This window comes from Nocardia sp. 852002-20019_SCH5090214, from assembly GCF_001665865.1.
Lineage (GTDB): Bacteria > Actinomycetota > Actinomycetes > Mycobacteriales > Mycobacteriaceae > Nocardia > Nocardia nova.
The window spans coordinates 1-113,392 of record NZ_LZMK01000419.1; the positions used below are offsets into that span (position 1 = coordinate 1).

The following is a 113,392-nucleotide window of genomic DNA, read 5'->3' on the forward strand; positions in this document are numbered from 1 at the left end:
GCCAGCGACGCCACCACCGGACAGGGCATCGTCGCCTTCGTCATCCTCACCGGCGGCTCGAACAACTCCGGACAGCAACTCGTCGACGAGCTCAAGGCCGAAGTCTCCCGCGAGATCAGCCCGATCGCCCGCCCCCGCGAAATCCACATCGTTCCCGAACTGCCCAAGACCCGCTCGGGCAAGATCATGCGCCGCCTGCTGCGCGATGTGGCCGAGGGCCGCGAACTCGGCGACACCTCCACCCTGGTCGACCCCAACGTGTTCGAAGCCATCCGCGCCTCCAACGCCTGATCGACCGGCTTTTCGAGCCCACGTCCGGTACCGCACCGGGCGTGGGCTCCGCCGTTCGCCGCCGCGAAGCCTGAAGGCGGCCGTAAACAGCCACGCCTGTACCGGTAAAATTTTGTCAAGGAGTGCCGGGAAGTCTGGTCGGCGTGTGGTTGGTGAGCCCGTTGCGGGAGTGCCCGCCGCAGTCGCCGTCCGCTCCCGAAAGGATTTCCGTGATCGTCGCGCTGCGCTCCGAGCTCGCTCGTTATCTCCGCACTGAAACCGTCGGCGGCGCATTGCTGCTCGCCGCGGCGGCGGTAGCGCTGCTGTGGGCCAATTCGCCCTGGCGCGACGGCTATTTCGCGATGGTGGACACCACTCTCGCGATCCCACCGTTACATCTGGACCTCACCCTGGGCGACTGGACCAAGGACGGTCTGCTCGCGGTGTTCTTCTTCGTCGCGGGGCTCGAACTCAAGCGCGAACTCGTCGTCGGTGAGCTGGCCGACCGGAAACGGACCACGCTCCCGGTGGTGGCCGCGATGGGCGGCGTGATCACCCCGGCGGTGATCGCCTTCGTCATCGGCTGGGGCGTGCCGGGGATGGATCGCGGCTGGGCGATTCCGGTCGCGACCGATATCGCCTTCGCGCTCGCGGTACTGGCCATGACCGGCTCGCGAATTCCGGCCGGGGCGAGGGTGTTTCTGCTCAGCCTGGCCGTCGTCGACGATCTGATGGCGATCGTGATGATCGCGGTGCTGTTCACCACCACGGTGGTGCTGATCTGGCTGGTGGCCGCCGCCGCCTGCTTCGTGGGCTGGGCGCTGGCGCAGCGGCTGCGTATCCGCACCCCGCTGGTGTACGTGCCGCTGGCGCTGCTGTCGTGGTATGCCCTGCACGAGGCGGGGATTCATCCCACGCTGGCAGGGGTGATCTGCGGGCTGCTGACCCGGGTGCGCCCGGATCCGGAGGAGGACGAGGCGCCGGCCGCCCGGCTCGAGCATCTGTTCCAGCCGATCTCCGCCGGCGTGTGCGTCCCGCTGTTCGCGCTGTTCGCCTCCGGAGTGCCGTTGTCCGCCAGCGTTTTCGGCGAGCTGTTCACCTCGCGGCTGTCGTTGGCGATCATCGCCGGACTGCTGGTCGGCAAGACCGTGGGCATCTTCGGCTCGAGCTGGCTGGCGATCCGGTTCGGAATCGCCGCTCGGCCCGTGGGTCTCGGCAATCGGGATATGTCGGCCCTGTCGGTACTGGGCGCGATCGGTTTCACCGTTAGCCTCTTGGTGGCAGAACTCGCGTTGCCCGACCGGGCCGCGACCGAACTGGCGAAAGCCGCCGTGTTGATGACGTCCTTGGCGGCCTCTCTGCTCGGTTCGGCGCTACTGTTGCGGCGTGGGCGGGCGCATCAGGCGCGGCGAGACGCGAGTGCGGCCACCGAATACGAGTGAAGGCCGGACAGCACCGGGACATGGAGAAGGGTCGAGCAATTGAGCTTCACAAACGGCGGTAACGACGCGGGCCGAAACCGGACCATCACCTCGATTCCGCTGTCCGAGGTCGATACCACCGCGAATGCCAGCGTCGGGGATCTGGTGCGCGACGCCGCGGAGCAGATGTCGACCCTGGTCCGCGCCGAGGTGGAGCTGGCAAAGGCCGAGGTGACCGGCGAGATCAAGAAGGGCCTGCAGGGCAGCGTCTTCTTCATCGGCGCCCTGACGGTGCTGCTGTTCTCGTCGTTCTTCTTTTTCTTCTTCCTCGCCGAACTGCTGGATGTGTGGCTGTACCGGTGGGCGGCGTTCCTGATCGTCTTCGCGCTGATGATCGTGGTGGTGGCGGTGCTGGCGCTGCTCGGCTACCGGAAGGTCCGCAAACTGCGGGCGCCGGAGAAGACGATCGAATCGCTCAAGGAAACCCGGACGGTGCTGCCGCACGGCTTCGGATCGCACGCCGACGGCCCGGCCGCCAAGCCGACGGCATAGTCCGGCTATTACGCTTTCGGCGTGTCGTCGAATCCGCATCCCGATCCGTCCAGCGTCCGCTTCGACGGCCCGTGGACGCATCGCGACGTGCACGCCAACGGCATCCGATTCCACATCGCCGAGGGCGGCCCCGACGATGCGGTGGGCGATCCCGCGCGGCCGCTGGTCGTCCTCCTGCACGGCTTCGGCGATTTCTGGTGGTCGTGGCGGCATCAGCTGACCGGGCTCACCCAGGCCGGCTACCGCGCGGTCGCGGTCGATCTGCGCGGGTACGGCGATTCCGACAAACCGCCGCGCGGCTACGACGGCTGGACGCTGGCCGGTGATATCGCCGGCCTGGTGCGAGCGCTCGGGCACACCGACGCGACCCTGGTCGGCCATGCCGAGGGCGGACTCGTGTGCTGGGCGACCGCGGTTCTGCACCCCCGGGTGGTGCGCTCGATCGCGCTGATCGCCTCACCGCATCCGGTGGCGCTGAAACGTGCCGTGCTGCGCGATCGTCGCCAGCGCGCGGCCTATCTGCCGAATTTCCTGCGGTATCAGCTGCCGCGGTACGGCGAGCGCCGGCTCACCCGCCAGGACGGATTCGAAATCGAACGTCTCGTGCGCGAGCGGGTGCGGCCGCAGTGGGCGGGCACCTCCGAATTCGTCGACACCGCCCAGCGCATGCGCTCGGCGATCCGCATACCCGGTGCGGCGCACTGCGCCCTGGAATATCAGCGCTGGGCCTTCCGTAGTCAGTGGCGTCCCGACGGCCGCCGCTTCCTGTCGGCGATGCGGGAACCCGTCCGCGTGCCGACGCTGATCCTGCGCGGCGACGCCGACCACTACATGCTCGAATCGACCGTGCGCGGCGCGGGCAAGCTCTCACCGGATCGCCGGGTGGTCACGATCCCGCAGGCCGGGCACTTCGCCCACCAGGAGAATCCGGACGCCGTCACCGCGGAACTGTCGAAACTGCTGGGTGATCCGGCGACCGCGCAGTACGTCTAGCGCACGGCAGGCCCCGTCCACGCAGTACCGCTAGCGCACGGGAGGCCTCGGTCCGCGCAGTACCGCTAGGGCACGGCAGGCCCCTGGACGCGCAGGCCCTCGACACGTCCGCAGCGCCGGCGTCGGCGCCGCGGCTTCGCCCTGAAAGTGGGCCGGCAGCGGGTCAGCTCAGGACACAGTCACCGGTGCCGACGGGCGCGGTCGAATTCGACGCGGCCTGCAGATCGGATTCGACCTCTTTCAAGGTGAGCACGTAGCCGGTGTCGTCGTCGGTGACCGCCGCGCCGAAGACCACACCCAGCACCTCACCGTCGGTGTCGACCAGCGGGCCACCGGAATTGCCGGCGCGCACCCGGCCGCGCACGGTGTAGACCTGGCGTTCGACGGTGTTGCTCTTGTAGATGTCGGGACCGGTCAGCTCGAGCGTCTCGCGCACCCGGGCCGCACTGGCGGTGTAGGGGCCGCCGCCGGGGTAGCCGAGGACGATCGAGCTCTGCCCGGATTTTCCGGGCGACGGGGCGAGCGGGATCACCGGCGCGTTGAGTCCGGGAACGGCCAGAATGGCGACATCCTTGGCCGGGTCGAACAGCACCACCGTCGCGTCCAGGCGACCGCGCGCGGTGTCGACCTGCACGGTGGAGGTGCCCGCGACCACGTGCGCGTTGGTCATGATGCGCTCGGGCGCCACGACGAAGCCGGAACCTTCCAGCGCGCGCTGACAACTCGGCGCGACACCGTTCACCCGCAACACGCTGTGCTGGAGATTCAGCGCGACAGGCGTGTCGAGAACGCTCGCGTCCGGCGGCTCGACCGCCGCGATCGGCGCCCGGCCGAACGGGCCGATCACCTCCGGCAGTCCCGAGGTGTTGAGCAGTTTGGAGAATTCGTTCGGCACCCGGCGCAGCCAGTTCGGCGCAACCTGGTTCACGTCGGCGAGCACCCGGGAGCCGTTGACCGCGGCCGCGATACCCGGCTGGGACGACGATGCCAGCGGCAACGCCAGCAGCCAGGCGGTGACCATTACGGCCACACACTGCAGCGCCGCACCGACCACGCTGTCGATACTGCGAGTGAACGGGTGCCGCATACCGCTGCGCGCGGCGCGGCCCAGCACCATGCCCGCCACCTCGCCGACGATCACCAGCGCGACGATCAGCACGACGCCGACCAGGACGCGCTGACGCCCCTCGCTGATGTGCTGCAGGATGTGCGGCGCGATCAGGATGCCGGCGACCGCGCCGAGCACCACGCCGAGAAATCCGAGCGCCGAGGCCACCGCGCCCTGTCTCCACCCCGAGGTGGCAGCCAGCAGCGCGATGATCAAGACCGCGAGGTCGAGCCACCCGGAACTACTCATAACGTCATCCCCACTGCCGCGAGCGAGGCCTGCAGATCACGCACATCGTGGTGATCCCAGTCCCGCTCCCATCCCGATACCGCAAGCAGACCGGCGAGCACACCGGCGGTGAAACCCCAGACGAGCATGCCATCGACCGCGAACGCCGGTCCCATGTACCCCAGCGGATGACGAACGACGAACCGGTTCGCCGGGTCGATCAGATCCACCAGCGGCACCCGCACCACGCGGGCGGCCTCGGTTTCGCTGACCACCCGCACCTCACCGGGCGTGCGCCAATACGCGACCACCGGCGTGACGTCGAACCGGGACGGCGGGACGAAGATCTTGGGCAGGATGGCGAACGGTTCCACACCCACGGGGTCGAGACCGGTCTCCTCGCGCGCCTCGCGCAGCGCGGTGCCGACGGGACCGTCGTCACCCGGTTCCACCCCGCCGCCGGGAAAGGCGACCTGCCCGCGGTGCTGGCGCAGGGTGGCGGCGCGCTGGGTCAGCAACACGTCGGCGTCGGCCGGGAGACCGCCGCGGGTTCCGGCATCGGGCTCCGGCGAACCGCCGAACAGGACGAGGACGGCGGCCTCGCGGGGACGCAGAGCGGCCGCGGCCACCTTGCCCGCGGTGCGTTTGAGTACTTGATTCACGCCCGTCGGATCGGCCGGTTCGTGGTCGGCCACGCCGCGCAACCACCCCGGGATATCGGTGGCGAGCTGTTGCGGCCGGCCCTCAGCTGTCGAATTGTCGTTCATTTCGGATCTATCGGGCACGGACGAGGCCCTCCACGGTTGTGCGCACTGCCTGCCCGTTCACACCCGCACCCCCAATTCCTGCGCGACGGTGGCGGCAACGTCGTCGGCGGTGTCGAACGGCCGGACCACCACCTTCGCGATCGAACCGTCGGCGCGAACCAGTACCGAGACCGGCAGCACGGCCGGCGCTCGCACCGCCGTGCGCACCTTCCCGGCACCGTCCTGCATACCCGGCAGACGCACACCGAGGTCGCGCAACCGGGCCAGCGCCTTGCCCTCGTCGGGATCGCTGTGCACGGTCACGACGGTCAGCGCGCTACCCGCGCGTGCCGAGAATTGCTGCAGCGCGGGCAGTTCCCGGGCGCACGGCTCACACCAATACGCCCACAGATTCACCAGCGCCGGGCGCCCGGCCAGCGCCGCGCCGAGATCGACCGGACGGCCGTCGGCCAGACATTCGAGCGTGATTGCGGCCAGCGGACCGGCGGCCGGCGTGGGCGGCTGCGCGGCCGCGGCGCCCGGACGCGGACAGTCGGCCAACGCGGCCGCGGCCCGCTGACCGTCGGAGGCGGACGCCGGCCCGCCCTGCACCGCGGTGGCGGTCACGGACGGACCGTCGTGGTCGCCGCGCGGCCAGACCGCGACGGCGAGCGCCACCACAGCTATCAGAACGACGAACGCCCATCGCCACGCCGCGGGAACCGACTTCACCGGCCCACCAATTCGAGCAGATGCTCGGCCTCGGGTCCCTTCACCAGTGCGGCGGCCGTCACGGGGTCGGTCGGGCCGGTTCCGAAGGAGGGGCAATCCTTGGCCAGCAGGCAGGCGCCGCACGCCGGTTTACGGGAATGGCAGACGCGGCGGCCGTGGAAGATCACCCGATGCGAGAGCATCGTCCATTCCTTGCGCTCGATCAGTTCGCCGACGGCGTGTTCGATCTTGACCGGGTCGTCCTCGGTGGTCCATTTCCATCGCTGCACCAGCCGCGAGAAATGGGTGTCGACAGTGATTCCCGGCACATCGAAGGCGTTGCCGAGGATGACGTTGGCGGTCTTGCGCCCGATGCCCGGCAGCTTCACCAATTCGGCCAGCGTATGCGGCAGGACGCCGTCGTGGTGTTCCAGCAGCGCCTGTCCCAGCCCGATCAGTGAACTCGTCTTGTTGCGATAGAAGCCGGTGGGCCGGATGTATTCCTCGAGTTCCGTGCGATCGGCCTCGGCATAGGCCTTGGCGTCGCGATACCGGGCGAACAATGCCGGAGTTGTCTGATTCACCCGGACGTCGGTGCATTGCGCGGAAAGGATTGTGGCCACGGCCAATTCGAGCGGGGTGGTGAAATCCAGTTCGCAGTGCGCGTCGGGAAATGCCAGCGTCAGCGTGCGATTCATCCGCCGGGCGCGGCGTACCAGACCCAGCCGGGTTTCGTCGGCGAATCGGGCGGCCGGTTTCGAGTTCGCCCGCGCGGATTTCTGCGGAAGTTTTTTTCGAGCCGGAGAACTCGATTCGGTCGTTGTGACCGACGCCGCATCGGTGGCCGTCGCGGCCGTCTCGTGCCCGTTCACGGCGGTGGATCTGGGTTCACGCACTCGTCCACCATACGGAACCGCACCGACGCGAGCGCGATCGCGAACTCCTCCCGTGTTCCATCTGAGACCTTCTCCGTGTTTACTCACCCGTATGCAAGGACTCGCTGTGGTGCTCTTCCCGGTGGTGTTGATGCTTTTCGCACTGTTCATGGAACGTGTCGAAAACCGCCTGCGCAAGCTGCTCGAACCGGGTGAAGAGGTCCAGCAATATCTGGACAGGGCCAGCAATGCCGAGGTCAACGAGCTGGCCAAGTTGGGCGTGCCCGCACACGCCGGCTCCGGCGGCCGCCGCCGTAATCGCGACGAATTGGACGTCGCCCAAGCCAGTTAGACCGATTCCGCCCTCCGGCGATACCGACGCGCCCGACCCGCGAATACTCGAGCCCGGGAACTTTCCGCGACGCCGCGCCCGTTCACAAACCGCACGTTACGTGGTGTCTGTCACTACGCTGCGTGGATGGCAAGTAGACTGCACTGTCGGCCGAACGCTTCGGTCCAGCACTGTGGCGAGCGACGCCGAGCCAGGCGGCAGCCTGCGTACCACGTAGGGACCCGCTGACGCCGCAGTAAGCACCGTCAATTCCCATAAGGAGCACATTCGTGGACGAGGCCCTCGCCAGAGCAGGCATCTTCCAAGGCGTCGAGCCCACCGCGGTGGCTGCTCTCGCCAAACAGCTTCAGCCGGTGGATTTTCCACGTGGCCATGTCATTTTCAATGAGGGCGAGCCCGGCGATCGGCTGTACATCATCACGTCGGGCAAGGTGAAGATCGGCCGCCGTTCCCCGGACGGGCGCGAGAATCTGCTGACCATCATGGGCCCGTCGGATATGTTCGGCGAGCTGTCGATCTTCGACCCGGGCCCGCGTACCTCCACGGCCACCACCGTGACCGAGGTGCGTGCGGTGACCATGGATCGCGATGCGCTCAAGGCCTGGATCGACCAGCGGCCGGAGATCGCCGAACAGTTGCTGCGGGTGCTCGCCCGCCGCCTCCGGCGTACCAACAACAACCTGGCCGACCTGATCTTCACCGATGTCCCTGGTCGAGTCGCCAAGGCGCTGTTGCAGCTCGCGCAGCGATTCGGCACCCAGGAGGCCGGCGCCCTGCGGGTCACCCACGACCTCACCCAGGAAGAGATCGCTCAGCTGGTCGGCGCCTCGCGCGAGACGGTGAACAAGGCCCTGGCCGATTTCGCCCACCGCGGGTGGCTGCGGCTCGAGGGCAAGAGCGTGCTGATCTCCGATTCGGAGCGGCTGGCTCGCCGGGCGCGGTAGGGATTTCCCACCGCGCTCCGGCGCATCCGGATCAGTTCCGGCCGCGCAGATAGGCTAGCTGGGCCTTGACCGAGCTGCGCGCGGCCGGCCACAGCCGTTTGTCCACATCGGCGTACACCTTCGCCACGACCTGCAGCGGTGTCGCGTTCTCACCGAGTTCGCGTAACGCCGCCCGCACCTGGTTCAGGCGCTGATGCCGATGTTCGATGTAGTAGCCGATCACCGGTTCGGCCTGCGGATGATCGGGGCCGTGCGCCGGGAGCAGCGCACGGCCGGGGGCGTGCCGGGCGAGCAGTTCGAGGGAGTCGAGATAGTCGCCGAGCGCGTCGTCGCGCGACTCCAGCACCGTCGTCCCGCTGCCGAGCACGGTATCGCCGGTGATCAGCGCGTCGTCGAGTAGCAGGCTGACCGAATCTTGAGTATGTCCCGGGGTGCCCAGCACCGTCAGGCGCAGTCCGGCCGCCTCGATGACCTCACCGTCGGTGAGCGGCGCCGAGGAGCCGGACAGATATTTCGGATCCATCGCGCGTACCGGCGTTCCGGTCAGTTTCACCAGCCGGTCGATGCCGCCGGTGTGGTCGTGATGGTGATGCGTGATCAACGTCAGCGCGATATTTCCGTCGGTGGCGCGGGCGATCGCCTCGCTGTGCGCCTTGTCCTTGGGCCCCGGATCGATCACCACACAGTCGGATCGATCCGGCGCCCGCAGAATCCAGGTGTTCGTCCCCTCGAGCGTCATCTGGTTCGGATTGTCGGCCAACAACACCGAAGCGGTACCGGTGACCGGCCGCAGTTGTCCGTACGCGGGATGAGTGAGGGTCATCTACCTTGCCTACCGCACTTCGGCGATCAGCTCCACCTCGACCGGAGTGTTCTTGGGCAACTCGAATACCCCGACCGCGGAGCGGGCGTGCACTCCGGCCGCGCCGAACACCTCGCCCAGCAGCTCGGATGCGCCGTTGATCACCAGCGGCTGATCGGTGAAACCCGGTGCCGAGGCGACGAATCCCACCACCTTCACGATCCGCACGACCGCGTCCAGACCGACCAGATCGTCGACCGCCGCCAGCGCGTTCAACGCACACAGGCCCGCAGCCCGCGCCGCGTCCTCGACGCTCACGTCGGCGCCGACCTTGCCCGTCGCCGACAGCGCGCCGTCGACGAACGGCAGCTGGCCGGCGGTGTAGACCAGCGAACCGCTGCGCACCGCCGGAATGTAGGCGCCCGCCGGAGCCGCGACCGGCGGCAGCGCGAGACCCAGTCGTTCGAGGTTGGCGCGCCAGTCCGTGCCGGCCGTCACTGCTTGGGCCGCTTCAGATAGGCCACGTGCTGTTCACCGGTCGGCCCCGGCAGCACCGTGACCAGCTCCCAGCCGTCGGCGCCCCACTGATCCAGAATCTGTTTGGTCGCATGCGTCAACAGCGGCACCGTCGCGTATTCCCAGACCGTCACATCGCTCATGTCGCAGAAGCGTACTGGGTGAACCGACGGTGAACGGTGCGGCCGAGAGACTCGTCGGGGACCGATCAGCACATTTCCGGCTCGTACGGAAGTGCGCTGTGGCCTACGAGACAGTAGGGCGATCCTCTGGTCGCTGTTTCGTAACGGGTTATAGGCTCGCGAACGTGGGAGTACCGACAGCAGTACCCGTTTCGCAAGAGCCGGGACTGAAATTAGGGTGGCCGGACCGAGCCGACAAAGCGCGGCTGCATTACGTGTCCGGCAAGGGCGGGACCGGAAAATCCACGGTCGCAGGCGCTTTGGCGCTCGCATTGGCCGCGGGCGGGCGCCGGGTACTGCTGGTCGAGGTGGAGGGCCGCCAATCGATTGCCCAATTGTTCGATCTGCCGCCACTGCCGCCCACCGAAACGAAGATCGCCACCGCCGACGGCGGCGGTGAGGTGATGGCCCTGGCCCTCGATATCGAACACGCCTTCCTCGAATATCTCGACATGTTCTACAACCTCGGCTTCGCGGGCCGGGCGATGCGCCGGATGGGCGCCATCGAATTCGTCACGACGATCGCACCGGGTCTGCGCGACGTGATACTGACCGGCAAGATCAAGGAATGCGCGGTCCGCACGGACAAATCCGGTCGGCGCGTCTACGACGAGATCGTCGTCGACGCCCCGCCGACCGGTCGCATCGCCGGATTCCTCGATGTCACCAAGGCCATGGCGGACGTCGCCAAGGGCGGGCCGATCGCCGCGCAGGCCGAGGGCGTGGCGGCGCTGCTGCATTCCGAGCAGACCGTCGTCCACCTGGTGACCCTGCTCGAGGCCCTGCCGGTGCAGGAGACCTCGGACGCGATCGCCGAGCTGACCGAATCGGATTTCCGGATCGGCACGGTCATCGTCAACCGCGCCACCGAGGGCTTTCTCCCCGCGCCGGTGCGCGCCCGCGTCGCGAGCGGTGACGTCGATCTGGACGCCGTCCGGGCGGGACTGGCCGAGGCCGGAATCACGGTGGACGACAACGACTTCCAGGGGCTGATCCGGGAAGCCGTGGAACATTCGGCAACCCTGCAGGCGCAGGACGACAGCTCCGCCGAACTGGCGAAGGTGGATATCAGCCGCCTGTATCTGCCGGCGTTGCCCGACGGTATGGACCTGGGCGGACTGTACGAACTGGCCGAACATCTGAGCGCGCAGGGAGTCCGCTGATGAGCCACCCGAGCCCGCTGATCCCGCCGGCGACTCCGCTGCTGGATGTCGAGGCCATCATCGCCGACCCGACCGCTCGGGTGGTGGTGTGCTGCGGCTCCGGCGGGGTCGGCAAGACCACCACCGCCGCGGCGATCGCCCTGCGCGCGGCCGAACAGGGTCGCAAGGTCGTGGTGCTGACCATCGACCCGGCGCGGCGGCTGGCGCAGTCGCTGGGCGTCACAGACCTCGGCAACGCACCCCAGCGCGTGCAACTGCCCGAGACGGCCAAGGGCGAGCTGTACGCGATGATGCTCAACATGCGCCGCACCTTCGACGATATGGTGCTCGAGCACACCAGCCCGGACAAGGCCGAGCAGATCTTCGCCAACCCCTTCTATCAGACCGTCGCCTCCTCCTTCGGCGGAACGCAGGAGTACATGGCGATGGAGAAGCTGGGCCAGCTGGTCGCCAAGCGCGAGTGGGATCTGGTCGTCGTCGACACGCCGCCCTCACGCAACGCCCTGGACTTCCTCGACGCGCCCAAGCGGCTCGGCAATTTCCTCAACGGCCGGATGATCCGCGTCATCATGGCGCCCGGCCGCGGCGTGGGCCGCTTCGTCACCGGCGCGATGAGCCTCGCCGTGCGCGGGGTGTCCACGGTCGTGGGCGGGCAGATGCTCAAGGACGCCTCGCTGTTCCTGCAGTCGCTGGAGTCGATGTTCGGCGGCTTCCAGGACCGCGCCGAGCGCACCTACGCCATGCTCTCGCGGCCCGGCACCCATTTCGTGGTGGTCGCCGCGGCCGAACCGGACGCGCTGCGCGAGGCGTCGTTCTTCGTGGATCGGCTCTCCACCGACGGAATGCCATTGGCCGGGCTGGTGCTCAACCGCACCCATCCGGTGCTGTGCACCCTCTCGTCGGCTCAGGCGACCGCCGCCGCGGACCGGCTGAGCCCCGGCGCCGGCAGCGATGCCGACGACACCACGAAGGAGGCAGTGGCCGCCGACGCCGCCACCGATCCCGCGACGCTGACCGCCGACATCCTGCGCATCCACGCCCATCGCGCGGTCACCGCCAAGCGCGAACAGCATCTGCTGCACCGCTTCACCGGCGCCCATCCACGGGTGCCGATCGTGACGGTGACCGCTCTGCCGTTCGAAGTGTCCGATCTGGACGCGTTGCGCGCGGTCGGCGACCAACTCGCCGGGTCCGACGCGGCCTGAGTCCCCCGGTGGCGCTGACGTGCGGCCCCGATTCCGCACGTCATCGGCCGAAAAACGGTCCGAGCCCGCACGCGCGGGCTCGGACCGTACCGGTACTCGACTACATCGCGACCTTCTGCTGACGCTGGGCACGGAAGAAGTCCGCCCACGAGGTCACCTCGGGATGCTGCTTGAGCAGCGCACGCCGCTGCCGCTCGGTCATCCCACCCCACACACCGAATTCCACTCGATTGTCGAGGGCGTCGGCACCGCACTCCATGAGCACCGGGCAATGCCGACAGATGGTGGCCGCCTTGCGCTGGGCGGCACCACGCACGAACAACTGGTCGGGATCCACTTCCTTGCATCGGGCCTGGGACACCCAGGCGATTCTCGCTTCGGCCTGCTCCACGTCCAATCGAGCGATGGGGGTAGTCATGTGCATTTGGTGTGCCCCTTTGCAGTCCGAACACCGGGTCAACGGCGCTCCGGAATCGCGTGCAGCCCACAGCAACCCAACCCCGCTGCGCTCCGCACCACATTCCACTTTGAGTGTTAGCTCTATCACACTGGGTTCTCAATCTAGGTAAAGGTATGGGGCGAGCGCAAGACCGTGCCCGTATTTTCTGGTACGCCCGTCCCTGCGGAAGCCTCGCGACCAGCTGTCATGGCGCGCCGCCGACCGCGCACCGCGCATGTGACGGCGGGCCAATTAGGCTGGGGCGCGTGCCGATCTCACAAACGCTCGCGAGGCTCGCCGGCGCCTGCGTCCTAGCGGCCGTACTCGTCGCCGGATTGCTGTTCCCGCTCGCCGGCGGCTTCGGGTACATGTCGAACCGCGCAGCCGATGCCGTGGACAACGTTTCCGCGGAATTGGTGGCGGGTACCGCGCCGGCGGTGTCGACGATGGTCGATGCGACCGGAGCCCCCATCGCGTGGCTGTACGAACAGAGACGTTTCGAGGTCCCCAGCGACAAGATCGCCAACGATATGAAGTTGGCGATCGTCTCCATCGAGGACAAACGCTTCGCCGAACACGGCGGCGTCGACTGGCAGGGCACGCTGCGCGCATTCCTGACCAACACCTCGAGCGGTGAGGTACAGCAGGGCGCCTCGACCATCGACCAGCAGTACGTGAAGAACTTCCAGCTGCTGGTGGTCGCGAAAACCGACGCCGAACGCCGTGCCGCCATCGAGACCACGCCGGCCCGTAAACTGCGCGAAATCCGAATGGCTCTGACCTTGGAGAAAGAACTCACCAAGGACGAGATCCTCACCCGCTATCTGAATCTGGTGCCGTTCGGCAACGGTTCCTACGGCATTCAGGACGCCGCGCAGACCTATTTCGGCGTCGACGCCAAGGATTTGAAGGTCGCGCAGGCCGCCATGCTCGCCGGTATGGTCCAGTCCAGCTCCAAACTCAACCCGTACACCAACCCCAAGGGCGTGCTGGAGCGGCGTAATACCGTGTTGGACACGCTGATTCAGAACATTCCGAGCCGGGCCGACGAATTCCGGGCCGCCAAGGAACAGCCGCTGGGTGTGCTGCCGGAGCCCAAGGGGCTGCCGCGCGGATGCATCGCCGCAGGTGACCGTGGTTATTTCTGCGATTACGCGCTGCAATATCTCGCCAATGCGGGAATCAGCAAGGATCAGATGGACAAGGGCGGATATCTGATTCGCACCACCTTGGATCCGGCGGTGCAGAATTCGGTCAAGGCCGCCGTCACGGCGAACACCGATCCGAATCTGGAGAATATCGCCGAGGTCACCAGCATCATCGCTCCCGGCCAGGACTCCCACCACATCCTGGCGATGACCTCGAGCCGCACCTACGGTCTGGATCAGGGTGCGCATCAAACGGTCCAACCCCAGCCGTATTCGATGGTCGGTGACGGCGCCGGATCGATTTTCAAGATCTTCACCACGGCCGCCGCGATGGAGAAGGGCCTGGGCACCAGCGCCCAGTTGGATGTGCCCTCGTTCTTCGCCGCGAAGGGTATGGGTAACGGTGGCGCCGCGGGATGTCCGCCGGCCACCTATTGCGTGAAGAACGCCGGTAATTACCGATCGCCGATGTCGGTGACGGAGGCGCTGGCGCAGTCTCCGAACACCGCGTTCGTCAAGCTCATCCAGGATGTCGGCGTGACGCCCACGGTCGATATGGCGGTCCGGCTCGGGATGCGCTCCTACGCCGAGGCGGGCACCTCCGGCCACGGTAATCAGAGCCTGGCGGACATGATCAAACAGCAGAATCTCGGCTCGTTCACCCTGGGCCCGGTCGCGATCAATCCGCTGGAATTGTCCAATGTCGCCGCGACGCTGGCATCGGGCGGAAAGTGGTGCCCGCCCTCGCCGATCGCGGAGGTGATCGACCGCGACGGTAAGCAGGTTCCGCTCACCCAGCAGGCCTGTGAACAGGTCGTCGAGCCCGGGTTGGCGAATACCCTGGCCAATGCGCTGAGCCAGGACGCCGTGGGCGGCACCGCGGCCGGTTCGGCCCGTGCGGTGGGCTGGAACGCCCCCGTATCGGCCAAGACGGGAACCACCGAAACCCACCGGTCCTCGGCCTTCCTCGGCTTCACCAATTCGATGGCCGGCGCCGCCTACATCTACGGCGACTCCCCGACGCCCGGCGAGATCTGCTCGTTCCCGCTGCGCACCTGCGGCGACGGTAACCTCTACGGCGGTAACGAACCGGCTCGCAGCTGGTTCGGCGGTATCAAACCGGTACTCGACAAATTCCCGCCGCCCGCACTGCCGCCGCTGGACGACAAATACGTGCGCGGCTCGAACAACGCGCAGATCCCGGATGTGAACGGCATGTCGGAGTCCGAGGCGCGCTCGGTGCTCATCGGCGCGGGCTTTCAGGTGTCGACGGTCACCACGCCCGGATCGGCCGCCAAGGGGACGGTCACCGCTACGACGCCGAACGGCTCGGCCATTCCCGGATCGGTGATCACGGTGCTCGTCAGCGACGGCACGCAGCGGGAGATCCCGAAGCCCGGACCGCCGCCGGCGCCGCCGGCGCTCCCGGGTCTGCCGCAGATACCGCGGCTGCCACCGATTCCGATTCCGATCCCCCGGTAGCGATACGCGAGAGACCGGCGAATGTGCGACACATTCGCCGGCCTCCTGCTTTGTCCGGCGAGCCTACAGCCGGGCCTTGACCGCGGCCGAGATCCGCGAACCGTCCGCCCGGCCCGCGGCCAGCGCCGTCGCGACCTTCATGACCTGGCCCATCTGCTTCATGCCCGGGCGCTCACCCAACTGCTCGGCCACATCGGCGATGGCGGTATCGGCGATATCGGCGACCTCGGCCTCGGTGAGCGGGGTCGGCAGATACTCGTCGATGATCTCCTGCTCGGCGCGCTCGTTGGCGGCCAGTTCGCCGCGGCCGTTCTGTTCGTAGACGACGGCCGCCTCGTTGCGCTTCTTGGCCTCCTTGCCGAGGACCGCGATCACCTCGGCATCGGAGAGCTCCTTCGCCTCGGCACCGGCGACCTCGGCGTTCTGCACGGCTGCCAGCAGCATGCGCAGAGTGCTAAGGCGCAACGTGTCCTTGGCCTTCATCGCCGCGGTCAGATCGGCCCGCAACTTCGATTTGAGTTCCGACATGCGCCACACGCTAGCCGTTGTCGGCGGACCCTCCCACCGCATTTCCGCGTGTCGAGCCGGGTGGACGGCCACGACAGCGCCCGGCAAACCGGATGCCTGTGCGGAATCACACTCGGTATTCGTCACAGTGGTCGCCTATTCTGGGCTGATGCCCGTATTCTCGTCCCCCGCACTTCGACGAGCAGCGCTGGGCTCCGGAGCTAAGGTCGCCGCCGCGGCCGCCGGTACCGCAGTGGCCGGAATCGGCTATGCCTCGCTGATCGAACGCAATGCCTTCGTCCTTCGTGAGGCCACGATGCCGGTGCTGCAGCCGGGCTCGTCGAGTCTGCGTGTGCTGCACATCAGCGACCTGCACATGACGCCCGGCCAGAAACTCAAACAGGCCTGGGTTCGCGAACTGGCCGCCTTGGAACCGGACCTGATCGTCAACACCGGCGACAACCTCGCGCATCCGAAGGCGGTGCCCGCGGTGGTGCAGTCGCTGACGGCGTTACTCTCCCGTCCGGGCATCTTCGTCTTCGGCAGTAACGACTATTTCGCGCCCGTTCCGAAGAACCCGCTCAAGTACTTCGACAAGAACCACAAGCGAGTGCACGGGGATCCGCTGCCCTGGCAGGATCTGCGCGCGGCGTTCACCGAACGCGGCTGGCTGGATCTGACCCATGTGCGGCGCGATCTCGAGGTCGCCGGAATCAAGATCTCCACGGCCGGTGTCGACGATCCGCACCTGTCCCGCGACCGGTACGACACCGTCGCCGGCTCGCCGAACCCACTGGCCGATCTGAGCATCGGACTCACCCATTCGCCCGAGCCCCGCGTACTCGACCGGTTCGCCGGTGACGGGTACGACCTGGTGCTGGCCGGCCACACCCACGGCGGACAGCTGTGCCTGCCGGGATTCGGCGCGCTGGTCACCAACTGCGGTATCGATCGGTCCCGGGTGAAGGGTCCGTCGCGCTGGGGTGCGCACACGCGACTGCACGTGTCCGCGGGCCTGGGTACCTCGCCGTGGGCGCCGTACCGCTTCTGCTGCCGCCCCGAGGCGACCTTGCTGACGCTGGTGGCCGCACCGCCGAAAGGCCCCATCGCCGACAGTGGCCATGGCGTCTCGGAATCGGAGGCCGTGGCGCGCTAGGGTGGCGTGCCGAGGCACGACATCAGGCAGGGGTACACGGTGAACAGTGGGTTCGAGCGGAACGACGACCCGACCGCGCGACGAGAACCCACTCCCGACTCGAACGAGACCCCGCCGACACTGGCGATCCGACGGGTGCCGGGTGCGAATTTCCCTGTGTCGCAAGGCTCTCCGTGGGCTCGGCCGCAGTCGATTCCGACCGTTCCCGGCGGCGCGGGCGATCCCGGACGCTCCGGTTCTCCGGCCGAACCCGCCAAGCCCGCGGCACCGGACGCGGACCGGCCGCCCGGATCGCTGTTCGGTGGGAACGACGCTGCCGGAGGGCAATCCGCTCCGGCCCATCCGTGGACGCCACAGGGCGGCGCGAGCGGAGATACCTCCCATGGCCCGAATGCGGTCCCGGGTCCGCACGCGCCGTCCGGCTTCGCTCCGTCGCCGCACGGTTTCGGCAACCCGGGCGGACCCGACGCCCCCACCACCGCCTTCGGCGTGCAACCCGGAATGCCGCAGTGGCCGGGCAGCTCGATGCCGGGCGCGAATACTCCCTCCCGGCAACAGTTCTCGGCACCGCACGGCAGCGGTCGCCCCGAGCCGGATTGGCAATTGGGGGTCGGATCACATCCCGCGCCGCAGCAAGCGTCCTGGGGACCGCCGACGGCTCAGCATCCGCACACCGCGCTGCTGCAGGTGCCGGCCGAGCAGCCGCCTCGGCGGCGGAAAGCTCTGCTGCTCAGCGGAATCGGGGTGCTGGTCGTCGTGGCGATCGGCGCGACCGTGGCGGTGGTCGCGAGCCGGCATTCCGACTCGCCGGCCGCCGCGGGTTCCGGCAAGCCGTCCATGGTCAGTGCGCTCAGTAACGAAAATCAGCCTCCCCCACCACCTTCGCGACCGCAGCAGACGGCGCCGAAGCCGCAGCCCGGCGCCGCGCCGCCACCTATGGTTCCCGGTTACCAGGTCGTCCAGATCCTCGATCGCGGTGCGGCCTACGACGCGCCTCCGGAGTGGAAGGTCGATCCGGTCGGCACGGCCGCCTGGGGTTCCGGATCGAATCCGCTGGAAATCGCCGGCCTGGCACAGGACGGCAAGAACTACTGTCCGAACTACACCCGGACCAACGCCTTCCTCACCATGTCTCCCCAGACGGACCCGTCCGCGGCCGCCGCCGATATCGGGGCCCGGATGGCCAAGTTCGGCTGGTCGAACGCCACCATCGCCGCCCCGGCCCCCGCCGAGCCGATGGTCTCGCTGGACGGGCAGCTGCACGGCGCCTTCGTGGAGACCACCGGCAGCGCGCCGCCGCCGGCCCCCGGCTGCGCCACGACCTTCGCGGTCTACACGTTCGCCTTCCCCAGCGAAAACGGAAACTTCGTCATGACGGTCGCCGCCGACACCGGCGTCGACAAGTCCGTGGACAAGGAAACCGCCAAACGCATCCTCTCCACCATCCGCCCCCTCCCTGCCCGCTGACCAGCGGATTTAATGATCCGCTCCCCCCTGCTGTAAGCTACGACAGGCTCAACTCACGGGGTGTGGCGCAGCTTGGTAGCGCGCTTCGTTCGGGACGAAGAGGTCGCAGGTTCAAATCCTGTCACCCCGACTCGTGTGTGGAGACACGGCAGAGGCCCTGACCGATCCACTGGTCAGGGCCTCTTGCTTTGCCCGGGTGCGTATCGGTGCCGGGTGCGTATCTGTGCCGGGTTCGGGAAACTTCACCGTCCACGGCCCGATCCTCTGGGCGAGCTGCCTTCCCATTTCCGGGACCACCGGAAAACCTTGTGCTACAACTTTGTTCGTGGCGGCACTCATCGGCTTGGTGGTGATCCTGGGGATCATCATTCTCATCGCTGGAGCGGTTCTGTTGATCGTCAGTCTGGCGAAAGCGCCGGGGCGGCGGGCAGGTTCCGCCTCCGAGGCGTCGCAGCACCAGGACCTGCCGATGTGGACTCCCCCGCAGCACCAGGACGTCCCGATGTGGACTCCGCCGCAGCACCAGGACGTGCCGTTGTGGAGCCCGCCGCAGCAGCATTCCGCGCAGCAGTCGCAGGATCGGACGCCGCCGTACTGGTCGCCAGGTCCTCGATAGCACGGTGACGGGCTCGCTCGCGTCACTCCAGATTCGCCAGCATCTCGCGCTGATGCCGATAGCCGATGGTTTCGTAGCCGACCACGGTGATGAACGGGGAGATCATCACCACCAGTAGGCATACGGCGATCGAGGCGCCCAGCGCGGCCAGGATCACCGCGACGGCCAAGACCACGACCGTGAGGGTGAGCAGCAGGATGTGGAACGGGTCCGGGGCCGACAGCAGCAGGGTGTGCAGCAGATAGACCATCAGCAGGTACACGCCCACCGGCAGCGCCAGAGCGAGGACCACCGCGACCGGGCCGATGTGGGAGTGGTGCTCGAGCGACAGGCCCGCGACGTGCAGGCCCGCGCCGGCGCCGGCGATACCCATGTAGAGCGGGATGTGGCCGTAACCGAACAGGTAGCCGCGGTTGCGGCGGTGCACGAGGATCTCGCCGAACGGGGTGGTGAAGTACACCCACCACATGCCGAAGGTCAGGCCCACGCCGGCGACCACGATCGCGATCGCATCGGCACTCCACTGCCCGCCGTCGCTGCCGCCGAGCAGCCCGCCCGAGGAGGCGACCGTGCCGACCACGCCCTCACCGAGCGCGATGATGGCGAACAGGCTGTAGCGTTCGGCCACGTGGTGCGGATGCCACGGGGTACCACTCGCGCGGCCCTGCGTCAGCACCGGTACGAGCAGTTCCAGCACGCCGAGCAGTATGCATCCAACCCCGGCCACGAGCAGCGGCATGTGCACGAATGCGATGATCACCCAGCCGATTTGGGCGATGATCGTCCACCGGATGCTCCCGTAGCCGACGTGCCGGAAGGACGGCGACTCCCGTCCTGCGCGCCACCACTGCAGCACCATCGCGATCCGCATCACGATGTAGCCGACGACCATCACCCGCACGTCGAGGTGATCGCCCACATCGACCGAATGGAACATCGCGGGCAGGCCGAGGGCGAAGACCACCACGCCGATCATCACCACCATGGTGAGCACGCGGTACAGCCAGTCGTCGGTGTCGAATGCCGAGGCGAACCAGCTGAAATTGATCCAGGCGTTGACGATCGCGAACATCGCCAGCACGAAGGCGAGCACCGCCTTGCCCGCATGCCCGTCGGCGACCATCTCGGCGAAATACGACGCCGCCGTGCCGACCGCGACCACGAAGGTCAGATCGAACAGCAGCTCCAGGGGCGAGGACACGCGCCCCGGTTCGTCGGGGTCGCGGCCGGTCATCCGGACGAGGCGGTGCGCCGGGCCGCGGGCGCCGCCGGTGGATACGGAGTCGCTCATGGGCACCGATGATGCCGTACCGACGGGTCGGCTCGCCGCTATCGGCCCGTCGCCGTGGCAGGACGCGTGCGCGCGCTACTTCCCGGAAGCGTCCGACGGCTGCAGCAGCGAGTTGAACTTGTTCGTGTAGAACTTGCTCGGATCCAGCTTGTGATCGATGGCCCCGGTGTCCTCGAGCCAGCTCTGCCAGCGCGTGAAATCCTCGTCCGACACCTTGCCGTAGCGCGCCGGAACCCCCACGGACAGCCAGTATTTCAGCGTCGAGGTGTCCTCTCCCGCGCGGTGGCGGGCGTTGATGATCTCGGTGAATTTTGCGATCACCTGATCCCGCGGCGTGCTGCGCTCCCATTCGATCGCCTTCGCGACGCCGGTGGTGAAGGTGCGGACCACATCGGGGTTCTTCGCGATGAAATCGTTGCGGAAGACATAGGGTCCGCCGTTGATCGGGCCGCCGTATTCGTCGAGTTCGGTGAAAATCGGTCGCACTCCGCCGTTGGCCACCGCACGCTGTTGGAACTGGCCGTTCAATGCCGCGGCGTCGATCTGTCCCTGCCGCAGCGCCTGTTCGATATTCGGCGGCGGCAGCGCCACCAATTGCACCGATTTGATCTGGTCGACGCTCAGTCCGGCCTTCTTCAACGCATCGTGGATATCGGCCTCGTTCTGGCCACCGAGCGTATTCACGCCGACCTTCTTGCCGACCAGATCCGCGGCCGAACGAATCGGGCTGTTGTCGAGGGTGTAATAGCCCTGGAAGGACTTCTCGTCCGATCCGTAGTAGTTGACCACCGCGGTGATGGGCGCCCCGGCGCCGGCCAGCTTGGCGACCGCACCGGCGAAGGCCCCGCCGAAGTCGACCTGCCCGGTCGCGGCGGTCTGGATTTCCTGCGGCCCGCTGATGGTGTTGCCGACGTAGTCGAGTTCGATCTTGCCGTCGAAGAATCCGAGGTTCTCCGCGAGCTCCGGAAGCGTGACCTGATCGGTCCAGCCGAGATACCGAAGCGAGGTCACCCCGTTCTCGGTGTGGGCGGATCCTCCGCTGCCGCAGGCGGTGAGTAGCACAGCGGCAGCCGTACCGGCTGCGAAGACGGATATTGCGGTGCGGATACGTCCGGACATCAGGTAATTCCTCTCGACACTGCGCACGACGGCACGGTGGTGCGCGTCGGCTCGGCCGAGCCTAGGTGTTGTGAATTGCCGAGCCTCCCCTTTGAATCACGACGATTCGGTTGCCGGAAATACGCGTCGATCACTCGAGTACACCCGAGCGGTATCCACCCCGACCGGCACCATACTCGGGTACGCGGCAGAAGACTGCGACATGAAGGCTCCCCTGGCATTGCAGAAACGGCATTGCTGAAACGCTGACCCTGTGGAACTGGCACCCGCACACAGTCGTCGCACTACGGACTGTGTTACGCCGAGTCTCCTCGATTTCCCGGGCACACGGGGGCATACCCGACATTTCATCGATCGGGAATCCTGTCACCACCCTCGTTGCGACCTGCGAAGACCGTGGCCGCACGGGTGCGGTCCGTTGGTATAGTCCGCAGAGTTCTCGCGATGGGAACGGGAAACCGGTGCCAATCCGGTGCGGTCGCGCCACTGTGTTCAGCCCATGCTGTCAGCCAGACCCCTTTCGTCGCTGTGCACGGACGGGGACGCGGGTTCCCCAGAAGGGTTGTGGCACATGTCCACTCGTCGTCGCCTGCTTCGCGATGTGCTGCGGGACTGGTCCCGGCGTGACTGGCTGGAAGCGGCGGTGCTGCTCGGTGTGGTCGCGTTGATGCATCTGATCGGATTCGGCCTGCTGTTCGGCGCGATCGCCCCGCACGGTTATCGCATCGGGACGGAGGTCTTCGGCATCGGACTGGGCATCACGGCCTACACCTTCGGGCTGCGCCACGCCTTCGACGCCGACCACATCGCCGCCATCGACAACACCACGCGCAAGCTGATGAGCGACGGCAAACGGCCCAAATCGGTCGGATTCTGGTTCGCGATGGGGCATTCCACGATCGTGTTCGTCCTCGCCGCGCTGGTGGTGGCGGGTGCGCACGTGGTGGGCACCCTGGTCGACGAGGACTCGTCGACCCGCAAGACCCTGGGCACCATCTCGACCGTGGCCTCCGGATCGTTCCTGTATCTGATCGGCCTGCTCAATGTGGTTGCGCTGATCGGCATCTGGCGGGTGTTCCGCCGTCTGCGCCACAGCGGCGAATACGATCGCGCGGAACTGGAGGCGGCGCTCGATTCGCGCGGATTCCTGGCACGCCTGCTGGCGCCGGTGATGCGGATGGTGGGACGGCCGGTGCACGTCTATCCGGTCGGCGTGCTGTTCGGACTGGGTTTCGACACCGCGACCGAGGTGGCGCTGCTCGCGCTGGCCGGGTCCGGCGCGGCGGCGGGACTGCCCTGGTACGCGATCGTGGTGCTGCCGCTGCTGTTCGCGGCGGGGATGAGCGTGATGGACACGATCGACGGCCTGTTCATGAACGTCGCCTACGACTGGGCGTTCTCCGATCCGGTGCGCAAGATCTTCTACAACCTGGCCATCACCGGCCTGTCGATCGCGGTGGCCCTGTTCATCGGCTCGATCGAGCTGATCAAGGTGCTGCACGACGACACCGGTTTCGGCGGCCCGGTCGGAGAGTGGATCGCCGGTATCGACCTCAACAACGCGGGATTCGCGATCGTCGGATTGTTCGTCCTCGCCTGGGTCGTCGCGATCGCCTACTGGCGGCTGGCGAAGGTGGACGAACGCTGGGCGCCCGCGCCGACCGAGGAATCGGCCTAGCCACACCACATTCGACCGCACCTCGTCGAGCCGCGCATCGCCGGCCGGCATGCGACATTCTTGCGACGGCGATCACACCTGTGCCATAGTTCGCTGCATATGTGAGACGGAGCAGTCTCGCATTAGTGAAGGAGCCGAGTGTGACCGAATCCTGGACGCGCCGCATCCGCCGGACGACCTGTGTCCTCGCCGCGGCGGCGGCATTGACCGTTCCGGCCGCAGTGGTGGCTCATCCGCCGCACGCCGGCGCCGAACCCGCGCCGGTCGCACCCGCGGCCCCGATTCCGCTACCACCCGAGCTGGACCCGGGCTTCTACCATCCGGCACCGGAGATCGTCGCGGCGAACCAGCCCGGCGAGATCATCGCCGCGCGGCAGGTGCGGGTGGCCAATCTCGGGCTGATCCCGGTCAATGTCGACGCGTGGCAGATCTCGTACCGATCGAACGACAGTCGTGACCGACCGATCCCGGCGGTCGCGACGGTTCTGAAACCACGCGGTTCGGCACCGGACAAACTGGTCTCGATGCAGATCGCCGAGGATTCCCTGGCCGGCTACTGCGCACCCTCCTACGCGATCCAGCATTTCTCGGCCGGTCCGTTCCTGGGCCAGATCGTGGCCCCGGCCGAATTCGTGATCGCCCAGGGCGCGTTGCAGCAGGGCTGGGCCGTGGTGATTCCCGATCACGAGGGGCCGAACAACGCCTATGCCGCGGGGCCGCTCGCCGGCCGAATCACCCTCGACGGCGTTCGCGCGGCCCGAGATTTCGAGCCGATGCGGTTGAGCCCGCAGACCAGGATCGGCCTCTACGGCTACTCCGGCGGTGCGATCGCGACCGGTCACGCGGCCGAACTGAAGAGCACCTACGCACCGGAGCTGAATATCGTCGGCGCGGCCGAGGGCGGGGTTCCGGCCGATCTCGGCATGACGCTGAAGGTGGCCAACGGACAGGCGACCTCGGGGCTGGTACTGGCCGCCGTGATGGGCCTGACCCGCGAATACCCCGAATTCGCGCGTTTCGTCGACGAGCATATGGACCCATTGGGCAAGGGACTGACCACGATTCAGAGCGGATTGTGCGTGCAGTACGTCAGCTCGCTGCTGCCGTTTCTGAATCTCGAAGGAATGTTGCGGGTTCCTGGCGATCCGCTCCAGCAGCCCGTGGTCGCCGACGTACTGGACGAAACCCGCATGGGCAAGTCGGTGCCGGATATGCCGATGTACATCTGGCAGGGCAACCCGGACGAGATCATCCCGGTCGGCCAGGTGAACAACCTCGTCGACACCTACTGCCGAAACCCCTCCGCCACAGTGCAATACACCCGTGAACACTTCGCCGAACATGTCGCCACCGAGATCTCCGGCGGCGGCCCGGCGATGCTGTGGTTGCGCGACCGTCTCGACGGCGTACCCGCGCAGCCGGGCTGTCACACCGCGGATGCGGGCTGGTTGTTGCTGGACCCCAACGGTTTCCAGATGCTGGCCTCGACCTTCGGCGAAACCTTCGCCTCGTTCTTCGGTAAGTCGATCGGCGTGAAGTAGGCCGCGCGCAGAGCTACCGGCACAGCGTGGTGCCGGGTGATGGGAAGGGCCCGTTCGTCAGGGGGACGAACGGGCCCATTCCGTGGAGATCGACGGCATCGACCCGTCAGCGGATGCGCAGCCGGCGGCTCAGACGCAACGTGATGAGCGTGCTCTTGAGCTGCTTTTCGAACGGCATACCCGCCCGGGCCGAGAGCACCTGCTTCTTCTGCACGCCGACGTTGACCGTATCGGTGTACTTGAGCAGGCCCGCGTCGCCGTGCCGGGTGCCCACGCCGGACTGTTTGACGCCGCCCGAGGGCGTCATCTTCGCCGAATAGGTCGCGACGAAGCCGTCGTTGACGTTGACATTGCCCGCCTCGAGCCGGTCGGCGAGCTTCTCCGCACGAGCGAGATCCGAACTCCAGATGCTGGCGTTGAGACCGTAGGTGGTGGCATTGGCCTGTCGGACGGCCTCGTTCTCGTCGGTGTAGCGGTAGATGGTGACGACCGGACCGAAGGTCTCGACGGTCGCGTGCTCCATCTCGGGGGTCACACCGGTCAGCACGGTCGGCTCGTAGAACGCCGGGCCGATGTCCGGGCGGGCCTTGCCGCCGGTCAGCACGGTCGCGCCCTTCGCGACGGCGTCGTCGACGTGCGAGGCCACGCGCCGCATGTGATCGACCGACACCAGCGAGCCGAATTCCGGGTCGGCGGTGTAGGAGGCACCCGCCTTCGACCCCAATTCCTCTGCCGCGGCGACGAATCGGCGCACGAACTCGTCGTGGATGCGCTCGTGCACATAGATGCGCTCGATATGCATACATGCTTGGCCGGAGTTGCCGTACACCGCGAAGATCGCACCCGGAATCACCTCGTCGAGGTTGGCGTCCTCGAGCACGATCATCGGATTCTTGCCGCCGAGTTCGAGGCTGCAGCTGATGAGGTTGCGGCCCGCACGCTCGCCGATGGTGCGACCGGTCGCGGTGGAACCGGTGAACATCACGAAATCGCTGTGGTCGATCAGGGTGGGGCCGACGTCGGGTCCGGTACCGCACACGACCTGGATCAGATCGCGCGGCAGCCCCGCCTTGCGCAGCAGTTCGACGCCGTAGAGCGTGCACAGCGCGGTCTTGTTGTCCGGTTTGATCACCACGCCGTTGCCGGCGATGAGGGCCGGAATCGAATCGGAGATCGAGATCGCGAAGGGGAAGTTCCACGGCGCGATCACCGCGACGACGCCCTTGGGCCGATGCTGTTCGGTGGAGGTGGAGATGATGGGCATCGCGCCGCCGCGCCGGATCGGTTTCAGGATCCGCTCGGCATGTTTGAGGTAGTGGCTGATCACCATCACCGGATCGCACGATTCCTCGATGGCCATCCGGCGGGTCTTGCCGCAACCGATCTGAATCAGGTCCGCGATGGTGTCGAGTTCGGAGAGAATCAGCTCATGGGCCTTCTCGAAGACCTGCAGCCGGCGCTTGACCGGCCAGTTCGCCCATTCCCGCTGCGCCGCCCGAGCCTTGTCGGCCGCCGCGGCGACGTCCTCGGGCGAGGACTGCGGCAGCTCACCGACGACCGCGCCGGTGTACACCTCGATCATGTCGTAGGGTTCGCGCTTCTCCCCCGCGGCGCCCGCGGTGATCAGCCCGGTGAGGCGGTCGATCAGCGTCTTCGTGATCCGCGGCGGCAACGTGCTCGCGCCGCTGCGCGAGGTCGCGTCCGCACCGCTGTGCGTGGTTGTCTCCATCAGCGCTCTCCATAACTTGCCGCCCGTGACGGCGGTCACCATCATTCAAACTAGAACACGTTATTGTTCTGTACAACGTTGCGGGGTAACTTCGTCCGCAAAACGCGAGTAATACCATGAGGAAAGTGGGTCGACGATGACGACGGCAGCAACTGAAACAGGTAGCAACACGGAACCCCATGCGCTGCTGGAGCGACGCGGCGCCACTCTGATCGTCACCATGAACCGGCCGGCCGTCCGCAATGCGCTGTCGGCCGAGATGCTCGACCTGATGGTGCAGGCGTGGGACACCGTCGACAACGACCCGGAGATCCGCTCCTGCATCCTCACCGGCGCGGGCGGCGCGTTCTGCGCGGGCGCCGACCTCAAGGCGATGACCAAACAGGATCCGGCCAAGAATATGAGCGCCGGCGGCGCCTTCGACCCGACCAACATTCCGGGTCTGCTCAAGGGCCGCCGCCTGACCAAGCCGCTGATCGCCGCCGTCGAGGGCGCGGCCATCGCCGGCGGAACCGAGATTCTGCAGGGCACCGACATCCGCGTCGCCGGCGAGAGCGCGAAATTCGGTGTCTCCGAGGCGCGCTGGAGCCTGTTCCCGATGGGCGGCTCGGCGGTGCGACTGCCCCGGCAGATCCCCTACACCGTCGCCGCCGACATCCTGCTCACCGGCCGCCACATCACCGCGGCCGAGGCCAAGGAGTACGGCCTGATCGGCCACGTGGTGCCGGACGGGACCGCGCTGGACAAGGCGCTCGAGCTCGCCGAGAAGATCAACGCCAACGGCCCGCTGGCGGTGCAGGCGATCCTGAAGACCATGCGCGACACCGAGGGCATGCACGAGAACGAGGCCTTCAAGATCGACTCGCAGCTCGGCCTCACCGTCTTCCGCAGCGAGGATGCCAAGGAAGGCCCGCGCGCCTTCGCCGAGCGCCGCAAGCCCGAGTTCAAGGGCCGCTGATTCGGCCGCACCCGGCTGCCGGGGCCGGGTGCGTGCACCGTCACAATTCCGGCTTCACCATCCGAGTGACCTGCTTGCGCAGGAAGTTCGGGGCGAAACGCCGTGCCAGCCACAGCGGCTTGGCCGGACCGGGGAAGATGAACAGTGGCGCCTTCGGGTCGGCTACCGCCCGCTCGGCGGCATCGAGCACCCGGTCCGGGGTGATGCCCTTCTGACCGGCGACCACTGCCTCGTTGGCGGCCCGAATGCCGTCCAGCAGCGGGGTTTCCACGATCGGCGGGCAGATCGAGATCACCCGCACCCCGGTCCCGTTCAACTCCTGGGCGAGCGCTTCGTGGTAGCAGACGACGGCGAATTTGGAGGCCGAGTAGGCGGCCAGGCCCGGCGAGGGCAGCCAGCCCGCCACCGAGGCGAACAGCACCAGCGTGCCGCGGCCCGCCTGCTTCATCTCCGGCACGATGGCCTGGCAGATATTGATCGTCCCGCCGTAGTTGATGTCCATCACCCGGCGCATCTCCGAAACATCGTGGGTCAGAGCCGAACCCACCCGGCACAGCGCCGCCGCGTGCACCACGTGCTCGATCGGCCCGAGGTCCGAGCGGACCTTGTCGACCACCGCGCGCACCGCCTGCTCGTCGGCGACATCACAGGTGTAGGTGCTCATATTCGGGGATCGGCGCGCGGTTTCGGCCAGGCCGGTCTCGTTGATATCGAGTGCGGCCACCCGATAGCCGCCCGCCGCCAGTCGCTGGGCCGCCATGCGTCCCATGCCGCTGGCGGCACCGGTCACCAGTGCTGTCTTGCTCATCGAACCTCCACCGCGTCTTCGAAAGTCATGCGCAGCAGTCCGATCCGGCTGCTGAAGAGTGCGCGCTTGGGCAACCCCAGGGCGCGCATCTGTTCGGCGACGGGGTGATCACCGAGTTCGATCCTGGTGCCGCCCAGCCCCATTCGCACCTGCGACGGATTCATCACCCACGGGGTACGGCGCAGGACGCCGTCCATATGGGTGTAGGCCGCGATCGACGCACCGCCCATGCCGCCCGGCGACGGCACGCCACCGGCGACCTCCATCGCCACCACCAGACGGTCGTCGATGCGCACCTCGCAGCGCTTGCCGCGACGCACCGGCGTGATCCGGATATCGGCGATCTCCTTGGGAAAGCCCCAGATCTCGCGGCCGGCGGCGCAGGTGAAGGTCTGGTTCACCGGCAGCCAGGGAATGTAGACGCCGAGGTCCTTGTCCCGGCCGCGCACCATGAGGGTGAGGCCGAATTCGTGATAGGGACCGAGGTCGCCGTCCACGTAGCGCACGAAGACCAGCGAGCACACCCCGCGTCCGGCGACCGTGAGTGGTTCGAGTCCGGTCGGCGCCACGATCTCCCGGGCCGCCGCCGCGTCGACGAGAAATGTCGCCGCGCAGGCGTCGGCGTCGCGGATCTCGACCGGCATCCTGACTTTTTCACCGAGTACGGAATGCACCGCTGTCATCCTCCAAGTAGAACACGTTCCAGTCTGATTCGGCAGGCCCTCTCGGCCGGGAAATCCCAGTCACCGAGATCGCCCGGACACGACGGCGCCGAACGCCGCGGGCGCGACGTCCGGCGAGGATCCCGAGGGGTTCAGGAGCCGACGGTGTGGGCCGGCGGATGGGATTCGGCATGGGCTTTCGCCCACCGGTAGTCCGGTTTTCCGCTGGGCGTGCGCCCGACCGCGTCGACCACCCAAATGCTGCGCGGCAGTTTGTATCCGGCGAGATGCTTGCGGACGTGTGCCTCGAGGTCGGCGAAATCCAGCGGATCGGCGCTTGCCGGTGACACCACCGCCGCGACCTGATGGCCCCAGCGCTCGTGCGGAACTCCGATGACCACCACGTCGTAGACGCCCTCATGGGCCTTCACGACGGCCTCCACCTCTTCGACGAACACCTTCTCGCCGCCGGTGTTGATCACCATGTTGCCGCGCCCGATCAGGGTGATGGTGCCGTCGGCCTCCACCCGCGCGCGGTCGTCGGTGATGACCATGCGGACGCCGTCGACGGTCTTGAACAGCTTGTCGGACTTGGTCTGGTCCTTGTAGTAGCCGAGGGGCACCGCCCCCTTCTTGGCCATCCAGCCCTCTTCGCCGGGGGCCACCTCCCGGCCCTCCTCGTTGACCACGACCGCACCGCGTCCGGTCTGCACGCGCGGCCCGCGGGACGGGTCGTCGTCCTTCTGCGCCACGCCGATGCCGCCGAATCCGGTTTCGGAGGAGCCGATCGAATCGGTGATCACCGCATGCGGGAACAACTCCAGCATCTCGTTCTTCACCGGCTGCGACAGCAGCGCCGCACCGGAGGCGAGGGCGACCATCGAGGAGGCGTCCACCGGCGACCGCCGATAGGAGTTGAGCAGCGGCCGTGCCATGGCATCGCCGGTGATGACGACGATATTCGCCCGCTGTCCGGCCACCACCTGCCAAACCCGGTCGGCGTCGAAGCGCGGTTCGTAGACGACGGTGTTGCCCGACCACAGTGCGGTGAACGTGGGCATCAGCGCGGCGGCGTGGATCAGCGGCGGCAGGATCAGCCAGCGCAGCGGGTCGTTCTGCGAGCCGACCCGGGACTGTTCGAACTCGTCGGCCACCGGCACGTTGGTGTAGAAGTCGATGCCGCCGCCGAGGACCCGCCACATATCCTCCTGGCGCCACATCACGCCCTTGGGCATGCCGGTGGTGCCGCCGGTGTACATCATGAACAGGTCGTCGGCGCTGCGCTCACCGAAATCGCGTGCGGCCGAGCTGCTTTCGAATGCCTCCGCGTACGGCGTGGATTCGCTGGGCAGCCCGTCACCGCCCTGATCGTCGTCGACGACGAAGACGTGGCGCAGCGTGGTCACCTGCGGACGCACCTGATCCACGACCTGCGCGTAGCACCGGTGGTGTACCACCGCCTCGAGGTCGGCGTTGTCGTAGACGTAGCGCAGTTCGTCCGCGCCGTAGCGGTAGTTGATATTGATCGGCACCGCCCGGATCTTGAAGGCGGCGATCAGGGTTTCCATCGTCTCGATGCTGTTGTGCATCTGGAAGCCGATGTGGCTGCCCTCCCCCAGGCCCACCGCGGCGAAGTGGTGAGCGAGCTGGTTGGCGCGGCGTTCCAGCTCCTGATAGGTGACCCGGCGCTCGCCCTGAATCAGCGCCACCCGATCCGGCATGGCGTCCACGGCGTGCTCGAACAGGTCGGCGAAATTGTTCGGCATATCTGAGATCTCTCGTCGGTAGCGGCGGTTCGGGACTGAGGGCGGTCAGACGACCGTCAGCGGCAGCGACTGCCGGGGCGCGAAGTGGAACTCCGCCCCGGTGCTGAACCGAGTGATCGCCACCTCCGGCGACTCCCGGAAAGGCGTTGCGGCAGCGGTGATCTCGACTACGAATTCGCGCTCGTCGCCCTCGCGGGCATGCACGTCGAATCGCGGATTCACCCCGCGCACCATGGCCGCCAGCGGCTCCAGATGTTCGGCGTCGACGGCGGCCGGCCAGCCGCCGTCGCGCACACCGGGACTGTCGCGCGCGATGCGCAGGATCGCGGAATCGTGATAGGCGTCGATCTGCATGTCGACGTAGGGCAGCGGATTCCACGCCGGATGCAGCCGCAGCACCTGGGCCAGATCCTCGAAGCCGGTACCGAGGCCCAGTACCGCGCGCAGGCGTTCGGAGGTGAGCCCGGCGATGCCGGTGAACTGTTTGCGCGCGATCGTGGCGGTGGTCTCCGCGTCCGCGCGCTCGCCGACCGCGATCAGGAATCCGAGGTTCAGCAGATGCTGCTGCAGGCACACCTCGTCGGCCATCCGGACCAGCGCCGAATGCGAGAAGTCCGCGAAGTCGATATCGCTCAGCAGTGGCCCGCGGTAGTCGGACCGGCCCGGACCCCCGGCTTCGATCGGCGCCAATTCGATATCGACAGCGGCGAATTCGGCCATGCGCGCCGCATTGCGCGGCACCGCGGGCGGTTCGTTGGCCGGGTCGATGCGAACCGTCCACGCGCACACCGGCACTCGATCGGCCGGCTGCCGGGGCGGCCGGTGGATCGGGCGCACCTGCGCATGCGGATTGGTGGCCAGCGCGGTCGCGTCGAAGGTGGGGTCCTCGATGGTGTGGCACATGGCCACCACGTAGTCCTCACCCATCGGCTCGACGTCGGCGAGCGCACCGCAGTGGTCGAGCCAGAACTCGCCGTTGTGGTCGTCGTCGACGCGGAACCGGAAGTCCATGAACTGCGGCGGCGCGCCGATATCCAGTTGCAGCCCTTTGAATATCGTGACGACGCCGTCGCCCGGGATGTCGAGGGCCGCGCGCATCCGGCGGGTGTAGATCGGGCTGGCCAGCTGCCATTCCTCGATCGCCACCTCGGCCATCCCGTCGCGCCCGAAGGCGCCGATCGAATGCGCCATCCCGGAGCGATCGATGAGATGCCCGCACAGCAGCAGTTCGGGCACCAGCGCCGCCAGCTGCTCCCGGCTGAGTGTGGCGAAGCGACTCGCGGGCATCGCGCTCACCACAGCGGGACCGGCGACTCGCCGATCTTGTACCAGCCCGGCAGCGGTCCCGCGCCCGAGCGTTCGATCCGCTTCTGCATCCCCTCCGACAGCGCGTTCGCCGTGATCATCTCCACGAACAGCGCCGAGACGTTGCCGAAGTCGAAAAAGTCACGCTGCCAGGACCATTGGAAGTTGCCGCCGTAGCGGAACCAGCTGCCGCCGATGCCCTCCGGGCTGTAGTGGCGGCCGTCGGGGCGGGTGTTCTCGTTGACCTGCTTCCACAAGCCGATCACGTTGCCGCTGCGCTCGTCGACGACGAATTCCTGGTACGGGTAGGTCCAGCCCTCGAGGCCGTCCATCTCCTGTCCCAGCGCCAGTTCGCGGATCTCGTCGCGGCCCACCGCCATGAATTCCTGGGTCGGTCCGTAGTTCCAGCCGTAGGTGGCGTCCTCGGTGTACATGTCGGCCAGCGGCCGCCAGTCCCCCGCCGCCTCGCAGCGTTCGTTCTCGACCACCCAGCGGCGGACCATCTCGTCGAGTTCGTCCCGGGAAAAACCGGACATCGCAGCTTCCTTCACATTCTGTGTCGAGGGCCGGCGCCGATATCCGGCACGGCCTGATCCGGGCGGTCACCGGGCTGCGGCGACCGCGAACGTCGTGGTCCGTCAGCCCGTTTTCGAGAACGAGTTCAGGCCGGGATATCCCTCGCGGACAGGCGCGAAAGACACATCGCTGGACATGTGTCTGGACGGTACCACCGCAATCGGGGACCGACAATGGATCGGCCATTTTTGCTACGAAGATGCGGACGTTCGACCAGGGTGCCGGCAACCGTCCACGCCGTGGTCGGCGCTGGTTCCGCCGCCTTGACACAACCGCGGAATTGAAACAAGTTCTTGCGCCAAGATCAGAGTCGAACCTATAGTTCCGTACACGTGTCCAGACAGCATCGAAAGGTACCCATGAGCGGGTCCACGAACGACAGCACCAGCGCTGCGGGCTTCATCGGCCTCGGCAATATGGGTGCGCCGATGGCCGAGCGGCTGCTGAAGCGCCCCGGCGGCCTCGTCGTCTGCGACACCCGGGCCGAGGCCGTGCAGCCGTTCGTCGACGGCGGCGCCGAGCCGGCGAAGACGGCGGCCGAGGTCGCCGAGCGCGCCGGGGTGATCTCGGTGGTCGTCCTCAACGACGAGCAGGTCCGATCCGTGGTGACCGGTCCGGACGGCCTGCTGAGCACCGCGCGCCCCGGCACGGTGATCGCCGTGCATTCGACCATCAGCGACCGGACCGCCGTAGAACTCGCCGGCATCTGCGCCGAACACGAGGTGGACTTCGTCGACGCCCCGGTCAGCGGCGGCGGCGCGGGGGCCAAGAAGGGGTCGCTCGCGGTCATGGTGGGCGGCAGCGACGCCGCCTTCGACAAGGTGCGCGAACCGTTCGGCTACTGGGCCGAACTGGTGGTGCACGCGGGCGAGGTCGGCGCCGGCACCCGGATGAAACTGGCCCGCAACCTGCTGCATTTCGTCTCGTTCACGGCCACCGCGGAGGCGCAGCGACTGGCCGAGGCGGCCGGGCTGAACATCGTCGACCTGGGCAAGGTGGTCCGGCATTCGGATGCCATCACCGGCGGGGCGGGCGCGATCATGCTGCGCGATACCACCGCACCGGTCGCGGTGGACGACTTCTGGCATTCGATCTTCACGCATACCCGCGATCTGGGTGAGAAGGATCTGTCGCTGGCACTGGCCCTGGGCGAGCGACTCGGCGTCGAGTTGCCCTTCGCCCGAATGGCATTGAGCGGACTCGGCGACGGGCTCGGCGTCGGGCCCGGCGATATCTCGCGGGCCGCCACCGACACTTCCGAGGAGAGCAATGAGCGCTGAAACCGACGGCCTCACCCCCGAGCAGCGTCGCGCGCGCGGGGTGGCCAAGATGGGCGAGGTCTACGGCTGGGAGATGTCCGACGGACCCGGCGCGCATTTCGCCGTGACGGCGGACCATCTGTTCGCCGACATCTGGAGCCGCCCGGAACTGTCCGTGCGTGATCGCCGCCTGCTGCTGCTCGGCGCGCTCACCGCACAGGGCCACCTCGACGTCACCGAGATCCAGGTCAGCGCGGCCCTGCGCAACGGTGAACTGACCGAGGAACAGTTGCGCGAGATCGCGATCTTCCTGTGCCACTACACCGGCTGGGCCGCCGGGACGAAACTCGACAGCGTCGTCGGCAAAGTCGTGGCCGCCGAAAAGAAGGCCAACGAGAAAAAGGCCGCCGCCCGAGCCGCCGAATCCGCCGAGAAGTGAGGAACGAACCCACCATGTCCGACACCCTGGGTGTACGCCCCCAGCCCGCCGCCGACATCACCGACTGGGACTACGAGGCCGATGTGGTGATCGCCGGATACGGCATCGCCGGCGTCGCCGCGGCAATCGAGGCCGCCCGGGCCGGCGCGGACGTGCTGGTGCTCGAGCGCACCGGCGGCTGGGGCGGTGCGGCCTCCCTGTCGGGCGGATTCATCTATCTGGGTGGCGGCACTCCGCTGCAGAAGGCGCTCGGTTTCGAGGACACCCCGGAGAACATGGAGAAGTTCATGCTGGCCGCCCTCGGGCCCGGCGTGGACGAGGCCAAGATTCACGACTACTGCCAGGGCAGCGTCGAACACTTCAACTGGCTTGTCGCCCAAGGTGTTCCGTTCAAAGAGGAATTCTGGGGCGAGCCGGGCTGGGAACCCCCGCACGACGAGGGCCTGATGTACTCCGGCGGTGAGAACGCCGCGCCGTTCAAGGACATCGCCACCCCTGCCCCGCGCGGCCACCTGCCGCAGATGCAGAACAAGCGCATCGGCGAGCAGGGCGGCGGTTACATGCTGATGAAGCCGCTCACCGACACCGCCGAATCCCTCGGTGTGCGAGCCGAGTACGACATCCGGATTCAGCGGCTCGTGGTCGCGGCCGACAACCGCGTCGTCGGCGTGGTGGCCAAGCGCTACGGCAAGGAGATCACCGTGCGCGCCCGCCGCGGCGTGGTGCTGGCCACCGGCAGCTTCGCCTACGAGCAGCGGATGATCGAGGGCTACGCCCCGCGACTCATCGGCCGGCCCGCCGCCGCGATCGAGGAACACGACGGCATCGGCATCCGGGTCGCCCAGGCGCTCGGCGCCGAACTGGCGCATATGGACGCCACCGAGGTCGCCTTCTTCGGCGATCCGCAGATGATGGTCCGCGGCATTCTGGTCAACGGCCGCGGTCAGCGCTACATCGCCGAGGACACCTATCCGGGCCGGATCGGCCAGGCCACGCTGATCCAGCAGGACAACCAGGCCTACCTGATCATCGACGAGGCCGCGCTCGAGGAAGCGCTGAAGACCGAGACCAGCAGCCCCTTCTTCCGCCAGCCCCCCACCTGGGCGGCGGAGACGGTCGAGGAACTCGAAAGCGATATGGGCCTGCCCGCGGGCTCGCTGCAGGCCACCGTCGAGGTCTACAACCGGCACGCCGAATCCGGCTCCGATCCGCTGCTGGGCAAGAAGCCGGAGTGGGTGAAGCCGATCGGCACACCGGTGGCCGGGTTCGATATGCGCAACTTCACCGCCGGATTCACCCTGGGCGGTCTGCGCACGGATCTGGATTCCCGGGTCATCCACGTCACGGGCGAGCCGATCCCCGGCTTGTACGCCGCGGGCCGCTGCACCTCCGGTGTCTGCGCGGGCGGCTACGCCAGCGGCACCTCCCTCGGCGACGGCAGCTTCTACGGTCGCCGCGCGGGCCGCGCCGCCGCCAACGACGGTCCGGCCTCGAGCTGATGCCCGACCGAACCGAAAGGAACATCATGCGTTTCGGCATCGTCCTGTTCACCAGCGACCGCGGCATCCGGCCGGCGGTCGCGGCCGAGGCCGCCGAGGAGCGCGGCTTCGAGTCGTTCTTCGTGCCCGAGCACACCCACATCCCGATCAAACGGGAGGCGGCACATCCACTGACCGGCGACGAGAGCCTGCCCGACGACCGGTACATGCGCACCCTGGACCCGTGGGTGGCGCTGGCTACCGCGGCGGCGGTCACCGAACGCATCGAATTGTCCACGGCGGTGGCACTTCCCACCGAACACGATCCCATCACGCTGGCCAAGACCATCGCGACCCTGGACCACCTGTCCGGCGGCCGGGTCCGCGTCGGCGCCGGATTCGGCTGGAACACCGACGAACTCGCCGACCACGGCGTGCCGGGCAACAAGCGCCGCACGGTGCTGCGCGAGTACCTCGAGGCCATGCGAGCGCTGTGGACCGAGGAAGAGGCGAGCTACGACGGCGACTTCGTGAAGTTCGGCCCCAGCTGGGCGTGGCCGAAGCCGGTACAGGCGAAGGTGCCGGTGCTGATCGGCACCGCGGGCACCGAACAGGGTTTCCGCTGGATCGCGCGCTCGGCCGACGGCTGGATCACCACCCCGTACGAGACCCATACGCTGCTGGAACGCCTGCAGCTGCTGACCAAGGTGTGGCAGGAGGCCGGCCGCGAGGACACCCCGCGGGTGGTCGCCCTCGACGGCAAACCCGACACGCAGCGGCTTACCGAATGGAGCGCCGCCGGGGTGACCGACGTACTGTACGGACTGCCGGACAAGTCCGAAGCCGAGGTGCTGGCCTATCTCGACCGCCTGGCCGGCAAGCTCGCGCCCCTGCGCGCGAGCGCCTGAACCACCACCGCGACCTGGCGCCTGAACAGGAAGTGAGCCGAAGACGTGCGTATCGCCCTGCTGTCCTACCGCAGCAAGACCCACTGTGGCGGGCAGGGGGTGTATGTCCGGAAGTTGAGCCACGGCCTGGCCGAACTCGGCCATGAGGTCGAGGTGTTCTCCGGTCAGCCCTACCCGGAACTGCTCGATCCCCGGGTAAAGCTGACCGAGGTGCCGAGCCTGGATCTGTACCGCGATTCCGATCCGTTCCGCACGCCGCGGCCCGGGGAGATCCGCGACCGCATCGACCTGCTGGAACTGGGCACGATGTGGACCGCCGGATTCCCCGAGCCGCGCACGTTCAGCCTGCGCGCGGCACGGCTGTTGCGTTCGCGCGCAGCGGATTTCGATGTTGTGCACGACAACCAGTGCCTGGGTTCCGGACTGCTCGACATCGCCCGCCGGGTGCCGCTGGTGGCCACCATCCACCATCCGATCACCCGCGACCGGGCCGTCGATCTGGCGGCCGCGCCGTGGCGGCGCAAGGCGTTCGTCCACCGCTGGTACGGGTTCCTCGGCATGCAGCAGCGCGTCGCCCGGCTGATTCCGGATCTGATCACCGTCTCCTCGACCTCGGCGGCCGATATCGCCGACGACTTCGGCGTCGACGCCTCCCAGTTGCGGGTGGTCCCGCTCGGCGTCGACACCGAACTGTTCCGGCCGCGCGAGCGTCGCGTACCGGGCCGGATCGTGGCCGTGGCCAGCGCCGACAAACCGCTCAAGGGCATCTCTCACCTGCTGCAGGCGCTCGCGCGGCTGCGGCTCACCCACGACGTCGAATTGCAGCTGGTGGCCAAGCTGGAACCGAACGGCCCCACCGAGAAGCTGATCGCCGAACTGGGCATCTCCGATATCGTCACGGTGTCGAGCGGACTGTCCGACGAGGCACTGGCCGAACTGCTGGCCTCGGCGCAGATCTCCTGCATTCCGTCCATGTACGAGGGCTTCTCGCTGCCCGCCGTGGAGGCGCTGGCCAGCGGCACCGCCCTGGTCGCCAGCCGGGCCGGCGCACTGCCGGAGGTGGCGGCCGACTGTGCCGAACTGGTGGAGCCCGGCAATGTGGACGAACTGACCGGCGTCCTCGGGAAATTGCTAGACAATCCGCGTCGCATCGACGACCTCGGCGCCGCCGGGCGCCACCGCGCACTCACCGTCTTCAGCTGGGAAGCCGTGGCAGCCCAAACCGTTTCGGTGTACGAACGCGCCATCGCCCGCCGCCAGGGCACCGACCTGACCGCCGATACACAGGAGGCGAACGTATGCTGACCGTCGATTTCGACCGCTTGGGAATCGGTCCGGGCCTGCGGGTCATCGATGTGGGATGCGGACAGGGTCGCCATGCCTTCGAGGCGTATCGGCGCGGCGCCGATATCGTCGCCTTCGATCAGAACGCCGACGATCTCGCCGATGTGAAGGTCATGTTCGGCGCGCTGGCCGAGGCCGGTGAGGCTCCCGATTACGCGCAGGCCGAGACGGTCCAGGGCGACGCGCTGGCCATGCCCTTCGAGGACGGCGAATTCGACGTGGTCATCGCCTCCGAGATCCTCGAGCACATTCCGGCCGACGACGGCGCGATCGCGGAACTGGTGCGCATTCTGAAACCCGGTGGGGCCCTTGTTATCACGGTGCCGCGCTGGCTGCCCGAGCGGATCTGCTGGCTGCTCTCGGACGAATACCACGCCAACGAGGGCGGTCACGTGCGCATCTACCGCGCCGACGAACTGCGCGGCAAGGTCGCCGCACGCGGCATGCGCTTCATCCACAGCGAACACGCGCACGCGCTGCACGCCCCGTACTGGTGGCTGAAGTGCCTGGTCGGCGTGGACAAGCCCGATGCCCGGCCGGTGCAGCTGTATCACCGGATGCTGGTGTGGGACATGATGAAACGGCCGTGGCTGACCCGTGTCGCCGAATCGGCCCTGGACCCGGTGATCGGCAAGAGCGTCGCCCTGTACTTCACCAAGCCGGCGGTGTCCGGTGCGCGCCGCTGAGCTGCCCTCGATTCCCGGCGTCCTCACCGCCCGGCAGTGCCTGGCCACCGCGGAATCCATTGCCGCACAACAGCACAGCGACGGCGCCATCCCGTGGTTCCGGGGTGGGCACACCGATCCCTGGGATCATGTCGAGTCGGCGATGGCGCTGACGGTGGCGGGTCTGTACGACGCCGCGCGCGCCGCCTACGCCTGGTCGGCGGACACCCAGCGCGCGGACGGCTCCTGGCCGTCGCAATTTCGCGGCGACATCGTCGAGACCGCCGATACCGATACCAATTTCTGCGCCTACATCGCCACCGGTGTCTGGCACTACTACCGCTGCACCGGTGATCGGCGCTTCGTGGACGCGATGTGGCCGACCGTGCGTGCGGCGATCGACTACGTCATCTCGTTGCAGCAGGGACGCAACGGCGAGATCTATTGGCTGCAGACCGAACAGGGCATCCTGCCCGAGGCTTTGCTGACCGGCTGCTCGAGCATGTTCCACAGCATCGGCTGTGGGCTGGCGATCGCGGAACTGCTCGGCCTCGCCCAGCCGGAATGGGAGGTCGCGGCCCTGCGCCTCGGCCACGCACTGCGGCATCATCCGGAAGCCTTCGCCGAGAAGGACCGGTATTCGATGGACTGGTACTACCCGGTGCTGGGCGGGGCGCTGCGCGCAGAGGCGGGACATGCCCGGATCGCCTCGCGCTGGAGCGATTTCGTCGTCGGCGAGATCGGCATTCGCTGCGTCTCCGACCGGCCGTGGGTGACCGGCGCCGAAACCTGCGAACTGGCACTGGCGCTGGACGCCCTCGGCGATTCCGATCGCGCGCTGCGACTGCTGGCGAGTATCCAGCACCTGCGCGAGGACGACGGATCCTATTGGACCGGACTGGTTTTCGCCGACGGCAAGCGCTGGCCGGAGGAGCGCACCACCTGGACCGGCGCGGCGGCGGTGCTGGCCGCCGACGCGCTGACCCGCACCACCGGCGGCAACGGGATCTTCCGCGACCTGGTGCCCGGGGCGGATATCGCGACCGGCCTCACCTGCGACTGCGTGCGTTCACCCAGCTGAGCCGGCCGCGACTTCACCGCTTCCGCTTCGGCCGTTTCAGCCCTTACCGCCACACCCCGTGCCGCGCTCGAGCAACCGCAGCGATCCGATGGCCGCGACTTCGCGGAAATTACCGCTGTCCAACGCCTTTCGGTAGATGTGGTACGGGGCCTGCCCGCCGTCGGCCGGATCCGGGAAGACGTCGTGGATGGCCAGCACACCACCGGCCGCCACCCACTGCGCCCAGCCGTCGTAATCGCGCTGGGCCGCGGCCTCGGTATGCCCGCCGTCGATGAACAGCAGCCGGATCGGGCTGCGCCAGTGCTTCGCCACGGTCGCCGAGGGGCCCACGACGCCGACCACGGTATCGGTCAATTCCGCGCGCACCATGGTGCGGCGGAATGTGGTGACGGTGTCGAAGCGGCCGGTTTCGGGGTCGACCAGCGAGGTGTCGTGATATTCCCAGCCGGGCTGATGTTCCTCGGACCCGTGATGATGGTCGATGGTGTAGACGGTGGCGCCGGTTTCGCGGGCCGCCGCGCCGAGATAGATCGCTGACTTACCGCAGTAGGTGCCGATTTCCACGATTATCCCGTCGCCCGCGTAGCGCCGGGCGGCCTCGTAGAGCGCGCGTCCCTCCTCGACCGGCATGAAGCCGATCGCCTGCTCGGCCAGCTCGAACAATCGGCGAGTATCCGCGGAAATTTCGGATTCCGCGGGAATTATCGAATCGACACGAGTCATCAGAAGAACACCTTTCGGAAATCATCTCTCGATACTTTGCGAGCGGATGCGATATTTTGTGATTTGCGACTGTATCCGCTTCGGCAACGGGTATGCGAGTTGCTTTCGAAGCTTCACTACAGTAGCATCCAGACACGTGTCCGATCCCATTTCCACCGAGCCTACACCGGTGAATATGGAGGCAACTCGCCGCCGCCTCACCGAGAAGCAGGCCGATACCGTCGACCGGCTGACCAAGGCCGCGCTGGAAGTTCTGTCGCGCGAGGGCTTCGCCGGTCTCACCGTGCGCATGGTGGCCGCGGCCGCCGGAGTGGGTACGGCCACCGCCTACACCTATTTCTCTTCCAAGGAACACCTGGTCGCCGAGGTCTTCTGGCGGCGACTGGCCGCCGATGCGCCCCCCGAGCCGGAGGCGGGCGCCGACCGGACCACCCGGGTGGTCGCCGTTTTGCGCCAGATCGCGATGCTGGTCGCCGACGAACCCGCGCTGGCGGGCGCGGTGACCAGCGCGCTGCTGGGCACCGATCCCGACGTCGCGCATCTGCGCCTGCGCATCGGGACCGAGATCCGGCGGCGCCTGCTGGACGCGCTGGGCCCGGACGCCGATCCCGATGTGGTGGAGACGCTGGAATTGCTTTATGCCGGCGCCCTGGTTCGCGCCGGCGTGGGTTACGCCTCGTATGCCGAAATCGCGGACCGGCTGGAAAAATCGGCCCTGCAGGTGCTGCGGGACTGAATACGCGATTTCCGGCGGCGTCCGGAAATTACGGCAATACCGATTCGATCGCCGCGACCACACTCGGATCCTGCGGTTCGGTGCGCGGACGGAAACGACCGACGACCTTACCGTCACGATCGATCAGGAACTTTTCGAAATTCCATTGAATATCGCCGGCATCGCCTTCGGCATCGGCGGTCTGCACGAGTTCGCGATACAGCGGATGCCGGTCGTCACCGTTGACGTCGACCTTGGCCAGCAGCGGGAAATCCACCCCGTAGGTGGTCGAGCAGAACTGCTGGATCTCCTCGGCGGTGCCCGGCTCCTGTCCCATGAACTGGTTGCACGGCACGCCGACGACGCTGAATCCGCGTGAGCCGTAGGCCTGCTGCAGCGCCACCAGTCCGGTGTACTGCGGTGTCAGACCACATTTCGAGGCGACGTTGACCACGAGTAGCGCCTTGTCACCGGCGAGTTCGGCGAGGGTCGCGGGTTCACCGGCGAGCGTCTGTACGGGAATTTCACGAATATCGGTCACAGTCGAAATGATAGGTGGAATCTCGGCCGCCGCGAGGGCGACTTCCGCCGCCGGGCCCGTCCGCCGACGGGCCGAGGGGAGTTGGCGAACCCTCGTCACCACCTTTCCGCGCCGAGGAAGAACTGCAACCTGTTCTATGATGTGACGTGAATAACATCCCTGGTCATAGCCAGGAAGTCGCTCCCGGACCGCGTCCCGGAGATCATTTTTCCCCAGCGTGCGTCTTCACCATTATTAGAACTTGTTCTACAGTGAGCTGAGGCACGCTCCCGCGCCGAGCGGAGCCGCGATCAGCCGCTACCACTTCGAAGATGAGGTAACCGAACATGACCGACACCAGCGCAGCCGATTACATCGTCATCGGCGCGGGCAGCTCCGGTGCCACTGTCGCGAGTCGGCTCGCCGAGCAGGGCGCCAGCGTCATCCTGCTCGAGGCCGGCCGCAAGGACAACACCAAGTTGGTCACGGTCCCGGGCATGATCACGACGGTTCACACGGTTCCGCAGCTCAAGCATCAGGTCACCTGGTCGCAGTACTCGATTCCGCAGAAGCACGCCGCCGAGCGCCGGGTACCGATGACGCGCGGCAAGGTGCTGGGCGGTTCGAGTTCGGTCAACGGCATGCTCTTCGTGCGCGGCAACAAGGCCAACTTCGACTCCTGGGCCGCCGAGGGCTGCGAGGGCTGGAGCTACGAGGGCGTGCTGCCTGCCTACAAGCGCCTGGAGAACTGGGAGGACGGCGCCAGCGAGCTGCGCGGTTCCGGCGGTCCCATCGAGGTGACGCGGCAGAAGGAACTGACCCCGATCGCCCAGGAGTGGATGGAGGCCGCGGCCGAAACCTTCGGCGTCCCGGTCATCGAGGACTACAACGGCGAGTCCCAAGAGGGCATCAGCATCTTCCAGCAGAGCGTGCGAGACGGCTTGCGCTACAGCTCCTCTCGCGGCTTCATCACCAACCGCCCCAACCCGAATCTGAAGGTCGTCACCAAGGCGCACGTGGCGCGCGTGGTGATCGAGAAGGGCCGCGCGACCGGCGTCGAGGTCATCGAGAAGAAGGGCCGCCGGATCATCCGCGCCGAGAAGGAGGTCGTGGTCTCCGGTGGCGTGATGGGTTCCGCGCACATCCTGATGCTGTCCGGCGTCGGCCCCGCCGGGCACCTGCGCGACCTCGGCATCGAGGTCAACGCGGATCTGCCGGTCGGCCAGAACCTGCACGACCACCTGTTCGTACCGATGACCTTCATCTCGAAGAAGGCGCTGCACCGCGGAATTCCGTCGCATTTCGCGGCCGGTTTCCTCAAGGAACTGCGCAGCCCCGGCAGCTCCTGGTTCGGGCGCACGGTCTTCGAATCCGTGGGCTTCGTGCGGACCTCGTTCGCCAAGGACATCCCGGATATGCAGATCCACACCCTGCCGTGGAGCTACCCGACGCCCAACCAGGACGAGGACAAGCTGCACATGGTGGACAAGCGGGAGGCGCTGACCATCTTCCCGACCCTGATCTACCCGAAGAGCCGCGGCGAACTGCGCCTGGCCTCCACCGACCCGCTGGCCTCGCCGCTGATCGACCCGGGCTACCTCTCGGACCCGGCCGATATGGACTTCCTGGTCGAGGCCATCGGCATGATCCGCGAAGCCGCGGCGAACAAGGCGATCGCCGGCGACATCACCGAGGAGTTCTCCCCCGGCCCCGCGTTCACCGACGAGACCGCGCTGCGCCGCGAGCTGCCGATGCGGATCCACTCGGTCTACCACCCGGTCGGCACCTGCCGGATGGGCGTGGACGAGCGCGCGGTGGTCGACCCGCAACTGCGGGTGCGCGGCATCGAGGGCCTGCGGGTCGCCGACGCCTCGATCATGCCGAGCATCACCGGCGGCAACACCAACGCACCGTGCTACATGATCGGTGAGAAGGCGGCCGAATTCATCACCGCCTCGGCGTAATTCACCTCGTTCTGTCGGCCTCGTCGCGATCCGAAATCGCGACGGGGCCGTCGTCTAGGCGGGGCGTCAGATTTCGCCGAGATCGATGTCGACAGTGAACGGTACCGCCGCCTTGATGACGCCCGTGTACCATCTCGCCGGTCCGATATGCCCTCGTTGCCGGGTCGAGGATGTAGGTGTAGATCAGCGGGACGCCGGTCGCGGCCTGTTCGACTCGCCAATAGAAGGCGATACCCGCCTTGGCGTATTGGTCGACCTTCACGATCCGATCGGTTGTCTCGGATCCGGGCGAGACGACCTCCGCGACCAGCAGCACGTGTTCCGGGCGGGTGGGGGTGACGTCGATCGTGTCCGCTCGGTACACCACGACATCCGGGCGGCGGTTGGTGAGCGGGACATCCTGCAGACGGGCGTCGAAGTCGGTATCGGCGTTCCATTCCGGTCCCGACGCGGCATCCAGCGCGTTCGCCAGGACCCGCGCCAACCGGTTGTGCCGCTTGGACGCGCTGGGGCTCACAACGGCGATGCCCGCCACGATTTCCATTCGTGCACAGCGCTCTTCGGGCCAGGAATCGTATTCCGCTGCCGTGACTTGCTGGTGCATCTATGCCCCCACGCCGGTATCGACACTCATGACACCCGCCCCTCCCGAGCAGTTTCCGACCTGCTCACTCCGGCTTCGGAGGATCGACGCCGACACCGAGATATGTTGCGGGGAACAGAAGCAACTACGCAAGGAGCGCGAGTTGTCGCGCCGACAGCCGAACATGCCGCGTGTCGGCGGGTGCCCCGAAGTAATCGTGCAAACTTCGACGATATTCGCGGTTTTCTCGCATTCTCGGCGGGGTTTGCACGATAAGTTCACGGGCGGGCGATGACGATCGCCACCCCGCCCACAGGGCGGTCTCTCGCAATCGGCGCGGCACCTGAGCATCACCGGACAGTCGCCGGCGATCGCTCCTCACTGCGAGTCACCGCGTCGGCCTTTCCCAGACGGTGCGGGTCGACAGGCCGAGATAGACGCAGGTTTCGTGAGATGTTGGCGGGCGGCGGGGTATCAGGTCGTTCAGGCAGGGGAAACGGGCGGCGGGGGTGGCGCGTAGGGCTTGTGCGATTGCCGCGTACCAGTGGGGGTCGCCGTGGATCGCAGGTGCCGATGATGTTCGTGGAATGCGTTGTGGCAGAGAAGGTGTCATACGTCGTTCCTTGTCGGGCGGGATGGCGCGCGCGGCATTGCGGAGCGGGACGCTGCGATGGCGGCGTGGTGCCGTGGTGGCGCGTTGCGATGGCGGCGCGTTGCGGTAGTGGGGAGTTGCGGTAGTGGGGAGTTGCGGTGGCCTGCGGGGTCGGGAGGGGACCCCGCAGGCACCTCAGGCCCGCTCGCGCCACTCGGTGGGGAGTGTGGATGGTGGCGTCGAAACATCCTGCGAGCGGGACGTTTTCATTGTCCGGCCGGTGCTGCAAGCGGCGCATTCGGCAGTGGTCGCGGCGTCGGGGTCGTGGCCGAGGGTTGTGAGGATGTTGCGGCAGCCGCTGAGCATCTCGCAGGTGTGCGGGGTGCAGTCGGCGTGGCGTTCGGCGTGGATCTCACGGTGCATCCGCTCGGGGGAGATCGGGTTGGCGAGCGGGCCGTGGAAGACGGGATTGGTCATGCTCAGATCCCGAAGTGCGGGCGGTCGGCGGGGTGCATGGCGCCCGTCGCGACGAGCCAGAGTTTGGCCTGTAACTTTCTGGCGCACACCGTGATCGGGCAGTCGAGATGGTCCTGCATGATGCGGTGAGCGAGCGTGGTGGTCATGGTCGGCAGGGCGCTGTGGATGATCGGTCGCAAACCGTGCACGGGAGAACACCTCCGGACATCGTCGGGGCACCAGCGGACATACGGCTGGTGGTACTCCCGATGGCCGGGGCCATTTTTCGGCCATTACCTTGCGGCGTCGGTGCTACGCGGTAATGTCTCGTCGGTATCATCACGGGTGTAGTCGCATCCAGGGGCAACGGTTGTGCGACTTGCCGATTCGAGTTTCCCGGCCATCGGGGTGGCTCAAGAAGACCACCGAATGAGCCGGCGGGACAATAGCGCCATGCATATGCAACGAAGGTTCTGCGACGGCCCAGAGCGGTTCGCACGGGGGTAGCCGATTTCTTTCCTCGTGCAAACGGCGACCGCTCACGATGCAAACGAGGAATCCGTGACGAACATCGGTGAGGACAGCTCGACCACTCTGCCCCGGCGGCAATTGGGGAGGTATCTCAAGGAGGCCCGACTCGGCGTCGGCCTGCGGTTGGAAGATGTTGCGCCGCTGATGCAATGGTCGGCGAGCAAACTGTCTCGGCTCGAGGCCGGGAAGTCCCCGGCCATCCGCGTGCTCGATGTGGAGGCGCTGTGCCGCATTTACGACATCGACGATCCCGAGGTGTGTGCGGGGCTCATCGGCCTGGCGAAGCAGAGCACCGAGAAAAGTTGGTGGCAGGCATTCGATGATGTGATCACCGGAAACTTCGATTTGTACGTCGGATTGGAGTCGTCGTCGGAGAAACTGTCGATCTTCCAACCCCATATCGTCGCTGGACTCCTACAAATACCGGCCTACGCTCGGGCAATTGAACTGGGTTACTACTCCGACATCAACGAGCAGGAGCTGGAACGGCGAATCCAGCTACGCGTCAAGCGCCAGATGTTGCTGACCCGGAAGGTCAAACCGGTCATGGTCGATTTCGTCATCCATGAATCGGTACTGCACACCGTTGTGGGCAGCGGAAAGATCATGGCGGCACAATGCCATCATCTGGCAAATCTTCCGGCTAACGTCACGGTGAGAGTGCTGCCCTACGAGACCGGATTTCCCGCAGGTCTCCCGACAGGTCCGTTTGCCATCCTCGACTTCGGCACCGACTCGAAGGGACGCGAACTGTCTCCGACAGTCGTGTACATCGAATCCTTTGCGGGCGATCTATATCTCGAGCGCGCAAAGGACGTCGCCAGGTATCGTCAGGCGTACAGCGTCATTCGGGATGCGGCGCACGACGTTGCAGAGAGCAAGCGCCGACTGCGGCAGATAGCAAGGGAGCACGAACGGTGAACCTGGACCTAGCCGGCGCCAAGTGGTTCAAATCCAGCCGCAGCGGGGGCGGCAAAGAGTGCGTGGAGACCGCGTTCCTCGACAACGGTCATGTAGGCGTCCGCGACTCCAAGAACCCCACCGGCCCCGCCCTCGTCTTCACCCCTGCCGAATGGGACGCCTTCACCACCGACCTCCGCAACGGCACGCTCGACGCCTGAGCCCGGCTTTCGACAGGTCCACATTTCCTCCTGCGGCGCACGGGAATTCGATCCGAAGACAGATCGCATCCTGCAGCAGCCGCATCGCGAGGGCTTCGTCATTCTCTGCCGACCGATACCGGCAGGAGCACGTCACTCCGCGCAGCCTCCGTTGTGATCGCGACCACAACAGAGGTCGCTCGACTTGACCCCACCCTTTGCATATTGCAACTCTTGTCTAATGCAAAGCCATGAGGAGACCGCCGCGTCGGCCGCCGACGCCGCGCCCGCACAGAGCACCACCGCCGAGATCGCGGCACTGGAAGCGCTGACCCGGATGCTGGTTTCCATCGCCTGGGACAGCGCCCACGCCGCACCTCCCGGCGTCACCTTTCCGCAGATGCGCTTCCTGCTGATCCTGCAGGCCCTCGGCCGGGTGTCGTCGTCGCGGCTGGCCGCCGCCCTCGGCGTCAACGCCTCCTCGGTGACGCGACTGGCCGACAAACTCGAGGGCCGCGGATACGTGGCGCGAGGAACCGATGCGCACAACCGCAGCGTGGTCACCATCGAGGTCACCACCGCCGGGCAGGCGGTGGTCGACCAGGTGCTGCAGCGGCGGAAAGTCGCCTTCGGGTCCTTGCTCGACGAGCTCACTCCCGAGGCGCGCGACCGCGTGATCGTCGCGGCGCGGGACTTGGTGCAGGCCGCCGCCACCACGCCTTTCGTCACCGCCACCGGGCCGGGGTCGTTATGAGCGCCGGGCATTCGCGCGCAACACATCTGGGTGATTTCCAGGTCACGCCGCGACTGCTGCTGATCGCCGGACTCGCGATACCGGTCGGCGGAGCGGCCGCGGGGGCCGCCTACGCGCTGCTGAAGCTGATCGGCTTCATCACGAATCTCGTGTTCTATCAACGCCTCAGCACCGAGATGGTCGCACCGGGCGCGACCCATCACCCGTGGTGGCTGGTGCTGAGCGCACCGGTCGTCGGCGGCCTGATCATCGGGGTGATGGCGCGCTACGGCTCGGAGAAGATTCGCGGCCACGGCATGCCGGAGGCGATCGAGGCCATTCTCACCGGCGGGTCCCGGGTGCAACCGCGGGTGGCGCTGCTCAAGCCGGCTTCGGCGGCGATCAGCATCGGCTCGGGCGGGCCGTTCGGCGCCGAGGGGCCGATCATCATGACCGGCGGCGCGGTCGGCTCGATTCTGGCGCAGTTGCTGAAACTGTCCGCGGACGAACGCAAGACACTGCTGGTCGCCGGTTCGGCGGCGGGTATGGCCGCGACCTTCAACGCCCCGCTCGCGGCGATTCTGCTCGCGGTGGAACTGCTGCTGTTCGAATGGCGGCCACGCAGTTTCGTTCCGGTGGTGGCCGCCGTGGTCACCGGCACCATCTGCCGCTGGGCGATGCTCGGCAACGGACCGGTCTTCGCGGTGGCGACCGACGGGCGCACTCCGGGCGCGCTGTCCGACGGCCTGGCGCTGATCCCCGGCATCACCGGCGGACTGCTGGCCATCGCCGCCACCGCGATGGTGTATTTCGCCGAGGACTCCTTCGCCAAACTTCCCGTGCACTGGATGTGGTGGCCCGCGATCGGCGGCCTGATCATCGGCATCGGCGGCCTGTTCGAACCGCGAGCGCTCGGCGTCGGCTACGACGTCATCGACCAGTTGCTCACCGGACATGCCACGCTGTCGCTGATCGTCGGCATTCTCGTGGTGAAAACGCTGATCTGGTCCCTCTCACTCGGCTCGGGCACCTCCGGCGGCGTGCTGGCGCCGGTGTTCATGATCGGCGCGGCGCTCGGCGCCGCCGAGGGCGGATTGCTGCCGCACGTCACCGCCGGCTTCTGGGCCATGTGCGGACTGGCCGCGGTCGTGGGTGGTGTGATGCGCTCACCGCTGACGGGCATCGTCTTCACCTGTGAACTCACCCATGCCTGGAACGACGTGCTGCCGCTGGCGGTGGCCTCGGTCTCGGCGTACGCGGTGTCGGTACTGCTGCTCAAGCGTTCGGTGCTGACCGAGAAGATCGCCCGCCGCCGACTGCATCTGACCCGCGAATACACCACCGATCCGCTGGAGACGTTCTTCACCCACGAGGTGATGACCGCCGATCCGCTGGTGCTCGGAATCGACGATCTCATCGACCCGATCCTGCCGCAGACCCACTACGCCGGGCTCTACCCCGTGGTCGACGGTTCCGGCGCGCTGGTCGGCGTGACCACCCGTCAGGTGCTGCAGAACTGCCTCGGCACCACGGTCGCGGCCGCCACCCTGAGCATCCGGACCTCGGTCCATCCGGACAACACCCTGCGCGAGGTGGCCAACGCACTCGCGCTGGCGCACGTGACGGCAGCACCCGTGGTCGCGCGCGACGATCCGAACAGGTTGTGCGGCATCGTCACTCTCGAACAACTGTTGCACGCCCGCCGCCGCGACCTGCACGAGGAACACCACCGCGAACGCCTGCTGGTCGTTCGCGAGGAACCAGCTGCCGAGGACGACAAGGTCACCGTCGCCTGAGCGGCGTCAGCTCGACCCGAGCCCGGAGCGTGTGGATGCGCGGCTCGGCGACGTTCGCGTGGAACACTCACGCTGTGAGCGAGTCGTTCGGGCGGCGAGTGGGTTTCGTGGCGAACCTCGGGCCGGGGTGGTTCGCCTCGGTGATGGCGACCGGCATCGTCTCGCGGGCCGTCGGCTCGGCGGGGTGGGAATGGGGCGGCACCGCCCTGCTGATCATCGGCCTGATCGCCTATGCCGTGCTCGTGGTGGCGACCCTGCTGCGCATCGCGTTCTTCCGCGACCGCGTGATCGGCGACGCGGTGAATCCCGCGACCGGCTTCACCTATCTCGCCTTCGTCGCCGGCACCGCGGTGTTGTCGGCGGGGCTCTCGCGACACGCCTGGGCGGGTGCGGCGCTGGCCTTGTTGCTGGTGGCGACGGTCGCGTGGGCGGTACTCGTCTACGCGATTCCGGCGTTGCTGATGGTGCACCACGGCGCGCCCACCGCGGTGACCGGAGCCAACGGCACCTGGTTCCTGTGGGTGGTCGGCACGCAATCGCTCGCGGTGGCCGCCACCGCGCTGCCGCAGCCTTGGGGTCAGCGTTTCGCGGTGCCGGCGCTGCTGTGCTGGTCGGTCGGCGTGGTGCTCTACGGCATCGTGGCGACGGTGGTGCTGGGCACCCTGTTCGGCACGTCGCTGACCGCGCAGCTGCTGGCGCCCACCTATTGGATCTTCATGGGCGCCACCGCGATCAGCGTGCTGGCCGGCACCCAGATCATGGATCAGAGTTCGGTGGCGTTGATCGCGACGGTACGGCCCATGCTCGAGGGTTCGACGCTGGTGCTGTGGGCCTTCGGCAGCTGGCTGGTGCCGCTGCTGCTGGCGGCCGGCATCTGGCGGCATCTGGTCCGGCACTTCGGGCTGAGCTACGAACCCGGCCTGTGGAGCATCGTGTTTCCCGTGGGCATGTACGGCGTGGGAACCGCCGAACTGGGCAAGGCCACCGGCGAACAATGGATGGTCGCCTTCGGACACGGTGAGGCGTGGGTGGCGCTGGCGGTGTGGGCGGCCACCGCGGCCGATCTGGTCGTCACGCTGATCCGCCGCCGGCGTAGCCGGGAATCCGTAGGCTGAGCTCGCGATCTCCTACCGCACGGTAGCCTGGTTCGCGAAGTACGATCCGGCGGGAGGAGCCGGAGCAATGGAACGGGAGATTCACGGTGACCTCGCGGGAGGATTTCCTGCGCCGCGTGCGCGATGCCCTCGAGGCGCTACCCAATGACGAACGTATGGTGCCGGTGCCGCGCAACTATCAGCGCAACGCCCCGGTCCCCTCGGCCGAGGACCAGGCCGAGATCGTCGAACTGTTCATCGATCGCCTCAAACATCATGGCGCCCAGGTCCATCGGGTCGGCCCGGAGGAGATTCCGGGGGCGATCGACTCGGCCCTGCGGGCCCACGGCGCCCGCTCGGCGCTGGCGCCCGACGGGCTGCCCGAACATTGGCTGCGGCGCTGGGAACTGACGGGCGAACACCGTGTCCTCGACGATCAACCGCACCTGTCGATTCTCGATCGCGAACGTAGCGATGCCGTGGTCACCGGGTGCGCCGGCGCGGTGGCCGACGCCGGCACCCTGATTCTCGACGGCGGACCGGGACAGTGCCGCCGCGATGCCGCCGTCCTGGCCGACTGTCACATCTGCGTGGTCCGCGTCGAGCAGATCGACTACTCACTGCCGCAGGTCCTGGACAAACTGGACCCGCGCCGATCCATCACGTGGTTCGGCGGGCCGACCGCCATGACCGATCCGGAGGCCGATTCCGGCAAGGTCGGCGGTGTCATCGAGGAGACCGAGCGACGCCTGGTCGTCGTCATCGTCGGTTGATCGACGGGCCCTATTCCCTTCCCACACACCTTCCCTGCCCCACAAGCGCTCGTTAAGGGCGCGGCAAGCGCACCCCGGCATTGTCGTCCTCGACACCGGGAGTGCTCCTGCCGCGAGAGGGGGCGGCAGGATCACCCACCGGCGCAACCGAGCCGATCCGCTCGGTCTGTCGACGAGGGGTGACAGACCGGGCGGATCGGCTGTGTATGCGGCAGCGGCGACCGGCGCCGACCGCCGATATCGATTTCGGCAGCGGCGCCGATGTCCGACTCGAGGAATGATGGGGGTATGGAAACTGCGGTCGCCTTCGTTCTGGCTTGCCTGATCTACTGGTGGGGCTTGATCTGACCGATCGGCGCCCCACCGGGCAGCACCTCGCCGGGCCGACCACCGGCGAGCGGGTACCTCAGCGGCCGGTGGGCAGGTTCGCCCCGCCGGTCACGTCGAGCACCACGCCGCTGACGAAGCCGTTGGTGGCGATCATGTGCACGGCCCGGGCCAGTTCCTCCGGGTCGCCTACGCGCCCGACGGGTGTGGTGGCGGCGAGGCCGTCGAAGAGGGTGCGGCGGCGTTCCTCCGGCACCCGATCCCACCATTCGGTGTCGATGACGCCGGGGGCTACCGCGTTGACCCGCAGCGGGGCGAGTTCGACCGCCAGCGGAGGCACCATGGCGTTCAGCGCCCCGTTGATCGCGGCCAGTCCGGCGGTGCCGGGGAAGGCGGCATGCGCCGACGCGGCGGTGATCAGGGTGATCGATCCGTTCGAAACCAGATGCGGCAGAGCCGCTTTCACGATTTTCACCTGCGGCCAGAACTTACCGTCGAACCCCTCCACCAAGTGGTCGAGATCGAGTTCGGCGAACGGACCGCTGCCCGCCGAACCGCTGACCGCGATGACGAGGTGGTCGATGCTGCCGGACTGCGCGAAGAATGCCGCGATCTGCTCGCCGTCGGTCGCGTCCATCCGGTAGCCGCTGGTCTTGCCACCCAGCCGTGCCACCGCCGCGTCGAGTTTGTCCTGGCTGCGGCCGGTGACGACGACCTCGGCGCCCTCGTTCGCGAACAGCGCGGCGGTGGCCGCACCGATTCCGGAACTACCGCCCATGACGACGACGCGCGGGATGCCGGTGCTGGAAGCGCTCATTGCTACTGTTCCTGTCCTGTACAGTTTGTCGAGACTGACAGTCTCGACAACGAGCGTAGCGGGTGTGGTATTCCCGCGCACCGCCACCGCTGGGAGGTAGACCATGGGACCACCACCGCGGCAACCGGATTCGCCCCCACCCGAACGCGCGCACACCGGCCGGCGCCGGAACGAGGCAACCCACCGCGCGATTCTGGACGCCGCCCTCGCCCAGCTCGCCACCTCCGACGGCGGGTCGGTCACGGTCGATTCCATCGCCGCCGCGGCCGGGGTCGGCAAGCAGACGATCTACCGCTGGTGGCCGTCGAAGGGTGCGGTGCTGCTCGAAGCCCTGCTCGAACGCGCTCGCCAAGAGGTGCCGACCCCGGACACCGGCTCGGTGCGCACCGACCTGCTGGCCGTCGCGGATTCGACTTTCACCGGTGCCCAGGGGGATTCGACCGCCCCAGCGTTGCGCGCGCTGGTGCGCGAGGCCGCCCGCGACCCCCACCTCGCCGAATTACTCCAGGAGTTCACCGCCGCCCGCCGCGCCGCCGCGCGCGACATTCTCGAGCGGGCGATCACGCGTGGCGAACTGCCCGGCGATACGGATGCGGACCTCTTGGTGGATCTGCTGTACGGCCTGTTCTGGTACCGCTTCCTGCTCGGCCATGCCCCGCTCGACCACACCACGGCGGCACGGCTCGTCGACATCCTGCTCCCGCCCGCGGTTGACACTTCTCACACACCCGGAGATGAGTCAGCGGATCCGATCCCACGGATCGAAACCCGCTGACGGAAGGCCTGTTCACGATGTGGCCGGCCCGCACCGAAATCCGATGCGGGCCGCGGATGTCGTCCTGGTCAGCTGTTGCCGTTCAGACCGGCGCGCACACCTTCCTCGATGCGCTTGCCGATCTCCGGATCGACGTTCTTCCAGTAGTCGAACACCCGGCTCAGCACCGGTTCGCGCACGCCGCCGAGCACATGCCCGACCACGTTGTCCACCAGGCGCTCTCGCTGTTCGTCGTTGAAGACCTCACGCACCAGCGTGCCCGGCTGCGCCCAGTCGCTGTCCTCGGCGTGCTGAACGTAGCCGGCCCGCACCTGCTCTGGCTCGAAACTCCACGCCGCCTCCTCCGGGGCCGCGGCCGCGTCGGCATGTGGGCCACCGAACGAATTCGGTGCGTACACAGGCACTTCCGGCGCGTTGAAGTCGTAGCGCATGGCGCCCTCCTTGGAATAGGAGTTCACCTCGGCCGCACGCGCGCGGTTCGGCGGCAGCTGGTGGTAGTTGGTGCCGATGCGGTAGCGATGAGCGTCGGCATAGGCGAAGACCCGGCCCAGCAACATCTTGTCCGGCGAATAGCCGATGCCCGGCACGATCGCCGACGGCTCGAATGCGGCCTGTTCGATCTCGACGAAGTAGTTGCTCGGGTTGCGGTTCAGCGTCCAGGTACCGACCTCGATCAGCGGGTAGTCCTTGTGCGACCACACCTTGGTCAGATCGAACGGGTTGAAGCGGTAGTTCGCCGCCTCACCCACCGACATGATCTGCACATACAGAGTCCAGCTGGGGAACTCACCGCGTTCGATCGCCTCCCACAGATCCTGGCGGTGATAGTCGGGATCGGTGCCGGCCAGCCGATCGGCCTCGGCCTGGGTCAGGAATTCGATGCCCTGATCGGTCTTGAAGTGGTACTTCACCCAGAACCGTTCACCCTCGGCGTTGATCCACTGATAGGTGTGCGAGCCGTAGCCGTTCATATGGCGGTAGGTCTTGGGAATACCGCGGTCGCCCATCAGCCAGGTCACCTGATGCGCCGATTCCGGGCGCAGGGTCCAGAAGTCCCACTGCATGTTGTGATCGCGAAGACCGTTGCCCGGCAACCGCTTCTGCGAACGGATGAAGTCGGGGAACTTGATCGGATCCTTGATGAAGAACACCGGGGTGTTGTTGCCGACCAGGTCGTAGTTGCCGTCCGGGGTGTAGAACTTGACCGCGAAGCCGCGCGGATCGCGCCAGGTGTCGGGGCTGCCCTGCTCGCCGGCGACGGTGGAGAACCGCACCAGCGACTCGGTCCGCGCACCCGGCTGGAACAGCTTCGCCTTGGTGTAGCGGCTGACGTCGTTGGTGACGACGAGCTCACCGAAGGCCCCCGCACCCTTGGCGTGCACGATCCGCTCCGGCACCCGCTCCCGGTTGAACTGGGCGAGCTTCTCGATCAGATAGTGGTCGTGCAGCAGAATCGGGCCCTCGGTCCCGGCGGTCAGCGATTCGTTGTCGCTGGGGACCGGAGTGCCGGTGTTGGTAGTGGTCGGCCCACTGATCGGCCCACTGATCGGCTTTGTCATCGCAGCCTCCTGTTTCTGCTGTCGCCCGGGATGTCCGGGCTATCGGGATGGCGCGTCGTCACCGCGACGGCATTGCGGGCAGAGTCCCCAGAACACGACCTCGGCTTCGTCGATCGTGAACCCGTGCGCGTCCGACGGGTCGAGGCAGGGGGCACGGCCCACGGCACAGTCCACGTCCACGACCGTGCCGCAGTTCCTGCACACCAGATGGTGATGGTTGTCGGCGATGCGGGTTTCGTACCGGGCCGGCGAACCGGCCGGTTCGATCCGGCGCAGCAGGCCGGCGCCGACACAGGCGTGCAGTACGTCGTACACAGCCTGTGTCGACACCGAACCCAGCTGCTGCCGGACCGCGGCGGCCACCCTGTCTGCATCCGAATGCGGATGGGCGGCAACCGCTTCCAGCACCGCCACCCGCGGGCGGGTGACCCGCAGACCGGCCGCGCGCAATCGTTCGCGCGGATCGAAACCACCGGTGTGCATGAACCCAGTCTGCCCGTTTTCTGGAATAAGTCAAGAAAAGACCGAAAGGGACGTTTTGCGGGAGTGCCGCGCACGACGCCGCCGGGCTCACGCTCGGCGGCGTCCCCCTGCGCGGAGCGGACCCGGCGTTCGACCGAAAACCGCGACACCGATTCCGATTTGGTTGCGGCGGTTGCGTGTTGGGCACCACCACGAATGCCGGTGGTTAACCTCGGCTCATGGGACGCCTCCAGGGCTGGGTGATCGGGGTTCTCGTCGTCGTACTGATCGGTGGTACCTGCGCCACCGCGGTCCCGGCGCGCGCGGAGAGTGCCCAGACCTGCGCGGTCTCGTCCGGACGCGGATTCGAACGAGCCACACCGGAATCGGCGGGCCTGGACGCGGCGCGGCTGGCTTCTGCCCTGCGGTTCGCCGACGAACGGAACCGGCTGAACGTCAAGATCTTCCGGCACAACTGCCTGATCGGAACCGGCGCGCACAACGACGCCACCGATACGACGCCGTGGAATATCTGGAGCGTCACCAAGAGCGTGGTCTCGCTGATCGCCGGAATCGCGTGGGATCAGGGCAAACTCGATATCGACGCGCCGATCGACCGCTATCTGCCGCCCGGTCTCGGCGACGCCGCCCACCGCGCGATCACCGTCGAGGATTTGCTGACCGAGCGCTCGGGCCTGCGTGTCGGAGTGATCAACGAGGGGATCTCCGGGGTGGTGCCGATCGATCCGAACAGTGCCGTGCAGGCGCTCGGGGTCCCGCTCGACAATCCGCCCGGCACCCGGTTCTCCTACAGTCAGCGCAACGTCGATCTGCTGTCGTACGTGATCGAACTGGCCGTCGGCGAACCACTGCAGCAGTTCGCGCAGCGGGAATTGTTCTCTCCCTTGGGTATCCAGCGTAGCGATTACTACTGGGCCCGCGACCGTTCCGGTCACACCTACGGCTACGCGCACCTGATGATCCCGCCGGACGATCTCGCCAAGATCGCCCAGCTGGTCGCCGGCCACGGCGACTGGAAGGGGGTGCAGGTGGTCTCGGCCGATTATCTGCACCGCGCCCAGCAGACGGGCCCGGGCCGCGAATGTTACGGCTATCTGTTCTGGGGCCGCCCCGGATGTATCGAGATACCGTCGTTCCTGCCCCCGGATGTGTTCGCGATGTCCGGGCTCGGGCTGCAGGACGTCTTCTTCATCCCGAGCCTGGATCTCACCGTGGTGTGGACCGGCGTCTTCGGCAACCACAGCAGCGGCGGGCCGACCGGCATCCTGCAGAACCTGACCGAGCTGACCTGGGAATTTTTCCGCAGGCTGCTGGGCGCCTTCCAGCAACCGCCGATTCCGGACCCCGGTCCCTATGTCGAACCACCGGTCACCCTGGACCCCCGCGCGTTCTTCGATCCGTACATCACGCTGGCGATTTTCGGAGTCGGGCCCGACGCCTATCCCGGCTGTTCGGTGCTGTCCTGTGTGAACACCCCACTGGCACCGCCGTTCTCGGATGCCCCGCCGGGGTGCGCTCTACTGGTCTGCCTCGGGCCCGATCCCCGCACACCGGGCATCCGCTGACGTAGCGGCATCGATGAATGAGAGGCGACCGGCCGCGGTCAGCCGGCGATCCGCGCGATCCGCGCGGTATCCATATAATCCCGGAACAGGGTCACTTCCCCGTCCCGCACGTGCACCACGTTCACCGAGGTGCGAACTCGCGCTCGCGGCGCGCCCGGCAGCGTCATATCCACCTCGTTTTCCACGAAAAGCACTCCGTCCGAGCTGGATTCGTAAACCGTGGGATAGACCCCGTGCACCTCGACACCCGACCGGCCCGACCAGCGTTGCGCGAGGTGTTCGCGGATCGCCTCCCGCCCCTCGAGCCGCTCCGGCATCCCCGGAATCGGGAACGGGATCTCGAATACCGCATCGGGGGCGAGCGCCGCGACGAAGGCGTCGGCATCACGCGCCGGCAACGTCGCGAACAGGTCCTCGACCACCTGGCGGGCACTGCGCACCGAACTCGAAACCATGACAAACTCCCTCTGTTAGAAGCGGAACGTACGACCCGTTTATAATCCGGAACGCACGCCCCGTTTGTCAACGGATAACCGGGTAGACTCGCGCTGTGGCGGAGAAACAGTTAGTGGACCCGGCGGCCGAACCGCGCCGCGCCCTGCGCGCCGACGCCCGCCGCAACCGGGAGCGCGTACTCGCTGCCGCCAGGGAAGCCTTTGCCGCCGAAGGTATTTCGGTCCCGCTGGACGAGATCGCGCGCCGCGCCGGAGTGGGACCCGGCACCGTCTACCGCCACTTCCCCACCAAGGAAGCCCTGTTCCACGCCGCCATCGTCGACAACATCGAGCGAATGGTCGACTACGCGCGCGGACTCGAAGCCGCCGACGATCCGGGGGCCGCCTTCTTCGACCTGCTGGACCACATGGTCGCCGAGGGTGGGGTCAAGCGCGATCTCGCAGATGCGCTGGGCGGTCACCAGTCGATCGAAATCACCGGCCCCACAAAGGAATTCCAGGCCGCGATCGCCCGGTTGCTGCGGCGCGCCCAGGATTGCGGCGCGATCCGCGACGATATCGACTTCGACGATCTGATGCGGGTGCTGAAGGGCGCCTTCGCGGGCACGCACACTGCTACCGGCGAGCAGCGAGCCCGCGCTTTCGCCGTCGTCTTCGACGGACTCCGGGCCCGCAGCGAACCGGCCGGCTGAGCCTCCGAACGCGACCGGCTGAGCGCCCGCAAGGAAAACGGGCCGCCCGCAATCGGACGGCCCGTTCGAAAATGCAGTGTCAGCGCTGCGCGAGCAGAACTTCCGCGATCTGAATGGTGTTGAGCGCGGCGCCCTTTCGCAGGTTGTCACCCGAGACGAACAGCGCCAGGCCACGCCCCTCCGGCACGCCCGGATCCTGGCGGATCCGGCCCACCAGCGACTCGTCCTTACCGGACGCTTCCAGCGGCGTCGGAACGTCGACCAGTTTCACACCGGCCGCGTCGGCGAGCAGTTGCTTCGCCCGCTCCACCGAGAGCGGCCGCGCGAATTCGGCATTGATCGACAACGAATGCCCGGTGAAGACCGGCACGCGCACACAGGTACCGCTGACCAGCAGGTCGGGCAGACCGAGAATCTTGCGGCTCTCGTTGCGCAGCTTCTGGTCCTCGTCGGTTTCACCGGAACCGTCGTCGACGAGCGAACCCGCCAGCGGCAGCACGTTGAACGCGATCGGCGCGACGTACTTGTTCGGCGCGGGGAACTGCAGGGCGCTGCCGTCGTGGGTCAGCTTCTCGGCGTCCCCGATCACCGCGCGGGCCTGCGTGGCCAGCTCCTCCACACCGGCCAGCCCACTCCCGGAGACGGCCTGGTAGCTGGAGACGATCAGTCGCTGGAGTCCGGCCTCGTCGTGCAAGGGCTTGAGCACCGGCATGGCGGCCATAGTGGTGCAGTTCGGATTGGCGATGATGCCCTTGACCAGATTGCGGGTCTGTTCGGGATTCACCTCGCTGACCACCAGCGGCACCTCGGGGTCCTTGCGCCACGCCGAGGAGTTGTCGATGACGGTCACGCCCGCGGCCGCGAACCGCGGCGCCTGCACCCGGGACATGCTGGCGCCTGCGGAGAACAGGGCGATATCCAGTCCGGACGGATCCGCGGTCTCGGTGTCCTCGACCACGATCTCGCCGCCGCGCCAGGGCAACTTCTTCCCGGCCGAACGCGCCGAGGCGAAGAATCGCACCTCGTCGGCGGGAAAGTCGCGCTCCTCCAGCAGTTTTCGCATGACGGCGCCGACCTGCCCGGTCGCACCGACCACACCTACGCGTACACCCATGGTTTATCGCCCCGATCCCGCGTGCACGACCGCGACCTCGTCGCCGCCCAGGTCGAACGCCTTGTGCAGCACCTGCACGGCGCCGTCCAGCTCGGTGTCCTTGACCAGCACGGAGATGCGAATCTCGGAGGTGGAGATGAGGTCGATGTTGATACCGGCCTTGGCCAGCGCCTCACAGAAGGTGGCGGTGACGCCGGGGTGGCTCTTCATACCCGCGCCGACGAGGGAGACCTTGCCGATGTGGTCGTCGTAGAGAACCTGGCTGAAGCCCAGTTCGCTCTGGCGCTTGGTCAGGAACTCCACCGCGCGCGGCCCGTCGGCCTTGGGCAGGGTGAAGGTGATGTCGGTCTTACCCGTCTCGACCTTGGAGATGTTCTGCAACACCATGTCGATGTTGATCTCGGCGTCGGCGATGGCCCGGAACACCTTGGCCGCATAGCCCGGCTCGTCCGGCAGGGCCACCACGGTCACCTTGGCCTCGCTGCGATCGTGCGCGACGCCGGTGAGAATTGCGTCCTCCAAGGGGATGTCCTCCATCGATCCGTAGATATAGGTGCCCTTGCGGTCGGTATAGGACGACCGCACATGCACCGGAACGTTGTAGCGGCGGGCGTATTCGACGCAGCGCAGCATCAGCACCTTGGCGCCGGTGGCGGCCAGCTCGAGCATTTCCTCGAAGCTCACCTGCTCCAGCTTCTGCGCATCCGGCACGATCCGCGGATCGGCGGTGAACACGCCGTCGACGTCGGTGTAGATCTCGCAGACGTCGGCCTCGAGCGCGGCGGCCAGGGCGACCGCGGTGGTGTCGGAGCCGCCGCGGCCCAGCGTGGTGATGTCGCGGCTGTCCTGCGAGACGCCCTGGAAGCCCGCGACCAGCACGATCAAGCCCTCGTCGAGCGCATCGCGGACCCGGGAGGGAGTCACGTCGATGATGCGGGCGTTGCCGTGGGTGCCGGTGGTGATGACTCCCGCCTGGGAACCGGTGAACGACCGGGCCTCGGCGCCGAGCGAGTGAATCGCCATGGCCACCAACGCATTCGAGATGCGCTCACCGGAGGTCAGCAGCATGTCGAGTTCGCGGGCCGGCGGCGCGGGCGCCACCTGCTGGGCCAGGTCGAGCAGTTCGTCGGTGGTGTCACCCATTGCCGAGCACACGACGACCACGTCGTGCCCCTGCTTCTTCGTCTCGACGATCCGCTCAGCGACGCGCCGGATCCGCTCGGCAGACTCGAGCGAAGATCCTCCGTACTTCTGAACGACGAGAGCCACAGTGGGGTCCTCCAAGATCGACTAGCTGCTGTTACAGCCAATAAGACTACCGATCGGAGTCCGCTCGGTGGCGGGCTACCTCCGAGCGGCCACCGGGATCGGGCGGCCCGGCCCACCGAATTCGCCACGCCGACCAGCGGCGATCCCGTTCCGGAGCGGCGGTACGGTGCGCGGTCGCGGCGGCAGAGCCCGTGCGGCGCATCGGAATCGGCGCGCACAGCCCCGTTCATCAGCGGTTTTCCGGGTCCGCCGGCGCCCGGCGCCCGGTCCCGGCACAACAGCCGGCGTACCGGTGTGAGTAATCACACCGACCGGTTTAGCACCCGGTCGGCGAACCCCTTCGCGCGAGTCGACGATGCACGCCGCGGCGAAAGCGCACGATGGGCCTATGAAGAGCATCGAAATCGAGCTGCACACCGGCGATCGGGAGGTCGTGCACGACCTGACGCCGCAGTGCGCCACGTTTCTGCGCGAGGCCGGCGGCGGCGACGGATTGCTGCACGTCTTCGTCCCGCACGCCACCGCCGGCGTGGCCCTGATCGAGCTCGGCGCGGGCAGCGACGACGATCTGCTGCGCGCCCTGCGCGACCTGCTGCCCGCCGATGATCGCTGGCGCCACGCCCACGGCTCGCGCGGGCACGGCCGCTCGCACGTCATGCCCGCGCTGATCGCCCCCTACGCCACCGTGCCGGTCCTGGGCGGCGAGCTGACCCTGGGCACCTGGCAGTCGATCGCCTTCGTGGACCTCAACGTCGACAACCCGATTCGCCGGGTGCGCCTGTCCTTCCTGCGCGACGCCGGTTGATCGCGGCCGCCTACCGGCGGGGCACGTCAGCCGCGCTCGAACCAGGTGATCTGCGCGCCGTTGCCGAATTCGCGGCGTTGCACCGGCGTGAACGCGGTCGGCCGGAAGTTGCCGGTGAACGCGCTGATGCCGGCGCCCGCGACCACCGGATAACTCTTGATGATCAACTCGTCGATCTCGTCGACGAGCGCGCCGGCCAGTTGTCCCCCGCCGCACAGCCAGATGTCCTTGCCGTCCTGCTGCTTCAGGCGACGCACCAGGGCTACCGGATCGCTCGGAACCAGCTCGACCTCCGGATCGTCGACGCGATCGAGCGTGGCCGAGACGACGTACTGCTTCAGATGGGGATAGGGGCTGGCGATGCCGGCCGACAGCGCGGGTTCGTAGGTGCCGCGCCCCATGAGGATCGTGTCCCATTCCTTGTTGGGTTCGTCCACGGCCATTCCGAAGTGCGGGCGAATGTGCGCGGGAACCGACTCCGGATAGCGCCCATTGACGAATTCCGCCATGTCCTCGGCCACGGGATAGAAGTCGTACTCCCCACCCGGCCCGGCGATGTAGCCGTCGAGCGAGACGCCGACGAAGTAGAGGAGCTTTCGCATACCGATACCGCCTTGTTTGTTGCACTCTAACTGTAGTGGTTGAAACATAGTACTACAGCTAGAGTGGTGTCAAGCGGATTAGAAAGTTGCCGCGCGCCGATTCGGATGGATCGCAAGGATTAGCGATTCGGGCGGCTGGGAACTATGACATTGACTTGTGAGCAGTATCACATCAAACGATAATGGCGGTCATGCAGGCGCATGTAGGTGATCACATTCTCGTCCACAGCAATGCTGTGGGAATGCCCGAACGCACCGGCGAAATCATCGAGGCGCGCGGCATCGACGGCGCCCCGCCCTACGTCGTCCGGTTCGAGGACGGGCACGAAAGTCTGGTCTTTCCCGGGCCGGACTGGGAGGTCCTTCACCACCGGTAGCTGTGCGGACGAGGATCGTCAAGCCCCCTTTCCCACCCGGGGGCAGTCCCTTTTCGGGCAAGTGACCATGTGCCCGGCAATCGTCCGGCCATCGGCGGCACACCCCGACGTCGAGCACGCTGCCGACGGGCCCCGGCAGCGCGACCGCAAACCCGGCACGCCCGACCGAACCGAATCAGACTGGTCGGTCTCTGTAACTCCGGGAACAGACCACACGGTTGACGACCGCGTGTGACGGCGGAGACAATCGGCCGAAGCAGTGGAGGGCAAGACATGCGCACGAAGACCGATCACCGATTCATCATCGATGTCGAACCCGATCAGGTTCAGGAAGCATTGCTGGCCGTCGAGCGGATCCCCGAATGGTCGCCTGCGCACCGTGACGTGCGCGTCGCGACCCGCGACGAGTTCGACCGTCCCCGCCGCGTCTACGCCACGGTGACGACCCTCAACAACTCCGACCGTCAGGTCCTCGAATACACCTGCACCCCGGAACGCATCTCCTGGGAAGTGGTGGAGAGCGCCGCCGGTGGCGGTGGCAAGGGCTGGTTCGACATCGAGGAGACCGACGAGGGCACCGAGGTCTGGTACCACTCCGAGATCCATCTGCCCATCCCCGTCCCCGGTCTGCTACTCAAGCGCACGCTCTCGCGGGCCAACGACGAGGCCGTGCACAACCTCATCGAGTACATCGAGAAATTTCCCTTCGGCGAGAACTACGAGGTCGGCTGACCGAGAGGTTCGCCGTCGCGGGCGCTGACGTCGGCTTCCTGCCACGATGTGCGAATGACCGGTGTCAGACGCACACGTATTCAAGCGGTCACCGAGGACGCCTCGGTAACCCAGCTGGAACTCTTCTTCGACCTCGTCCTGGTCTTCGCCTTCACTCAGGTGACCGATCTGGCCGCGCACGACGTCACCGCCCTCAACATGCTGCGGGCCGCGCTGGTGCTGGCGGTGATGTGGTGGGTGTGGATCGCCTATGCCTGGCTGGGCAATGTGGTGAAGGCCGACGAGGGGGTGGCCCGGGTGGCGATGTTCGCGGCCATGGGCGCGGGACTCATCGTGGCCGAGGTGATTCCCGAGGCGTTCCACGACATGCCGGGCGGCTGGTACGGACCGCTCGTGTTCGCCATCGGTTACCTCGTGATCCGGCTGGTCCATCTGGCGATGTTCTGGCTGGCCAGTACCGAGGACCGGCAGTTGCGCGGGCAGGTGGGCCGCTGGGCCGGCGGCTCGATCACCATCGGCACCGCGCTGCTGATCGTGGCGGCCGTCGAACACGGCACCGTGCAGATCGTGCTGTGGATCGCGGCCATCGCCGGCGATATGGTCTGGACCTTCTTCGCCGGCAACGACTGGCGCGTGAATTCGGCCTCGCACTTCGCCGAGCGGCACGGCCTGATCGTGATCGTCGCGCTGGGCGAATCGATCGTCTCCATCGGCGTCGGCGTGGCCGGACTCCCGATCTCGTGGCCGATCACCGCGGGATCGCTGCTGGCACTGGCTGTTTCGGGCCTGCTGTGGTGGGCCTACTTCGACGTCGCGGCGACCGTCGTGGAACGCGCGATGACCGAGGCCTCGGGCTCGCGCCGGATCCAGATCGCGCGCAATTGCTACACCTTCTGGCATTTCCCGATGGTGGCCGGCATCGTCGCCATGTCGCTCGGATTGAAGAAGACGCTCAACTATCTCGGTGGGGCGGCCGGGCATACGCTGCACGATCGGCTGCGGGGCATTCCACTGTTCGCGCTCTACGGCGGCGTGGTGCTGTACCTGCTGGCGCTGGTGGGTTTCCGGCACTACGCGACCCGGGTGGTGCTGTGGCCGCGCCTGGTCACCGCGGCCGTGCTGATCGCGCTGGTGCCGCTGGCCGGGCAGCTGCCGGCGATGGCCGCACTCGGACTGCTGTGCACGGTGCTGACGGTGCTGATCGTCTGGGAGACAGTGCGTTACGCGCAACCGCGCGACGCGGTCCGGCACGCCCACTGAACCGGGTGCCGACTACCGCGATCCGAGATTCGGCGAAACACGCTGCTGCGGTTTGTGATCCACAGTTTCCGGCACGTGCCCGCCGTCGCGCACCGCGTCCCGCATCTGATTGATGTTCTCGCGCAGCACATCTCCGACCAGTTCGTCGGTGCGCGGGTCGGCCAGCACCTGGAAGACGATCCGGAAGCTGGCGTCGGCGATGCCGCGGATGATCTCCTCGTGGAAGGGCAGGTAGCGCACCCGCCCGACCGCCGGATCGTTCTTGATCAGTTCCAGGATCATGGCGTCGAGTTCGTCGCGGTTCTCCTCCAGCGCCGCGGCGATATTGCGGGTGTACCGGCCGCGGCGCAGCACATCGGCCACCTCCTCCAGCACGGCCATGGTGACCGGGCGCCGGACCGCGTCGACGATCACGGCGATCGAGCGGTTCACGACCGCGGCGGTGACCCGGTCACCGAAGGCCCGGTCGGCGACGCGCGCCAGCCGGACCAGGATCACGACGATGCGCAGCAATCGGAATCCCCGGAAGAACGGGCTGGTCACCGGGATCATGCCCAGGACCTCGTACCAATAGACGAACGGGTAGGTCCACGACCAGTCCGCCCGCCGCCAGCGCCACAGGAATTCGAGGGCGAACACCGCACAGATCGACGAGTCGACCACCACGATCACGTGATACGTGTGCTGCGGCACGGTGAAGAAGGTGATCCAGGTGACCAGACCCACCGAGACGACGGCGAGAGCCAGCATCAGCAGATCGGTCCACAGCGCCGGCGGCTTGCGCGGATACTGCTCGGGCAACGGTCCAGCCGGGTACTGCGCCACAACGGTCCCTTCCACATCGAACGGGTACCCGCCGAGAGTAGCGGCCCCGACGGCGCCGGGAAGCCGCCACGAGTGCCCGTGCGGCGCGAATCAGTGCCCGGCGCGGATGATCGCCTCGACGTTGCGTTCGGCCAGTGCGGTGATGGTCAGCGACGGATTGGCCGCGCCGGTGCTGCCCGGAATCGCCGCACCGTCGACTACGTACAGCCCGGGATAGCCGTTCACCCGGCCGTAGTTGTCGGTGGCCAGGCCCAGCACCGCACCGCCGAGGGGATGTGCGGTGAACGGGGCATTGGCGTCGTAGCCGAGCGCCTGGTAGTCGAACAGAGCCCCCGACCGTTCGGCGATGCGCTGGTCGACCGCGCGGCAGGCGGCCACGATCCGGTCCTGGGCCGCACGCGGCCAGCTCAGTGCGGCGGCGTTGCGCGCGGCGTCGTAGGTGATGCGAGCACGGGTCGGATCGATCACCAACCCGAGCGAGGCCAATGCGCCGGTCTCCAGCGGAATTCCGGGGATGTACCAGCTTTCCAGTGTCAGCGGCATACCGGATTCGTCGAAGATCCGGCTGGCACTCGGCACGCCCTGGCCCAGGCCCGAGAGCCGGCTCTCACCGCGGGCCAGCGCGACGTCGCCGTTGGTGCCCCAGCCGTCGCCGACATGTTCGTCCAGGTTGGGCAGTGCGCCGGTGGCGCGGGCGCGGACCAGCAGCTCGGTGGTGCCGATGGATCCGGCGCCGAGGAACAGCTTGTCGCAGGTGAGCGTCCGGGTGCCCAGCACCGCGCCGGTCGGGTCGAGCTTGGTGACCTGCAGGACGTAGCGGTCACCGTCGCGGCCGATGCTGTCCACCCGATGCCCCGCGAACACCGACGAGCGGCCGGTGGCATGCGCGTACTTCAGGTAGTTCTGGTTGAGGTCGAATTTCGCGCCGTTCGAATTACCGAGATTGCTGCGGGCCGCGGTGGCCGAGGCGCGCGTGGCACCGGCCAGTTCGGCACGAACCGTATCCCATTTGAAGATGGACTCGTTGGGCTGCGGCTCGTATCCGGCCGCGCGCACCTGCTCGTCCCACATTCGGGAATGGGTGAACGGGGAAGAATTGTAGATGTCGGCGGGCATGACCGACAGGTTGAGCATCTGCCGCACACGCGGATAGTAGGTGCGCTCCAACTCGGTGTAATCGACTGTGCCACCGAAGATCTCGTCGAAATGCCGGCGCTGCGGGGCGATCATGCACCCGGAGAAGACCACCGACCCGCCGCCCACGGCCGCCGCGCGCCACACATCGATGCCGTCGAATTCGGTGATATCCAGGACGCCGCCGAAATCGGCGAAACGCATGGCGACCTTGGTGACGCCGGTGAAGCTGGTGCGATGCCAGAAGCCGCGGCCGTCGGGCAGATCGTCACCGGTGAAGATCTCCCGCCACGGATCATTCGGCCAGCGCGACCCGCGCTCCAGCACGGTGTTGGCGATACCCGCCTCGGCCAGCCGCAACGCCGCGACCGCGGCGCCGAATCCGGATCCGATCACGATGGCTTCGGTATGCGCCGGAGGATCCGGCTGCGGGACGAAGATCTCGGAAACCCAGTTGCGGAACATCCCGTTCCACGCCGGATCGGCGGTGGCTGTTCCGGTCTCGCGCAACGCGCCCGTGGCACCCAGCAAAACCGCAGCACCGGCCGCCTGTAAAAAGGCACGTCTCCGCACCGGCCACCTCCCTCATCACGCATGGCCGCGCGCGAGATTACCGCCGAACTTCCTATCTCTCAACAGGATCGGCGCCAACGACCGCGCTGTTACATGCGCGATCGCTATATCACGTAGTAGAGGGTCTCAGGCGCGCAGACGTTCGCGACGCAGCCGGTCGACCTCGGGCAGGTCGAGCGGTTCCAGTTCGCGACCGCCGAGGGCCCGCGTGAGCAGGTGGTCGGCCAGTTCAGGGTTGCGGGCAAGTGCCGGGCCGTGCATGTAGGTGCCGATCACCGAGCCCTGCACCACTCCCTCGAGGCCGTCGCCCACACCGTTGCCGACGCCCTTGGTGACCCGGCCCAGTCCGGTCGCGTCCGCGCCGAGAGACGTTCCGCCCCGGTGATTTTCGAATCCGGTGAGCGGCTGGGTCAGGCCGGCGAGCAACGGTGTGGTGGCGACCTCGCCGATGGACCGGACCCGCTGCGGAGCGGTGGTCACGTCGAACAGGCCGACACCGTCCACGCGCTCGCCCGCGGAGGTTTCGTACCAGTTGCCCAGCACCTGGATCGCGGCGCAGATGGCAAGTACCGGAACACCTTTCGCGGCCGCGCGCTGCAGGCCGGGATAGCGCTGCAGATGCCGGGTCGCCAACCGCTGCGCGGAGTCCTCCGCGCCGCCGAGGGTGTAGATGTCCAGCGTCTCCGGCACCGGGTCGTTCAGCGTGATCTCCACGATCTCCGCATCGATGCCGCGCATGCGCAGCCGCTGCCGCAAGACCAGCGCGTTGCCGCCGTCACCGTAGGTCCCCATCACATCGGGCAGCACCAGCCCGATCCGTACCGTCGATTCAGCCATCAGTGCTGTCTCCTCTCGGGCATTCGCGGCTCGCTCCGTGGTTACGCAGGCCGCCGCCTTCGCTCGCGTCGCTCATGCCCGGGTGTCCAGATCGCGATTCAGATCCCGGAAGGCGGTGTAGTTGGCGAGCACCTCGACCCGTCCGGGCGGACAGGATGCGATGGCACGCAACGGATTCGGCACGGTGGTGTGCTCGACGCCGGCGTAGGTCAGCCGCACGCCCAGGTCGGTGGCGCGCTCGCCCGCCGCGACCACCTGGGTGCCCTCGAAGTGCTCGAAGCGCACATCCCACAGCCAGGACAGATCCTCGCCGTCGGGCACCTGGCCGTTGACCGCGATCACCAGACCCGTCGCCTCGGGGTCGATCATGGACAGCGCCTCCTGCCAGCCGGCCGGATTCTTGGCCAGCAGCAGCCGTGCGGAGTGCTCGCCGACCTGCACGGTGCGGTAGCGGCCGGCGATCTCGCGAACGGTTCCGGCGGCTTGCGCCGCGGTGTCGGCATGTCCGCCCAGCGCGACCGCCGCGGCCACCGCCTGCGCGGCGTTACCGCGATTGGCGCGGCCCGGAAGGGCAAGGTGCAAAGGCAATTTCAGCCCGTCGGGCCCGCACAGATACTCCGCGTCGACCCACCACTGCGGTTCCGGCCGCCGGAAGTCGGCACCGGTGCTGCGCCAATCGGTGCCCTCCCAGACGATCGGCTCGCCGCTGCGCGGACAGCTGGTGGCGTCGACCGCCCAGCCACTGCCCGCCGACACCCAGACCACATTGGGGTGGTCGTAGGCGATCGAGGTGATCAGCACGTCGTCACAGTTGGCGATCAGCACGGTGTCGGGATGCCGGGCCATGCCCTCGCGCAGTTTGCGCTCGATCATGTTGATCTCGCCGACCCGGTCGAGCTGATCGCGGCTCAGATTCAGCAGCACCACCGCGGCGGGGTTCAGCGCATCGGCCACGTGCGGCAGATGCAGTTCGTCGACCTCGATGGCGGCCAGCGGCGCGGTGCGGTCGACGCTGAGCGCCGCGACGATTCCGGCATCCATATTGGCACCGTCGGCCTGGGTGACGACGCGGCCAAGTTCGGCCAGCGCGGCCGCGGTCATCCGGGTCGTCGTCGACTTGCCGTTGGTGCCGGTGACCAGCACCGTCCGCCGGTTGCGGCCCAGCTGGGTCATGATGTCGGGGGCGATCTGCAGGGCGATCAGCCCGCCGATCATCGACCCCTTACCGCGTCCGGCCTTCTGCGAGGCCCACGACGCCGCTGCCGCCGCCCGCAGCGCCAGCCGTCCGCGCACCGAGATGTCTGCCACCACGCGAGTGTATTGGTGGCGAGACACCCGCGCGCGAGCGGCCGATGTGATCTGCGACCGACAGGCAGGAGCCGGTCAGTAGAGCATCCGCCGGTAATTCTCCGGCGAGTAGTAGTCCCGCAGTTCCGCCAGCGATTCGGTGGTGTTGCGCTGGACTTCCTTCACCAGCACCGCATGGCTGGGCAGCGGGTCCTCCGGCCAGCGTTCGGGCCGCCACAGCTCGCTGCGCAGCAGCGCCTTGGCGCAGTGGTAGAAGATCTGCTCGATCGCCACCTCGACCGCGAGGATCGGCCGGTGGCCCTTGACCACCATCTCGTCGAAGTAGGGCGCGTCGCGCAGCAGCCGTGCCCGGCCGTTGACCCGCAGCGTCTCGTTGCGTCCGGGAATCAGGAAGAGCACGCCGACGTGCGGGTTGGACAGGATGTTGAAGTATCCGTCGCCGCGGCGATTGCCCGGCCGCTCGGGGATGGCCAGGGTGCGGTCGTCTATCACGCGCACGAATCCGGCCGGATCGCCCTTCGGCGAGGCATCGCAACGCCCCTCGGCATCGCTGGTGGCGAGGACGGCGAACGGCGCGGTCGCGATCCACTCCCGATCGCGCGGATGCAGGCGCGTCCGTTCCTTCGTCGCGGCGCGCGGCGCCGGCTCACCGAGCAGTTCCCGAAGTTCGGCGGCGCTGGTGATCTCGCTCATCACCCCATTGAACGCGCGAGATCGGCCGCCCGCCACCTACATCGGGACGTCGAACATGTTCGGCCGGCCCGCGGCATAGCGCGCGCGGTCGGCCTGGCGCAGCGGCTCCAGCTGCGGCGCCCGATACAGCTCGAACAGCCGGCAGCGGGCGGCATTCGAACCGGCGACGTCCAGCAGCGCGTTCACCGCGGTGCGAGCCGCCTCGCAGGCGCCTTCCATCGTCGCGAGATCGATGTTCGTGCGTACGTAATCGCCCGCGAGGAAAAGATTTTCCAGGGCACCGTGCGCATTCGGGCGCGCCGCCCACGAACCGGCGGTGTTGATCAGCAGCGGGTCGGCGTTGGCGTTGCGGTTCTGCGCGGCGTCCCAGCTCACGCCGGTATCCAGGAACCACGACACCAGGTCCGAATCCTGCAGTGCGGCAGGGCCTTCCAGATGCTTCTGCAACTGCGCCCAGACCTCGCGGGCGATTTCGTCGTGGGTGCATTCGATCGCCGGCTTGCCGTACAGGATGCCGGGTGTATTCCAGTCCGAGATGTCGACCGACAGGCAGTCCCGAACCGAACCGTCACCTGATTCGGAAAGCTTTGTGCGCGACCAGAACTGGCTCTGCGCGATGGAGGTGAGCGACCACGGCGAGTCGACGTAGGCGGTATGGCCGCGGGCGATCTGGGTGGGGCGGCGCAGATAGAACTGCATTCCGCTCATCCAGTTCACGACCAGGCCGTCCATGGCCGCCAATTCCGGCTGCACGGCCAGAATGTCCGGCGTCCACAGTCCACGGGCGACCTCGACCGGTACCGCGAGCACGAAGTAGTCGGCGTCGACCGCCCGATCGCCACCGCTGCCGCCGGCCACCCGGGCACCCGAGATGCGCCGATCGCGCACGTCGAGCCCGCGCAGTTCGGCGTTTTCGAACCGCACCCCCAGGCCGCGCAGATGGGCCACCCACGGGTCGATCCAGGCCTCGTTGGTCGGCCCGTTCAGCAGCCGGTCCAGCGGTCCGTCGTTACCGGTCTCCAGCGGATTGCCGAGGAACTGCTCCCCCATGGAACCGATGGTCCGGGTACTGGCGTGATCATCTTTCGCCGCGACCAGCAATGTGGTGAGAGTGCGCGACATCAGCATGCGGAATTCCTGCGAGCGGCCGCGAGCGCCCACGAAATCGCGCCAGGCGAGTTTCTCCCACTCGCCGAAACGGCGATCGTCGCAACTGGTGTTGAAAACCAGCAACCGATTGGCGAAATACGCCGCATCGGTCATCGGCATCCTCATCGAGGTGGAGATCACCGAGGCGACCGTCTGGCGGAAATCGTCCGGAGTGGCCCACGGCTTTCCGGCGCGGCCCATCGGCAGGATGGTGTCGTCGGCGCCGGCGCGGGAGAAACGCGCCTCGGCGGCCGGGACCAGATTGTCCCAGACACCGTTGGCATTGCCCGCGAACGGAATTCGCCGCATGGTGTCGGGAATGTGGTGATAGAAACCGGGGAAGAAACGGAAACCGTGTTCGCCCGGCAGATCGGGCCGGCCGTCGCGGCCACTGCCCGCCACCGGAATGCTGCGCGCCTTACCGCCCAGCGCCCGGCGTTCGTACACCGTGACGTCGAATCCGCGTTCGGCCAATTCGTGCGCCGCGGTCAGTCCGGCGACGCCACCGCCGAAAATCGCGACCCGCCGACCGGGATCGGCATTCGCACGAATCGGGCGCACCATGGCGCCCGCGGTTATCACACCCGCGCCGGCCACCCCGCGAAGTACCGTCCTTCGCGAGACGGCCCCGTATTTTTCTGCCATCTATCGGGACCTCCACACCGCGGGTAACTGTATGCGGTGCGGCCGGGCCCCGTATCGATTGGGGTGACAATTCGCGCCGGGCACCAATTCGGTGGGAAGAATCCCCGGAATCGGCGCCCGGTGCGAATCAGTAGCCGTGCGGACCCGGATAGTGGCCCTGCGGGCCCGGGTACTGGGTCTGCGGCCCCGGGAAGGGTGGCTGCGGGACGTGGTATCCGAAATCGTCGGCGACCATGGCCGCCAATTCCAGCAGCGCCCGCCGGGTGGGCTTGCTGACCAGTTCCAGGTCGATCTCCGCGCCCTCGGCGAGATGATCGTCGAACGGCACCACCTGCACCGCGCGGGTGCGGTCGAGGAACAGTTTGCGCAACTGGTCCAGGTCCACGGTCGAGGCGCCGCGGCGGGAGGCATTGACCACCACCACGGTCCGCTCCACCAGCTTGCTGTAACCGTGGTGCTCGAGCCAGTCCAGCGTCGCCGAGGCACTGCGCGCGCCGTCGATGGCCGGGGAGGTGACCAGGATCAGCGAGCTCGCCATATCCAGTACGCCGGCCATCGCCGAATGCATCAGGCCGGTACCGCAGTCGGTGAGAATGATGTTGTAGAACTGCTGCAGAATGCCGATCGCGCGCCGGTAGTCGGCCTCGCTGAAGGCCTCCGAGACCGCCGGATCCTGTTCGCTGGCAAGCACTTCCAGTCGGCTCGGCGCCTGGGAGGTATGCGCCCGCACATCCGAGTAGCGGCTGATGTGCTGGTCCTCGAGCAGGTTGCGGACCGTCGAGCGGGTCTGGCGCGGCACCCGGTGGGCCAGGGTCCCCAGGTCGGGGTTGGCGTCGATGGCGATCACCCGGTCACCGCGCAGCGAGGCGAAGGTCGAACCCAAACCGACTGTGGTCGTGGTCTTTCCGACGCCGCCCTTGAGCGACAGGATCGCGATCCGGTAGTCGCCGCGCACCGGCTGGTTCACCCGATCCACCAGTTCGCGGTAGATCAGATCGGCCGACGATTCGCCCGGATTGATGGCGCCGCCGGTCACCTTGTGCACGGCGCGTCGCCAGCCGCTGCGCGGCGACCGCCGCGCCCGCTTGAGCAGGTTCAGGTCGTTGACCGAATTCCCCGGCTGCACGGGCTGGGTCATGTGCTGCGGCTGGAACGTCGATTGCGGCTGCTGCTGATATCCCTGCGGCAGTTGCTGTTGCGGTCCCGGACCGCCCTGCCAGCCGCCCTGCTGCTGCGGCGGTTGCTGCTGCGGCGGCATGTGCTGCGGCGGCGGAGCCGAGGGCAGCGGCGGTGGCGCCCAGCTGAAGATCTGGCCGCCGGCATCGGCGTCCGCGCCCTGCTGCTCGGGAACGGGCGGCGGTCCCTGCCGATCGTCGAAGACCCGGCGGACCATGCCGTCGGCGCCGATCTCCTGGCGGATCTCGCCGTACGGCGTTTCCTGCCGGACCTCGCCGTACCCGGATCCCGGCTCACCGGCGGCGGGCCGGAAGCCGCCCTGCTCACCGGGATTGCCCTGCGCGGCGAAACCGCCCGGGTCGCCCGGATTGCCGTGCGGCGCGAATCCGCCTGGCTCACCGGGGTTTCCGGGCGGCGAAAAACCACCCTGCTCGCCCGGAGGCGCGAAACCGTTCTGCTCACCCGGAAATCCGCCCGGGGCGAAGCCGCCCGGTTCACCGGGATTCCCGGGCGGCGGGAAACCACCCTGCTCGCCGGGGAAAGCGGTCGGCGCGAAGCCCGGTTCGCCGGGGTGACCCGGAGGCGCGAAACCGCCCTGTTCTCCGGGGAATCCGTTGGGCGCGAAACCCTCCGGGCCGGGCCCGCCCGCCCACGGCGGCGGGAATCCGTTCGGATCTCCCGGCGGGGCGAACGGACCGGAATGGTCGTTCATCGGGAAGCCCGGCGGGGCGAAACCCTGATTCGGCGGATACGGATTCGCTCCCGGCGGCGCGAACGGCCCCGGTGCGAATCCCCCCTGCTCGGGCGGAGCGAAGCCGTCGGGCCCGAACTGCGGGCCGGGCGCAAACGTGGTCTGTTCGATACCGTCGGGCACCGGCGGAATGATCCCGGAGGCCGCGTGTTCGAATTCCGCGGATTCCTCGGCGGGTGCGCCGGTCGGTTCGGATTCGGACGTCACGCTCGCCGTCCCGTCGGATGCCGTTGTGTCCGCGTCGGATTCGTCCTGCGACGGCAGCGAGGTCGGATTGTCCTGTTCGGCAGCTGAATCGCCCATCCCCTGCCCCTGCAACCAAGGCGGTGAAGTGGAGTTGTCGTTAGTCGTCACGTTTCCCCCATCTGCTCGACAGAGTTCGAGCAGAGAGCTCGCGGCCAATGCGCCACAACGCTAGCACGCTGGCCGAATACGAGTCCCCCGGTGAACAGGGGCCGCACCCCGTACCGGACGAGTTGCCCCAGAACACCGCCCACCGCCTTCCCGGCGGTGGGCGGTCCCGGCTGTCGAGCAGGGTGTACGGATCAGCGCGCGCGCAGTGCGCGGTTCACCGCGGAGACGACCGCGCGCAGCGAGGCGGTCGTGATGGAGGTGGCGATACCCACGCCCCAGGTCACCTTGTCCCCGATCGCGCATTCGACATAGGCGGCGGCCTGCGCGTCGTCACCGGAGGACATCGCGTGCTCGGAGTAGTCGAGCACTCGCACGTCGTAGCCGATGGTCGCCAGCGCGTCGACGAACGAGGCCAGCGGGCCGTTGCCGGAACCGACGATCTCCTGTTCGGCCCCGTCCACCTTCACCACCGCGGTGATGGTGTCGGTGCCGGAATCGGTTTCGGCGGCGGTCATCTTCTGCCGGATGCGCTCCAGCGGCAGCACCGGGTTCAGGTACTCCTCGGCGAAGACGTCCCACATCTCCTTCGGCGTGACCTCGCCGCCCTCGCCGTCGGTGATCTTCTGAATCGCCTGCGAGAACTCGATCTGCAGCCGCCGCGGCAACACCAGTCCGTGGTCGGTCTTCATGATGTAGGCGACGCCGCCCTTGCCGGACTGCGAGTTCACCCGGATCACGGCCTCGTAGGTGCGGCCCACATCCTTGGGGTCGATCGGCAGGTACGGAACCTCCCAGACGATGTCGTCGACATCGGAATCGGAGGCGTCCGCCGTGTCCTTCATGGCGTCCAGGCCCTTGTTGATGGCGTCCTGGTGGCTGCCGGAGAAGGCGGTGTAGACCAGATCGCCGCCGTAGGGGTGGCGCTCGTGCACGGGCAACTGGTTGCAGTATTCGACCGTGCGGCGGATCTCGTCGATATCGGAGAAGTCGATCTGCGGATCCACACCGCGGGAGAACAGGTTCATCCCCAGGGTGACCAGGCAGACGTTTCCGGTCCGCTCACCGTTGCCGAACAGGCAGCCCTCGATGCGGTCGGCGCCGGCCTGATAGCCCAGTTCGGCGGCCGCGACCGCGGTGCCGCGGTCGTTGTGCGGGTGCAGCGACAGCACGATCGAATCGCGGCGGGCCAGGTTGCGGCTCATCCACTCGATGGAATCGGCGTACACGTTCGGCGTCGCCATCTCGACCGTCGCCGGCAGGTTGATGATCAGCGGCTTCTCCGGAGTCGGCGCGATGATCTCGGACACCGCGTCACACACCTCACGGGCGTACTCCAGTTCGGTGCCGGTGTAGGACTCCGGGCTGTACTCGTAGCGCCAGTTGGTGTCCGGGTAGCGCTGCTCGATCTCCAGGCACAGCTTCGCGGCGTCGGTCGCGATCTTCTTCACCGCGTCGCGGTCGGCACGGAACACCACGCGACGCTGCAGGATCGAGGTGGAGTTGTAGAAATGGACGATCACATTGGCGGCGCCCTGGCACGCCTCGAAGGTGCGCTCGATCAGCTCGGGACGACACTGGGTCAGCACCTGGATGCTGACGTCGTCCGGGATCGCGCCGTCCTCGATGATCTCGCGGACGAAATCGAAGTCGGTCTGGCTGGCCGACGGGAAGCCGACCTCGATCTCCTTGTAGCCCATCCGCACCAGCAGGTCGAACATGCGGCGCTTGCGGGCGGGGCTCATCGGGTCGATCAGGGCCTGATTGCCGTCGCGCAGGTCGACCGCGCACCAGCCGGGCGCCCGGTCCACGACCCGGTCCGGCCAGGTGCGGTCGAAAGGAATCGGCGCAGCGTCGAATGCCGGGCTGCCGCCCGGGACCTCCTCGGCGAAGGGCCGGTACCGGAAGGTCGGCATCGAGGAGTTCTTCTGCTTGTTCCACGCGGGCTGATCGGCGGGCGCGGGTTTGGACGGCGCGGTGATGGTGCGCGTGCCGGATACGAAGGCGTCAGCGGGTGACATGGCGTTTCTCCGAGGTGTGGGTGGGTGTCCCAAGTATTGGGGTCGACCGGCACAGCTGAAACCCCGCGACGGGAGCCGGTCCGATTCAGACCCCGTCGCGGCGGCCGAGGAGGAGTGCCCGCTGCATGATGTCGGCCAGTTTACAGGTCGGGCCGCGGCGTGGAAAAGGAGCCTCGCCACACCGCCACGTAGCCTGGCCGGATGAGTTACGACCACGTGCTGCTTCCCGCGGGCATCGCCACCTCGCCCGATGCGGTGGAGACCTACCTGGCCGCGCAGCAGGGACGGCCGCAGACCGAGACCGTGGCGGCGATCGCGGCCGAGGTGAACCGGCGCAACGACGCCCTGCCGGAGGAAGAGGCGTTCCTCAGTGTCGCCACGGGCGGCGAGGGCACCGGCGGCGCGCTGTACGTCGCCGCCCGCTACGACGCCATCGGCCACGTGCGTAACCTCCTGTTCGAGCTCGCGACCCCGCGTGACTACGCGCTCTACGATCCGCAACTGAACTGGCTGATCGATCCGACCGATCGCATCGACGTCACCGTCACCCACGGCGGTGCGGGTGAGTTCCCCTATCTGACCGAGCGCCTCGCGCATCAGTGGATCACCGAACTCGGGGAACCGAATCCGTATCTGATCGTGGAGCGCGCCGACCACGTCTATATCCAGACCTATCGCGACGAGCCCGGCCTGTACACGCTGGAATACCGTGACGGCGGTCCCGATCGGCATTTCGCGGTCCGGTTGGAGGACGGCGAGCAGGTGGCCGCACTCGTCTGGGACTGGACCACCGGAGACCGGAGCCGTCTCGACGCGATCGGCTGGGAGGCGGTGACGTTCTGATCGGCGACGTTCCGATCGGTGACGTTCCGATCGGAGCTCACCCCGAGTTCAGAGCGTTCGGCGTCCCGACAGCGCGCGGCCCAAGGTCAGTTCGTCGGCGAATTCCAGGTCGCCGCCCATCGGCAGGCCGGAGGCGAGCCGGGTAACCGACAGGCCCGGGAAATCCCGCAGCATGCGCACCAGATAGGTGGCCGTCGCCTCGCCCTCGGTATTGGGATCGGTGGCGATGATCACCTCGGTGACATCGACACCGTCCTCCTGATTTCCGATGCGCGCCAACAGTTCTCGAATGCGTAGCTGGTCCGGGCCGACCCCCGAGAGCGGGTCCAGCGCACCGCCGAGCACGTGGTAGCGGCCGCGGAACTCGCGGGTGCGCTCGATGGCCTGGACGTCCTTGGGCTCCTCGACGACGCAGATCATGGTCCGGTCCCGGCGCGGGTCGGCGCAGATGCGGCACAGTTCGCCGTCGGAGACGGTGCCGCAGACCGCGCAGAACCGCACACCGTCGCGCACCTTCTGCAGTGCCGACTGCAGCCGGTCGATCTCCGGCGGCTCGACCGACAGCAGATGGAAGGCGATGCGCTGCGCGCTCTTGGGACCGACTCCGGGCAGTTTGCCCAGCTCGTCGATCAGATCCTGGACCGGACCCTCATACACGGATATGTCCTATCGGGCCGCTCAGAACGGCAGGCCGGGCATGGAACCGCCGCCCATGCCACCGGCGAGCGGGCCCAATTTCTCGGCGGCGAGCTGCTGCGCGTTGGCCATCGCGTTGTTGACCGCGCCGACGATCAGATCCTGCAGCGTCTCCACGTCCTCGGGGTCGACCACCTTCGGATCGATCTGCAGCGACTGCACCTCGCCGCTGGCCTTGATCGTCACCTTCACCAGACCGCCGCCGGCCTCACCCGCCACATCGGTCGCGGCGATTTCGGCCTGCGCGGCCATCACCGCCTGCTGCATCTGCTGCGCCTGTGCGAGCAGTGCCTGCATATCGAGCTGTCCACCAGGCTCCACGGTGATGTCCTCTCTGCGGGATGCGGATGTGCACCAGCGTAGTCACGTTCGGATCCAGCCCGGTACCGGCCCGGCCGGGCACCTTTACCATCGGAACCGGGCCGGGAGTCGGCACACGGGTCGGGCCAATCCGGTGGAGGCCGGTCATGTATCGGGACCAAGATCAACATATGTCTTCCGCACTCGCGCACACCACATCCGCACATCCGGCGCGCCGCGCCCGGCGGAGTTCGGCACTGACGACCGTCGTCGCGCTCGCCGTGCTGGGCGTCGGCTCCGCCGTCCTGGCGCCGGCCGCCTCGGCGGATACCGATTACGGTGGTGGCTGCGTTCTCTACACCGACAATCCGGCGGCGACGGTCGACGCGCTGCACAACCACTGTTCGGCCGAACAGCAGGATCAGATCTTCCGGGACGCACCCCGTGGCGATGTGCCGACCGGGGTGACCAACGGCTGGGTGACCCGCCCGCCGGTGATGGAGGCGGTGGCGCCGCCGTTCTGGATCGGCAAGAACTTCTACACCGGACCCGACGGCGGAACCCTGACCAACCGGATCACCGGGGCCGGGGTCGAAGGTTTCCCCGCCGACGTCTATTCCGGGCCCGCGCGGTTGGACGGCCAACCGGCCTGGCTTCTGGACTACACCCCCTCGATCACGCCCCAGATCCTCGACGAGATTCGCCAGGTGACCCCCGGCGTCTGGTTCGGTTACTCCTGGTGGCGAGGGTTTTTCCAGACCACGCTGCTGCTGACCTTCGCCCTCACCGAGCAGTAGGGCTTGACTCTCCCGTTGCTGGAGGGTGTTCGCTTGTCCACATGGCCGCGACAGTCTCCATAGGCGAGTTCTCCCGCCTCACCTATCTCAGCGTGAAAACGCTGCGGTACTACCACGAGATCGAGTTGCTCGAGCCGGCATCGGTCGATCCCGGCTCGGGGTATCGGCGGTATTCGACCGCGCAGGTGGAACAGGCACACCTGATTCGGCGCCTGCGCGATCTGGATATGCCCATGCCGCAGATCCGCGCGGTCCTCGCGGCGCCGGATCGTGCCGCCCGCGATGCCGCGCTGGCCGCACATCTGGAGCGAATGGAAGCGGAGTTGCTGCGGACGCGTGATGTGGTGGCCTCGCTGCGGGCGCTGCTGTCCCCCGGTGCGCCGATCGACGTGCAGTACCGCCTGGTTCCGGAGTTCGCCGCGGTGACGATTCGCGCACTGGTGTCGCGGGAGGAGATCGGCGACTGGTGCGGGGCGGTCTTCCCCCGGCTGTTCGAACTGCTCGCAGGGGCGGGGGTGTCCCCGGCCGGCCCGAGCGGGGCGACGTACTCGGCGGACTTCTTCGAGAACGAGATCGGCGAGGTGGTGGCGTTCGCGCCGCTGGCGGCGGATCCGGGCGCCGCCTTCGACCAGTACCGCGAGGTCGCGGTGCGGCGATTTCCGCAGCGCCGCTTCGCGATTGCGGTGCACGCCGGAGCGTTCACCGACTTCGACCGCACCTACGGCGCGCTGGGTTCGCATGTGGCCGAACACGACACCGCGCTGGCGGAACCGATCCGCGAAATCTACGTGGTCGGCCCGCAGGACTGCGCGGACCCGGCCGCGCAGCGCACCGAGGTCTGCTGGCCGATCGCACCGGCGTGATCGGGCAGACGCCGCACGCTCCCCCGCATATTCACGAATTACCCACGAAGAGAGGATATTTCATGTCGATCAGTCTGGCCGCCGTCACCTTCGACTGCCGTGACGCCGCCGCCTTGGCGAACTTCTACGCACAGTTGCTGGAGCGTCAGGTGGACGCCGACGCCAACGAATATTTCGCCTCGATCGGCCGCGGTGACGACCGCGGCCCGGGGCTGATGTTCATCCAGGTCCCCGACAAGACCCCGGGCAAGAACGTAGTCCACCTGGATCTGAGCGCACCGGACTGGCGCGCTCAGATCGAGCGGGCGGTCTCGCTGGGCGCGAAACATATCGGCGACTTCGACGAATACGGCGTGCAGTGGGTCACCCTCGCCGACCCCGAGGGCAACCTGTTCGACATCGCCCACCAGCACTGAGCCGCTGGGCCGCAGCGAAGCGGAGGCGGACTAGCTCAACTCGCGCTTCAGGTTTTCCAGAACCTCGGCCTGGATCTTCTTCAGGCCGAGCGGGGCGAAGATGCCCTCGAAGAAGCCGGCGACCCCGCCCGCACCCTTCCAGCTGGTGCGGACCGTCACCAGCGAACCCTCACCCGAGGGAGTGACGGTCCAGGTGGTGACCATCGTGGAATTCGAATCCCGTTCGGTCACCATCGAATCGGAGACCGAGACGACCGCGTGGACGTTGCGGGAGCGCTTCTGCGTCGCCTGCAGCGTCCATTCGGCGACGGTTCCGGCGCCCTTTCCGCCTTCGAGCACCTTGTAGTCGTGGTAGTGCGAAGACAGGATGCGGGGCCGCACATCCTGATAGTCCGCGATCGCTTCCAGCGCACGCTGCGGTTCCGCAGCGACGACGGTCGAGCTGGATGCACTGACCTGTCCCACAATGAGCTCCTATGCGATCCGGGGTCGTTCGGGTTTATTCGGGCCGTTCTGCGGGGCTATGCTACGCCGCGTCCGGTGCAGTTCCGGACCGGCAGACGCGGTTTCGCTCTGCCCACAGCTACGCCCGGGGGGATGAGGTTGTCGAACGCCGCGATCGGCGCGCGCCGTGTCAAGAATGTGCTCAAGTGGATCGGCGTGATGGTCGTCGGCATCGTCATGATCGTCGGCGCCGTCACGATGCTGAACAGCCACGGCAATGTCGACTGCGGGGGTGAAACCATGCGGTCGGGGGACCAGTGCGTCCAGGTCGACAAACACGGTCACCGCACCACCCGCTCGATGGACGAACAGGCATCGGACAACACCCGCACCGGCTGGCTGCTGCTCGGCTTCGGCGTGTTGATGATCGTCGGCGGTGGCGCGTTCCTGGTCGGAGAGCTGCGCCGCTCGGGCGGCTCGGGCGCGAAGACCGGCATGCAAGTGGTCCCGAATCCGGCCGCCGTCCCCGCCTATCCGGTGACCCATGCCTCGCCCGGTGGAGGCGGCTATCCCGCGCCCGGTCACGCCGCCGGAACCGGCTACCCGCCACCGTCGCCGGGCTATCCGCCGCACCCCGGGTCGGCCCGCTACCCGGAATACCCTTCTGCCACACCGCATTTCGCACCGACCGGGCCGGCAGCGAGCTATCCGCCGGCGCCGCCCGGTTATCCGCCGGCCGCCCCGGACGGAGCCCGTCCCGCCTATCCGACGCGCTGAGTTCCTTCCGGCGCATGCCGCCCCGTCCGTCGCGTCGCGCTCTGCCCACTGCACCGAGCTCTATCCGCAGCATCGCATTCCCCGGCCTCCCGCACTGCCCGGAACTCCCCGCAGCGCGATAGCGATCGGGCATCGCACGGTCCGCGACTATCGACGCTCGAATACGGCGCGGCGGACCATCGATCGCAGGTTTTCGGCCCCAGCCTTCGACCCGGAACCGGAACGCTCGTTCCGGGACCGGCGAGAAATTTCGATTGCTTCGTCACAAGCCCGCAGGCAGCGTACGGCGGTACGATTCCGCCCGGAAATATGTCCGCGAGCTGGGTGGATGACTCAGGAGTGGGAACCGGGCCCGTGATCGAACGCAATGCAACATATGCGTGAAGAATCGCGCCCATAGGTACCCTCGCGGTGGCCGGGGGAAACCGGGAGCGATAGCGTCAGGGGGTGGCAGTGAGTCTGTTGGGGAAGGCCGGCCGCGCGCCGGCCGCACGCGAATCAGGTTTTGCCGCGCACCGAGAAGGTGTCGAGCGTCTGCTCGCCAGCTATCGTGCGATTCCTTCGGATGCCAACGTGCGGTTGGCGAAAAAGACGTCGAACTTGTTTCGCGCCCGGGCGAAGAACCCCGCACCCGGACTGGATGTTTCGGGTCTGAACCGGGTGATCGCTGTCGACCCCCAGGCGAAGACCGCCGATGTGGCCGGCATGACCACCTATGAGGATCTGGTCGCCGCCACCCTGCCGTACGGCCTGGCGCCCTTGGTGGTTCCGCAGTTGAAGACGATCACGCTGGGTGGCGCGGTCACCGGCCTGGGAATCGAATCGACGTCCTTCCGCAATGGTCTGCCACACGAATCCGTACTCGAGATCGATGTGCTGACCGGTGCGGGCGAGATCATCACCGCCACCCCGGACGGCGAATACGCCGACCTTTTCCGCGGGTTCCCGAATTCCTATGGCACGCTGGGTTATTCGACGCGCCTGAAGATCGAGCTGGAATCGGTGCAGCCGTATGTGGCACTGCGCCACGTCCGTTTCCACGATCTGCGCGAACTCGAAGCCGTGATGGCGCAGATCGTCACCGACCGCAGCTACGACGGCGAGCGGGTCGACTATCTCGACGGCGCGGTATTCACCGCCGAGGAAAGCTATCTCGTCCTCGGCCGCCAGACCGACGAACCCGGCCCGGTCAGCGACTACACCGGGATGGATATCTACTACCAGTCCCTGCGGCACGACAGCGCCGAGCCCAAACGCGACCGGCTGACCATCCACGACTATCTGTGGCGCTGGGACACCGACTGGTTCTGGTGCTCACGGGCATTCGGCACCCAGAATCCGAAGATCCGCCGGTTCTGGCCGAAGCGGTATCGCCGTTCGAGCTTCTACTGGAAGCTGATCGCGCTCGACCACAAATACGACATCGGCGACAAGCTCCAGGCACGCAAGGGAAATCCGCCGCAGGAGCGCGTGGTGCAGGATATCGAGGTGCCGATCGAGCGCACCGCCGAATTCCTGCACTGGTTCCTGCGCGAAATTCCGATCGAACCGCTGTGGCTGTGCCCGCTCCGGCTGCGCGACAGTGCGGAAGTGCCGGGAAAACCCGAGGACCCGTCGCGTCCGTGGCCGCTGTATCCGCTGGAACCGGATCGCACCTACGTCAATGTCGGTTTCTGGTCGGCGGTGCCGAAGCAGCCCGGGCAGATCGAGGGTGCGGCCAATCGCGCGATCGAGGACGAGGTCGCCCGCCTGGACGGCCACAAGTCCCTCTACTCGGATTCCTACTACGCAGAAGACGATTTCGCGCGCCTCTACGGAGGCGATCACTACGCGAATCTGAAGAAACGATACGACCCCGATCATCGTTTGCTGGATTTGTATTCGAAGGCGGTGCAACGCAAGTGACGACATTCAAGGATTCCCAGCTGCCCCCGTTCTCGGAGCTGGGAACGAAACTCAGCATTGCCGAAATCTTCGAGACGCTCGTCGACGGCGACGTCCCGATCCGGTTCTCCGCCTACGACGGAAGCAGCACCGGACCCGACGATTCGAAGTTCAGCCTCGAGATCACGACCCCGCGCGGTATCAACTACATCGCTACCGCACCGGGCGATCTCGGCATGGCGCGGGCCTACATCTCCGGCGATATGGCGGTCGACGGCGTCCACCCGGGTGACCCGTACGACATCCTGAAGGCGATGACCGACCTGAAGTTCCGGCGCCCGTCGGCGCTGGCACTGGTCACCATCGCGCGCTCGCTGGGCTGGGACGCCCTCAAGCCGATCGCGCCGCCGCCGCAGGAAACGCTGCCGCGCTGGCGGCGCATCGCGCTGGAAGGCCTGCGGCATTCGAAGAACCGCGACGCCGAGGTGATCCACCATCACTACGACGTGTCGAACCGGTTCTACGAGCTGGTCCTCGGCCCCTCGATGACCTACACCTGCGCCTGCTACGCCGACGAGAACCAGACTCTCGAAGAGGCCCAGGAGAACAAGTACCGCCTGGTGTTCGAGAAGCTGCGGTTGAAGGAGGGCGATCGACTCCTCGATATCGGCTGCGGCTGGGGTGGCATGGTCCGCTACGCGGCCCGGCGCGGAGTCAAGGTCATCGGCGCCACCCTGTCCAAGGAACAGGCCGAGTGGGCGCAGGCCAAGATCGCCGAGGAGGGTCTGCAGGAACTGGCCGAGGTCCGCCACAGCGATTACCGCGACATCAGCGAAACCGGTTTCGACGCGCTGTCGTCGATCGGTCTCACCGAGCACATCGGGGTGCAGAACTACCCGAGCTATTTCGGCTTCATCAAGAGCAAGCTGCGCGACGGCGGCCTGTTCCTGAACCACTGCATCACCCGCCCCGACAACACCCGCACGACGAAGGCCGGCGACTTCATCGACCGCTACGTCTTCCCGGACGGCGAGTTGATCGGTTCGGGCCGCATCATCACCGATATCCAGAACATCGGGCTCGAGGTGGTGCACGAGGAGAATCTGCGCCCGCACTACGCGCTGACCCTGCACGAATGGTGCAAGAACCTGGTCGCGAACTGGGACGAGTGCGTCGCGGAGGTCGGTGAGGGCACCGCCAAGGTGTGGGGCCTGTACATGGCGGGCTCCCAGCTGGGCTTCGAGCGCAACGTGGTGCAGCTGCACCAGGTGCTCGGGATGAAGCTCGGCGACAAGCAGACCTGGGACGTGCCGCTGCGCCCCTGGTGGAACGCCTGATTCGGCGCGAAATATGTTGCCAGCGGGCCGGATTCGTGGCGACGAATCCGGCCCGTCGGCGTTCTCAGCGCAGCAGTGCGTTCAGGAACGGCCGCGGAATATCGAACGATCCGGTGCCCTCCCCGGCGAGCAGCATGTCGTCACGCAGTGAATGCAGCAGATAGCTCAATTCCGGGCCGGCGTCGAGAAGTGGTCTGGTCCAGCCCAATCGGGCACAGCGGTCCAGCGCCGGCAGCAGTGAGGTGATCGCCTCACCGTTCCAGCCGGCGACCGACAGGCATTCGACCAGCAGTAGCGCGGCATCCAATTCCGCACGGGGACGGTTTTGTTCGACCATCCGGCCGTAGAGCGCGCGCGCCCGTTTCACCGCCGATTCGAGGCCCTCGGCCGCCACGTTCGCCCCGTCCAGACCGCGATAGTGCCGGGCCAGCAGCACGCGCACGGCCGCGACCTCCTCGGCCTCCGCGGTGAGGGCGACCGTACCGGCGGATTGGCGCAGCACCGGAGCGGGCGGCTCCGGCCCCGCGGGCGGCTCGACGAGGCCCAACCGCAGCCGTTCCGCCCGGATATGGGCGGCCATGCGCGGAAGTTTGCGTTCGGCCGCCATCCGCGCACCCTCGTCGAGCCGGGCTCGCGCGGTTTCGGTATCGCCGAGCACCGCTTTGACCCGCGCACCGACCACGAACGTGGTGATCATGAAATCCACCGCACCGATCCGCGCCGGCAACTGGTGGCTCTGCTCGAGCAGCCGATCCGCAGCCTCCAGATCACCGCGCCGATACCTCAGCTCCCCCAGCAGCGCCGCCGCCACCCGCACGGCATGCGAACGCGGCCCCGAGCGCTCCCGGCCGATCTGCCAGGCCTTCTCGAAACACCGTGTAGCGGTGTCGATATCGAGCTTCTCGTAGGCCACCGCGCCGGTATTGAGCAGACCCAGCACCACCCCGAGCGGATCCTTGGACCTGCTGTGATAGGGCGCGGCCCAGTCCTGGATGGCCAGCGCGCCGTCGAAATCGAAGTCGCACAGCCGCACGAACGACACCAGATTCGCGGCGGTGGACACCGTCCACGGCGGCAGCTCGTCGGGCTCCTCCAGACACGGCAGCACCTTCTCGAGCACACCGTCGGTGCGGTCGCGGGCCACCAGGTCGGCGGCCGACAGCACCGCGGCCTCACAGCGCTGCCGGGTGGCATCGGCATCGGAGGGCGAACTGCGGGCGAGCATATTCGACAGCCGTCCCAGCGCCGTGCGGGCCGCTCCGGACTGTTGCAGATTGATATTGGCGCGCGCCAGCGTCATCAGCAGCTTCGACCGCGAAGTCACCTGCTGCACAGGTAGTTTCGACACCGTGCCGAGCAGGGTCGCCAGGCGCGAGGTGTCGATCAGGTCCATGCCGCCGTTCTCGACCAGATCCACCGCCATCTTCAGATCGGTGGCGGCCAGGGCGTGATCGACCGACTTGCGCAGTTGCTGATGTTCGGCGTACCAGCGAGATGCCTTGCGGTGCAACGATTTCAATTTTCCGGGATGAACCCGGTCGAGCCGGGCACGCAACTGCTCGGCGAACAGCGGCTGGATCCGGAACCAGCCCGGGTCGTGTTCGACGCGGGTGACGAACAGCTCGCGCTGTTGCGCCTGTTCCAGCAGTTGCTCGGCATCGGGTTCACCGCTGAGGGCCGCGGCCAGCCCGCCGTTGAGCTTCTCCGCGACCGAGATCGACATCAGGAATTCGAGCATGCGCGGCTCGAGCCCCGCCAGCACGTTCTCGGCCAGATACTCCCGGATGGCGTGGTTTCCGCCGGATAGATGGGCGATCAGCTGCGCCGGATCCACGGGCGCGCCCGTGGTGGCTCCGCGCAGCGACAAGCTGACCAGCTGGATCGCCGCCGGCCACCCGTCGGTGGCGGCGTGGATCTGTTCGACCTGTTCGTCGGTGAGCGGAAACTTGTTGCGCTCCAGCAAGATCTGCCGGGTCTCGGTGAGAGTCAGCCGCAGTTCGTGGCTGCCGATCTCGACCAGCTCGTCGCATACCCGCATCCGGCTCAGCGGCAGACCGGACTGCTCGCGGGTGGTGATCACGAAGCGCAGATGGTGACATCCGTTCTCCAGCAACGCATCCATCACCTGATGCGCGCCCTCGTCGGAGACCCGATCCCAGTTCTCCACCACCACCACGACGACCTGCCCGCCGCTGTGGATCTCGTCGATCAGGGTGGAGATCGCATAAGGCACCGCCTCCGCGGGGCGCTCCTCGAGCACCTCCGCCAGCCCGGAACCGATATCCGGCGCCACTCGCCGGATGGCCTGGATCAGATGGGCCAGCAGCCACACCTCGTTGTCGTCGTCGTGATCGATCCCGATCCACGCCACCGCGATGCCGTCGGCGGTGAGTTCGGAGCGCCACTGGGCGGCGATCGTACTTTTCCCGAAGCCCGCCGGTCCGTGGATCACGGCGAGCCGGCGGCGGCCACCCGTGCGCAGGATATCGAGCAGCCGCGGCCGGGGAATCGGCTCGCGGGCCGGGGTCGGCGGACGGAATTTCGTTGCGGCCGTGGGCGGTAGCGTCGCGGGCGGGGCGAGGGCGGGCGCCCCCGGAGCGCGCAGCGCGGGCAGGCCCAGGACCGCGCGGCTGCGACGCGAGGTGATCGGGCGGGGCGGCGCCTCGGTGGCGGCGGTGCGGCCGTCGGTCGTTTCGCCGTCGAGCAGAGCCATCTCGTCGGCCGATTCGCCGTGCGCGATCTGCACCGCGCGCATCTCCTGCCCGAACTCCAGGGCGGAGGCCGGGCGATCGGCCGGATCCTGGGCCATGGCCTGTTCGATCACGCCCGCCACATCGGCTGGAATGTCCTGTTCGCGCAGATCCGGGACCGGCTGAGTGGTGATCCGCAGGAATTGGGCGACCACGCGCTCGCCGGAGCGGCGTTCGAAGGCGGCGTGCCCGGTCAGCAGCGCGAACAGGGTTGCGCCCAAACCGTACACATCCGACCTAACGGTCGGTTCCTCACCCTTGAGCACCTCGGGTGCGGTGAAGGCCGGTGATCCCGTGATCATGCTGGTCGAGGTCTGGAAACCACCCGGAATGCGCGCGATGCCGAAATCTGTGAGCTGTGGTTCGCCGTAGCGGCTCAGCAGCACGTTCGCCGGTTTCACATCCCGATGCAGGACGTGCACACGATGTGCGCTCTCGATCGCGCCCGCGAGTTTCACACCGACCCGCAGCGAATCCGACCAGCTCAGCGGGCCGTGATCGCGGATCAGCTGTTCCAGCGAGCCGTGCGCGGCGAACGGCATGACGATGAACGGCAGGCCGCTGGGCGTGACGTCGACCTGCAGGACGTCGACGATATTCGGATGGCCCGACAGCCGGCCCATGGCATGTTCCTCGCGCAGGAACCGCTCCCGGCTCTCCTCGTCGATCTCCGAGGACAGCACCTTGACCGCCACCACGCGATCCAGCGCCCGCTGCGCACAGCGATAGACCACCCCGAAACCGCCGCGCCCGATCTCCTGGGCATCGAACAACCCCATCGCCTCGAGTTCGTCGGCGATGCGAATCGGTTGGTAGCGCTGGGTATTCGCCCCCGCGGCTGCCTCCGAGTCCGCCGCGGGATCGTCGTCGCTGCGGACCTTGCCCGTCTGTGGATTCATCTGGCCACCTCGAACGTTCCGCCCTCATTCCAACGTAGCGCGGTCGGTGCGCATCCGGACACAGTTCCGCCCGCTTCGATTCGCGACCGTTTCCATCGGCAGCGGACACGCGGGTGAAGGCGACGAGACAGCACACGGCCCGGATCACGCGAAAACGTGATCCGGGCCGTCGCAGAGCATCTCGGCGTGGCGAGAACCTTACTTGCGCAGCGAGTCCGGCACCTGGAAGCGCTCACCGAACTTCGCGGCCAGCTCGTCGGCACGGGCGATGAAGCCCTCCGTGCCACCGGGGTAGCCGACGATGAACTGGTGCACACCACCGGTCCAGGCCGGGTAGCCGATACCGAAGATCGAGCCGATGTTCGCGTCGGCGGTGCTGGTCAGCACGCCCTCGTCGAAGCACTTCTGGGTCTCGATGGCCTCGATGAACAGCATGCGGTCCTTCAGATCCTGCAGCGTGACGCCCTCGGGCAGCTCACGCTTGGAGTTGAAGGCGTCGCGCAGGCCCTCCCACAGACCGGCGGTCTTGCCGTCGGCGTAGTTGTAGAAGCCCGCACCGTGCAGCTTGCCCTTGCGATCGAACTTGTCGATCATGGTCTCGACCACGCGGCCCGAGGCCAGCGAAGCGGCGGAGATCGCGATGCCGTCCTTCTCGGCGGCCTCCTTGGTCTCCTTGAAGATCTTCTGCATGGTCTCGAAGTTGAGCTCGTCGCTCAGCTTCAGCGGCGCGGCCGGGTAGCCCGCCTGCAGACCGGCCTGCTCGATGGTCTGCGGGTCGATGTTCTCCTCGAGCATCATGATGGCCTCGTTGATGAACGTGCCGATGACGCGAGAGGTGAAGAAGCCGCGGCTGTCGTTGACCACGATCGGGGTCTTGCGGATCGCGAGGGTGTAGTCGTACACCCGGGCCAGCGCCTCGTCGGAGGTCTTCTCGCCACGGATGATCTCCACCAGCGGCATCTTGTCGACCGGGGAGAAGAAGTGGATGCCGATGAAGTCCTCGGCCCGCTTCACACCGTTGGCCAGCAGGGTGATCGGCAGGGTGGAGGTGTTGGAGCCCAGCAGCGCGTCCGCGTCGACGACGTCCTCGATCTCCTGGAAGACCTTGGCCTTCAGGTCGGGGTTCTCGAACACGGCCTCGATCACGAAGTCCACACCGGCCAGATCCTGGGGATCGGCGGTCGGGTGGATGCGATCCAGCAGCGCCTTGGACTTCTCCTCGGTGGTCTTGCCACGCGAGAGCGCCTTCTCCTCGAGCTTCACCGAGTACTGCTTGCCGCGGTCGGCGTTCTCCTGGGAGACGTCCTTCAGCACGACCTCGTAGCCGGCCTTGGCCGAGACGTAGGCGATGCCCGCGCCCATCATGCCGGCGCCGAGCACGCCGATCTTCTTGATCTCACGCTTGGGCACGTCCTTCGGACGCGAACCGCCGTTGTTGATCGCCTGCAGGTCGAAGAAGAACGCCTGGATCATGTTCTTCGCGACCGGGCCGGTCAGCAGCGAGACGAAGTAGCGCGACTCGATCAGCGACGCGTTGTCGAAGTCGACCTGCGCGCCCTCGACCGCGGCGGCCATGATGGCCCGCGGCGCCGGCATGTTCTGGCCCTTGAGCTGCTTGCGCAGGTTGGCCGGGAAGGCCGGCAGGTTGGCGGCCAGTGCCGGGCTCGACGGCGAGCCGCCGGGGATCTTGAAGCCCTTGCGGTCCCACGGCTGGGTGGCGGCCTCGGCGTTGTCCTTGTTGGCCTTGATCCACGCCTTGGCGGCCGGGACGAGCTCCTCGACGCTGCCGACGACCTCGTTGATCAGGCCCTTTGCCTTGGCCTTCTGCGCGGTGAACTTGTTGCCCTGCAGCAGCACGCTCATCAGGCCGTCGGCGATGCCGAGCATGCGGGTGATGCGGGTGACACCGCCACCGGCCGGGAGCAGGCCGAGCGAGACCTCGGGCAGACCGATCTGCACGCCCTTGACGTCGGCGGCGATGCGGTAGTGCGTGGCCAGCGCGATCTCCAAGCCACCGCCGAGCGCGGCGCCGTTGATGGCGGCCACGACCGGCTTGCCCAGGGTCTCGAGGCGACGCAGGTCGGCCTTGATGCTGGTGAGTTCTTCCATGATGTCCGGAGCGTTCTCCGGAGTGGTCTTCATCATGTTCTTGAGGTCACCGCCGGCGAAGAAGGTCTTCTTCGCGGAGGTGATGACGACACCGCTGATGTCGTCGACCTCGGCGACCAGGCGGTCCACCGTGGCGTGCATCGAGCTCTTGTAGAGCTCGTTCATCGTGTTGGCGCCCTGGTTCGGGTCGTCCATGGTCAGCACGACGATGCCGTCGGCGTCCTTTTCCCAGCCGATCATGTTCTCTGTCATAGTTTTTCGTTCTCCTGGAGAATGTGAAGGGTTGGGCGTCAGACGCGCTCGATGATGGTGGCCACACCCATGCCGCCGCCGATGCACAGGGTCACCAGGGCGTAGCGGGCGTTGCGGCGCTCCAGCTCGTCGACCATGGTGCCGGTGATCATCGCGCCGGTGGCGCCCAGCGGGTGGCCCATCGCGATGGCGCCGCCGTTGACGTTCAGCTTCTCGTCCGGGATCTTCAGATCCTTCTGGAACTTCAGCGCCACCGAGGCGAAGGCCTCGTTGATCTCGAACAGGTCGATGTCCTCGACCGACAGACCGGCCTTGGCCAGCGCCTTGTGCGCCGCCGGGGTCGGGCCGGTGAGCATGATGGTGGCGTCGGCGCCGCTGGTGGCGGTGGCGACGATGCGGGCGCGCGGGGTCAGACCCGAAGCGGCACCGGCCTCCTCGGTGCCGACCAGCACCAGCGCGGCGCCGTCGACGATGCCCGAGCTGTTACCGCCGTGGTGCACGTGGTCGATCTGCTCGATGTAGTGGAACTTCTGCAGCGCGACGGCGTCGAAGCCACCCATTTCGCCGATGCCCGCGAAGGACGGCTTCAGCTTGGCGAGATCCTCGACGGTGGTGCCGGGACGCATGTGCTCGTCCTGGTCGAGCACGGTCAGGCCGTTGATGTCCTTGACCGGCACGACGGACTTGGCGAAGTAGCCGCCGGACCACGCCTGCGCGGCGAGTTCCTGCGAGCGCACGGCGAACTTGTCGACGTCCTCGCGGGTGAAGCCCTCGATGGTGGCGATCAGGTCGGCGCCGATGCCCTGGGGCGCGATGTAGAGGTCGTAGCTGGTGGCCGGGTCGGCGAACAGCGCACCGCCGTCGGAGCCCATCGGGACGCGCGACATCGACTCGACACCACCGGCGAGGACCAGGTCCTCGAAGCCGGAGCGCACCTTCTGCGCGGCCATGTTCACGGCCTCGAGACCGGAGGCGCAGAAGCGGTTGATCTGCACACCGCCGACCGTGTCGGGCAGGCCCGCGGTCAGCACGGTGGTGCGGGCGATGTCGGCACCCTGGTCGCCGATCGGCGACACGACACCCAGGATGATGTCCGAGATGCGATCCTCGTCGAGGTTCGGGAAGCGGTTGCGCAGCTCCTGGACCAGACCGGTCGTCAGATCGATCGGCTTGACCGAGTGCAGCGAGCCCTTCTTGTTGCGGCCGCGCGGGGTGCGGATGGCCTCGAAAATGTAGGCCTCTGTGGTCATATCGGAGTGTTTCCTTCCTTAAAGGTGCCGACCGGCCATCCGACCGACCGTGTTCGATCCCGGCGAGCCCGCAGGCACACCACACCGGCGAACCGGGAGGTCACACACGGTTCCCTCCACAAGTCCGCCGAGCGCATAACGCTGTACAAACGCCGACATGCATCGACCTACGAGGCCCCGGGGCGCCCGTATGCCTGGGCATACCATAGAACCTCGTAGCACCGATGCTGACGACCACCCGTTCATAGTACAGCGGGATGCGAACTCCGGTTAACTTAACGTATTCCGGCAGGTGGCTGTCAACCACCCAGATGTGTGGCACCCAACTCAGTTCGCAGCAACTCCAAGGCCACCTCATCGGGGTCGCGGCGCTGTTCCGGGGGGACCGGCCGCGCCGATTCCGCGAGCATCTCCTGCTCTTCTTCCGGCGTCAACGCAGGTGGGACACCGTCGTAACCTACCGGTGAGTAGTCCGGCGGCCCGGGATCGTCCGGAAGGTCCGGCGCTTCGGGCGGCGGAATATCGTCGTCCGGCGCCGCTCGGTCGGCGGCACCGGCACTGCGCGGCGGGCGGAATTCCCGCCGCTGGCCCTGTCCCTGACTGTCGCGCCGATCGGCCGCGGCGCCCCTGGTGTCGGTCTGACCGCCGCGCGCATCGCCGTCCGCCGGCTGCGCCTGGTTCTGGCTGGGCCGGACGAATCGCGGAGGTTGCTGCTGCCCGGGGTTGCCCCCGCCCGCACCCCGGCCGGCCGGCGGTTCCGCGCCGCCGCGGGCAGAACGCTCCGAGGCCGCACCACCGGCACGCGCCCCACCGGAGTCACCCGACCCGACTTCCCACCGCACGCCGTACTGCCGGCCGATCACCGCGTGCACCGCGGCCCGGACGGCGTCGATGTTCTGCGGGATCGACAGACGCTGCGCGAGCGGAGCATGCGGATGCGCGAACACGATCGTGTCGTCCTCGACGCGGACGGCCCCGACCGCACCCGAGAGCAGCGCCGGCAAGGCCGCACTCGACTCTCGCGCCTTGGCCCGGATATCGGCCCAGGCGGTCTCGATCTCCCGCAGAACGTCCCCACCCGTATCGGCGGGCGAGGCCACCGGTTCCGTGGTCGCATCATCCGCGGCGCGGGCCACCGCCGCGCCCGACGCATCCCGCGCCCCGGGGGCGGCGGGCGCAGCGGATTCGGCGGCGGAAGCTCGGGCAGCACCGGCATCATCGCCGGAAGCGGGGGCGGACTCGGACTCGGCACCGCGGGAATCGGGACCCGCGCCGGCATCCGGACCGTTCGAACCCGCGGCGCTCGTCGGCCGACCGGCCGGAACCGAATCGCGATCGGGCTCGGGCTCGGGCTCGAAGGACCTTTCGGTGGACGCGGCCGAGCCCGAGAGATCTCCTACCTCCGGTCCGTCCGCGACCGAGCCGGAAGCGGCGGCGTTCTGCCGGTCGTGAGCGCCCTCATCGGATTCGGGCGACACCGGGCTTCGGGGGGCAGTGGAGGCCGCGCTACCGGGTTCGGGATGCGACACGTCGAGCGATTCCGGCTGGGCGACGGGATCCGCGGCGGACGGCAGATCGCCGGCGGCCGATTCGGCTGCGGCAACGCCCCGATCGGGAGCGGACTCCACCGCCCCGTCATGTCGCTCGGTATGGGCAACCGACTGTGCGCCGGAGGAAGATCCGGCGTCCGGTCCCGACTCGACGCCCCGATCGGCACTGCCCGCGGTGGGGTCGGAAGCGGTTGTCGCCGTGGCCTTTTCGTCCCCATCCGTACCGGTCGACGCCTGACGGCCGGTTTCACGGTCGGCCGATCCGGCTTCAGCGGTCGCTGTGGAGCCGGGCGCGGAGACCTGCTCACCGGTCGCCGGAACGTCGGCGGCACCGGGTGCGGACCGATCATCCGAGGACGGGCCACCGACCGGGGCCGCACCGTCCGAATCGGCCGAAAGACCTTGGGGCCGTTGTCCTTGCGACTCCTGCTGGGACTGCGACGGCGCCGATGATTGCGGACCGGTCGGCGATTGCGCTCGCTGCGCCGGATGCGGCGCACTCTTCTTCCCCCGCATCGCGGCCAGCGCTTCGGCGCCACGGCGGCGTGGCTCACCGGACGGCCGGCCCGCGCCACCGGAGGACTCCGGCGCGGCGGCGGGAGCAGCGGACGACTGTGGCGCCGCGGCGGGCCCGGCGGCCGGGACACCGCCGGATTCCATCCGCCGTTCCAGCCGTTCCAGTCGCTGCAACGCCGCCGATTCGGCCTCCGAGACCGAGGGCAGCAGCATGCGGGCGCACACCACCTCCAGTAGGAGCCGGGGCGCGGTGGCGCCGCGCATCTCGCCGAGGCCCTCGTGCAGCAGCTCCGCGTAGCGGGCGAGGGTAGCCGGGCCGATCCGGTCGGCCTGGTCCGCCATCCGGTCGATCACATCGCCGGGGCCGGTGACCAAATTGCGCTCGGCGGCATCGGGAACCGCGCGCAGCAGGATCAGGTCGCGGATGCGTTCGAGCAGGTCGGTGGCGAAGCGGCGGGGATCGTGACCGGCCTCCACCACTCGGTCGACGGTGGCGAACAGGGCCGCGCCGTCGTCGGCGGCCAGCGCGTCGACGGCCTCGTCGATCAGCGCGATATCGGTGACGCCGAGCAGCGCCAGCGCACGGGGATAGGTGACACCTTCGGGGCCGGCTCCGGCCAGCAACTGGTCGAGCACACTGAGGCTGTCGCGTGGCGAACCACCGCCGGCCCGAATCACCAGCGGGTAGACCGATTCCTCGACCTGCACCTGTTCCTGCTCGCAGATCTTGCCGAGCAGCCCGCGCATGGTGGCCGGCGGCAGCAGCCGGAAGGGATAGTGATGGGTGCGCGAGCGAATGGTCGGCAGCACCTTGTCCGGCTCGGTGGTGGCGAAGATGAAGATCAGGTGGGCCGGTGGCTCCTCGACGATCTTCAGCAGCGCATTGAATCCGGCCGTGGTGACCATATGCGCCTCGTCCACGATGAAGACGCGGTAGCGCGATTCCGCGGGCGCGTAGAACGCACGATCGCGTAGCTCGCGGGTGTCGTCCACGCCGCCGTGGCTGGCGGCGTCGAGTTCGATCACGTCGAGATTGCCGGGCCCGCCCGGAGCCAGCGCGACGCACGACGGGCACACCCCGCACGGTCGCGAGGTCGGACCCTCGGCGCAGTTCAGCGAGCGCGCCAGAATGCGCGCCGAGGACGTCTTGCCACAACCTCGCGGGCCGGAGAACAGGTAGGCATGACTGATCCGCCCGGTGTCGAGCGCGGTACTCAGCGGATCGGTGACGTGCTCCTGCCCCACTACCTCGGCGAAGGATGCCGGTCGATACTTCCGGTACAGAGCCACGGCCCGAGGGTACCGGCGGACACCGACAGGGAACCATTCGCGCACCCGGTATCCACCCCACCCGCCGAAGCGTTCGGCGGCATGAATAAACTATGATCTACATCACAAGCATTCTTTTCGTCCGATCTCACCGCGGACAACCGACCTGGTCAACAATCGGTTCGCGCCCGGAAATCGGAAACGGTGTGAATGTTCTGCCGATTTCGTCTGCGGGCCGTCGAGTAACGAAAGCTTTCGGACACGCGCCCCGTTTGCGCCCGAAATTATGGACGTAACGATTCCGTCACCCGGTTAGCGCCCGATCCGCTCTGCTGACTACCGTTGATTTCGGCAACTTCGGTAGCCAAACCTTCATCAGGTTGGCGTCCCCGGTCGGTCCCTCATCCCGACCGGGGCACAACAACATCCGGCCCGTTTCGGAGGTAATGACGGGTAATGACGACCGTGCCGTCGTGTGACGACATCGCCGCCGCCTGGCTCTCACATACCGATTTCGCCGGCGACCGGACCGCCACCGATCTGCTCAGCCGCGCCATCAGCCCCCGCGACTTCGCTCGCAACCGCGATTCCCTTCCGGTTTCCGCCGCGGCCGATCCGGTCACCGCGGGCGCCATTCTGGAATTGCTGGGCCGCGGCCAGGTTCCCACCATGCCGGCCATTCACACCCTGATCGCACAGAATCGGATACGCGCCGAGGCCGAACGCATCGAACGGCTGGGCCGGCGCGCGCAGCGCAGTATCGACGAATTCGGCCGCACGCTCGCCGAGCTGACCCAGAACTATTGGCACACCCACGCGACAGGCCCGACCCGCCGCGATATTCTCGCCGCCGAACCGGTGATGACACTGATCCGCGAACGCGTCGGAGATATCGCCCCGAATGCGGTCAAACATTTGTGGCTCATCGAACGGGCGCAGCGCGCGGGGTGGATCGCCTTCGACGCCACGCCGCGTTCGCTGTGCGCGGCCCGGCGCTTCCACTCGGCGAAATACGGCAACCGCGTGTCGCTGCGCCCGGTCAACACCATCGGCACCCTCGTGGCCGAGTTCCTGGACACCTACCGCACCACCCACGGCCGCCCGCCGCGCTGGTCGGTTGTCGCGCACGAGCTGCGCGACGACCGCGGCCGGCGGGTGTTCAACGACACCGCCGACGCCCGCGTCCAGCAGCAGTGGCTCGTCACCGCGCAATGGGTCGCGCTCGAGGACGATCTGCCGGTCCCCGGGGACCGTGGCCGGCGCGCGCTGGCACGGCGGGCTCGCAAGCGCGGGAATTGAATCCGAACGGAAGTACCAGACTCGCTCATCGGCCCGACACGAGGGGTTCGGTAGTTTCTTGCCACGCGAACGCGTGTGGAAAAGGAGTTGTCCGTGCCCCCGACCATCGACCCCGCCGCCACGGCGTGGCTGTTGACCAGCACCGCGCTGGTCCTGCTCATGACGCCCGGCCTGGCGATCTTCTACGGCGGCATGGTGCGCACGACCGGCGTGCTGAACATGCTGATGATGAGCTTCATCTCCATCCCGCTGGTGACCGTGGTGTGGCTGCTGTTCGGTTACACCCTGGCCTTCGGTGACGACGCCGGCGGTGGATTCATCGGCGGGCTGGAACATTTCGCGATGACCGGCATCACCCCGGGCACCGTGCGCAGCGGCGTTCCGGAACTGCTGTACGCGACCTTCGAACTGACCTTCGCGATCCTCACCGTCGCGCTCGTCAGCGGCGCCATCGCCGATCGCGCCAAGTTCTCCGCGTGGATGGTGTTCGTACCGGTGTGGGCGCTGGTGGTGTTCGCTCCGATCGCGCACTGGGTATGGGGCCCGAACGGCTGGCTGGCTTCCTTCGGCGTGCTCGATTTCGCCGGTGGTCTGGTGGTCGAAATCGCTTCCGGCGCTTCGGCTCTCGCCTTGGCGCTGGTATTGGGACCGCGGATCGGGTTCAAGGTGGACGCGATGCGCCCGCACAATCTGCCGTTCGTGTTGCTGGGCGCCGGACTGCTGTGGTTCGGCTGGTTCGGCTTCAACGCCGGATCCGCGTTCAAGGCCGACGGACTGGCCGCCGCGGTCTTCCTGAACACCTTGGTCGCGGGCTGTCTGGGCATGCTCGGCTGGTTGATCGTGGAGCAGATCCGCGACGGCCGCCCGACCACCTTCGGCGCGGCCTCCGGCGCGGTGGCCGGTCTGGTCGCGATCACGCCCTCGTGCGGTTCGGTCAATGCCCTCGGCGCGGTGATCGTGGGCTTGGCGGCCGGTGTGGTCTGCTCCTTCGCGGTCGGCTGGAAATTCAAGGCGGGCTACGACGATTCGCTCGATGTGGTGGGCGTGCACTTCACCGGTGGCGTGGTCGGCACCCTGTTGATCGGCGTGCTGGCGAACCGGGTGATGACCGGCGGGTCGCGCGGGTTGTTCTACGGCGGCGGACTCGCCCAGCTCGGAAAGCAGGCGGTCGGCGTCGTTGTGGTCGCGCTGTGGGCCTTCGGCGTCTCCTATCTGATCGGCAAGGTCATCGATCGCGTGATGGGCTTCCGGGTCAGCAAGGAGGACGAGGTCGGCGGCATCGACTTCGCCCTGCACGCCGAGACCGCCTATGTGGAGGGCGTGCACGGCCACGCCCCGCGCGGGCTGTTCGGTCATCATCCGCACAACGGCGGTGAGCGACCCGCCGGTGACGGGGATCGCTGACACCGATCCCGGCTCTCCTCTTGCGCCCGGCTAGGGTAACGGCGTTACGCTAACACCGTTACCCAATGCCGGCCGCCCGAGGAGCACTCATGCTGACCCGCATCGCACGGCTCGCCACCCGGTACCCGAAACGGGTGCTCTTCGCCGCTCTCGCCCTGGCGCTGCTCTGCGGCGGCTTCGGCGCCACGGTCACCGCCCACCTGCAAGCCGGCGGATTCACCTCCGACAAGGCCGAATCCACCCGCGCGGCACAACTGGTGGCCGACGAGTTCAACGGCGCCCAGCCCAATCTGGTGCTGCTGGTGCACGCCGACGAGGGCGTGGAGTCGGCCGCGGCCCGCTCGGCCGGCGCCGACATCGTCGCCCGGCTCGGCAGTCGCTCCGACACCGTCGGCGTCCGCTCGTATTGGACCAGTCCGCCGCAGCTGGCCGCCGCACTGCGCAGCACCGACGGTAAGAGCGCGTTGGTCATGGCCTATCTCACCGGGGGCGACGACAAGGCCCAGCGCACCGCCGGTGAGATCGCGAGCTCCCTGCCCGTTTCCACGCCGGGTGTCACCGTGCAGTCGGGCGGAATCGCCGCTGTCTACCACGATGTCAACAACCAGGTCACCAAGGATCTGGCGATGGCCGAGGGCATCGCGGTCCCGCTCACCGCGATCGTGCTGATCCTGGTGTTCGGCAGCGTGATCGCGGCCTCGCTGCCGTTGGCGGTCGGGATCTTCGCGATTCTGTGCACGCTCGCGATCCTGCGCAGCTTCACCCTCTTCACCGATGTGTCGATCTACGCGCTGAATATGACCACCGCGCTGGGACTGGCCTTGGCGATCGACTACAGCCTGTTCATCGTCAGCCGATACCGCGAGGAATTGGCCGCGGGGTCGAGCCACGAGGCCGCCGCGGTGCGCGCGGTGCAGACCGCGGGACGCACGGTGTTGTTCTCCGCGCTGACGGTCGCGCTCGCGCTGGCGGTGCTCAGCGTCTTCGACATGTACTTCCTGAAGTCGTTCGCCTATGCCGGGGTCGCGGTGGTGGCGGCCGCGGCGATCGCCTCGATCGTGATTCTGCCCGCGGCGCTGGTGTTGCTCGGGGACCGGATCAATTCCTGGAATCTGCGGGTGGCGATCCGGAAACTGTTCGGCCGCACCGAGCCCGCACCGCGACCGGAGCACGAGTCCGGCTGGTATCGCACGGTCACCTGGGTGATGCGGCGGGCGTTGCCGGTCTCCATCGCGATCATCGCGGTGCTGCTCGCGGTCGGCGCGCCATTCCTCGGGGTGAAATTCGGCTATCCCGACGACCGGGTGCTGCCCGCCGGATCGACCAGCCGCGCGGTCGGCGACGAGTTGCGGGCGGAATTCCCCGCCGTGAACTCCGGAACCGGGACGACGATCGTGCTGCCGGGTGCGCCGAGTGAACCCCAGGCGATCAGCGGCTACGCCACGGCGCTGTCGAAGGTCGACGGCGTGAACGCGGTGCTGTCGAGTAGCGGCGTCTACGTGTCCGGCGCCCGGATGGGCGGTGCCGCGCCGGGGATGGCCGGCGACTCGGGCCAATATCTCACCGTCACATCGACATTCGATCCGTACTCCCAACAGGCGAAGGATCAGCTGCAGGCATTGCGCGATGTGCCCGCGCCCTCGCCGGCGCTGTTCGGCGGTGCCGCGGCGATGAACATGGACTCCCTGCACGCCCTGGGAGAACGGCTGCCGCTGGCGATCGCACTGATCGCACTGGCGACCTTCGTGGTCCTGTTCCTGTTCACCGGCAGCGTGGTGCTCCCGCTGAAGGCCGTGGTGATCAACTCGCTGTCGCTGACCGCGATGTTCGGCATGATGGTGTGGATCTTCCAGGAGGGGCATTTCTCCGGACTGCTCGGCTTCACGCCCACCGGCTTCCTGGTGCCCACCATGCCGATCCTGATGTTCTGCCTGGCCTTCGGGATGTCGATGGACTACGAGGTGTTCCTGCTCTCCCGCATCCGCGAGGCCTGGCTGGCTTCCGACCGCACCGCCGCCGACAACGACCGTTCGGTGGCCATCGGTGTCGCCCGGACCGGTCGCATCGTCACCGCGGCCGCCCTGCTGATGGCGATCGTGCTGGGCGCCATGATCACCGCGAAGGTGTCGTTCATGCAGATGTTCGGTCTCGGTCTCACGATCACCGTGCTGGCCGACGCCACCGTCATCCGCATGCTGCTGGTTCCGGCGCTGATGCGGCTGATGGGCCGCGGAAACTGGTGGGCCCCAGGCCCCTTGGCACGCTGGCACGAGCGGTTCGGTCTCACCGAACATCCCACGCCCGCGACGCCGGAGCGCGCCGCGGAACCGGAACCGGCGGGGCGGCCGTGACACGTTCGAGCCGTCCCCGTTCCGCCCGCGGCTCCGGTACCGAGCTGCGCGCCGAAATCCTCGCCGCGACACGAGAGTTGCTGGCTCGCACCGGCAATGCCGATTCGGTGTCGATCCGTGAGGTCGGCAAGTCGGTGGGCGTCACCGCACCGTCGATCTACCGCCACTTCGCCGACAAGGACGACCTCATCGATGCCGCGGTGGCGGAGGTGTTCGAAGATCTCGACGCGGCCATCGGCGCCGCGAGCGACCCGACCGTCTCGCCCATGTCCCGGATGCGTCAGCAGGGCCTGGCCTATGTGCGCTTCGCCTTGCAGCATCCCGGTCAATACCGAGTCGCCACCGCCGCCTCACCCGGCGAAGGCCCCTCCGCGGTGGACGTGGTGCTGGGTAGTGGTGCGTTCCAACGGTTTTCGCAGACGGTACAGGAGGCGATGGACTCCGGCGTGATCGCGCCCGGCGACCCGATGCCGCTGGTGCTCGAACTCTGGGCCGCCGCCCACGGCATCGCGTCGCTGCTCATCGCCAAACCCCATCTGCCGTGGGGCGACGCCGAAGCCGTCGCCGACCGGGTCATGGCGGCGGCCTGCCTCGGGCATGCGGTCCTGGACGTCATCGGCGGGGAAACGCCGGATCCCGACGAGGGTGCGCGGTGGTTGGCGCAGTTGCGGGAGCGGGGATAGGCCGACCGCTCACGCCGACCGGATTCGGCCGCCGGTCACGACACCGAATCCGACGGCGAGTTCCAGGTGTTGCACATCCAGGTGCGGTTGTTGTCGTGTCCCTGGTCGTACCACGCCCCGTAGTGGTCGGGCGTGCCGTGATCGCGCATATCGCCCGCTCGGTCGCCGCGACGATAGTTGGTCTGACGAATCCTTCCGACCTGATCGGTGGTGAGCGAGCCGACGAATTGCGATGAGCCCACCCACATTCCGCCGAAGCACTGCGCTTCCAGCTCCAGGCGACGCGACAACTCCAATCCGACCGCGGACCGCACCCCCGCGTCGTAGCGATCCTTGTTCTCCTTGTCGGAGATGCCGGAGATCCCTTGTACGTGATGTCCGTACTCGTGTGCGAACACCGAGGCGTAGATCTCGGCCTGGTCGCCGAATTGTTCGACCTGCAGGTGATCGAGCGGCATATAGATCGTGTTGTTGGTCGAGCAGTAGAACGCCGCGTAATTGCCGCCCGAACTGGTGCAGGGCGAGACGGCGTCCACACCGCGCGCGGGCACGCTGACCGTCGGACTCGAGAACGGCAGGTTCGCCGCCTGCAGGACCGGCTGCCACATCCGGTCCAGGCAGTCCTTCTCCGCGTTGAAGAAGGCGGTGGCGGCCGCGACACTCGAACCCCAACGCGGATAGCCGCATTCGATATTGATCAGGCCGGAGTCGTGATCGCCGAACAGCGGATTGTTCGCGGTGGCGACAACCGGTTGCGGTCCGGCCGGTTTCGTCGACGTCGGCGCGGCACGCGTGGTTCGCGTCGCGGCCCGGGTGGTGGTGGCGCGAGCCGAGGTGGAGTAGGTGGTGACCTCGGAACTGGACGCGGTCGGGTCGCTCGTGCTCGTGGCCCACGTCGGCGTCGTATACGTGAAACTCGGCGCCGACGTCGAATACGACGACGCCGACGAATTGTCACGACCTCCCATGGTCGCGAACGCGACCAAGCCGCCGACCACCACGAAGACGAACAGCACGGCGAAGACCGCACCGACCGCGCCGCCACCGGACCTCGGCGGCGGATAGGGACGGCCGTAATAGCCGGGCGGCGGCAACGGCGGACCGCCGTACGGACCGACCGGATACGCACCCGGCGGCGGCAGCGGCGCACCGTACGGTGGTCGCGGACCGGGCGGCGGATACCCCGGCGGCGGGCCGTATCCGGGTGGTGGTCCGTACCCGGGCGGGCCGTAAGGCGGGCGCCCGTGCGGCGGAACACCGTGCGGCGGTGGGTATCTCGGCGGTTGCGGCATGGCGGATCAGCTCACCTGTCCGGACGGCGCGATGAAGGTGTTGCAGGGCGCGGTCGCGTTCTTGTCGAATCCGGTGCTCCACCAGTCGCCGGCGTGTTCCGCGGTGCCGTGGCTGCGCATATCGCCGGCGCTGTCACCCCGGCCGTAGGCATCCTTGCGCGCGGACTGCGCCTGCACCGGCGTCAGCGACTTCCCGCCTGCCGAGGACGCGAAGTACATGCCGTCGAAACAGTTGGCCTGCAATTCGATTCGCCGGGAGAGGTCGAGCCCCTCGTCGCTGTAGAGGCCGGTCTGGCGGCGTTGTTTGTTGGCCGCGCCGAGAATCCCGGACAGCGCCTGGATGTGGTGACCGTATTCGTGGGCGAAGACCGAGAGGTAGATCTCCCAGTGATCGTGGAACATATCCGTCTGCAGCTGACTGATCGGCATGTAGATGGTCTGATCCGCACCGCAGTAGAAGGCCGCGAAATTGCTGCTCGATCCACTGCACGGCGTGGTGATGCCCGAAGTGCTCGCGGTGACAACGAGTTTCGGCGGGGTGAAACTCAACTTCGCCTGCTCCAGCACCGGCTTCCAGGCGTCGGCCAGACAGGCTGCGGCACTGTCGAAGAACGCGCGCGCGGCGTCGACCTGCGTGCTCCACGGGGTGTACGGACAGCGCGCCGGATTCAGCGGCGAACCGGGATCGGCCAGGAGCGGATTGGCGCCGGTCTCGGGGACGCCCGCGGAATCCTTTCCGGGCGGCGGGTTGTAGCTGTAGTTGCCGTGTTCTCCCGTATGCGAGGCGGCGTCGAATCCGGTCCGCACGGCGAAGCGGATGAGGCCCGAGGTGACGATCAGCAGCACCACGACGACGACCGCGCCGAAGCCCCCGCCACCTCGCTTGCGCGGCGGAGCGGAGCGCGGACCGGCCGGACCGTACGGCCGCGGCGGTGGCACGGGTGGACGATGTCCGGGCGGCGCGGACGGTCGATAACCCTGTCCCGCAGCGTATCCGGGATGCCCGCCGTAACCCGGAGCGGCGGGGTACGGCGGAGGCCCGGCGGGCGGTGCGTAACCTGCATAGCCGGGCTGCGGATATCCGGGCGGTGCCGTGTGGCCGTATCCCGGCGGCGGTCCCGGACGCTGCCGGCCGCCCGGAGCATGGGGTGGAACCGGCCGTCCGCCCCGCGGATTCGGGCCGTGCCCGTAGGGTGGTCGACTCACTCCCCCACTCCCCCTTGTCCGTTCCTCATCCGGCGACAGCCACCACTCTCCGGCGACAGCCGCCGACGCAGAATAGCAAGCCGCCGGATTCGCGACGCCTGCTCGCACAATGGCCCACCGCTAAGCTACTGCCCCATGCTGATCTTTCGGGGGGGCGCGTTCGGCGCTCTGTTGTTGATAGCGGCCGGGCTGTTCGCCGCAGCACCGGCCGCGCGGGCACAGGAGCCCGCGGGTGTGTCGATCATCGCGGATGTCAAACTCAGCGAGGCCGGTCTGCTCGAGGTGGCGGAAACCGTGAAGGTACCGCCGGGTGGTCAGTTCCACATGGCGTTGCCGTTGCGGGTGGGACGCGACGACGGGAGTGAACGCCGTTTCGGTGTGACCGACATCTCCAGTACCGGACCGGGTTCGGCGAAGGTGGCGGGCGATGTGTTCAGCGTGGACGCGCCGCCGGGGGAGTCGTCGTTCAAGTACACCGTGCACGGCACGGTCAGCGATGCGCCGGGTACGCAACTGTTCCATTGGACGGGGGCCCTCAACACCGATGTCGCCTCGTTCGACGGTTCGGTGATCAGCCCGAGTTACCGGATGGGGATCGCCGACTGCACGGTCGGCTCGGTGGGTAGCACCCGCAAATGCAACGACGCCCGCGTCGAACCGGACGGCGTGCTCACCATGCACGAGGAGAATCTGCACAAGGGCGACATTCTCGATGTGACCCTGCAGGTACCGCCCGGCACGGTGAAGGCCAACGCCGATATTCGCGGCGGCCGCGGGACGGGCGCCTTCGCCGTCACCGCACCGGTGCTGATCGCCTTCGGTGTCCTGCTGGCGGCGCTGGCCGCCTTCGGCGCCTATCTGGCCTGGGCTCGCCGCCAGGACGCCGCGGCCCTGACCGCCACCGGAACTCTGGATCCGGTGCAGCGCAACGGAAACCACAGCGAATTCGTCTCTCCCGACGGCATTTTGCCCGGTGAGGCGGGACTGTTGCTCGACGGCTCCGCCGATGCCGCCGATATCGCCGCCACCGTGGTGGATCTGGCGGTGCGGCGCTATCTGTGGATCGCGCCGGTGAGCGATTCGGACTGGCGCATCACCCGGGTGAATCCCGTCGACGATCAACTGCGCAGCTACGAAAAGCACGTCTATACGACCCTGCTGCCCGAGGGCGCCGACTCGGTTCTGTTGTCGGAACTGCGGGCGCCGGGTCGCGTCGCCGCCGAGCCCGTACGCTCCGCGCTGCGCCGCGACGCGCTCGAACGTGGCACGCTGATCGATCACGATCGGCGGGGACTCGCCTTCTGGATCGGCGTCGCGCTGCTGGTGATCGGGGTGGGGGCCACCGTCGGCCTCGCCGTCGCCGGCGGATATGCGCTGGTCGGCGTGGCCATCGCGCTCGGCGGCGCGGCCATGCTGCTACTCGGCCGGTATCTGCCGGCGCGGACCGCCGCGGGCCGCGCGCTCGCCACACAGGTGAAAGCTCTGCAGAACGGTCTGGACGCGCAGCGGCCCGATCAGATCCCGCCGGCCGATCGCGAACTGCTGTTCTCGCGGGCGCTACCGTTCACGATCATCGGTGGCCGGGCCGACAACTGGATCCGCACCTTCCGCGATGTGGATCCCGGGGCCGATCGTCAGGCCGGGCTCTACTGGTTCGGCGGCTTCGATCGCGACCGGAATCTGCACCGGTTCGCCGGGCATTTCCCGTATTTCATCACCGCATTGGAGGGGCTTTTCACGACGGCGGGTCGCTGACCCGCCGGATGACCTCGTAGGCCGCCCGAGGGGTGGTGCGGCCTTCGGCTACGGCGGGCAGCAACCCGACCAGCCCCCACGACAGGAATGTGGTCTCGGGCTCCGCGCTGCCCTGGCCGGCCAGGATCTCGGCGAACATCTGCTGGGTGCCACGTACGACGACCATGGTGCTCTTCGGGCCGAGCAGCGCCCGGTAGACCTCGCGATGCCCCTCGGCCAGTTCGATGATGGTTCGTATCGGGTCACCCGAGCGGCGGGCGAGCGCCGCACGCAGGAATTCGGTTCCACTGACCACGAGCAGGTCGTCCTTGCTGCGGAAGTGGGCGTAGAACGTCGAACGGCCGACATCGGCGCGGTCGAGGATGTCCTGCACGGTGATCCGGTCGTAGGGGCGTTCGATCATTAGCTCGATCAGGGCGCGATGCAGCGTGCTGCGGGTACGCCGGACGCGGCGGTCGTTATCGGACACTGTGCCTCCGGGTGTGCGGAAACGAACGGTTTCGATGCTTTTGCCTCTGGTGGGAGCAGCCGCTTCACCAGATCATGAAGACATGTTCCGAATCGAACAAGACCCCCAGGGCATTTTGATCACCAACCCGCGCGGCTACAGCGCGTTCACCACCGTCTTCTTCGGCGGCAGACGCCGACGACACGCGGCCGCCCTCGCCGCCGCCAGTGGCGCGGAACCCGGCGGACGCGCCCTCGATATCGCCAGCGGCCCGGGCACATTGGTGTTCGCGCTGGCCGACCGGGTCGGTCCCCGCGGTGAAGTCGTCGGTATCGATGCCGCCCGCGAGATGGTCGAGTACGCCACCGCCCGGTCCGGCAACCGGACGAACTGCCGCTTCGAGTACGGCGTGGCCCAGTCGCTGCCGCTGCCGGACGCTTCGTTCGACGTCGTCACCTGCACGTTCGGGATGCATCACATTCCCGAGGCGGATCGTGGGAACGCCCTGTCGCAGATGTGGCGGGTACTACGGCCGGGTGGACGGGTTCTCCTGGCCGATATGGCGCCCGTGGGTGTGCACGGGCGGCTGACGAAGCTGCTCAGCAGGCATATGGATCCCACCGAGATCGATATCCGGCGGTATCGGAATCCCTTGGAGCAAGCGGGATTTCAGGACTTGGAGTATCGGACGGTGCAACCGTCGACAGGTGTGCTGACCGGCGTCAAGCCCGCATAGGGCCACAGCCACGGCCGGGACGGTGGACCCGCCCCGGCCGCCGAGTCTTCGCTCGTGGACTCGGCCGCCGCTCGTCTGCTCAGCGCCAGCGCCCGGGTCCTCAGCGCGAGCGCCCGGGTCCTCAGCGCGAGCGCGTTGCCCGGCGCAGCGCCGACAGCGGATCGGCGTAGCAGACGCTGAGTGAGGTGACGGCCGCGGCATGCTCCTGAACCCGCCCGCCGAATCGGCTGATCCGCAGATCCGCCGGGGCGAGAGTCGTGGCGCGACCGAAGGCCTGCACGACTCGTTCGAGCCCCGGCCGGTATCCGGTGAAGGCCTGTCCGCCCAGCACCACCCGATCGGGATTGAACATGTCGCGCACCAGAGCCGCGGTGTTGCCGAGGATTTCGGCCCGCTCGAACAGCATGTCGCGAGCCGGGGCGGAACCCTGTTCGGCGGCACGGTACAGCTCGGCGATCACCGGTTTCCGCGGCGCCTCCCGCTTCGGCACGATGCCGGCGCGCACGGCGCGAGCCAGCACGGCCGCCTCGCCGACCGTGGCCTCCAAGCAACCCCGCCGGCCGCACGAGCAATCGATATCGGATCCGGTCGGCAGATGCGCGATCGAACCCGGGCCGTTCGCCGGGGTGTAGACACGATCGTGCAGCGTGACCGCGACACCGACCGTCTCCCGGCCGTAGATGTAGAGGCTGCTGCCGGGCCGGTCCTGGGCGCCGGAGCGATCCGGCGCACCGGTGGTGAGCAGCAGTTCGGCCGCGGCCATCGCCTCCACGTGGGCGGCGACCGAAACCGGCAGGTCCAGCACGGTGGCGAAGATCGGGCCGACCGGCGCCGACTGCCAATCCAGGCGGGGATGATCCACGACGCCGGCGACGGGATCGACCCGTCCGGCCAGCGCCACACCGACCCACAACGGCCGGCGCCGCGGTAATCGGTCCAGGAAGGCCTTGGCGCTGCGCGCGATGATGGTGATGGCCGCCTCCTGCGCGGCCTGCGGGGTGGCGATCTCCAACCCGCCGAGAATGCGGCCGGACAGATCGGCGGCCACGATCCGGGTGAGATTCGCACCGATATGGACGCCCAGTGTGGCGAAGCGGTCGGTATCGACCTCGAACGGCACGCGCGGGCGTCCGACCGCACCGGATGCGGTGAGGTCGGCGCGCTCTCGCAACAGTCCGGACGAAAGTAGCGCCGACACTTGCCGATTCACGGTGGCGATGCTCAAACCGGTTGTCTGAGCGGCGTTGTCGCGGAAGATGGGTCCGCGGGTGGCGGCACGCAGCACAGCGGCCGCCGGGTTGTCGGTGATCCGCAATTCCGGCGGCACCACCGGCCGCGGCACACTGCGTACCGGCCGCGGACGAGAAGGGGAAGACTGTCGTTCGAGGATGGGGCTCGTCATGGGGCGAAGTCCTTGTCGAAAGTCTCGTGAAGAGACGACTACATCGGCAACAAGGCAGCGAGAAGGGCCCGAAAAGGGTCGACAGACGGACGACTGGAGCGGTCTCAGCTGCGCGGCCGGGAACAACACAGTTCCCGCTGCCGCGGCAGCCGCACACCGAGCGCCACGGTCACATAGGTGACCCGTGCGCGGTTCGAACGGCTGGTGGACATGTGGAAAACGGTAACACCCCGATTCCGCGCCGCGCCAGCGAACGGTCACGGCACATATTGCGCTCACACTGATTCGAATGCGGGCCCGCATCGCCGCAGGTGGCGCATTACCTTCGATCGCCCGGATTTCAGCAGGTCCGACGCTCGGGCGGGCGGCGGATAACCGCACGCCCGGCCGGCGCCGCCCATGCGGCCGGCGCTCCCGCCCGGGCCCCGCCGTTACGCTCGGAAACCGCAGGTCACAAGCGTGAGGAGGTGGAGATGACGGCCGATCCGGTACCCCTGCGTCAGCAGCACGGGTCCGCTGCCGACCACCCGGCTTCCGGGGCGGAGACTACGGCGGCAGCCGCCGGCGCCCGCACCATCCGCAAGGCGGATCGGGCCCGACAGGTGGCCGATGTGCTGCGCCAGCAGATCCACACCGGCCAGTGCTGCGACCCGCTGCCCACCGAATCCGAACTCGCCGCGGAATTCGCCGTCTCCCGCAACGCGGTGCGCGAGGCACTGGCACTGCTGCGCGACGAGGGCCTCATCGGCCGTGTCCCGCGAGTGGGAACCTATGTGGCGCAACGCAAATACGATCACGGCCTGGACAGCCTGCGCGGTCTGAAGGAAACGCTGCGCGGGCACGGCGAGGTGCGCAACGAGGTGCGCGCGGCGGTGCGCCTCACGCCACCGCCCGCGGTTGCCAACCGGCTCGGCCTGGCGCCCGGCGAATCCGCGGTCTACCTGGAGCGGCTGCGCTACCTGGGTGATCTGCCTCTCAGCCTGGACCACACCTATCTGGCGCCGGACATCGGCGAGCAGGTACTCGACTGCGATCTGCGGTCGGAGGACATCTTCGGGCTCATCGAACAGATCAGCGGCCAGTCGCTCGGTTCGGCCGATCTGGCGGTGGAGGCCATCACCGCCGACATCCACAGCGCCGCCACCCTGCAGGCCCCCGAGGGCAGCGCACTGCTGCTGCTGGAACGTCTCACCTATCTCGCCGACGGGCGCCCGGTGGATCTCGAGTACATACGCATGCGTGGTGATCGGATCACCCTGCGCGACAGCCTGATTCGCACCACGGAAAGCAACGATTGGAGGCTGAGCCGCCATGGCGTCGGTCAATCAGCGGGCTGATGTCCCGGTAACCATCGACGAATCGCTGTGCATCGAGGGATGCACGCTATGTGTGGAGATCTGCCCGCTGGATTCGCTGGCGATCAATCCGGACAACGGCAAGGCGTTCATGCACGTCGACGAGTGCTGGTACTGCGGGCCGTGCGCGGCGCGCTGTCCCACCGGCGCCGTCACCGTCAATATGCCGTATCTGCTGCGCTGAATCGCGCAGCGGAATCTTTCAGTGGCCGCCCTCGGCCCGATTTCGAGGAAATACCATGAAGTACCGTCGTGGCCGCATACTGGCCGCCGCCGCCCTGATCGCCACCCTGGCCGCCGGATGCTCGCTCGAGCAGACCGGATCCGGGGACACCGTCCGGGTGGTCGTCGGCTATCAGTCCAAGACCATCAATACCGTCACCGCCGGAACGCTGCTGCGCGCCAAGGGTTTCCTGGAGAATCGCCTGAACGACCTGACCGCGAAGGGCGGCCCGAAATATCAGGTCGAATGGCAGGACTACGACACCGGCGCGCCGATCACCGCGCAGATGATCGCCGAGAAGATCGATATCGGCTCGATGGGCGATTACCCCCTGCTGATCAACGGTTCCCGAACCTCCGCCAGTGAGCGTTCGGCCACCGAATTGGTCTCGATCACCGGCTACCAGCCGCGGGGTTCCCTGAATATGGTTGTCACCGCGCCGAATTCGACGGCGATGTCGCTGTCGGATCTGGCGGGCAAGAAGGTGTCCGCGAGCGTCGGCTCCGCCGGTGACGGCACTCTGCGCCAGGCTCTGAGCCGCGCGAACATCGACCCCGCGCACGGTGTGGACGTGCTCAACCAGCAGCCGCAGATCGGCGCGTCCGCATTGGAATCCGGCCAGGTGCAGGCGCTTTCGCAATTCGTGGCATGGCCCGGCCTGCTCGTTTTCCAGGACAAGGCCAAGCTGCTCTACGATGGCGCCGAGTTGAACGTGCCGACATTCCACGGTGTGGTGGCACGTCGTGATTATTCGAAATCCCATCCCGAGGTGCTCGATGCATTCCTGCAGGCGCAACTTGACGCCACCGATTTCCTGCACGCGAAACCGCTCGAAGCCGCGCAGCTGGTCGCTGACAACTCCGGACTGCCGGCGGAGGTCGTCTACCTCTACAACGGACCCGGGGGAACCTCGTTCGACACGCCCCTGAAGCCGCAGCTCGTCCAGGCGTTCAAGGGTGATGTTCCGTATCTGAAGTCGATCGGCGACTTCGCCGATTTCGATATCGACAAATTCGTCGACGACGCCCCATTGCGGAAAGCCTTCGCCGAACGCGGTGTGAATTACGAGGCGGCCGTGGCGAACTTCGCCGATCCCGCGCCGATCACGGGCACCGACCCGAGCACCGGTAAACCGGTCTCCGATGCGGCCCTCGCCGGCGAGATCTGGTTCGACGGCCAGGCTGCCGCACAGCCCGCGGGCAACCCCACCGATCTGCTGCGCGCGGTGAAAGCCGCACGGGCGCAGGGGAAGAAGGTCCGCGCCGCCTACGTGCCGGATGCGGAACTCGGCACTCGCTGGTTCGCGGACAAGGCGCAGTGGGTGCGCGAGGGCGATACCTACCTGCCCTTCATCACCCCCGGCGCGGTGCAGCGGTATCAGGCCCGCCACCCCGGTGCGGTCGCGGTGAGTTACGACCAGGCCATCGGTGAGGTGCGGTCGTGAGCGCCACCACCATCCCGGTCGACGCCGGCGCTCCGGACATCACCGCGGCACGGGAAACCACTGCGCCCGCCGGACACCACGGCACCGCAGGGTTGTGGGGCTCGCGGCTGGTTCGGGTGGCCTCCATCGTCATCGCGCTGATCGCCTGGCAAGTGCTGACCGCCAACCATCTTCGGCTGTGGGTTCGCTTCGATACGCTGCCGACGGTCACCCAGATCCTGCACCGGCTGCGGGTACAGGTGCAGACCGACACCTTCTGGCTGGACCTCGGCCAATCATTGATCCGCATTCTCAGCGGCTTCGGGCTGGCCGCGGTGATCGGTGTCGCGACCGGGGTGGCACTGGGGCGTTCACGCTGGTTCGCCGACATCTTCGGACCGCTGACCGAGTTGGCCCGCCCGATTCCGGCGGTCGCGATCGTGCCGGTGGCCATCCTGCTGTTTCCCACCGACGAGGCCGGCATCGTGTTCATCACCTTCCTCGCCGCCTACTTCCCGATCATGGTGAGCACCCGGCACGCGGTGCGGGCACTGCCGACCATCTGGGAGGAATCGGTGCGCACGCTGGGCGGTAACCGCTGGGACGTGCTGGTGCGGGTGGTGTTGCCGGGCAGCCTGCCGGGCGTGTTCAGCGGGCTGTCGGTCGGGATCGGCGTGGCGTGGATCTGTGTGGTTTCGGCCGAGATGATCTCCGGGCGCCTCGGCATCGGCTACCGCACCTGGCAGGCATACACGATCGTCGACTATCCCGGTGTGTTCGTCGGCATCATCACCATCGGCGTGCTGGGCTTCGCCACCTCGGCGGCCATCGAATTGCTGGGACGGCGCGCCACCCGCTGGCTGCCGCGTGCGGGAGAGGTGACGAAATGAGCTCGAGCGCAATGGGTTTGCGACTCGATCGGGTGGACCTTCGCTACGGTGGCGCACCTGTGCTGGACGGGCTGACACTCGATATCCGCGCGGGCGAGATCCTCGTCCTGACCGGGCCGTCCGGATGCGGGAAATCCACGGTGCTGCGCGCCCTGGCCGGCCTGCTGCCGCCCCGCTCCGGACGCGCGCTCGCGGACGGCGACGCGATCACCGGGCCCTCCCGCGATCGGGCGATGGTGTTTCAGGACAATGCGCTGTTGCCCTGGCGCACTGTGCGTTCCAATATCGAACTGGCGTTGAAGTTGCGCGGGGAGCCGCGGGCTACCCGCCGAGCGCAGGCCGAGCGCTGGATCGAGGAGGTCGGGCTCACCGGTTTCGGCGACTATCTGCCCAAGAGCCTGTCGGGCGGTATGCGCCAGCGCGTACAACTCGCGCGCGGGCTGGCCGGGGCGCCGCGCGCGGTACTGATGGACGAGCCGTTCGGCGCTCTGGACACTCCGACGCGAATCACCATGCAACGACTTCTGATTCAAACCTGGCAGACCCATCCCACCACGGTCGTCTTCGTCACCCACGACGTGGACGAGGCGCTGACCCTCGGGGACCGGGTCGCGGTGCTCGGCGGCACCGACCGTGCCCTGCATTCGCTGATCGCGGTGCCGAACCCGCGCGGCAAGGACGTCGATCGCAGTGCCGAGCGTGCCGAAATCCTCGCCGCTCTCGATCGTTCGCCGCGGTCGGCCGCTGCCTGAGCCGCCCCGACTATTCACCTCCCTGGAGTGCGCTGATGAAGATTCCCGAGCTGTCCGACACCGTGCGCCTGGACTGCGATGTGCTGGTGATCGGCGGCGGAACCGCCGGCACCATGGCCGCGCTCACCGCCGCGGAGAACGGCGCGAACGTGCTGCTGCTGGAGAAGGCGCACGTGCGTCACTCCGGCGCGCTGGCCATGGGCATGGACGGCGTGAACAACGCCGTCATCCCGGGTAAGGCGGAGCCGGAGGACTACGTCGCCGAGATCACCCGCGCGAACGACGGAATCGTCGACCAGCGCACCGTGTATCAGACCGCGACCCGCGGTTTCGCCATGGTGCAACGGCTGGAACGCTACGGCGTGAAGTTCGAGAAGGACGCCTACGGCGAGTACGCGGTGCGCCGCGTGCACCGCTCGGGCTCCTATGTGCTGCCGATGCCGGAGGGCAAGGACGTCAAGAAGGCGCTCTACCGCGTCCTGCGGCAACGCAAGATGCGGGAACGGATCCGGATCGAGAACCGGCTCATGCCGGTGCGGGTCCTCACCGACGGCGGTCGCGCGGTCGGTGCGGCCGCGCTCAACACCCGGACCGGGGAGTTCGTGGCGGTCGGCGCGAAGGCGGTGATCCTGGCGACCGGACCGTGCGGCCGGCTCGGGCTGCCGGCGTCGGGCTATCTGTACGGCACCTACGAGAATCCGACCAACGCCGGCGACGGGTACGCGATGGCCTATCACGCCGGCGCGGAGTTGTCGGGTATCGAATGCTTCCAAATCAATCCGCTGATCAAGGACTACAACGGGCCGGCCTGCGCCTATGTCGCGAACCCCTTCGGCGGATATCAGGTGAATGCCGCCGGTGAGCGTTTCGTCGACTCGGACTACTGGTCCGGGCAGATGATGGCGGAGGTGAAGCGGGAGATCGAGTCCGCGCGCGGGCCCATCTATCTGAAGGTCTCGCATCTGCCCGAGGAGACGCTCGACGCGCTCGAGGGCATCCTGCACACCACCGAGCGACCGACCCGGGGCACCTTCCACGCCAACCGCGGCCACGACTACCGCACCCACGACATCGAGATGCATATCTCCGAAATCGGTTTGTGCAGTGGACATTCTGCGTCGGGCGTGTGGGTGGACGAACACGCGCGCACCACGGTCCCGGGGTTGTACGCGGCGGGCGATCTCGCGTGCGTACCGCACAACTACATGATCGGCGCGTTCGTCTACGGGGATCTGGCGGGCGAGCACGCGTCGTCGACGCTTACGGAAGTGCCTGCGCCGCAGACTCTTCCGGATGATCAGCTGGCCGCGGCGCACGAACTGATCTACCGTCCGCTGCGCCATCCCGACGGCCCGCCGCAGCAGCAGGTCGAATACAAGTTGCGTCGTTTCGTCAACGACTACGTCGCGCCGCCGAAGACTCAGACCAAACTGTCGCTCGCGGTGGAGACCTTCGAGCGGATGCGGCAGGAGATCGCCGAGATGGGCGCGGACACCCCGCACCAACTGATGCGGTGCGCCGAGGTCGATTTCATCCGCGACTGCGCCGAGATGGCGGCCCGGTCCTCGCTGACCCGCACCGAATCGCGGTGGGGTCTGTACCACGACCGCGCCGACCTGCCCGAACGCAACGACGAGGAGTGGCGCTACCACCTGAACCTGCGCAAGGGCGCCGACGGCGAGATGGAATTCCTGAAGCGCCCGGTCGCACCGTATTTCGTGCCGGTGCCGGAATGGGAGGATCTGCCGCGCGCCGAGCTCGAGCCGGTCGCGGTGGCGCAGCCGGAACTGATCGCCGGCCCGCCCCGGACCGGAGCATCGGCAACCGGCGCCGCACCCCGTCCCGGAATCACGATC

103 protein-coding genes, 1 tRNA gene, 1 pseudogene and 1 riboswitch are annotated in these 113,392 nt (G+C 67.6%); of the genes and pseudogenes, 57 read left to right on the forward strand and 48 right to left on the reverse strand.

Annotation, left to right across the window (positions count from 1 at the left end):
- From A5780_RS34990 to A5780_RS35005, 4 genes and pseudogenes are all read left to right on the forward strand, one after another.
- Positions 1 to 291 (forward strand): annotated as a pseudogene (locus A5780_RS34990) (acetyl-coenzyme A synthetase); the annotation flags it as partial.
- A gap of 209 nt (positions 292 to 500) precedes the next feature.
- Positions 501 to 1,712: a Na+/H+ antiporter NhaA gene (gene nhaA / locus A5780_RS34995; RefSeq protein WP_064911187.1), complete on the forward strand. Its 1,212-nt coding sequence runs from the start codon at positions 501 to 503 to the stop codon at positions 1,710 to 1,712.
- Between the two features lie 39 nt (positions 1,713 to 1,751).
- Positions 1,752 to 2,243 carry a phage holin family protein gene (locus A5780_RS35000; protein WP_030518808.1) on the forward strand — a complete coding sequence of 164 codons (492 nt, stop codon included), beginning with the start codon at positions 1,752 to 1,754 and terminating at the stop codon, positions 2,241 to 2,243.
- Positions 2,244 to 2,264: 21 nt separating this feature from the next.
- A complete protein-coding gene (locus A5780_RS35005; protein WP_063019582.1) occupies positions 2,265 to 3,236 on the forward strand; it encodes an alpha/beta fold hydrolase in 972 nt (323 codons plus the stop codon).
- 163 nt (positions 3,237 to 3,399) lie between these two features.
- Here A5780_RS35005 and A5780_RS35010 read toward each other — a convergent pair whose 3' ends face one another.
- Genes A5780_RS35010 through nth form a run of 4 tightly spaced genes read right to left on the reverse strand, consistent with a single transcriptional unit; the run spans position 3,400 to position 6,727 of the window.
- Positions 3,400 to 4,593 (reverse strand): MarP family serine protease, encoded by a 1,194-nt coding sequence (locus A5780_RS35010; protein ID WP_063019584.1) that lies wholly within the window; start codon positions 4,591 to 4,593, stop codon positions 3,400 to 3,402.
- Positions 4,590 to 5,339 (reverse strand): CoA pyrophosphatase, encoded by a 750-nt coding sequence (locus A5780_RS35015; RefSeq protein ID WP_064911188.1) that lies wholly within the window; start codon positions 5,337 to 5,339, stop codon positions 4,590 to 4,592. Before A5780_RS35015 ends, A5780_RS35010 begins: the two co-directional genes overlap by 4 nt.
- A gap of 57 nt (positions 5,340 to 5,396) precedes the next feature.
- Positions 5,397 to 6,050 (reverse strand): TlpA disulfide reductase family protein, encoded by a 654-nt coding sequence (locus tag A5780_RS35020; RefSeq protein ID WP_064906112.1) that lies wholly within the window; start codon positions 6,048 to 6,050, stop codon positions 5,397 to 5,399.
- Complete coding sequence (nth, locus tag A5780_RS35025; RefSeq protein ID WP_082976909.1) at positions 6,047 to 6,727, reverse strand: endonuclease III; 681 nt, start codon at positions 6,725 to 6,727, stop codon at positions 6,047 to 6,049. Before nth ends, A5780_RS35020 begins: the two co-directional genes overlap by 4 nt.
- 289 nt (positions 6,728 to 7,016) lie before the next feature.
- On the opposite strand from nth, the gene A5780_RS35030 reads away from it, so the two are divergent.
- Both A5780_RS35030 and A5780_RS35035 read left to right on the forward strand, forming a co-directional pair.
- Positions 7,017 to 7,256 (forward strand): hypothetical protein, encoded by a 240-nt coding sequence (locus A5780_RS35030; RefSeq protein ID WP_030516432.1) that lies wholly within the window; start codon positions 7,017 to 7,019, stop codon positions 7,254 to 7,256.
- Positions 7,257 to 7,525: 269 nt separating this feature from the next.
- Positions 7,526 to 8,200, forward strand: coding sequence for a Crp/Fnr family transcriptional regulator (locus A5780_RS35035; RefSeq protein WP_019044571.1), 675 nt, complete (start codon positions 7,526 to 7,528; stop codon positions 8,198 to 8,200).
- Positions 8,201 to 8,231: 31 nt separating this feature from the next.
- Here the strand turns inward: A5780_RS35035 and A5780_RS35040 are convergent, their stop codons facing one another.
- Genes A5780_RS35040 through A5780_RS40485 form a run of 3 tightly spaced genes read right to left on the reverse strand, consistent with a single transcriptional unit; the run spans position 8,232 to position 9,661 of the window.
- The gene (locus tag A5780_RS35040; protein WP_063019081.1) at positions 8,232 to 9,023 is read right to left on the reverse strand and encodes an MBL fold metallo-hydrolase; all 792 of its coding nucleotides are present in this window, start codon (positions 9,021 to 9,023) and stop codon (positions 8,232 to 8,234) included.
- A 9-nt stretch (positions 9,024 to 9,032) separates the two neighbouring features.
- Entirely contained in the window at positions 9,033 to 9,500 is a 468-nt protein-coding gene (locus A5780_RS35045; RefSeq protein WP_030516434.1) for a RidA family protein, read from the reverse strand.
- The gene (locus A5780_RS40485; RefSeq protein ID WP_085997207.1) at positions 9,497 to 9,661 is read right to left on the reverse strand and encodes a DUF4177 domain-containing protein; all 165 of its coding nucleotides are present in this window, start codon (positions 9,659 to 9,661) and stop codon (positions 9,497 to 9,499) included. The genes A5780_RS35045 and A5780_RS40485 overlap by 4 nt, the downstream gene beginning before the upstream one ends.
- Positions 9,662 to 9,825: 164 nt before the next feature.
- On the opposite strand from A5780_RS40485, the gene A5780_RS35050 reads away from it, so the two are divergent.
- Both A5780_RS35050 and A5780_RS35055 read left to right on the forward strand, forming a co-directional pair.
- Positions 9,826 to 10,863: an ArsA-related P-loop ATPase gene (locus A5780_RS35050; RefSeq protein ID WP_064911189.1), complete on the forward strand. Its 1,038-nt coding sequence runs from the start codon at positions 9,826 to 9,828 to the stop codon at positions 10,861 to 10,863.
- Positions 10,863 to 12,068 (forward strand): ArsA family ATPase, encoded by a 1,206-nt coding sequence (locus tag A5780_RS35055; protein WP_064911190.1) that lies wholly within the window; start codon positions 10,863 to 10,865, stop codon positions 12,066 to 12,068. The genes A5780_RS35050 and A5780_RS35055 overlap by 1 nt, the downstream gene beginning before the upstream one ends.
- A 100-nt stretch (positions 12,069 to 12,168) precedes the next feature.
- On the opposite strand, the gene A5780_RS35060 is transcribed toward A5780_RS35055, so the two are convergent.
- Positions 12,169 to 12,492, reverse strand: a complete 324-nt coding sequence (locus A5780_RS35060; protein WP_030516437.1) for a WhiB family transcriptional regulator — start codon at positions 12,490 to 12,492, stop codon at positions 12,169 to 12,171.
- A gap of 281 nt (positions 12,493 to 12,773) precedes the next feature.
- Here A5780_RS35060 and A5780_RS35065 point away from each other — a divergent pair, with 281 nt between their 5' ends.
- Positions 12,774 to 15,137 carry a transglycosylase domain-containing protein gene (locus A5780_RS35065; RefSeq protein WP_064906106.1) on the forward strand — a complete coding sequence of 788 codons (2,364 nt, stop codon included), beginning with the start codon at positions 12,774 to 12,776 and terminating at the stop codon, positions 15,135 to 15,137.
- 63 nt (positions 15,138 to 15,200) lie between these two features.
- Here A5780_RS35065 and A5780_RS35070 read toward each other — a convergent pair whose 3' ends face one another.
- Complete coding sequence (locus A5780_RS35070) at positions 15,201 to 15,665, reverse strand: GatB/YqeY domain-containing protein (RefSeq protein ID WP_063019084.1); 465 nt, start codon at positions 15,663 to 15,665, stop codon at positions 15,201 to 15,203.
- 148 nt (positions 15,666 to 15,813) lie between these two features.
- Here A5780_RS35070 and A5780_RS35075 point away from each other — a divergent pair, with 148 nt between their 5' ends.
- From A5780_RS35075 to A5780_RS35090, 4 genes are all read left to right on the forward strand, one after another.
- A complete protein-coding gene (locus A5780_RS35075) occupies positions 15,814 to 16,800 on the forward strand; it encodes a metallophosphoesterase (protein ID WP_063019085.1) in 987 nt (328 codons plus the stop codon).
- A gap of 39 nt (positions 16,801 to 16,839) precedes the next feature.
- A complete protein-coding gene (locus tag A5780_RS35080) occupies positions 16,840 to 18,267 on the forward strand; it encodes a hypothetical protein (RefSeq protein WP_197521949.1) in 1,428 nt (475 codons plus the stop codon).
- A 56-nt stretch (positions 18,268 to 18,323) separates the two neighbouring features.
- Positions 18,324 to 18,397: transfer RNA gene (locus tag A5780_RS35085), tRNA-Pro, on the forward strand.
- 195 nt (positions 18,398 to 18,592) lie between these two features.
- Positions 18,593 to 18,883: a hypothetical protein gene (locus tag A5780_RS35090; protein WP_064911192.1), complete on the forward strand. Its 291-nt coding sequence runs from the start codon at positions 18,593 to 18,595 to the stop codon at positions 18,881 to 18,883.
- A gap of 22 nt (positions 18,884 to 18,905) precedes the next feature.
- Here A5780_RS35090 and A5780_RS35095 read toward each other — a convergent pair whose 3' ends face one another.
- Both A5780_RS35095 and A5780_RS35100 read right to left on the reverse strand, forming a co-directional pair.
- The gene (locus A5780_RS35095; protein ID WP_064911193.1) at positions 18,906 to 20,174 is read right to left on the reverse strand and encodes a low temperature requirement protein A; all 1,269 of its coding nucleotides are present in this window, start codon (positions 20,172 to 20,174) and stop codon (positions 18,906 to 18,908) included.
- A gap of 75 nt (positions 20,175 to 20,249) precedes the next feature.
- Positions 20,250 to 21,293 (reverse strand): ABC transporter substrate-binding protein, encoded by a 1,044-nt coding sequence (locus A5780_RS35100; protein WP_064906098.1) that lies wholly within the window; start codon positions 21,291 to 21,293, stop codon positions 20,250 to 20,252.
- Positions 21,294 to 21,707: 414 nt separating this feature from the next.
- Positions 21,708 to 21,831, forward strand: a riboswitch (cobalamin riboswitch).
- A gap of 33 nt (positions 21,832 to 21,864) precedes the next feature.
- Between A5780_RS35100 and A5780_RS35105 the strand changes: the two genes are divergently transcribed.
- Together A5780_RS35105 and A5780_RS35110 are read left to right on the forward strand one after the other, a co-directional pair.
- Entirely contained in the window at positions 21,865 to 22,971 is a 1,107-nt protein-coding gene (locus A5780_RS35105; RefSeq protein ID WP_030516445.1) for a HoxN/HupN/NixA family nickel/cobalt transporter, read from the forward strand.
- Between the two features lie 140 nt (positions 22,972 to 23,111).
- Positions 23,112 to 24,512, forward strand: a complete 1,401-nt coding sequence (locus tag A5780_RS35110) for a lipase family protein (protein WP_369829570.1) — start codon at positions 23,112 to 23,114, stop codon at positions 24,510 to 24,512.
- 106 nt (positions 24,513 to 24,618) lie between these two features.
- On the opposite strand, the gene A5780_RS35115 is transcribed toward A5780_RS35110, so the two are convergent.
- Positions 24,619 to 26,241, reverse strand: a complete 1,623-nt coding sequence (locus A5780_RS35115) for a succinic semialdehyde dehydrogenase (protein WP_064911216.1) — start codon at positions 26,239 to 26,241, stop codon at positions 24,619 to 24,621.
- 136 nt (positions 26,242 to 26,377) lie between these two features.
- Here A5780_RS35115 and A5780_RS35120 point away from each other — a divergent pair, with 136 nt between their 5' ends.
- Positions 26,378 to 27,199 (forward strand): crotonase/enoyl-CoA hydratase family protein, encoded by an 822-nt coding sequence (locus A5780_RS35120; protein ID WP_036525233.1) that lies wholly within the window; start codon positions 26,378 to 26,380, stop codon positions 27,197 to 27,199.
- Between the two features lie 40 nt (positions 27,200 to 27,239).
- Here the strand turns inward: A5780_RS35120 and A5780_RS35125 are convergent, their stop codons facing one another.
- From A5780_RS35125 to A5780_RS35145, 5 genes are all read right to left on the reverse strand, one after another.
- Positions 27,240 to 28,007, reverse strand: a complete 768-nt coding sequence (locus tag A5780_RS35125) for an SDR family oxidoreductase (protein ID WP_063024175.1) — start codon at positions 28,005 to 28,007, stop codon at positions 27,240 to 27,242.
- Complete coding sequence (locus A5780_RS35130; RefSeq protein ID WP_030516450.1) at positions 28,004 to 28,690, reverse strand: acetoacetate decarboxylase family protein; 687 nt, start codon at positions 28,688 to 28,690, stop codon at positions 28,004 to 28,006. Before A5780_RS35130 ends, A5780_RS35125 begins: the two co-directional genes overlap by 4 nt.
- 131 nt (positions 28,691 to 28,821) lie before the next feature.
- On the reverse strand, positions 28,822 to 30,435 hold the full coding sequence (locus A5780_RS35135; protein WP_063011049.1) for an acyl-CoA synthetase: 1,614 nt from the start codon (positions 30,433 to 30,435) through the stop codon (positions 28,822 to 28,824).
- Positions 30,436 to 30,480: 45 nt separating this feature from the next.
- Positions 30,481 to 31,722 carry a hypothetical protein gene (locus tag A5780_RS35140; protein ID WP_104362491.1) on the reverse strand — a complete coding sequence of 414 codons (1,242 nt, stop codon included), beginning with the start codon at positions 31,720 to 31,722 and terminating at the stop codon, positions 30,481 to 30,483.
- Positions 31,723 to 31,727: 5 nt separating this feature from the next.
- A complete protein-coding gene (locus tag A5780_RS35145; RefSeq protein WP_030516453.1) occupies positions 31,728 to 32,276 on the reverse strand; it encodes a nuclear transport factor 2 family protein in 549 nt (182 codons plus the stop codon).
- Positions 32,277 to 32,675: 399 nt separating this feature from the next.
- Here A5780_RS35145 and A5780_RS35150 point away from each other — a divergent pair, with 399 nt between their 5' ends.
- The 7 genes from A5780_RS35150 to A5780_RS35180 are packed head-to-tail and all read left to right on the forward strand — an operon-like array spanning position 32,676 to position 39,490.
- Positions 32,676 to 33,596: an NAD(P)-dependent oxidoreductase gene (locus tag A5780_RS35150; protein WP_064906092.1), complete on the forward strand. Its 921-nt coding sequence runs from the start codon at positions 32,676 to 32,678 to the stop codon at positions 33,594 to 33,596.
- Entirely contained in the window at positions 33,586 to 34,014 is a 429-nt protein-coding gene (locus tag A5780_RS35155; RefSeq protein ID WP_030516455.1) for a carboxymuconolactone decarboxylase family protein, read from the forward strand. Before A5780_RS35150 ends, A5780_RS35155 begins: the two co-directional genes overlap by 11 nt.
- A 14-nt stretch (positions 34,015 to 34,028) precedes the next feature.
- Positions 34,029 to 35,513, forward strand: a complete 1,485-nt coding sequence (locus A5780_RS35160; RefSeq protein WP_063011044.1) for an FAD-dependent oxidoreductase — start codon at positions 34,029 to 34,031, stop codon at positions 35,511 to 35,513.
- 26 nt (positions 35,514 to 35,539) lie between these two features.
- Positions 35,540 to 36,400 carry an LLM class F420-dependent oxidoreductase gene (locus tag A5780_RS35165; RefSeq protein WP_064911217.1) on the forward strand — a complete coding sequence of 287 codons (861 nt, stop codon included), beginning with the start codon at positions 35,540 to 35,542 and terminating at the stop codon, positions 36,398 to 36,400.
- Between the two features lie 45 nt (positions 36,401 to 36,445).
- Entirely contained in the window at positions 36,446 to 37,705 is a 1,260-nt protein-coding gene (locus A5780_RS35170; protein ID WP_063011042.1) for a glycosyltransferase family 4 protein, read from the forward strand.
- Complete coding sequence (locus A5780_RS35175) at positions 37,699 to 38,430, forward strand: class I SAM-dependent methyltransferase (RefSeq protein ID WP_064906086.1); 732 nt, start codon at positions 37,699 to 37,701, stop codon at positions 38,428 to 38,430. The genes A5780_RS35170 and A5780_RS35175 overlap by 7 nt, the downstream gene beginning before the upstream one ends.
- Positions 38,417 to 39,490: a hypothetical protein gene (locus tag A5780_RS35180; RefSeq protein WP_064906084.1), complete on the forward strand. Its 1,074-nt coding sequence runs from the start codon at positions 38,417 to 38,419 to the stop codon at positions 39,488 to 39,490. The genes A5780_RS35175 and A5780_RS35180 overlap by 14 nt, the downstream gene beginning before the upstream one ends.
- Positions 39,491 to 39,526: 36 nt before the next feature.
- On the opposite strand, the gene A5780_RS35185 is transcribed toward A5780_RS35180, so the two are convergent.
- Positions 39,527 to 40,213, reverse strand: a complete 687-nt coding sequence (locus A5780_RS35185) for a class I SAM-dependent methyltransferase (RefSeq protein WP_064911194.1) — start codon at positions 40,211 to 40,213, stop codon at positions 39,527 to 39,529.
- A gap of 169 nt (positions 40,214 to 40,382) precedes the next feature.
- On the opposite strand from A5780_RS35185, the gene A5780_RS35190 reads away from it, so the two are divergent.
- Entirely contained in the window at positions 40,383 to 40,949 is a 567-nt protein-coding gene (locus A5780_RS35190; protein ID WP_030516462.1) for a TetR/AcrR family transcriptional regulator, read from the forward strand.
- Between the two features lie 28 nt (positions 40,950 to 40,977).
- On the opposite strand, the gene A5780_RS35195 is transcribed toward A5780_RS35190, so the two are convergent.
- A complete protein-coding gene (locus A5780_RS35195) occupies positions 40,978 to 41,469 on the reverse strand; it encodes a glutathione peroxidase (RefSeq protein ID WP_063011034.1) in 492 nt (163 codons plus the stop codon).
- 326 nt (positions 41,470 to 41,795) lie between these two features.
- Here A5780_RS35195 and A5780_RS35200 point away from each other — a divergent pair, with 326 nt between their 5' ends.
- Positions 41,796 to 43,412 carry a GMC family oxidoreductase gene (locus tag A5780_RS35200; RefSeq protein ID WP_064911195.1) on the forward strand — a complete coding sequence of 539 codons (1,617 nt, stop codon included), beginning with the start codon at positions 41,796 to 41,798 and terminating at the stop codon, positions 43,410 to 43,412.
- A gap of 1 nt (position 43,413) precedes the next feature.
- Here the strand turns inward: A5780_RS35200 and A5780_RS35205 are convergent, their stop codons facing one another.
- The 3 genes from A5780_RS35205 to A5780_RS35215 all read right to left on the reverse strand — a co-directional run bounded on the left by A5780_RS35205 (position 43,414) and on the right by A5780_RS35215 (position 45,252).
- Entirely contained in the window at positions 43,414 to 44,016 is a 603-nt protein-coding gene (locus tag A5780_RS35205; RefSeq protein WP_255407311.1) for a Uma2 family endonuclease, read from the reverse strand.
- Between the two features lie 766 nt (positions 44,017 to 44,782).
- Positions 44,783 to 45,064 (reverse strand): hypothetical protein, encoded by a 282-nt coding sequence (locus A5780_RS35210; protein WP_064911196.1) that lies wholly within the window; start codon positions 45,062 to 45,064, stop codon positions 44,783 to 44,785.
- A 2-nt stretch (positions 45,065 to 45,066) separates the two neighbouring features.
- Positions 45,067 to 45,252, reverse strand: a complete 186-nt coding sequence (locus tag A5780_RS35215) for a hypothetical protein (protein WP_063011028.1) — start codon at positions 45,250 to 45,252, stop codon at positions 45,067 to 45,069.
- A 352-nt stretch (positions 45,253 to 45,604) separates the two neighbouring features.
- Here A5780_RS35215 and A5780_RS35220 point away from each other — a divergent pair, with 352 nt between their 5' ends.
- From A5780_RS35220 to A5780_RS35245, 6 genes are all read left to right on the forward strand, one after another.
- Positions 45,605 to 46,495: a helix-turn-helix transcriptional regulator gene (locus A5780_RS35220; protein ID WP_063011078.1), complete on the forward strand. Its 891-nt coding sequence runs from the start codon at positions 45,605 to 45,607 to the stop codon at positions 46,493 to 46,495.
- On the forward strand, positions 46,492 to 46,695 hold the full coding sequence (locus A5780_RS35225) for a DUF397 domain-containing protein (protein WP_063011026.1): 204 nt from the start codon (positions 46,492 to 46,494) through the stop codon (positions 46,693 to 46,695). Before A5780_RS35220 ends, A5780_RS35225 begins: the two co-directional genes overlap by 4 nt.
- Before the next feature lie 220 nt (positions 46,696 to 46,915).
- Positions 46,916 to 47,428, forward strand: coding sequence for a MarR family winged helix-turn-helix transcriptional regulator (locus A5780_RS35230; RefSeq protein WP_082976904.1), 513 nt, complete (start codon positions 46,916 to 46,918; stop codon positions 47,426 to 47,428).
- Positions 47,425 to 49,203 carry a chloride channel protein gene (locus A5780_RS35235; RefSeq protein WP_064906600.1) on the forward strand — a complete coding sequence of 593 codons (1,779 nt, stop codon included), beginning with the start codon at positions 47,425 to 47,427 and terminating at the stop codon, positions 49,201 to 49,203. Before A5780_RS35230 ends, A5780_RS35235 begins: the two co-directional genes overlap by 4 nt.
- Positions 49,204 to 49,277: 74 nt before the next feature.
- Positions 49,278 to 50,318 (forward strand): tellurite resistance/C4-dicarboxylate transporter family protein, encoded by a 1,041-nt coding sequence (locus A5780_RS35240; RefSeq protein WP_169812377.1) that lies wholly within the window; start codon positions 49,278 to 49,280, stop codon positions 50,316 to 50,318.
- A gap of 86 nt (positions 50,319 to 50,404) precedes the next feature.
- On the forward strand, positions 50,405 to 51,070 hold the full coding sequence (locus A5780_RS35245) for an LUD domain-containing protein (protein WP_063011021.1): 666 nt from the start codon (positions 50,405 to 50,407) through the stop codon (positions 51,068 to 51,070).
- 406 nt (positions 51,071 to 51,476) lie between these two features.
- Here A5780_RS35245 and A5780_RS35250 read toward each other — a convergent pair whose 3' ends face one another.
- Positions 51,477 to 52,214 (reverse strand): SDR family oxidoreductase, encoded by a 738-nt coding sequence (locus A5780_RS35250; protein ID WP_063011019.1) that lies wholly within the window; start codon positions 52,212 to 52,214, stop codon positions 51,477 to 51,479.
- A 103-nt stretch (positions 52,215 to 52,317) separates the two neighbouring features.
- Here A5780_RS35250 and A5780_RS35255 point away from each other — a divergent pair, with 103 nt between their 5' ends.
- Positions 52,318 to 52,989: a TetR/AcrR family transcriptional regulator gene (locus A5780_RS35255; protein ID WP_064911197.1), complete on the forward strand. Its 672-nt coding sequence runs from the start codon at positions 52,318 to 52,320 to the stop codon at positions 52,987 to 52,989.
- Between the two features lie 68 nt (positions 52,990 to 53,057).
- On the opposite strand, the gene A5780_RS35260 is transcribed toward A5780_RS35255, so the two are convergent.
- Together A5780_RS35260 and A5780_RS35265 are read right to left on the reverse strand one after the other, a co-directional pair.
- A complete protein-coding gene (locus tag A5780_RS35260; RefSeq protein WP_064911218.1) occupies positions 53,058 to 54,524 on the reverse strand; it encodes a catalase in 1,467 nt (488 codons plus the stop codon).
- A 63-nt stretch (positions 54,525 to 54,587) separates the two neighbouring features.
- Entirely contained in the window at positions 54,588 to 55,031 is a 444-nt protein-coding gene (locus A5780_RS35265; RefSeq protein ID WP_063011017.1) for a Fur family transcriptional regulator, read from the reverse strand.
- A 218-nt stretch (positions 55,032 to 55,249) separates the two neighbouring features.
- On the opposite strand from A5780_RS35265, the gene A5780_RS35270 reads away from it, so the two are divergent.
- Positions 55,250 to 56,596 carry a serine hydrolase gene (locus A5780_RS35270; protein WP_064911198.1) on the forward strand — a complete coding sequence of 449 codons (1,347 nt, stop codon included), beginning with the start codon at positions 55,250 to 55,252 and terminating at the stop codon, positions 56,594 to 56,596.
- Between the two features lie 38 nt (positions 56,597 to 56,634).
- Here the strand turns inward: A5780_RS35270 and A5780_RS35275 are convergent, their stop codons facing one another.
- Complete coding sequence (locus tag A5780_RS35275; protein ID WP_063011013.1) at positions 56,635 to 57,051, reverse strand: nuclear transport factor 2 family protein; 417 nt, start codon at positions 57,049 to 57,051, stop codon at positions 56,635 to 56,637.
- A 95-nt stretch (positions 57,052 to 57,146) separates the two neighbouring features.
- Between A5780_RS35275 and A5780_RS35280 the strand changes: the two genes are divergently transcribed.
- Positions 57,147 to 57,743, forward strand: a complete 597-nt coding sequence (locus A5780_RS35280) for a TetR/AcrR family transcriptional regulator (RefSeq protein WP_227462939.1) — start codon at positions 57,147 to 57,149, stop codon at positions 57,741 to 57,743.
- 79 nt (positions 57,744 to 57,822) lie between these two features.
- Here the strand turns inward: A5780_RS35280 and A5780_RS35285 are convergent, their stop codons facing one another.
- The gene (locus A5780_RS35285; protein WP_064911199.1) at positions 57,823 to 58,857 is read right to left on the reverse strand and encodes an aspartate-semialdehyde dehydrogenase; all 1,035 of its coding nucleotides are present in this window, start codon (positions 58,855 to 58,857) and stop codon (positions 57,823 to 57,825) included.
- A gap of 3 nt (positions 58,858 to 58,860) precedes the next feature.
- Positions 58,861 to 60,126, reverse strand: a complete 1,266-nt coding sequence (locus A5780_RS35290) for an aspartate kinase (RefSeq protein ID WP_030516481.1) — start codon at positions 60,124 to 60,126, stop codon at positions 58,861 to 58,863.
- A gap of 388 nt (positions 60,127 to 60,514) precedes the next feature.
- On the opposite strand from A5780_RS35290, the gene A5780_RS35295 reads away from it, so the two are divergent.
- Positions 60,515 to 60,931 carry a secondary thiamine-phosphate synthase enzyme YjbQ gene (locus tag A5780_RS35295; protein WP_030516482.1) on the forward strand — a complete coding sequence of 139 codons (417 nt, stop codon included), beginning with the start codon at positions 60,515 to 60,517 and terminating at the stop codon, positions 60,929 to 60,931.
- Positions 60,932 to 60,957: 26 nt separating this feature from the next.
- On the opposite strand, the gene A5780_RS35300 is transcribed toward A5780_RS35295, so the two are convergent.
- A complete protein-coding gene (locus tag A5780_RS35300) occupies positions 60,958 to 61,533 on the reverse strand; it encodes a dihydrofolate reductase family protein (protein ID WP_030516483.1) in 576 nt (191 codons plus the stop codon).
- A 191-nt stretch (positions 61,534 to 61,724) separates the two neighbouring features.
- Here A5780_RS35300 and A5780_RS35305 point away from each other — a divergent pair, with 191 nt between their 5' ends.
- The 3 genes from A5780_RS35305 to A5780_RS35315 all read left to right on the forward strand — a co-directional run bounded on the left by A5780_RS35305 (position 61,725) and on the right by A5780_RS35315 (position 63,902).
- Positions 61,725 to 61,910, forward strand: a complete 186-nt coding sequence (locus A5780_RS35305; protein WP_063011072.1) for a DUF1918 domain-containing protein — start codon at positions 61,725 to 61,727, stop codon at positions 61,908 to 61,910.
- Between the two features lie 273 nt (positions 61,911 to 62,183).
- Positions 62,184 to 62,642: an SRPBCC family protein gene (locus tag A5780_RS35310; protein ID WP_030516485.1), complete on the forward strand. Its 459-nt coding sequence runs from the start codon at positions 62,184 to 62,186 to the stop codon at positions 62,640 to 62,642.
- A gap of 54 nt (positions 62,643 to 62,696) precedes the next feature.
- Positions 62,697 to 63,902 carry a low temperature requirement protein A gene (locus A5780_RS35315; RefSeq protein ID WP_064911200.1) on the forward strand — a complete coding sequence of 402 codons (1,206 nt, stop codon included), beginning with the start codon at positions 62,697 to 62,699 and terminating at the stop codon, positions 63,900 to 63,902.
- 12 nt (positions 63,903 to 63,914) lie between these two features.
- On the opposite strand, the gene A5780_RS35320 is transcribed toward A5780_RS35315, so the two are convergent.
- From A5780_RS35320 to leuA, 8 genes are all read right to left on the reverse strand, one after another.
- Positions 63,915 to 64,742: a hypothetical protein gene (locus A5780_RS35320; RefSeq protein ID WP_063011007.1), complete on the reverse strand. Its 828-nt coding sequence runs from the start codon at positions 64,740 to 64,742 to the stop codon at positions 63,915 to 63,917.
- Between the two features lie 75 nt (positions 64,743 to 64,817).
- Positions 64,818 to 66,434 (reverse strand): GMC oxidoreductase, encoded by a 1,617-nt coding sequence (locus A5780_RS35325; RefSeq protein WP_064911201.1) that lies wholly within the window; start codon positions 66,432 to 66,434, stop codon positions 64,818 to 64,820.
- Between the two features lie 126 nt (positions 66,435 to 66,560).
- Positions 66,561 to 67,271: a type 1 glutamine amidotransferase gene (locus tag A5780_RS35330; RefSeq protein WP_063011003.1), complete on the reverse strand. Its 711-nt coding sequence runs from the start codon at positions 67,269 to 67,271 to the stop codon at positions 66,561 to 66,563.
- Between the two features lie 72 nt (positions 67,272 to 67,343).
- Positions 67,344 to 68,579, reverse strand: a complete 1,236-nt coding sequence (locus A5780_RS35335) for a MurT ligase domain-containing protein (RefSeq protein WP_030516490.1) — start codon at positions 68,577 to 68,579, stop codon at positions 67,344 to 67,346.
- 75 nt (positions 68,580 to 68,654) lie between these two features.
- Positions 68,655 to 69,272 carry a pyridoxamine 5'-phosphate oxidase family protein gene (locus A5780_RS35340; protein WP_064911219.1) on the reverse strand — a complete coding sequence of 206 codons (618 nt, stop codon included), beginning with the start codon at positions 69,270 to 69,272 and terminating at the stop codon, positions 68,655 to 68,657.
- A gap of 36 nt (positions 69,273 to 69,308) precedes the next feature.
- Entirely contained in the window at positions 69,309 to 71,066 is a 1,758-nt protein-coding gene (locus tag A5780_RS35345) for an FAD-dependent oxidoreductase (RefSeq protein WP_082976905.1), read from the reverse strand.
- 127 nt (positions 71,067 to 71,193) lie between these two features.
- Entirely contained in the window at positions 71,194 to 73,296 is a 2,103-nt protein-coding gene (locus A5780_RS35350; protein WP_231983198.1) for a MinD/ParA family protein, read from the reverse strand.
- Positions 73,297 to 73,538: 242 nt separating this feature from the next.
- A complete protein-coding gene (gene leuA, locus A5780_RS35355; protein WP_063011001.1) occupies positions 73,539 to 75,365 on the reverse strand; it encodes a 2-isopropylmalate synthase in 1,827 nt (608 codons plus the stop codon).
- Positions 75,366 to 75,566: 201 nt separating this feature from the next.
- On the opposite strand from leuA, the gene A5780_RS35360 reads away from it, so the two are divergent.
- Entirely contained in the window at positions 75,567 to 76,208 is a 642-nt protein-coding gene (locus A5780_RS35360) for a hypothetical protein (RefSeq protein WP_064906587.1), read from the forward strand.
- A 48-nt stretch (positions 76,209 to 76,256) separates the two neighbouring features.
- Here the strand turns inward: A5780_RS35360 and recR are convergent, their stop codons facing one another.
- Both recR and A5780_RS35370 read right to left on the reverse strand, forming a co-directional pair.
- Entirely contained in the window at positions 76,257 to 76,865 is a 609-nt protein-coding gene (gene recR / locus A5780_RS35365; protein WP_030516496.1) for a recombination mediator RecR, read from the reverse strand.
- 21 nt (positions 76,866 to 76,886) lie between these two features.
- Positions 76,887 to 77,225 (reverse strand): YbaB/EbfC family nucleoid-associated protein, encoded by a 339-nt coding sequence (locus tag A5780_RS35370; RefSeq protein WP_081879613.1) that lies wholly within the window; start codon positions 77,223 to 77,225, stop codon positions 76,887 to 76,889.
- A 170-nt stretch (positions 77,226 to 77,395) separates the two neighbouring features.
- On the opposite strand from A5780_RS35370, the gene A5780_RS35375 reads away from it, so the two are divergent.
- The 3 genes from A5780_RS35375 (at position 77,396) to A5780_RS35385 (ending at position 79,280) form a co-directional block, all read left to right on the forward strand.
- Complete coding sequence (locus tag A5780_RS35375) at positions 77,396 to 78,001, forward strand: hypothetical protein (RefSeq protein WP_063010997.1); 606 nt, start codon at positions 77,396 to 77,398, stop codon at positions 77,999 to 78,001.
- Positions 78,002 to 78,042: 41 nt separating this feature from the next.
- Entirely contained in the window at positions 78,043 to 78,864 is an 822-nt protein-coding gene (locus A5780_RS35380) for a MerR family transcriptional regulator (RefSeq protein ID WP_064911202.1), read from the forward strand.
- A gap of 62 nt (positions 78,865 to 78,926) precedes the next feature.
- Positions 78,927 to 79,280: a VOC family protein gene (locus tag A5780_RS35385; protein WP_064911221.1), complete on the forward strand. Its 354-nt coding sequence runs from the start codon at positions 78,927 to 78,929 to the stop codon at positions 79,278 to 79,280.
- A 30-nt stretch (positions 79,281 to 79,310) separates the two neighbouring features.
- Here A5780_RS35385 and A5780_RS35390 read toward each other — a convergent pair whose 3' ends face one another.
- Positions 79,311 to 79,745 carry an SRPBCC family protein gene (locus A5780_RS35390; protein WP_030516501.1) on the reverse strand — a complete coding sequence of 145 codons (435 nt, stop codon included), beginning with the start codon at positions 79,743 to 79,745 and terminating at the stop codon, positions 79,311 to 79,313.
- Positions 79,746 to 79,877: 132 nt separating this feature from the next.
- Between A5780_RS35390 and A5780_RS35395 the strand changes: the two genes are divergently transcribed.
- The 3 genes from A5780_RS35395 (at position 79,878) to A5780_RS35405 (ending at position 83,722) form a co-directional block, all read left to right on the forward strand.
- Positions 79,878 to 80,501, forward strand: a complete 624-nt coding sequence (locus A5780_RS35395; protein ID WP_064911203.1) for a hypothetical protein — start codon at positions 79,878 to 79,880, stop codon at positions 80,499 to 80,501.
- Between the two features lie 453 nt (positions 80,502 to 80,954).
- Positions 80,955 to 82,406: an FAD-binding oxidoreductase gene (locus tag A5780_RS35400; RefSeq protein ID WP_064911204.1), complete on the forward strand. Its 1,452-nt coding sequence runs from the start codon at positions 80,955 to 80,957 to the stop codon at positions 82,404 to 82,406.
- Entirely contained in the window at positions 82,403 to 83,722 is a 1,320-nt protein-coding gene (locus tag A5780_RS35405) for a class I SAM-dependent methyltransferase (RefSeq protein WP_064911205.1), read from the forward strand. The genes A5780_RS35400 and A5780_RS35405 overlap by 4 nt, the downstream gene beginning before the upstream one ends.
- 64 nt (positions 83,723 to 83,786) lie before the next feature.
- Here the strand turns inward: A5780_RS35405 and A5780_RS35410 are convergent, their stop codons facing one another.
- The 4 genes from A5780_RS35410 to A5780_RS43320 form a co-directional block, all read right to left on the reverse strand.
- Positions 83,787 to 87,371, reverse strand: coding sequence for a serine/threonine-protein kinase (locus A5780_RS35410; RefSeq protein ID WP_064911206.1), 3,585 nt, complete (start codon positions 87,369 to 87,371; stop codon positions 83,787 to 83,789).
- 198 nt (positions 87,372 to 87,569) lie between these two features.
- Positions 87,570 to 89,732 (reverse strand): 3-hydroxyacyl-CoA dehydrogenase NAD-binding domain-containing protein, encoded by a 2,163-nt coding sequence (locus A5780_RS35415; protein ID WP_063010985.1) that lies wholly within the window; start codon positions 89,730 to 89,732, stop codon positions 87,570 to 87,572.
- A 38-nt stretch (positions 89,733 to 89,770) separates the two neighbouring features.
- Positions 89,771 to 90,982, reverse strand: a complete 1,212-nt coding sequence (locus A5780_RS35420) for an acetyl-CoA C-acetyltransferase (RefSeq protein ID WP_063010983.1) — start codon at positions 90,980 to 90,982, stop codon at positions 89,771 to 89,773.
- 299 nt (positions 90,983 to 91,281) lie between these two features.
- Positions 91,282 to 94,338, reverse strand: coding sequence for a DNA polymerase III subunit gamma and tau (locus A5780_RS43320; protein ID WP_082976907.1), 3,057 nt, complete (start codon positions 94,336 to 94,338; stop codon positions 91,282 to 91,284).
- Positions 94,339 to 94,773: 435 nt separating this feature from the next.
- Between A5780_RS43320 and A5780_RS35430 the strand changes: the two genes are divergently transcribed.
- From A5780_RS35430 to A5780_RS35445, 4 genes are all read left to right on the forward strand, one after another.
- Positions 94,774 to 95,616: a hypothetical protein gene (locus A5780_RS35430; RefSeq protein ID WP_231983199.1), complete on the forward strand. Its 843-nt coding sequence runs from the start codon at positions 94,774 to 94,776 to the stop codon at positions 95,614 to 95,616.
- 93 nt (positions 95,617 to 95,709) lie between these two features.
- Positions 95,710 to 97,020 carry an ammonium transporter gene (locus A5780_RS35435; protein WP_063011062.1) on the forward strand — a complete coding sequence of 437 codons (1,311 nt, stop codon included), beginning with the start codon at positions 95,710 to 95,712 and terminating at the stop codon, positions 97,018 to 97,020.
- 89 nt (positions 97,021 to 97,109) lie between these two features.
- A complete protein-coding gene (locus A5780_RS35440) occupies positions 97,110 to 99,371 on the forward strand; it encodes an MMPL family transporter (protein WP_064911208.1) in 2,262 nt (753 codons plus the stop codon).
- Positions 99,368 to 100,054 (forward strand): TetR/AcrR family transcriptional regulator, encoded by a 687-nt coding sequence (locus tag A5780_RS35445; RefSeq protein WP_064911209.1) that lies wholly within the window; start codon positions 99,368 to 99,370, stop codon positions 100,052 to 100,054. Before A5780_RS35440 ends, A5780_RS35445 begins: the two co-directional genes overlap by 4 nt.
- 35 nt (positions 100,055 to 100,089) lie before the next feature.
- Here the strand turns inward: A5780_RS35445 and A5780_RS35450 are convergent, their stop codons facing one another.
- Positions 100,090 to 101,346: a neutral zinc metallopeptidase gene (locus A5780_RS35450; RefSeq protein ID WP_063910684.1), complete on the reverse strand. Its 1,257-nt coding sequence runs from the start codon at positions 101,344 to 101,346 to the stop codon at positions 100,090 to 100,092.
- 6 nt (positions 101,347 to 101,352) lie between these two features.
- Entirely contained in the window at positions 101,353 to 102,285 is a 933-nt protein-coding gene (locus A5780_RS35455) for a neutral zinc metallopeptidase (RefSeq protein WP_063010978.1), read from the reverse strand.
- Between the two features lie 402 nt (positions 102,286 to 102,687).
- Between A5780_RS35455 and A5780_RS35460 the strand changes: the two genes are divergently transcribed.
- On the forward strand, positions 102,688 to 104,307 hold the full coding sequence (locus A5780_RS35460; protein WP_063010976.1) for a DUF2207 domain-containing protein: 1,620 nt from the start codon (positions 102,688 to 102,690) through the stop codon (positions 104,305 to 104,307).
- On the opposite strand, the gene A5780_RS35465 is transcribed toward A5780_RS35460, so the two are convergent.
- Positions 104,288 to 104,776: a TetR/AcrR family transcriptional regulator gene (locus A5780_RS35465; RefSeq protein ID WP_231983200.1), complete on the reverse strand. Its 489-nt coding sequence runs from the start codon at positions 104,774 to 104,776 to the stop codon at positions 104,288 to 104,290. The genes A5780_RS35460 and A5780_RS35465 overlap by 20 nt on opposite strands.
- Positions 104,777 to 104,858: 82 nt before the next feature.
- On the opposite strand from A5780_RS35465, the gene A5780_RS35470 reads away from it, so the two are divergent.
- Positions 104,859 to 105,491 (forward strand): class I SAM-dependent methyltransferase, encoded by a 633-nt coding sequence (locus A5780_RS35470; RefSeq protein ID WP_063910683.1) that lies wholly within the window; start codon positions 104,859 to 104,861, stop codon positions 105,489 to 105,491.
- Positions 105,492 to 105,612: 121 nt separating this feature from the next.
- On the opposite strand, the gene A5780_RS35475 is transcribed toward A5780_RS35470, so the two are convergent.
- Positions 105,613 to 106,893, reverse strand: a complete 1,281-nt coding sequence (locus tag A5780_RS35475) for an ROK family protein (protein ID WP_064911210.1) — start codon at positions 106,891 to 106,893, stop codon at positions 105,613 to 105,615.
- A 473-nt stretch (positions 106,894 to 107,366) separates the two neighbouring features.
- Between A5780_RS35475 and A5780_RS35480 the strand changes: the two genes are divergently transcribed.
- From A5780_RS35480 to A5780_RS35505, 6 genes are all read left to right on the forward strand, one after another.
- Entirely contained in the window at positions 107,367 to 108,230 is an 864-nt protein-coding gene (locus A5780_RS35480; protein WP_082976911.1) for a GntR family transcriptional regulator, read from the forward strand.
- Positions 108,205 to 108,432, forward strand: a complete 228-nt coding sequence (locus tag A5780_RS35485) for a ferredoxin family protein (protein WP_030516520.1) — start codon at positions 108,205 to 108,207, stop codon at positions 108,430 to 108,432. Before A5780_RS35480 ends, A5780_RS35485 begins: the two co-directional genes overlap by 26 nt.
- Positions 108,433 to 108,487: 55 nt before the next feature.
- Entirely contained in the window at positions 108,488 to 109,915 is a 1,428-nt protein-coding gene (locus A5780_RS35490; protein ID WP_064911211.1) for an ABC transporter substrate-binding protein, read from the forward strand.
- 38 nt (positions 109,916 to 109,953) lie between these two features.
- A complete protein-coding gene (locus A5780_RS35495) occupies positions 109,954 to 110,784 on the forward strand; it encodes an ABC transporter permease (protein ID WP_063011053.1) in 831 nt (276 codons plus the stop codon).
- Positions 110,781 to 111,536, forward strand: coding sequence for an ABC transporter ATP-binding protein (locus tag A5780_RS35500; protein ID WP_064911212.1), 756 nt, complete (start codon positions 110,781 to 110,783; stop codon positions 111,534 to 111,536). Before A5780_RS35495 ends, A5780_RS35500 begins: the two co-directional genes overlap by 4 nt.
- Positions 111,537 to 111,571: 35 nt before the next feature.
- Positions 111,572 to 113,392, forward strand: a 1,821-nt coding sequence (locus A5780_RS35505; RefSeq protein ID WP_064911213.1) for a fumarate reductase/succinate dehydrogenase flavoprotein subunit, incomplete at its 3' end; no start/stop codon positions are given.

Coding starts and splice junctions, on each gene's coding strand:
- A5780_RS35010 (WP_063019584.1), bottom strand. CDS start 4,593: ATGAGTAGTTCCGGGTGGCTCGACCTCGCGGTCTTGATCATCGCGCTG.
- A5780_RS35015 (WP_064911188.1), bottom strand. CDS start 5,339: ATGAACGACAATTCGACAGCTGAGGGCCGGCCGCAACAGCTCGCCACC.
- nth (WP_082976909.1), bottom strand. CDS start 6,727: ATGAATCGCACGCTGACGCTGGCATTTCCCGACGCGCACTGCGAACTG.
- A5780_RS35030 (WP_030516432.1), top strand. CDS start 7,017: ATGCAAGGACTCGCTGTGGTGCTCTTCCCGGTGGTGTTGATGCTTTTC.
- A5780_RS35040 (WP_063019081.1), bottom strand. CDS start 9,023: ATGACCCTCACTCATCCCGCGTACGGACAACTGCGGCCGGTCACCGGT.
- A5780_RS40485 (WP_085997207.1), bottom strand. CDS start 9,661: ATGAGCGATGTGACGGTCTGGGAATACGCGACGGTGCCGCTGTTGACG.
- A5780_RS35055 (WP_064911190.1), top strand. CDS start 10,863: ATGAGCCACCCGAGCCCGCTGATCCCGCCGGCGACTCCGCTGCTGGAT.
- A5780_RS35060 (WP_030516437.1), bottom strand. CDS start 12,492: ATGCACATGACTACCCCCATCGCTCGATTGGACGTGGAGCAGGCCGAA.
- A5780_RS35070 (WP_063019084.1), bottom strand. CDS start 15,665: ATGTCGGAACTCAAATCGAAGTTGCGGGCCGATCTGACCGCGGCGATG.
- A5780_RS35075 (WP_063019085.1), top strand. CDS start 15,814: ATGCCCGTATTCTCGTCCCCCGCACTTCGACGAGCAGCGCTGGGCTCC.
- A5780_RS35095 (WP_064911193.1), bottom strand. CDS start 20,174: ATGAGCGACTCCGTATCCACCGGCGGCGCCCGCGGCCCGGCGCACCGC.
- A5780_RS35100 (WP_064906098.1), bottom strand. CDS start 21,293: ATGTCCGGACGTATCCGCACCGCAATATCCGTCTTCGCAGCCGGTACG.
- A5780_RS35105 (WP_030516445.1), top strand. CDS start 21,865: ATGTCCACTCGTCGTCGCCTGCTTCGCGATGTGCTGCGGGACTGGTCC.
- A5780_RS35115 (WP_064911216.1), bottom strand. CDS start 26,241: ATGGAGACAACCACGCACAGCGGTGCGGACGCGACCTCGCGCAGCGGC.
- A5780_RS35120 (WP_036525233.1), top strand. CDS start 26,378: ATGACGACGGCAGCAACTGAAACAGGTAGCAACACGGAACCCCATGCG.
- A5780_RS35125 (WP_063024175.1), bottom strand. CDS start 28,007: ATGAGCAAGACAGCACTGGTGACCGGTGCCGCCAGCGGCATGGGACGC.
- A5780_RS35130 (WP_030516450.1), bottom strand. CDS start 28,690: ATGACAGCGGTGCATTCCGTACTCGGTGAAAAAGTCAGGATGCCGGTC.
- A5780_RS35135 (WP_063011049.1), bottom strand. CDS start 30,435: ATGCCGAACAATTTCGCCGACCTGTTCGAGCACGCCGTGGACGCCATG.
- A5780_RS35140 (WP_104362491.1), bottom strand. CDS start 31,722: ATGCCCGCGAGTCGCTTCGCCACACTCAGCCGGGAGCAGCTGGCGGCG.
- A5780_RS35145 (WP_030516453.1), bottom strand. CDS start 32,276: ATGTCCGGTTTTTCCCGGGACGAACTCGACGAGATGGTCCGCCGCTGG.
- A5780_RS35150 (WP_064906092.1), top strand. CDS start 32,676: ATGAGCGGGTCCACGAACGACAGCACCAGCGCTGCGGGCTTCATCGGC.
- A5780_RS35155 (WP_030516455.1), top strand. CDS start 33,586: ATGAGCGCTGAAACCGACGGCCTCACCCCCGAGCAGCGTCGCGCGCGC.
- A5780_RS35160 (WP_063011044.1), top strand. CDS start 34,029: ATGTCCGACACCCTGGGTGTACGCCCCCAGCCCGCCGCCGACATCACC.
- A5780_RS35165 (WP_064911217.1), top strand. CDS start 35,540: ATGCGTTTCGGCATCGTCCTGTTCACCAGCGACCGCGGCATCCGGCCG.
- A5780_RS35175 (WP_064906086.1), top strand. CDS start 37,699: ATGCTGACCGTCGATTTCGACCGCTTGGGAATCGGTCCGGGCCTGCGG.
- A5780_RS35185 (WP_064911194.1), bottom strand. CDS start 40,213: ATGACTCGTGTCGATTCGATAATTCCCGCGGAATCCGAAATTTCCGCG.
- A5780_RS35200 (WP_064911195.1), top strand. CDS start 41,796: ATGACCGACACCAGCGCAGCCGATTACATCGTCATCGGCGCGGGCAGC.
- A5780_RS35205 (WP_255407311.1), bottom strand. CDS start 44,016: ATGCACCAGCAAGTCACGGCAGCGGAATACGATTCCTGGCCCGAAGAG.
- A5780_RS35210 (WP_064911196.1), bottom strand. CDS start 45,064: ATGACCAATCCCGTCTTCCACGGCCCGCTCGCCAACCCGATCTCCCCC.
- A5780_RS35230 (WP_082976904.1), top strand. CDS start 46,916: ATGCAAAGCCATGAGGAGACCGCCGCGTCGGCCGCCGACGCCGCGCCC.
- A5780_RS35235 (WP_064906600.1), top strand. CDS start 47,425: ATGAGCGCCGGGCATTCGCGCGCAACACATCTGGGTGATTTCCAGGTC.
- A5780_RS35250 (WP_063011019.1), bottom strand. CDS start 52,214: ATGAGCGCTTCCAGCACCGGCATCCCGCGCGTCGTCGTCATGGGCGGT.
- A5780_RS35255 (WP_064911197.1), top strand. CDS start 52,318: ATGGGACCACCACCGCGGCAACCGGATTCGCCCCCACCCGAACGCGCG.
- A5780_RS35265 (WP_063011017.1), bottom strand. CDS start 55,031: ATGCACACCGGTGGTTTCGATCCGCGCGAACGATTGCGCGCGGCCGGT.
- A5780_RS35270 (WP_064911198.1), top strand. CDS start 55,250: ATGGGACGCCTCCAGGGCTGGGTGATCGGGGTTCTCGTCGTCGTACTG.
- A5780_RS35275 (WP_063011013.1), bottom strand. CDS start 57,051: ATGGTTTCGAGTTCGGTGCGCAGTGCCCGCCAGGTGGTCGAGGACCTG.
- A5780_RS35285 (WP_064911199.1), bottom strand. CDS start 58,857: ATGGGTGTACGCGTAGGTGTGGTCGGTGCGACCGGGCAGGTCGGCGCC.
- A5780_RS35295 (WP_030516482.1), top strand. CDS start 60,515: ATGAAGAGCATCGAAATCGAGCTGCACACCGGCGATCGGGAGGTCGTG.
- A5780_RS35300 (WP_030516483.1), bottom strand. CDS start 61,533: ATGCGAAAGCTCCTCTACTTCGTCGGCGTCTCGCTCGACGGCTACATC.
- A5780_RS35305 (WP_063011072.1), top strand. CDS start 61,725: ATGCAGGCGCATGTAGGTGATCACATTCTCGTCCACAGCAATGCTGTG.
- A5780_RS35310 (WP_030516485.1), top strand. CDS start 62,184: ATGCGCACGAAGACCGATCACCGATTCATCATCGATGTCGAACCCGAT.
- A5780_RS35315 (WP_064911200.1), top strand. CDS start 62,697: ATGACCGGTGTCAGACGCACACGTATTCAAGCGGTCACCGAGGACGCC.
- A5780_RS35330 (WP_063011003.1), bottom strand. CDS start 67,271: ATGGCTGAATCGACGGTACGGATCGGGCTGGTGCTGCCCGATGTGATG.
- A5780_RS35340 (WP_064911219.1), bottom strand. CDS start 69,272: ATGAGCGAGATCACCAGCGCCGCCGAACTTCGGGAACTGCTCGGTGAG.
- A5780_RS35345 (WP_082976905.1), bottom strand. CDS start 71,066: ATGGCAGAAAAATACGGGGCCGTCTCGCGAAGGACGGTACTTCGCGGG.
- A5780_RS35350 (WP_231983198.1), bottom strand. CDS start 73,296: ATGGGCGATTCAGCTGCCGAACAGGACAATCCGACCTCGCTGCCGTCG.
- leuA (WP_063011001.1), bottom strand. CDS start 75,365: ATGTCACCCGCTGACGCCTTCGTATCCGGCACGCGCACCATCACCGCG.
- A5780_RS35360 (WP_064906587.1), top strand. CDS start 75,567: ATGAGTTACGACCACGTGCTGCTTCCCGCGGGCATCGCCACCTCGCCC.
- A5780_RS35375 (WP_063010997.1), top strand. CDS start 77,396: ATGTCTTCCGCACTCGCGCACACCACATCCGCACATCCGGCGCGCCGC.
- A5780_RS35380 (WP_064911202.1), top strand. CDS start 78,043: ATGGCCGCGACAGTCTCCATAGGCGAGTTCTCCCGCCTCACCTATCTC.
- A5780_RS35385 (WP_064911221.1), top strand. CDS start 78,927: ATGTCGATCAGTCTGGCCGCCGTCACCTTCGACTGCCGTGACGCCGCC.
- A5780_RS35395 (WP_064911203.1), top strand. CDS start 79,878: ATGAGGTTGTCGAACGCCGCGATCGGCGCGCGCCGTGTCAAGAATGTG.
- A5780_RS35410 (WP_064911206.1), bottom strand. CDS start 87,371: ATGAATCCACAGACGGGCAAGGTCCGCAGCGACGACGATCCCGCGGCG.
- A5780_RS35415 (WP_063010985.1), bottom strand. CDS start 89,732: ATGACAGAGAACATGATCGGCTGGGAAAAGGACGCCGACGGCATCGTC.
- A5780_RS35420 (WP_063010983.1), bottom strand. CDS start 90,982: ATGACCACAGAGGCCTACATTTTCGAGGCCATCCGCACCCCGCGCGGC.
- A5780_RS35430 (WP_231983199.1), top strand. CDS start 94,774: ATGACGACCGTGCCGTCGTGTGACGACATCGCCGCCGCCTGGCTCTCA.
- A5780_RS35440 (WP_064911208.1), top strand. CDS start 97,110: ATGCTGACCCGCATCGCACGGCTCGCCACCCGGTACCCGAAACGGGTG.
- A5780_RS35450 (WP_063910684.1), bottom strand. CDS start 101,346: ATGCCGCAACCGCCGAGATACCCACCGCCGCACGGTGTTCCGCCGCAC.
- A5780_RS35460 (WP_063010976.1), top strand. CDS start 102,688: ATGCTGATCTTTCGGGGGGGCGCGTTCGGCGCTCTGTTGTTGATAGCG.
- A5780_RS35470 (WP_063910683.1), top strand. CDS start 104,859: ATGTTCCGAATCGAACAAGACCCCCAGGGCATTTTGATCACCAACCCG.
- A5780_RS35475 (WP_064911210.1), bottom strand. CDS start 106,893: ATGACGAGCCCCATCCTCGAACGACAGTCTTCCCCTTCTCGTCCGCGG.
- A5780_RS35480 (WP_082976911.1), top strand. CDS start 107,367: ATGACGGCCGATCCGGTACCCCTGCGTCAGCAGCACGGGTCCGCTGCC.
- A5780_RS35485 (WP_030516520.1), top strand. CDS start 108,205: ATGGCGTCGGTCAATCAGCGGGCTGATGTCCCGGTAACCATCGACGAA.
- A5780_RS35490 (WP_064911211.1), top strand. CDS start 108,488: ATGAAGTACCGTCGTGGCCGCATACTGGCCGCCGCCGCCCTGATCGCC.
- A5780_RS35500 (WP_064911212.1), top strand. CDS start 110,781: ATGAGCTCGAGCGCAATGGGTTTGCGACTCGATCGGGTGGACCTTCGC.